At 37.1% G+C, this 114,299-nt stretch carries 126 protein-coding genes, 2 pseudogenes, 2 riboswitches and 1 other annotated feature (1 of these 131 running past the window's edge); of the genes and pseudogenes, 44 read left to right on the top strand and 84 right to left on the bottom strand.

The genetic code is table 11. The annotated features are described in order from the left end of the window. The 5 genes and pseudogenes from ACMW72_RS09375 to ACMW72_RS09395 all read left to right on the top strand — a co-directional run. Positions 1-260, top strand: a pseudogene (locus tag ACMW72_RS09375) (hypothetical protein); the annotation flags it as partial. A 342-nt stretch (positions 261-602) separates the two neighbouring features. Continuing rightward, complete coding sequence (gene proS / locus ACMW72_RS09380) at positions 603-2,045, top strand: proline--tRNA ligase (protein ID WP_418368573.1); 1,443 nt, start codon at positions 603-605, stop codon at positions 2,043-2,045. A 132-nt stretch (positions 2,046-2,177) separates the two neighbouring features. Further along, positions 2,178-3,401 carry an MFS transporter gene (locus ACMW72_RS09385; RefSeq protein ID WP_418368702.1) on the top strand — a complete coding sequence of 408 codons (1,224 nt, stop codon included), beginning with the start codon at positions 2,178-2,180 and terminating at the stop codon, positions 3,399-3,401. A 27-nt stretch (positions 3,402-3,428) separates the two neighbouring features. Continuing rightward, the gene (locus ACMW72_RS09390; protein ID WP_418368574.1) at positions 3,429-3,704 is read left to right on the top strand and encodes a hypothetical protein; all 276 of its coding nucleotides are present in this window, start codon (positions 3,429-3,431) and stop codon (positions 3,702-3,704) included. 62 nt (positions 3,705-3,766) lie between these two features. Further along, a complete protein-coding gene (locus ACMW72_RS09395) occupies positions 3,767-5,758 on the top strand; it encodes a tripartite tricarboxylate transporter permease (RefSeq protein WP_418368575.1) in 1,992 nt (663 codons plus the stop codon). A 66-nt stretch (positions 5,759-5,824) separates the two neighbouring features. Here the strand turns inward: ACMW72_RS09395 and ACMW72_RS09400 are convergent, their stop codons facing one another. The 15 genes from ACMW72_RS09400 to ACMW72_RS09470 all read right to left on the bottom strand — a co-directional run bounded on the left by ACMW72_RS09400 (position 5,825) and on the right by ACMW72_RS09470 (position 23,915). Next, positions 5,825-6,802, bottom strand: coding sequence for a tripartite tricarboxylate transporter substrate binding protein (locus ACMW72_RS09400; RefSeq protein ID WP_418368576.1), 978 nt, complete (start codon positions 6,800-6,802; stop codon positions 5,825-5,827). An 81-nt stretch (positions 6,803-6,883) separates the two neighbouring features. Further along, the gene (locus ACMW72_RS09405) at positions 6,884-7,522 is read right to left on the bottom strand and encodes a YitT family protein (RefSeq protein WP_418368577.1); all 639 of its coding nucleotides are present in this window, start codon (positions 7,520-7,522) and stop codon (positions 6,884-6,886) included. A gap of 221 nt (positions 7,523-7,743) precedes the next feature. After that, entirely contained in the window at positions 7,744-8,817 is a 1,074-nt protein-coding gene (leuB, locus tag ACMW72_RS09410) for a 3-isopropylmalate dehydrogenase (RefSeq protein WP_418368578.1), read from the bottom strand. Positions 8,818-8,834: 17 nt separating this feature from the next. Beyond that, positions 8,835-10,379 carry a 2-isopropylmalate synthase gene (locus tag ACMW72_RS09415; RefSeq protein WP_418368579.1) on the bottom strand — a complete coding sequence of 515 codons (1,545 nt, stop codon included), beginning with the start codon at positions 10,377-10,379 and terminating at the stop codon, positions 8,835-8,837. A gap of 20 nt (positions 10,380-10,399) precedes the next feature. After that, positions 10,400-11,392, bottom strand: a complete 993-nt coding sequence (gene ilvC, locus ACMW72_RS09420; RefSeq protein ID WP_418368580.1) for a ketol-acid reductoisomerase — start codon at positions 11,390-11,392, stop codon at positions 10,400-10,402. Between the two features lie 61 nt (positions 11,393-11,453). After that, positions 11,454-11,927, bottom strand: coding sequence for an acetolactate synthase small subunit (gene ilvN / locus ACMW72_RS09425; RefSeq protein ID WP_418368581.1), 474 nt, complete (start codon positions 11,925-11,927; stop codon positions 11,454-11,456). 5 nt (positions 11,928-11,932) lie between these two features. Next, positions 11,933-13,663 (bottom strand): biosynthetic-type acetolactate synthase large subunit, encoded by a 1,731-nt coding sequence (gene ilvB, locus ACMW72_RS09430; RefSeq protein ID WP_418368582.1) that lies wholly within the window; start codon positions 13,661-13,663, stop codon positions 11,933-11,935. 21 nt (positions 13,664-13,684) lie between these two features. Beyond that, positions 13,685-15,355, bottom strand: coding sequence for a dihydroxy-acid dehydratase (gene ilvD, locus ACMW72_RS09435; protein ID WP_418368583.1), 1,671 nt, complete (start codon positions 15,353-15,355; stop codon positions 13,685-13,687). 74 nt (positions 15,356-15,429) lie between these two features. Then, positions 15,430-15,683: a binding site (T-box leader), on the bottom strand. 268 nt (positions 15,684-15,951) lie between these two features. After that, positions 15,952-16,491 (bottom strand): cysteine hydrolase family protein, encoded by a 540-nt coding sequence (locus ACMW72_RS09440; protein ID WP_418368584.1) that lies wholly within the window; start codon positions 16,489-16,491, stop codon positions 15,952-15,954. A 100-nt stretch (positions 16,492-16,591) separates the two neighbouring features. Then, positions 16,592-17,809, bottom strand: a complete 1,218-nt coding sequence (locus ACMW72_RS09445; protein WP_418368585.1) for an anaerobic glycerol-3-phosphate dehydrogenase subunit C — start codon at positions 17,807-17,809, stop codon at positions 16,592-16,594. Then, complete coding sequence (locus ACMW72_RS09450) at positions 17,781-18,953, bottom strand: FAD-binding protein (protein WP_418368586.1); 1,173 nt, start codon at positions 18,951-18,953, stop codon at positions 17,781-17,783. Before ACMW72_RS09450 ends, ACMW72_RS09445 begins: the two co-directional genes overlap by 29 nt. A gap of 3 nt (positions 18,954-18,956) precedes the next feature. Next, entirely contained in the window at positions 18,957-20,567 is a 1,611-nt protein-coding gene (gene glpA / locus ACMW72_RS09455) for an anaerobic glycerol-3-phosphate dehydrogenase subunit GlpA (RefSeq protein ID WP_418368587.1), read from the bottom strand. Between the two features lie 177 nt (positions 20,568-20,744). Then, positions 20,745-22,247 (bottom strand): glycerol kinase GlpK, encoded by a 1,503-nt coding sequence (gene glpK / locus ACMW72_RS09460; protein ID WP_418368588.1) that lies wholly within the window; start codon positions 22,245-22,247, stop codon positions 20,745-20,747. 17 nt (positions 22,248-22,264) lie between these two features. Then, entirely contained in the window at positions 22,265-23,101 is an 837-nt protein-coding gene (locus ACMW72_RS09465) for an MIP/aquaporin family protein (protein WP_418368589.1), read from the bottom strand. A 253-nt stretch (positions 23,102-23,354) separates the two neighbouring features. Further along, entirely contained in the window at positions 23,355-23,915 is a 561-nt protein-coding gene (locus tag ACMW72_RS09470; protein ID WP_418368590.1) for a glycerol-3-phosphate responsive antiterminator, read from the bottom strand. Positions 23,916-24,156: 241 nt separating this feature from the next. On the opposite strand from ACMW72_RS09470, the gene ACMW72_RS09475 reads away from it, so the two are divergent. Then, complete coding sequence (locus ACMW72_RS09475) at positions 24,157-24,342, top strand: hypothetical protein (RefSeq protein WP_418368591.1); 186 nt, start codon at positions 24,157-24,159, stop codon at positions 24,340-24,342. 102 nt (positions 24,343-24,444) lie between these two features. Beyond that, positions 24,445-26,145 (top strand): ABC-ATPase domain-containing protein, encoded by a 1,701-nt coding sequence (locus ACMW72_RS09480; protein ID WP_418368592.1) that lies wholly within the window; start codon positions 24,445-24,447, stop codon positions 26,143-26,145. Positions 26,146-26,154: 9 nt separating this feature from the next. Here the strand turns inward: ACMW72_RS09480 and ACMW72_RS09485 are convergent, their stop codons facing one another. The 9 genes from ACMW72_RS09485 to pta form a co-directional block, all read right to left on the bottom strand. Continuing rightward, positions 26,155-26,829: a uracil-DNA glycosylase gene (locus ACMW72_RS09485; protein ID WP_418368593.1), complete on the bottom strand. Its 675-nt coding sequence runs from the start codon at positions 26,827-26,829 to the stop codon at positions 26,155-26,157. 82 nt (positions 26,830-26,911) lie between these two features. Beyond that, positions 26,912-27,700 (bottom strand): arginase family protein, encoded by a 789-nt coding sequence (locus ACMW72_RS09490; RefSeq protein ID WP_418368594.1) that lies wholly within the window; start codon positions 27,698-27,700, stop codon positions 26,912-26,914. Positions 27,701-27,807: 107 nt separating this feature from the next. Then, entirely contained in the window at positions 27,808-28,197 is a 390-nt protein-coding gene (locus ACMW72_RS09495) for a DUF1634 domain-containing protein (RefSeq protein WP_418368595.1), read from the bottom strand. After that, positions 28,198-29,043 (bottom strand): sulfite exporter TauE/SafE family protein, encoded by an 846-nt coding sequence (locus ACMW72_RS09500; protein ID WP_418368596.1) that lies wholly within the window; start codon positions 29,041-29,043, stop codon positions 28,198-28,200. It abuts the gene before it with no gap. Between the two features lie 107 nt (positions 29,044-29,150). Continuing rightward, positions 29,151-29,906, bottom strand: coding sequence for an OmpA/MotB family protein (locus ACMW72_RS09505; protein ID WP_418368597.1), 756 nt, complete (start codon positions 29,904-29,906; stop codon positions 29,151-29,153). Continuing rightward, the gene (locus tag ACMW72_RS09510) at positions 29,899-30,696 is read right to left on the bottom strand and encodes a flagellar motor protein (protein ID WP_418368598.1); all 798 of its coding nucleotides are present in this window, start codon (positions 30,694-30,696) and stop codon (positions 29,899-29,901) included. Before ACMW72_RS09510 ends, ACMW72_RS09505 begins: the two co-directional genes overlap by 8 nt. A gap of 185 nt (positions 30,697-30,881) precedes the next feature. Next, positions 30,882-31,073, bottom strand: coding sequence for a hypothetical protein (locus tag ACMW72_RS09515; RefSeq protein WP_418368599.1), 192 nt, complete (start codon positions 31,071-31,073; stop codon positions 30,882-30,884). Positions 31,074-31,249: 176 nt separating this feature from the next. Further along, positions 31,250-31,903, bottom strand: coding sequence for a spore cortex-lytic enzyme (sleB, locus tag ACMW72_RS09520; protein WP_418368600.1), 654 nt, complete (start codon positions 31,901-31,903; stop codon positions 31,250-31,252). A 217-nt stretch (positions 31,904-32,120) separates the two neighbouring features. Beyond that, positions 32,121-33,092 carry a phosphate acetyltransferase gene (pta, locus tag ACMW72_RS09525; RefSeq protein ID WP_418368601.1) on the bottom strand — a complete coding sequence of 324 codons (972 nt, stop codon included), beginning with the start codon at positions 33,090-33,092 and terminating at the stop codon, positions 32,121-32,123. Between the two features lie 266 nt (positions 33,093-33,358). Here pta and ACMW72_RS09530 point away from each other — a divergent pair, with 266 nt between their 5' ends. The 3 genes from ACMW72_RS09530 to ACMW72_RS09540 all read left to right on the top strand — a co-directional run bounded on the left by ACMW72_RS09530 (position 33,359) and on the right by ACMW72_RS09540 (position 36,788). Next, complete coding sequence (locus ACMW72_RS09530) at positions 33,359-34,735, top strand: RsmF rRNA methyltransferase first C-terminal domain-containing protein (protein WP_418368602.1); 1,377 nt, start codon at positions 33,359-33,361, stop codon at positions 34,733-34,735. 138 nt (positions 34,736-34,873) lie between these two features. Further along, the gene (locus tag ACMW72_RS09535; RefSeq protein ID WP_418368603.1) at positions 34,874-36,592 is read left to right on the top strand and encodes an aldehyde ferredoxin oxidoreductase C-terminal domain-containing protein; all 1,719 of its coding nucleotides are present in this window, start codon (positions 34,874-34,876) and stop codon (positions 36,590-36,592) included. Further along, positions 36,570-36,788, top strand: a complete 219-nt coding sequence (locus ACMW72_RS09540) for a hypothetical protein (protein ID WP_418368604.1) — start codon at positions 36,570-36,572, stop codon at positions 36,786-36,788. The genes ACMW72_RS09535 and ACMW72_RS09540 overlap by 23 nt, the downstream gene beginning before the upstream one ends. A gap of 175 nt (positions 36,789-36,963) precedes the next feature. Here the strand turns inward: ACMW72_RS09540 and queF are convergent, their stop codons facing one another. The 9 genes from queF to ACMW72_RS09585 form a co-directional block, all read right to left on the bottom strand. After that, entirely contained in the window at positions 36,964-37,395 is a 432-nt protein-coding gene (gene queF, locus ACMW72_RS09545) for a preQ(1) synthase (RefSeq protein WP_418368605.1), read from the bottom strand. A 23-nt stretch (positions 37,396-37,418) separates the two neighbouring features. Beyond that, positions 37,419-38,087: a queuosine precursor transporter gene (locus ACMW72_RS09550; protein ID WP_418368606.1), complete on the bottom strand. Its 669-nt coding sequence runs from the start codon at positions 38,085-38,087 to the stop codon at positions 37,419-37,421. A 187-nt stretch (positions 38,088-38,274) separates the two neighbouring features. Further along, entirely contained in the window at positions 38,275-38,421 is a 147-nt protein-coding gene (locus ACMW72_RS09555) for a hypothetical protein (RefSeq protein WP_418368607.1), read from the bottom strand. Between the two features lie 121 nt (positions 38,422-38,542). After that, on the bottom strand, positions 38,543-39,244 hold the full coding sequence (locus ACMW72_RS09560) for an ABC transporter ATP-binding protein (RefSeq protein ID WP_418368608.1): 702 nt from the start codon (positions 39,242-39,244) through the stop codon (positions 38,543-38,545). Positions 39,245-39,246: 2 nt separating this feature from the next. Further along, complete coding sequence (locus ACMW72_RS09565) at positions 39,247-40,020, bottom strand: ABC transporter ATP-binding protein (protein ID WP_418368609.1); 774 nt, start codon at positions 40,018-40,020, stop codon at positions 39,247-39,249. Then, positions 39,998-40,957: a branched-chain amino acid ABC transporter permease gene (locus ACMW72_RS09570; protein ID WP_418368610.1), complete on the bottom strand. Its 960-nt coding sequence runs from the start codon at positions 40,955-40,957 to the stop codon at positions 39,998-40,000. The genes ACMW72_RS09565 and ACMW72_RS09570 overlap by 23 nt, the downstream gene beginning before the upstream one ends. Continuing rightward, positions 40,958-41,860: a branched-chain amino acid ABC transporter permease gene (locus ACMW72_RS09575; protein ID WP_418368611.1), complete on the bottom strand. Its 903-nt coding sequence runs from the start codon at positions 41,858-41,860 to the stop codon at positions 40,958-40,960. A 125-nt stretch (positions 41,861-41,985) separates the two neighbouring features. Beyond that, positions 41,986-43,164: an ABC transporter substrate-binding protein gene (locus tag ACMW72_RS09580; RefSeq protein WP_418368612.1), complete on the bottom strand. Its 1,179-nt coding sequence runs from the start codon at positions 43,162-43,164 to the stop codon at positions 41,986-41,988. Positions 43,165-43,437: 273 nt separating this feature from the next. Then, complete coding sequence (locus tag ACMW72_RS09585) at positions 43,438-43,656, bottom strand: YneF family protein (protein ID WP_418368613.1); 219 nt, start codon at positions 43,654-43,656, stop codon at positions 43,438-43,440. A 288-nt stretch (positions 43,657-43,944) separates the two neighbouring features. Between ACMW72_RS09585 and ACMW72_RS09590 the strand changes: the two genes are divergently transcribed. Further along, positions 43,945-44,244 carry a thioredoxin family protein gene (locus tag ACMW72_RS09590; RefSeq protein ID WP_418368703.1) on the top strand — a complete coding sequence of 100 codons (300 nt, stop codon included), beginning with the start codon at positions 43,945-43,947 and terminating at the stop codon, positions 44,242-44,244. 31 nt (positions 44,245-44,275) lie between these two features. Here ACMW72_RS09590 and ACMW72_RS09595 read toward each other — a convergent pair whose 3' ends face one another. Further along, positions 44,276-44,644, bottom strand: a complete 369-nt coding sequence (locus ACMW72_RS09595; RefSeq protein ID WP_418368614.1) for a hypothetical protein — start codon at positions 44,642-44,644, stop codon at positions 44,276-44,278. 178 nt (positions 44,645-44,822) lie between these two features. Between ACMW72_RS09595 and ACMW72_RS09600 the strand changes: the two genes are divergently transcribed. The 4 genes from ACMW72_RS09600 (at position 44,823) to ACMW72_RS09615 (ending at position 48,257) form a co-directional block, all read left to right on the top strand. Further along, entirely contained in the window at positions 44,823-45,848 is a 1,026-nt protein-coding gene (locus ACMW72_RS09600) for an aldo/keto reductase (RefSeq protein WP_418368615.1), read from the top strand. Positions 45,849-45,945: 97 nt separating this feature from the next. Beyond that, positions 45,946-46,068: riboswitch (molybdenum cofactor riboswitch) on the top strand. 55 nt (positions 46,069-46,123) lie between these two features. Next, positions 46,124-46,906 (top strand): molybdate ABC transporter substrate-binding protein, encoded by a 783-nt coding sequence (gene modA / locus ACMW72_RS09605; RefSeq protein ID WP_418368616.1) that lies wholly within the window; start codon positions 46,124-46,126, stop codon positions 46,904-46,906. A gap of 11 nt (positions 46,907-46,917) precedes the next feature. Then, the gene (modB, locus tag ACMW72_RS09610; protein WP_418368617.1) at positions 46,918-47,595 is read left to right on the top strand and encodes a molybdate ABC transporter permease subunit; all 678 of its coding nucleotides are present in this window, start codon (positions 46,918-46,920) and stop codon (positions 47,593-47,595) included. An 11-nt stretch (positions 47,596-47,606) separates the two neighbouring features. Continuing rightward, positions 47,607-48,257 (top strand): ATP-binding cassette domain-containing protein, encoded by a 651-nt coding sequence (locus tag ACMW72_RS09615; protein WP_418368618.1) that lies wholly within the window; start codon positions 47,607-47,609, stop codon positions 48,255-48,257. On the opposite strand, the gene ACMW72_RS09620 is transcribed toward ACMW72_RS09615, so the two are convergent. After that, positions 48,254-48,805, bottom strand: a complete 552-nt coding sequence (locus ACMW72_RS09620) for a GNAT family N-acetyltransferase (RefSeq protein WP_418368619.1) — start codon at positions 48,803-48,805, stop codon at positions 48,254-48,256. The genes ACMW72_RS09615 and ACMW72_RS09620 overlap by 4 nt on opposite strands. 135 nt (positions 48,806-48,940) lie before the next feature. Next, on the bottom strand, positions 48,941-49,489 hold the full coding sequence (locus tag ACMW72_RS09625) for a peroxiredoxin (protein ID WP_418368620.1): 549 nt from the start codon (positions 49,487-49,489) through the stop codon (positions 48,941-48,943). Positions 49,490-49,645: 156 nt separating this feature from the next. Here ACMW72_RS09625 and ACMW72_RS09630 point away from each other — a divergent pair, with 156 nt between their 5' ends. Then, positions 49,646-50,701, top strand: a complete 1,056-nt coding sequence (locus ACMW72_RS09630; RefSeq protein ID WP_418368621.1) for a CapA family protein — start codon at positions 49,646-49,648, stop codon at positions 50,699-50,701. A 78-nt stretch (positions 50,702-50,779) separates the two neighbouring features. On the opposite strand, the gene ACMW72_RS09635 is transcribed toward ACMW72_RS09630, so the two are convergent. The 6 genes and pseudogenes from ACMW72_RS09635 to ACMW72_RS09660 form a co-directional block, all read right to left on the bottom strand. After that, positions 50,780-51,889, bottom strand: coding sequence for a UDP-N-acetylmuramoyl-tripeptide--D-alanyl-D-alanine ligase (locus tag ACMW72_RS09635; RefSeq protein WP_418368622.1), 1,110 nt, complete (start codon positions 51,887-51,889; stop codon positions 50,780-50,782). Positions 51,890-52,080: 191 nt separating this feature from the next. Next, positions 52,081-52,674: pseudogene (gene prxU / locus ACMW72_RS09640) on the bottom strand (thioredoxin-dependent peroxiredoxin); the annotation flags it as partial. 240 nt (positions 52,675-52,914) lie between these two features. Continuing rightward, the gene (locus ACMW72_RS09645; protein ID WP_418368623.1) at positions 52,915-54,333 is read right to left on the bottom strand and encodes a Na+/H+ antiporter NhaC family protein; all 1,419 of its coding nucleotides are present in this window, start codon (positions 54,331-54,333) and stop codon (positions 52,915-52,917) included. 139 nt (positions 54,334-54,472) lie between these two features. Continuing rightward, the gene (locus tag ACMW72_RS09650; RefSeq protein WP_418368624.1) at positions 54,473-55,177 is read right to left on the bottom strand and encodes a LutC/YkgG family protein; all 705 of its coding nucleotides are present in this window, start codon (positions 55,175-55,177) and stop codon (positions 54,473-54,475) included. Beyond that, on the bottom strand, positions 55,174-56,595 hold the full coding sequence (locus ACMW72_RS09655) for a LutB/LldF family L-lactate oxidation iron-sulfur protein (protein ID WP_418368625.1): 1,422 nt from the start codon (positions 56,593-56,595) through the stop codon (positions 55,174-55,176). Before ACMW72_RS09655 ends, ACMW72_RS09650 begins: the two co-directional genes overlap by 4 nt. Then, positions 56,592-57,323 (bottom strand): (Fe-S)-binding protein, encoded by a 732-nt coding sequence (locus ACMW72_RS09660; protein WP_418368626.1) that lies wholly within the window; start codon positions 57,321-57,323, stop codon positions 56,592-56,594. The genes ACMW72_RS09655 and ACMW72_RS09660 overlap by 4 nt, the downstream gene beginning before the upstream one ends. Positions 57,324-57,559: 236 nt before the next feature. Here ACMW72_RS09660 and ACMW72_RS09665 point away from each other — a divergent pair, with 236 nt between their 5' ends. Then, on the top strand, positions 57,560-57,703 hold the full coding sequence (locus ACMW72_RS09665; protein ID WP_418368627.1) for a hypothetical protein: 144 nt from the start codon (positions 57,560-57,562) through the stop codon (positions 57,701-57,703). Here ACMW72_RS09665 and ACMW72_RS09670 read toward each other — a convergent pair. Then, complete coding sequence (locus ACMW72_RS09670; RefSeq protein WP_418368628.1) at positions 57,700-58,146, bottom strand: CBS domain-containing protein; 447 nt, start codon at positions 58,144-58,146, stop codon at positions 57,700-57,702. The genes ACMW72_RS09665 and ACMW72_RS09670 overlap by 4 nt on opposite strands. 144 nt (positions 58,147-58,290) lie before the next feature. Here ACMW72_RS09670 and ACMW72_RS09675 point away from each other — a divergent pair, with 144 nt between their 5' ends. Further along, the gene (locus tag ACMW72_RS09675) at positions 58,291-58,419 is read left to right on the top strand and encodes a hypothetical protein (protein WP_418368629.1); all 129 of its coding nucleotides are present in this window, start codon (positions 58,291-58,293) and stop codon (positions 58,417-58,419) included. A gap of 62 nt (positions 58,420-58,481) precedes the next feature. Here the strand turns inward: ACMW72_RS09675 and ACMW72_RS09680 are convergent, their stop codons facing one another. From ACMW72_RS09680 to ACMW72_RS09715, 8 genes are all read right to left on the bottom strand, one after another. Next, entirely contained in the window at positions 58,482-58,871 is a 390-nt protein-coding gene (locus ACMW72_RS09680; RefSeq protein WP_418368630.1) for a hypothetical protein, read from the bottom strand. A 111-nt stretch (positions 58,872-58,982) separates the two neighbouring features. Beyond that, the gene (locus tag ACMW72_RS09685) at positions 58,983-60,815 is read right to left on the bottom strand and encodes an APC family permease (RefSeq protein ID WP_418368631.1); all 1,833 of its coding nucleotides are present in this window, start codon (positions 60,813-60,815) and stop codon (positions 58,983-58,985) included. 100 nt (positions 60,816-60,915) lie between these two features. Then, positions 60,916-61,055: riboswitch (cyclic di-AMP (ydaO/yuaA leader) on the bottom strand. Positions 61,056-61,185: 130 nt separating this feature from the next. Then, positions 61,186-61,338 (bottom strand): hypothetical protein, encoded by a 153-nt coding sequence (locus tag ACMW72_RS09690; RefSeq protein WP_418368632.1) that lies wholly within the window; start codon positions 61,336-61,338, stop codon positions 61,186-61,188. Positions 61,339-61,440: 102 nt separating this feature from the next. Then, entirely contained in the window at positions 61,441-62,199 is a 759-nt protein-coding gene (locus ACMW72_RS09695) for a TPM domain-containing protein (protein ID WP_418368633.1), read from the bottom strand. Beyond that, on the bottom strand, positions 62,196-62,774 hold the full coding sequence (locus ACMW72_RS09700; RefSeq protein WP_418368634.1) for a LemA family protein: 579 nt from the start codon (positions 62,772-62,774) through the stop codon (positions 62,196-62,198). Before ACMW72_RS09700 ends, ACMW72_RS09695 begins: the two co-directional genes overlap by 4 nt. 87 nt (positions 62,775-62,861) lie before the next feature. Further along, a complete protein-coding gene (locus ACMW72_RS09705; protein ID WP_418368635.1) occupies positions 62,862-64,373 on the bottom strand; it encodes a leucyl aminopeptidase in 1,512 nt (503 codons plus the stop codon). 34 nt (positions 64,374-64,407) lie between these two features. After that, positions 64,408-64,785, bottom strand: coding sequence for a DUF309 domain-containing protein (locus tag ACMW72_RS09710; protein WP_418368636.1), 378 nt, complete (start codon positions 64,783-64,785; stop codon positions 64,408-64,410). Positions 64,786-64,975: 190 nt separating this feature from the next. Further along, complete coding sequence (locus ACMW72_RS09715) at positions 64,976-65,581, bottom strand: 3D domain-containing protein (RefSeq protein WP_418368637.1); 606 nt, start codon at positions 65,579-65,581, stop codon at positions 64,976-64,978. A 171-nt stretch (positions 65,582-65,752) separates the two neighbouring features. Here ACMW72_RS09715 and ACMW72_RS09720 point away from each other — a divergent pair, with 171 nt between their 5' ends. After that, positions 65,753-66,442, top strand: coding sequence for a chlorite dismutase family protein (locus ACMW72_RS09720; protein ID WP_418368638.1), 690 nt, complete (start codon positions 65,753-65,755; stop codon positions 66,440-66,442). A gap of 47 nt (positions 66,443-66,489) precedes the next feature. Here ACMW72_RS09720 and ACMW72_RS09725 read toward each other — a convergent pair whose 3' ends face one another. From ACMW72_RS09725 to ACMW72_RS09735, 3 genes are all read right to left on the bottom strand, one after another. After that, positions 66,490-66,633: a YuiA family protein gene (locus tag ACMW72_RS09725; protein WP_418368639.1), complete on the bottom strand. Its 144-nt coding sequence runs from the start codon at positions 66,631-66,633 to the stop codon at positions 66,490-66,492. 198 nt (positions 66,634-66,831) lie between these two features. Further along, positions 66,832-68,025, bottom strand: coding sequence for an NAD(P)/FAD-dependent oxidoreductase (locus ACMW72_RS09730; RefSeq protein WP_418368640.1), 1,194 nt, complete (start codon positions 68,023-68,025; stop codon positions 66,832-66,834). A 207-nt stretch (positions 68,026-68,232) separates the two neighbouring features. Continuing rightward, the gene (locus ACMW72_RS09735) at positions 68,233-68,664 is read right to left on the bottom strand and encodes an RrF2 family transcriptional regulator (RefSeq protein WP_418368641.1); all 432 of its coding nucleotides are present in this window, start codon (positions 68,662-68,664) and stop codon (positions 68,233-68,235) included. Between the two features lie 211 nt (positions 68,665-68,875). Between ACMW72_RS09735 and ACMW72_RS09740 the strand changes: the two genes are divergently transcribed. After that, the gene (locus tag ACMW72_RS09740; RefSeq protein ID WP_418368642.1) at positions 68,876-69,856 is read left to right on the top strand and encodes an NAD(P)/FAD-dependent oxidoreductase; all 981 of its coding nucleotides are present in this window, start codon (positions 68,876-68,878) and stop codon (positions 69,854-69,856) included. A gap of 136 nt (positions 69,857-69,992) precedes the next feature. Continuing rightward, positions 69,993-70,178 carry a hypothetical protein gene (locus ACMW72_RS09745; protein WP_418368643.1) on the top strand — a complete coding sequence of 62 codons (186 nt, stop codon included), beginning with the start codon at positions 69,993-69,995 and terminating at the stop codon, positions 70,176-70,178. On the opposite strand, the gene ACMW72_RS09750 is transcribed toward ACMW72_RS09745, so the two are convergent. Next, positions 70,175-70,639, bottom strand: coding sequence for a Spo0E family sporulation regulatory protein-aspartic acid phosphatase (locus ACMW72_RS09750; protein WP_418368644.1), 465 nt, complete (start codon positions 70,637-70,639; stop codon positions 70,175-70,177). The two genes, ACMW72_RS09745 and ACMW72_RS09750, sit on opposite strands and share 4 nt — an antisense overlap. 227 nt (positions 70,640-70,866) lie before the next feature. Here ACMW72_RS09750 and mqnE (ACMW72_RS09755) point away from each other — a divergent pair, with 227 nt between their 5' ends. Genes mqnE (ACMW72_RS09755) through ACMW72_RS09765 form a run of 3 tightly spaced genes read left to right on the top strand, consistent with a single transcriptional unit; the run spans position 70,867 to position 73,511 of the window. Next, positions 70,867-71,973: an aminofutalosine synthase MqnE gene (gene mqnE / locus ACMW72_RS09755; RefSeq protein WP_418368645.1), complete on the top strand. Its 1,107-nt coding sequence runs from the start codon at positions 70,867-70,869 to the stop codon at positions 71,971-71,973. Positions 71,974-72,013: 40 nt separating this feature from the next. Beyond that, entirely contained in the window at positions 72,014-73,114 is a 1,101-nt protein-coding gene (gene mqnE, locus ACMW72_RS09760) for an aminofutalosine synthase MqnE (protein ID WP_418368646.1), read from the top strand. A gap of 19 nt (positions 73,115-73,133) precedes the next feature. Continuing rightward, complete coding sequence (locus tag ACMW72_RS09765) at positions 73,134-73,511, top strand: YkvA family protein (RefSeq protein WP_418368647.1); 378 nt, start codon at positions 73,134-73,136, stop codon at positions 73,509-73,511. 339 nt (positions 73,512-73,850) lie between these two features. On the opposite strand, the gene ACMW72_RS09770 is transcribed toward ACMW72_RS09765, so the two are convergent. The 4 genes from ACMW72_RS09770 to ACMW72_RS09785 form a co-directional block, all read right to left on the bottom strand. Next, positions 73,851-74,120, bottom strand: coding sequence for a DUF1450 domain-containing protein (locus ACMW72_RS09770; RefSeq protein ID WP_418368648.1), 270 nt, complete (start codon positions 74,118-74,120; stop codon positions 73,851-73,853). After that, positions 74,117-74,461: a DUF1462 family protein gene (locus ACMW72_RS09775; RefSeq protein ID WP_418368649.1), complete on the bottom strand. Its 345-nt coding sequence runs from the start codon at positions 74,459-74,461 to the stop codon at positions 74,117-74,119. The genes ACMW72_RS09770 and ACMW72_RS09775 overlap by 4 nt, the downstream gene beginning before the upstream one ends. A gap of 212 nt (positions 74,462-74,673) precedes the next feature. After that, entirely contained in the window at positions 74,674-75,657 is a 984-nt protein-coding gene (locus tag ACMW72_RS09780; RefSeq protein WP_418368650.1) for a 2-hydroxyacid dehydrogenase, read from the bottom strand. Between the two features lie 25 nt (positions 75,658-75,682). Further along, positions 75,683-76,486 (bottom strand): SDR family oxidoreductase, encoded by an 804-nt coding sequence (locus tag ACMW72_RS09785; RefSeq protein WP_418368651.1) that lies wholly within the window; start codon positions 76,484-76,486, stop codon positions 75,683-75,685. Between the two features lie 125 nt (positions 76,487-76,611). Between ACMW72_RS09785 and ACMW72_RS09790 the strand changes: the two genes are divergently transcribed. Then, a complete protein-coding gene (locus ACMW72_RS09790; RefSeq protein ID WP_418368652.1) occupies positions 76,612-77,115 on the top strand; it encodes a phosphatidylglycerophosphatase A in 504 nt (167 codons plus the stop codon). Between the two features lie 88 nt (positions 77,116-77,203). Here the strand turns inward: ACMW72_RS09790 and ACMW72_RS09795 are convergent, their stop codons facing one another. Next, entirely contained in the window at positions 77,204-77,836 is a 633-nt protein-coding gene (locus ACMW72_RS09795) for a helix-turn-helix transcriptional regulator (protein ID WP_418368653.1), read from the bottom strand. Positions 77,837-77,942: 106 nt separating this feature from the next. Then, complete coding sequence (hepT, locus tag ACMW72_RS09800) at positions 77,943-78,374, bottom strand: type VII toxin-antitoxin system HepT family RNase toxin (protein ID WP_418368654.1); 432 nt, start codon at positions 78,372-78,374, stop codon at positions 77,943-77,945. 164 nt (positions 78,375-78,538) lie between these two features. Between hepT and ACMW72_RS09805 the strand changes: the two genes are divergently transcribed. Then, a complete protein-coding gene (locus ACMW72_RS09805) occupies positions 78,539-78,979 on the top strand; it encodes a GNAT family N-acetyltransferase (RefSeq protein ID WP_418368655.1) in 441 nt (146 codons plus the stop codon). On the opposite strand, the gene ACMW72_RS09810 is transcribed toward ACMW72_RS09805, so the two are convergent. Next, entirely contained in the window at positions 78,974-79,309 is a 336-nt protein-coding gene (locus ACMW72_RS09810) for a hypothetical protein (RefSeq protein ID WP_418368656.1), read from the bottom strand. The two genes, ACMW72_RS09805 and ACMW72_RS09810, sit on opposite strands and share 6 nt — an antisense overlap. Positions 79,310-79,422: 113 nt before the next feature. Here ACMW72_RS09810 and ACMW72_RS09815 point away from each other — a divergent pair, with 113 nt between their 5' ends. Both ACMW72_RS09815 and ACMW72_RS09820 read left to right on the top strand, forming a co-directional pair. Then, on the top strand, positions 79,423-79,692 hold the full coding sequence (locus ACMW72_RS09815; protein ID WP_418368657.1) for a DUF3055 domain-containing protein: 270 nt from the start codon (positions 79,423-79,425) through the stop codon (positions 79,690-79,692). A 181-nt stretch (positions 79,693-79,873) separates the two neighbouring features. Then, on the top strand, positions 79,874-80,176 hold the full coding sequence (locus ACMW72_RS09820) for a hypothetical protein (protein ID WP_418368658.1): 303 nt from the start codon (positions 79,874-79,876) through the stop codon (positions 80,174-80,176). Between the two features lie 14 nt (positions 80,177-80,190). Here ACMW72_RS09820 and ACMW72_RS09825 read toward each other — a convergent pair whose 3' ends face one another. After that, positions 80,191-80,496, bottom strand: a complete 306-nt coding sequence (locus ACMW72_RS09825; protein WP_418368659.1) for a YutD family protein — start codon at positions 80,494-80,496, stop codon at positions 80,191-80,193. Positions 80,497-80,656: 160 nt separating this feature from the next. Here ACMW72_RS09825 and ACMW72_RS09830 point away from each other — a divergent pair, with 160 nt between their 5' ends. From ACMW72_RS09830 to ACMW72_RS09840, 3 genes are all read left to right on the top strand, one after another. Next, on the top strand, positions 80,657-81,082 hold the full coding sequence (locus ACMW72_RS09830) for a rubrerythrin family protein (protein WP_418368660.1): 426 nt from the start codon (positions 80,657-80,659) through the stop codon (positions 81,080-81,082). 111 nt (positions 81,083-81,193) lie between these two features. Beyond that, complete coding sequence (locus tag ACMW72_RS09835) at positions 81,194-81,775, top strand: DUF3501 family protein (RefSeq protein ID WP_418368661.1); 582 nt, start codon at positions 81,194-81,196, stop codon at positions 81,773-81,775. A 60-nt stretch (positions 81,776-81,835) separates the two neighbouring features. After that, positions 81,836-82,453 (top strand): NUDIX hydrolase, encoded by a 618-nt coding sequence (locus ACMW72_RS09840; RefSeq protein ID WP_418368662.1) that lies wholly within the window; start codon positions 81,836-81,838, stop codon positions 82,451-82,453. Here ACMW72_RS09840 and ACMW72_RS09845 read toward each other — a convergent pair. From ACMW72_RS09845 to ACMW72_RS09855, 3 genes are read right to left on the bottom strand one after another with little or no spacing between them, the layout of a single operon-like run. Continuing rightward, a complete protein-coding gene (locus ACMW72_RS09845) occupies positions 82,450-83,265 on the bottom strand; it encodes a metal ABC transporter permease (protein ID WP_418368663.1) in 816 nt (271 codons plus the stop codon). The two genes, ACMW72_RS09840 and ACMW72_RS09845, sit on opposite strands and share 4 nt — an antisense overlap. Before the next feature lie 2 nt (positions 83,266-83,267). After that, positions 83,268-84,035 carry a metal ABC transporter ATP-binding protein gene (locus tag ACMW72_RS09850; RefSeq protein ID WP_418368664.1) on the bottom strand — a complete coding sequence of 256 codons (768 nt, stop codon included), beginning with the start codon at positions 84,033-84,035 and terminating at the stop codon, positions 83,268-83,270. Continuing rightward, complete coding sequence (locus ACMW72_RS09855) at positions 84,036-84,983, bottom strand: metal ABC transporter substrate-binding protein (protein WP_418368665.1); 948 nt, start codon at positions 84,981-84,983, stop codon at positions 84,036-84,038. 207 nt (positions 84,984-85,190) lie between these two features. Between ACMW72_RS09855 and larE the strand changes: the two genes are divergently transcribed. From larE to ACMW72_RS09870, 3 genes are read left to right on the top strand one after another with little or no spacing between them, the layout of a single operon-like run. Then, complete coding sequence (gene larE / locus ACMW72_RS09860; RefSeq protein WP_418368666.1) at positions 85,191-86,003, top strand: ATP-dependent sacrificial sulfur transferase LarE; 813 nt, start codon at positions 85,191-85,193, stop codon at positions 86,001-86,003. Between the two features lie 11 nt (positions 86,004-86,014). Beyond that, positions 86,015-86,782, top strand: a complete 768-nt coding sequence (gene larB, locus ACMW72_RS09865) for a nickel pincer cofactor biosynthesis protein LarB (protein WP_418368667.1) — start codon at positions 86,015-86,017, stop codon at positions 86,780-86,782. A 5-nt stretch (positions 86,783-86,787) separates the two neighbouring features. After that, positions 86,788-87,615, top strand: coding sequence for a LarC family nickel insertion protein (locus ACMW72_RS09870; protein ID WP_418368668.1), 828 nt, complete (start codon positions 86,788-86,790; stop codon positions 87,613-87,615). An 83-nt stretch (positions 87,616-87,698) separates the two neighbouring features. On the opposite strand, the gene larC is transcribed toward ACMW72_RS09870, so the two are convergent. Continuing rightward, on the bottom strand, positions 87,699-88,190 hold the full coding sequence (gene larC, locus ACMW72_RS09875; RefSeq protein WP_418368669.1) for a nickel insertion protein: 492 nt from the start codon (positions 88,188-88,190) through the stop codon (positions 87,699-87,701). Positions 88,191-88,317: 127 nt separating this feature from the next. Here larC and ACMW72_RS09880 point away from each other — a divergent pair, with 127 nt between their 5' ends. Beyond that, complete coding sequence (locus ACMW72_RS09880; RefSeq protein WP_418368670.1) at positions 88,318-89,313, top strand: M23 family metallopeptidase; 996 nt, start codon at positions 88,318-88,320, stop codon at positions 89,311-89,313. A 133-nt stretch (positions 89,314-89,446) separates the two neighbouring features. On the opposite strand, the gene ACMW72_RS09885 is transcribed toward ACMW72_RS09880, so the two are convergent. The 10 genes from ACMW72_RS09885 to ACMW72_RS09930 form a co-directional block, all read right to left on the bottom strand. Further along, entirely contained in the window at positions 89,447-89,593 is a 147-nt protein-coding gene (locus ACMW72_RS09885) for a MetS family NSS transporter small subunit (RefSeq protein ID WP_418368671.1), read from the bottom strand. After that, positions 89,593-91,074 carry a sodium-dependent transporter gene (locus ACMW72_RS09890; protein ID WP_418368672.1) on the bottom strand — a complete coding sequence of 494 codons (1,482 nt, stop codon included), beginning with the start codon at positions 91,072-91,074 and terminating at the stop codon, positions 89,593-89,595. The genes ACMW72_RS09885 and ACMW72_RS09890 overlap by 1 nt, the downstream gene beginning before the upstream one ends. 152 nt (positions 91,075-91,226) lie before the next feature. Beyond that, positions 91,227-91,646, bottom strand: a complete 420-nt coding sequence (locus tag ACMW72_RS09895) for an Hsp20/alpha crystallin family protein (protein ID WP_418368673.1) — start codon at positions 91,644-91,646, stop codon at positions 91,227-91,229. A 51-nt stretch (positions 91,647-91,697) separates the two neighbouring features. Further along, positions 91,698-92,732 (bottom strand): LacI family DNA-binding transcriptional regulator, encoded by a 1,035-nt coding sequence (locus ACMW72_RS09900; protein WP_418368674.1) that lies wholly within the window; start codon positions 92,730-92,732, stop codon positions 91,698-91,700. Positions 92,733-92,767: 35 nt separating this feature from the next. Further along, positions 92,768-95,137 (bottom strand): glycoside hydrolase family 31 protein, encoded by a 2,370-nt coding sequence (locus ACMW72_RS09905; protein WP_418368675.1) that lies wholly within the window; start codon positions 95,135-95,137, stop codon positions 92,768-92,770. Positions 95,138-95,248: 111 nt separating this feature from the next. Continuing rightward, complete coding sequence (locus ACMW72_RS09910) at positions 95,249-96,064, bottom strand: carbohydrate ABC transporter permease (RefSeq protein ID WP_418368676.1); 816 nt, start codon at positions 96,062-96,064, stop codon at positions 95,249-95,251. Beyond that, complete coding sequence (locus ACMW72_RS09915) at positions 96,064-96,924, bottom strand: carbohydrate ABC transporter permease (RefSeq protein ID WP_418368677.1); 861 nt, start codon at positions 96,922-96,924, stop codon at positions 96,064-96,066. Before ACMW72_RS09915 ends, ACMW72_RS09910 begins: the two co-directional genes overlap by 1 nt. A 112-nt stretch (positions 96,925-97,036) precedes the next feature. Then, the gene (locus ACMW72_RS09920) at positions 97,037-98,338 is read right to left on the bottom strand and encodes an ABC transporter substrate-binding protein (RefSeq protein WP_418368678.1); all 1,302 of its coding nucleotides are present in this window, start codon (positions 98,336-98,338) and stop codon (positions 97,037-97,039) included. A gap of 446 nt (positions 98,339-98,784) precedes the next feature. After that, positions 98,785-98,988, bottom strand: a complete 204-nt coding sequence (locus tag ACMW72_RS09925; protein ID WP_418368679.1) for a YbdD/YjiX family protein — start codon at positions 98,986-98,988, stop codon at positions 98,785-98,787. A 1-nt stretch (position 98,989) separates the two neighbouring features. Then, positions 98,990-101,062 carry a carbon starvation CstA family protein gene (locus ACMW72_RS09930; RefSeq protein ID WP_418368680.1) on the bottom strand — a complete coding sequence of 691 codons (2,073 nt, stop codon included), beginning with the start codon at positions 101,060-101,062 and terminating at the stop codon, positions 98,990-98,992. Positions 101,063-101,184: 122 nt separating this feature from the next. Between ACMW72_RS09930 and ACMW72_RS09935 the strand changes: the two genes are divergently transcribed. Beyond that, complete coding sequence (locus tag ACMW72_RS09935) at positions 101,185-101,340, top strand: hypothetical protein (protein WP_418368681.1); 156 nt, start codon at positions 101,185-101,187, stop codon at positions 101,338-101,340. Between the two features lie 42 nt (positions 101,341-101,382). Here the strand turns inward: ACMW72_RS09935 and glsA are convergent, their stop codons facing one another. The 3 genes from glsA to yunB form a co-directional block, all read right to left on the bottom strand. Beyond that, the gene (gene glsA, locus ACMW72_RS09940) at positions 101,383-102,315 is read right to left on the bottom strand and encodes a glutaminase A (RefSeq protein ID WP_418368682.1); all 933 of its coding nucleotides are present in this window, start codon (positions 102,313-102,315) and stop codon (positions 101,383-101,385) included. A gap of 123 nt (positions 102,316-102,438) precedes the next feature. Continuing rightward, entirely contained in the window at positions 102,439-104,130 is a 1,692-nt protein-coding gene (argS, locus tag ACMW72_RS09945) for an arginine--tRNA ligase (protein WP_418368683.1), read from the bottom strand. Positions 104,131-104,290: 160 nt separating this feature from the next. Beyond that, on the bottom strand, positions 104,291-105,049 hold the full coding sequence (gene yunB, locus ACMW72_RS09950; RefSeq protein WP_418368684.1) for a sporulation protein YunB: 759 nt from the start codon (positions 105,047-105,049) through the stop codon (positions 104,291-104,293). Between the two features lie 153 nt (positions 105,050-105,202). Here yunB and thyX point away from each other — a divergent pair, with 153 nt between their 5' ends. Then, positions 105,203-105,994, top strand: a complete 792-nt coding sequence (gene thyX, locus ACMW72_RS09955; protein WP_418368704.1) for an FAD-dependent thymidylate synthase — start codon at positions 105,203-105,205, stop codon at positions 105,992-105,994. Positions 105,995-106,068: 74 nt separating this feature from the next. Here thyX and ACMW72_RS09960 read toward each other — a convergent pair whose 3' ends face one another. Beyond that, complete coding sequence (locus ACMW72_RS09960; RefSeq protein WP_418368685.1) at positions 106,069-107,238, bottom strand: DUF5667 domain-containing protein; 1,170 nt, start codon at positions 107,236-107,238, stop codon at positions 106,069-106,071. A gap of 98 nt (positions 107,239-107,336) precedes the next feature. Continuing rightward, positions 107,337-107,597, bottom strand: coding sequence for a DUF6154 family protein (locus ACMW72_RS09965; protein WP_418368686.1), 261 nt, complete (start codon positions 107,595-107,597; stop codon positions 107,337-107,339). A gap of 207 nt (positions 107,598-107,804) precedes the next feature. On the opposite strand from ACMW72_RS09965, the gene ACMW72_RS09970 reads away from it, so the two are divergent. Both ACMW72_RS09970 and ACMW72_RS09975 read left to right on the top strand, forming a co-directional pair. Further along, a complete protein-coding gene (locus ACMW72_RS09970; RefSeq protein ID WP_418368687.1) occupies positions 107,805-108,029 on the top strand; it encodes a hypothetical protein in 225 nt (74 codons plus the stop codon). Positions 108,030-108,141: 112 nt separating this feature from the next. Then, the gene (locus ACMW72_RS09975; protein ID WP_418368688.1) at positions 108,142-108,618 is read left to right on the top strand and encodes a QueT transporter family protein; all 477 of its coding nucleotides are present in this window, start codon (positions 108,142-108,144) and stop codon (positions 108,616-108,618) included. A 116-nt stretch (positions 108,619-108,734) separates the two neighbouring features. Here the strand turns inward: ACMW72_RS09975 and ACMW72_RS09980 are convergent, their stop codons facing one another. Continuing rightward, positions 108,735-110,201 (bottom strand): bifunctional metallophosphatase/5'-nucleotidase, encoded by a 1,467-nt coding sequence (locus ACMW72_RS09980; RefSeq protein WP_418368689.1) that lies wholly within the window; start codon positions 110,199-110,201, stop codon positions 108,735-108,737. Between the two features lie 154 nt (positions 110,202-110,355). On the opposite strand from ACMW72_RS09980, the gene ACMW72_RS09985 reads away from it, so the two are divergent. The 5 genes from ACMW72_RS09985 (at position 110,356) to ACMW72_RS10005 (ending at position 114,004) form a co-directional block, all read left to right on the top strand. Beyond that, positions 110,356-110,754, top strand: a complete 399-nt coding sequence (locus ACMW72_RS09985) for a Mov34/MPN/PAD-1 family protein (protein ID WP_418368690.1) — start codon at positions 110,356-110,358, stop codon at positions 110,752-110,754. Between the two features lie 223 nt (positions 110,755-110,977). After that, complete coding sequence (locus ACMW72_RS09990) at positions 110,978-111,343, top strand: winged helix-turn-helix transcriptional regulator (RefSeq protein ID WP_418368691.1); 366 nt, start codon at positions 110,978-110,980, stop codon at positions 111,341-111,343. Positions 111,344-111,759: 416 nt separating this feature from the next. Continuing rightward, entirely contained in the window at positions 111,760-112,617 is an 858-nt protein-coding gene (locus ACMW72_RS09995) for a carbon-nitrogen hydrolase family protein (protein ID WP_418368692.1), read from the top strand. Positions 112,618-112,641: 24 nt separating this feature from the next. Beyond that, positions 112,642-113,316 carry a GNAT family N-acetyltransferase gene (locus tag ACMW72_RS10000; protein WP_418368693.1) on the top strand — a complete coding sequence of 225 codons (675 nt, stop codon included), beginning with the start codon at positions 112,642-112,644 and terminating at the stop codon, positions 113,314-113,316. Between the two features lie 16 nt (positions 113,317-113,332). After that, positions 113,333-114,004 (top strand): GNAT family N-acetyltransferase, encoded by a 672-nt coding sequence (locus ACMW72_RS10005; protein ID WP_418368694.1) that lies wholly within the window; start codon positions 113,333-113,335, stop codon positions 114,002-114,004. A gap of 284 nt (positions 114,005-114,288) precedes the next feature. Here the strand turns inward: ACMW72_RS10005 and ACMW72_RS10010 are convergent, their stop codons facing one another. Further along, a protein-coding gene (locus ACMW72_RS10010; RefSeq protein WP_418368695.1) for a putative hydro-lyase crosses the window boundary here: on the bottom strand, positions 114,289-114,299 show its 3' portion. It continues 766 nt past the right edge of the window; only the last 11 of its 777 coding nucleotides appear in the window; the start codon falls outside the window, past its right edge — the gene reads right to left on this strand; it ends in the stop codon at positions 114,289-114,291.

A 114,299-nucleotide genomic window follows, 5' to 3' on the forward strand; every position in this document is an offset into this window, starting at 1 on the left:
TCAGACAATCCATGGCCACGAAAGATGAGCTTGAAGCGATCAGACAGTCCATGGCCACGAAAGATGAGCTTAAGGCGATGGCTACCAAAGATGATTTTAACGCAGTGAAACTCGCTGTTCTCGAACTTTCTGAAAAAGTCAATACCATTATGGAGAATATGGTTACAAAAACGGACCTTAAATATATTGAAACCAAAATCATTGAACATGATAAAGAATTATTTAAGTTTAAAGATTTTGTTTCTTTACTTACAAAATAATGATTACTAGCAAGTTCCTTGACTTTTGCTTTCAAATCGTTATAATAAATTATCAATCATAATATTCCGTCTTCAATGAAGGAACTAGTAAGTTTGGTCTTGGATTGTTCTAGAGAGAAGGATCATGGCTGGAAGTCCTTCCAATCCGCAAACTGAACCCATTCCTGAGAAATCTGCGAGGAGCAAGATCGTTCCCCTTACGTTACAAGGGTTAGAGTGAACATGTAACTGTGATGAAAATGTTACATGTTAATAAAGGTGGTACCACGGAGTTGATCCGTCCTTTAGGATGAGATTAACTCCTTATTTTTTGTTAAGCTTAATAAAAGGAGTGCAGAATTAATGGAAGACAAGAAGTTTGTCAAAGAAATTCAAAGCAAAGAAGAAGATTATTCTCGTTGGTATTTAGACATTGTAAAAAAAGCCGATCTGATGGATTATGGCCCTGTCAAAGGAACAATGGTTATTAAACCTTATGGCTATGCCATTTGGGAAAATATGCAAAAAGATTTAGACAGGCGGATCAAAGAAACGGGACATGAAAATGCTTATTTTCCTCTCTTAATCCCTGAATCCTATTTAAAAAAGGAAATGAATCATGTTGAAGGGTTTGCTCCTGAAGTTGCTTGGGTAACCCAAGGAGGAAACGAACCGTTAGAGGAGCGCCTTGTTGTTCGTCCCACTTCGGAAACCATTATTTGCTCCATGATGAGTCAATGGATTCAATCCTATCGTGACTTGCCAATGAAATTAAATCAATGGGCCAATGTCATGCGTTGGGAAAAAAGTACAAAACCTTTCTTACGTACATCTGAATTCCTCTGGCAAGAAGGACATACTGCCCATGCGACTTATGAAGAAGCGGAAGAAGAAGCACTACAAATGTTAGAAGTATATCGGGCTTTTGTCGAAGAAGTTCTGGCAATGCCTGTTATTCCTGGGAAAAAGACAGAAAATGAGAAGTTCGCAGGTGCTGAACATACGTATAGTATCGAAGCGCTCATGAGCGACGGAAAAGCATTACAAGCTGGTACTTCCCATCATTTAGGACAAAACTTCTCGAAAGTATTTGACATTCAATTTGCCGATCAGAACAATCAAATGCAGTATGTGTATCAAACTTCTTGGGGTTCGTCTACTCGCTTAATTGGCGGATTAATTATGACCCATAGTGATGACCGTGGCCTTGCTCTACCACCAAAAGTAGCTCCTATCCAAGTGGTTATTATCCCGATTCTTCGCGGGGATAAAGAATTGATTCGCAATAAAGCCCATGAATTAGCAGCTGAGTTGAAACAAGGAGGCATCCGTGTAAAAGTAGATGATCGGGAAGAGATGACTCCCGGTTGGAAGTTTAATGAATATGAAATGCGCGGTGTACCCATCCGTATTGAATTAGGACCAAAAGATCTGGAAAAAGAGCAATTCGTTTTGGCACGTCGAGATACAGGAACGAAAGAATTCTTACCATTAATGAACTTCGTAGAAACGATTAAAGAAAAATTGGAGCAAATCCAAAAAGATATGTTTGACAAAGCAAAAGCTTTCATGGATAGCCATACCTTTGAAATCAATTCCATCGAAGAGATGAAAGAACAACTTCTTAAGGAAAAAGGCTTTATGAAGAGTTGGTGGTGTGGCGATCTCAAATGTCTCGATGAAGTAAAAGAAGAAACAGGAGCAACAGCCCGCAATATTCCTTTTAAGCAACGAGAAGGCAGCGGTAAATGTGTCTGCTGTGGGAAAGAAAGCACAACGACGGTTTACTTTGCAAGAGCGTATTAAATTGTTCCCCTGAACATCATGTTCAGGGGTTTTTTTTGCATAAGCATAATTCGATTAAACCAAGTAGAAAATATATAAGTATCATTTTTTAGCAAGGAGGCGTAAAAGTTGCCCTCAACGAAAGCAAATGGAATGACAATTTTAGCCATCGGTTCTGTTCCATTAATTATGACCTTAGGGAATTCGTTGTTAATTCCTATCTTGCCAAAAATGAAATCGGAACTAAATCTCTCCCAATTCCAAGTCAGTTTAACCATTACTGTGTTTTCTGTTGCAGCAGCAATTATGATTCCTATCTTAGGTTATTTATCCGACCGTTTAACACGTAAAAAAATCATCATTCCCTCTTTATTCCTATATGGTATTGGTGCTTTTCTTGCTGGATTTGCAGCGGCTTGGTTTTCCAAACCTTACCTCTGGATTATCATCGGCAGAACCTTACAAGGGATCGGAGCAGCTGGAACAAGCCCAATTGCGATGGCTTTAACTGGAGACTTATTTAAAGGTGGAATGCAAAGTAAAGTCCTAGGGATCGTTGAGGCCTCTAATGGTTTTGGTAAAGTACTTTCACCCATTATCGGATCATTACTAGCGTTAATCATCTGGTATGCGGTCTTTTTTGCTTTTCCCGTATTTTGTCTCATTTCTATCCTCTTAAATTGGTTTTTTATCAAAGAGCCACCAAGAAAACAGCCCTCTCCACCAATCGGTCAGTATGTGAAAGGTCTATTTTCTGTCTTTAAACATGAAGGACGTTGGTTATTTGTTACTTATCTTGCTGGCGCTACAGGACTTTTTACTCTTTTTGGTATGTTATTCTATTTATCGGATACCTTAGAAAAACAATATCATATTGATGGCGTGATTAAGGGGTTAATTTTAGCTATTCCTTTATTGTTTATGATGTCAACTTCTTATATCACAGGGAGCAAAATAAAGAAAAAACAACATTTAATGAAAACATTAATCATTACAGGATCTATCCTTATGACGATTTCTTTTGCTACTTTAACTTTTTTTTCGACATTAATTCCATTTATTTCTATTTTAGTTATAAGCAGTATTGGAACAGGACTGCTTCTTCCTTGTTTGAATAGTCTTATCACTGGATCAGTGGGAAAAGAACGAAGAGGTTTTGTGATCTCTCTTTATGGATCAGTAAGGTTTTTGGGGGTTGCTTTTGGTCCACCTGTATATAGTTGGTTGATGGATTGGTCGCGAACAGGAATGTTTTTGGCGACTGCGGGTCTTACTTTGCTTGTTGGAATCCTTTCATTCTTTCTGATTCAAGTAAAAAATCCATCATCAAATGATACAGATTCACTATTTAAAAAGCTGCAATGGCAGACTGAATAATTATCTAACATAAAAGGAGGGTATTCGATGGAGATTTATCTTTCTCCAGAAATCATTAATCCTGAATCGCAAATCTTAAATATCGTCGATCAAAATCAAAAGGCGGTTGGTTATTTAGCTTTGGTCTTTACAGAAAAAAAGGCTTATGTTTATGGTCATTTGGAAGATGAAGGGGTTCGTGAGGACTTTAAGGATTTGATTACACCTTATCTTCAGGGAATTGCAAAAAGCAAAACAAATTTAGAACTTTATTCATACATCGCTACAGGTGGAAAAAAACTAGAAATCAATAACGAAAAATAGGCGTACTCCTAAGGGCATAGGTGAATATCCTACTTCTGAACGATTTGCGAAGGAGGAAAATTATGGATATTCTTTTGCAGCTATTTGAACCATTTAGTATTTTTATTATGGCCGTTGGTGTTCTCCTCGGGATTATTATTGGAGCTTTGCCAGGATTAACACCTACAATGGGAGTCGCCATCGCGATCCCCTTTACATTTTCCCTTCCTGCCGAATACGGGCTTCTTTTGCTTGGTGGAATTTATAGTGGGGCCGTTTATGGCGGGTCAATTCCTGCTATCTTATTCAATATTCCAGGTGCCCCAGCTTCAGTCGCGACTACTTTTGAAGGATATCCCATGGCCAAAAAAGGCGAAGCAAAGAAAGCATTAGAATTATCAACAATTGCATCAACCATTGGCGGATTAGTAGGGATGTTCCTACTTTTATATTTTGCTCCTTTCTTTGCAGAGATCTCTTTACAATTTGGCCCAGTAGAAAACTTTTGGATAGCTATCTTTGGAATCACAATTATTGCCGTGATTTCCGATGGATCTATAATCAAGAATATGATGAGTGGAGCCGTTGGAATTCTCCTTTCGATGATCGGAATTCACACGATCACGGGAACGGCACGTTTCACCTTTGGAAATCCTGTTTTTGTTGGCGGTTTAAATGTTGTCTCTGTATTAATCGGATTATTTGCTTTTCCCCAAGCTCTGAGATTAATTGAAGAAATCAGACAAAAAAAGGGAGCAGAAATTTTTGAATACATCGATTCAAAGAAACCCTCGCTTCTTTCCTCTTTTATAGATGTTATAAAAAATCTCAAAGCCTTATCGATTGGAACAATTGTCGGATTAATTGTTGGAATTGCACCTGGTGCAGGAGGAAACGTTGCTAGTATTATGGCTTATAATGAATTGAAACGTTTCTCAAAGGAAAAAGAAAAGTTCGGAAAAGGATTGAAAGAAGGAGTGATTGCTTCGGAGAGCGCCAACAATGCAGAAGTCGGTGGTGCTTTAGTTCCATTGTTAACTTTAGGGATTCCTGGATCTCCCACATCAGCCATTTTCTTAGGTGGGTTAATGATTCATGGAATTTGGCCTGGTCGGGATCTATTTATCGAACATGCTACGGTTGCCAATCATTTCCTTTATGGAATGGTAATCATTCAGATTTTAATCCTTATCATTGGATTATTTGCCATTCGCTATTTCAGTCGATTAGTCAATATCCCTAACTATTTTATGGCCCCAATCATCATCTCTTTTTCGATCATTGGTGCTTACACGACACAAAATAGTACATTTGATATTTATTCAATGGTGATCATCGGGATTCTGATGTATATCTTTCATAAATTCAATTTTTCACCAGCCCCTGTTGCCTTAGGTTTCATTCTTGGACCAATTGCCGAAGAAGGTTTGCTACAAGGGATTGAAATTGGTGAATCTAACGGTGCCATTCTTCCTTATTTCTTCACTGGGAAATGGAACATCATTTTAATCATGATCACCGTATTTACGATGGGTTACTCACTATGGCATTCTTACAAACAACATAAAAGACATGAACAAAAATCCAACCGCTCATTTGCGTTGCGATCCCTTTTATCGATTCGGGGATTATCTTGGTTCGTTTTTGGGGTTATCTCTTTTATTTTTTTCCTTGCCATTCAAGATATGGAATTTGAAATGAAAGTTTTCCCTTCATTTACTTTAATATTTATCCTTGTTCTCACATTCTTGCGATTGATACAAATCGGTTTTACTAAACAAAATTTAATTGTGAAAAAGAAAATAGGTTGGACCCCTTTTTCTACTCTATTATTCATTTGCTTTATCGTTTTCATCAGCCTACTTACCGATTTGATTGGATTTTACTTACAGGTTTTAATTCTAATGGTATCCGTACCCGTCTATTATTACATGCAAAGAAAAAATATTCTTCATCTATCAAGAATCCTCATCGTTTCAACTTCCTTTACCCTTCTGATGTATTTGGTATTTACAGGATTGATTAAAGTTCCCCTTCCAAGTGGGTCAGCTTTAAATATTTTGCAATTTTTCTAGTGCTTTTTAAAAATTTTTGGCTTGTATGATTAGACATACAAGCCCATTTTTTGGCGATTTTGCCAATTATTGATTCACATTCACACTTTTAATAAGCTGTTCATAAAGTACTTTTCGCTTTTCAAACTCCTTTTTCACTTGTTCTCGATTTAGAATTAACATATCTGCTCCAGCTTTTTTCATATCCTCAAGAAATCGAGAATCCTTCATAATTTGCATAAATCCCTTTTCTAACTTATCGATGATCTCCTTGGGAGTTCCCTTTTTTGCTGCAATGCCCCGATCCGTACTCATGACCACTTCCGGATAACCTAACTCTGCGAAAGTAGGGGTATTTGGAACTAATGGATGACGTTCCTTTGTGGCGATCGCTAGGATTCGAACTTGATCCTCTAAACGGTACATATCCGATAAGTTTCCAGAAATAAAATCCGTATGTTTACCAAGTAATGAAGCAATGGAATCAGCCGACCCTTTATAGGGAATATCTTTAACATCAATATTGGCTGCTTTTTCCAATTGTAGTATGGCCATATGCTGGCCAACAAATTTCCCTGCTGTGCCAACAGTTAACTTTCCTGGAACTTGTTTTGCTTTTTGAATCAAATCATGGAGATCTTTAATCGGACTATCCTTGGTTACGGCAAAAACGGTTGGGTCTTGGCCCCAGTTGATAATCGGGTCAAATGTATCTAGATTGTATGCTGTTTGCCCTACCAAAGGTTGTGTAATGATATGGGGTAGATTATAGGCTGTTAAAATGTAGCCATCAGGCGCAACAGAGGAAAAATAATTCCAACCGACGGATCCACCACCTCCAGGTTTGTTAACAATAACGAGTTCTTGCCCTAAATACTTTTTGGCATATTTAGCAATGATTCTAGCTTGAGTATCAGTCGCTGCCCCAGGAGAATAGGAAACGATTAATTGGATTGGTTTATTAGGGAAATCTTGCAAATTCGTTTTCGAATCGAAACAGCCAAAAGTAGATAGCAAAAGAATGACAAATATTAGTATAAAGATCAAGAATTTCTTTCCATTCATATTTTCCCTCACCCCTTTTCATCTCCTTAAAAAAGATATGTGAGGGACTCTTTTTTATGTAAGTCCAGAGAAATTTTTCTTTTATTTTTTTCGAATGGTGACCGATTGGATCACAACGACATTTGAAGCCAAATGAAAATCATAAATGAGATCCACAATTTTTGAAGATAACCATTGGCTAAAGAGCGCTTGAAAAATGATTTCCCAAGAAATAAGAGACGCGGTTAACAAAAAGATCGCCCCATTGATCAAAAATAGGGGTGTACCTGGAGCTATATTGCGATATTTCGCAATAATTAATGCTAAGACGCCAACTCCGCCATTAGAGACCCCTTGCTTTAACAAAATGCCAATCCCAATACCTAAAATAAAAGAACCAACAAACAAATCGATCCAAACATTTGTAAAAATGTGAACAGGGAAATCAAAAACCTGAATGGTAATCGCTGCCACAGAAATACTGTACATGGTTCCAATGGCGCTGGAATTTCCTAACCACCTAATCCCAGCTAACAACATAGAAAAATTAGCTATCCATAGAGCAACTCCAGTGGGGATATGGAACAAGTAATTCATCAAAACCGCAATTCCCCCTGCTCCTCCTGATGGTATATTATTGGGAAATAGAAAAATGTCCATGGCTAAACCCTGGATGATCGCACCAATTGTAATCATAAAGTAAGTTTTAAAATCATAGGGAACCTGCATTTCCTTTTTCATTCTATAAACCTTCAATCCAAAAAAAGTAAATCTGTTTCATTTTGTCTCTTTACCATTCTATTTGAAACAAATAAAAATATTAGTCTTGTCTTAAAAATTCATCACAAATTTGTGTGTAAGAATAAAAATACGTTTGTATATTATATGGCTTGTATGTAAATAAAAGCCTTGTTGTCCCTATCAGACAAACAAGGCTTACATTTATTTTTATTCATCTATTTTTATTCATCTTTCATAGCTTGAATAACTAAGTCTCCCATTTCTTTAGTTGAGACAACCTTTGATTTAGGTCTAGCTAAATCTTTGGTTCGATAACCTGCATCAAGAACATTTTGAACAGCTTGCTCAATTTTCTCTGCTTCTTGATTCATATTAAAAGAGTATCTAAGCATCATCGCAACCGATAAGATGGTAGCTAATGGATTGGCCAATCCTTGACCCGCAATATCCGGAGCTGAACCATGAATCGGTTCATACATGGCTACTTTCTCCGTACCAATACTGGCAGAGGGCAACATTCCGATTGAACCTGTCAACATAGCTGCTTCATCACTGAGAATATCGCCAAACATATTTTCTGTGACAATCACATCAAATTGTTTGGGATATCGTACAAGTTGCATGGCACAATTATCAACAAGCATGTGATTGAGTTCCACTTCAGGATAGTCTACTGCTACTCTTTCTACAACTTTTCGCCAAACCCGTGAAGATTCAAGAACATTTGCTTTATCGACAGAAGTTAGTTTTTTGCGACGTTTCATTGCCGTTTCAAATCCTAGACGAACAATCCTTTCAATTTCATCTTCAGTATAGGTAAGAGCATCAGTCACCTTAATCCCGTTCTCTGTCATCTCTTTCGTTTTTTCCCCAAAGTAAATTCCACCTGTCAATTCGCGAATAACGAGTAAATCAACCCCTTGAATCACTTCAGGTTTTAATGTAGAGGCATCGATTAAAGAGTCGTACACTTTTACAGGTCGAAGATTACTAAAAAGCCCCAATTCCTTGCGAAGTCCTAATAAAGCTTTTTCTGGCCTAACATCTCCAGGCAGATCATCCCATTTTGGCCCCCCTACTGCCCCAAGTAATACGGCATCACTTTGTAAACAAGCTTCTAATGTTTCAGGGGGTAAAGGATTGCCTGTTTGATCAATTGCAATTCCACCAACTAAATATTCCTTAAGTTCAAATTGAACTCCGCTTATTTCTTCCACTGTCTTTAAGACTTTGACCGCTTCCGTCACAATTTCTGGACCAATCCCATCCCCAGGTAAGACAACGATTTTTGGCATTTTCTTTCTCCCTTTCTTTATGAACTGATCTCTTGCTTTTTTAATTCTTGATGGGTCAATCCATGCTTCACATAAATTCGGTTCAATGCATCGATATAGGCTTTGGCACTTGCCTCGATTACATTTGTAGACATTCCCCGGCCATTATACAATTCCCCATTATATTCCACTTTAACATGGACACTACCGACCGCATCACGACCATATCCTTCTGATTTGATCTGATAGTCTTTTAATTTCAAATGAATCCCTGAGATACGATCAATGGTGTTATAAACGGAATCAACTAATCCTTCTCCATGCGCAGCTTCTTCTTTGCTTTCTCCATTTGGAAGTTTAATTCGAAGCATTGCCGTTGAAATGGAATTGTCCCCTGAAATATGAAAATATTCTAGTTCAAAGGCATTTTGCTTAAATTGTTGTTCATCGATAATCATCAGCAAATCATCGTCAAAGATCTCTTTCTTTTTCATCGTCAATTCCTTAAACTTTTGAAAGGCAATATTGATTTGTTCATCGGATAAGGCATAACCTAATGCCATTAATCGTTCTTTAAAAGCGTGCCTTCCAGAGTGTTTTCCAAGCACCAGTTTATTGCTAGAATATCCAACAAGTTCAGGACGAATAATCTCATAGGTAGTTCTTTCTTTTAAGACCCCGTCTTGATGAATTCCCGACTCATGAGCAAAAGCATTCGCTCCGACAATTGCTTTATTCCCAGGTACGATCATCCCTGTTAGTTTACTGATCAACTTGCTGCTTCGAGCAATTTGTTCTAAGTTCATGTTCGTTGTTGCTTGATAGTAATCTTTTCTGGTATATAAGGCAACGGCAACTTCTTCCAATGCTGCATTTCCTGCCCGCTCACCAATACCATTAATGGTTCCTTCTACTTGATCGACCCCATTTTCAATCGCTGCTAAGGTATTGGCAACAGCCAAGCCTAAATCATCATGACAATGTGCGCTAAACAAGGCTTTGTGGCTATTTGGAACCTTTTCTTTTAAATATTTAAACATATAGCCATATTCTCTTGGCATCATGTAGCCTACCGTATCAGGAATATTTATAATCTTGGCTCCTGCATCAATGACTTCTTTTGTAATTCGTGCTAAAAACTCTAAATCGCTTCGTCCAGCATCTTCTGCAGAGAATTGAATTTCTTGGAAATATTTTTTCGCATATTTCACCATTTCAACAGCAATTTCCACCACTTCTTCTGGCGATTTGCGCAATTTATATTTCATATGAATAGGAGAGGTAGCAATAAACAGATGAATCCGTGCTTGTTCTGCATGTTTAATCGCTTCATATACAGCGTCAATATCTCCTTTTGTCGCTCTTGCAAAACCAACAATCGTTGCCCCTTTTACTTCCTCGGCAATTGTTTTTACTGCTTGGAAATCCCCAGGTGACGCGATCGGAAAACCTGCCTCGATCGCATCAACACCTAGGCGAACTAATTGCTTTGCAATTTCTCTTTTCTCATTGGTATTCAAATTGACTCCAGCTGACTGTTCACCATCTCTAAGGGTCGTATCCAAGATTTTTATTACTCGCATTTGACGGCCCTCCATTTTCCTTATTTTTTACTTTTCACAAATGGCATCATTTCGCGAAGTTTTGCCCCAACAACTTCAATCGGGTGTTCTTTTTCCTTCCGATCAATGGCATTAAAGACAGGTCTTCCTACTTGATTTTCTAAGATCCAATTTCTAGCAAATTGACCCGTTTGAATTTCATGAAGGATTTCTTTCATTGCCTTTCGCGATGCATCGGAAATGACGCGTTTACCAGAGATGTAATCCCCATATTGAGCGGTGTCACTGATGGAATATCGCATATGGCTAAGGCCACCTTCATACATGAGATCAACAATTAATTTTAATTCATGTAAACATTCAAAATAGGCGATTTCTGGTTGATATCCAGCCTCGGTAAGAGTTTCAAAACCCGCTTTTACAAGTTCAGTAACACCCCCACACAGTACGGCTTGCTCACCAAAAAGATCCGTTTCTGTTTCTTCTTTAAAGGTCGTTTCAATGACTCCTGCCCGTGTGCAACCAATTCCTTTTGCATAAGCTAGAGCCGTATCTAAAGCCTTACCTGATGGATTTTGGTAGATAGCTAATAAACCAGGAACTCCTGCACCTTGTTCAAACGTTCTTCTGACCAAATGGCCAGGGCTTTTTGGCGCAACCATGACCACATCTAAATCTTCAGATGGAACAATTTGCCCATAATGAATGTTAAAACCATGAGAGAATACGAGTGTTGCTCCTTTTTTCAAATGAGGTTCGATTTCTTCTTGATATACTTTGGCTTGTTTTTCATCGGGTAAGAGAATTTGCACAACATCGGCTAAAGCAACAGCTTCGGAAACGGGATATACTTCAAAACCATCTGCTTCTGCTTGTTGCCAAGATTTCCCTTTTCTTAAACCAACGACTACCTTTACACCGCTATCCCGTAAATTTTGGGCTTGAGCATGACCTTGGCTACCATAACCGATAATGGCTACTGTTTTTCCTTGTAATACCTCTAAATTAGCATCTTGATCATAATACATTTTCATCTTCATCTCTCCCTTTGTTTAATTTTTTTTAAAATATTCTGATTATAAAAGTTTTATCTGATTATCCTCTTTGGATAGCTGCAAATCCGGTTCTTACTAACTCTTTGATTCCATAAGGACGTAGCAATTCAATAATTGCATTTAATTTATCATCATCCCCTGTTGCTTGAATGGTAATTGTCGAATGAGCCACATCCACCACTGTCGAGCGAAAAGGTTCAATAAGATTGGTAATCTCAGGTAGTGTCTGGGGTGTTGCTTTTACTTTGATCAAAATTAATTCTCTAGCCACCATTGGTTCATTGGAAATATCGATGACCTTATGAACATCGATTTGCTTATTAAGTTGCTTTTTGATCTGTTCAATCGTGCGTTTGTCGCCATGAACAACAATCGTCATCCGCGATAGCCCTGGCTCTTCTGTTCTTCCCACTGTAATCGAGTCAATATTAAACCCCCTACGATTGAAAAGACCTGCAATTCGCGTTAAAACACCAGCATGGTCGTTTACGATTAAAGATAACGTGTATTTCATTCGAGTCACTCTCCTTCAATCATCTCATCAAGTGATGCTCCTGGAGGTACAAAAGGAAAGACATTCTCTTCTTCTTCTACAATAAATTCCATAATGACAGGTCCATTATGTTTCATTCCTTCTTCAATAACTTCAGTTACTTCTTCTTTCTTTACTGCACGAATCCCTAACATTCCATAGGCTTCTGCTAATTTGACAAAATCAGGTCCAGTTATGAATGTGCAAGAATAGCGACAATCGTGGAATATTTGTTGCCATTGGCGGACCATTCCTAAGTAAGAATTATTCAAGATCACAATCTTTAATGGCAATTTTTGTTGAACAATGGTTGCTAATTCTTGAATATTCATCTGAATACTTCCGTCACCAGAAATACAGATGACTTTTTTATCAGGGTTTCCCACTTGTGCCCCTACTGCAGCAGGTAAGCCAAACCCCATTGTCCCTAAACCACCAGAAGTAAGAAGTGTCCTTCCTTTTTCAAATTTAAAATATTGTGCCGTCCACATTTGATGCTGGCCAACATCAGTGCTAACAATCACATCTCCTTTTGTATAATTGGAGAGTTGTTCAATGACATACTGTGCCTTGATTCCATTTTTCGAATCTTTATAACGTAGAGGTTTTTCTCGTTTCCATTGTTGCAATTGTTCAACCCATTCTACGGTGTTTCCTGGCGAAGTTTTCTTTATTAATTCGACCAATACAAGTTTAACATCTCCTACCAATGGGAATTGGGTTGGGATAATCTTGCCCACTTCTGCTGGATCTATATCGACATGAACAATCTTTGCCTTTGGCGCAAACCGTTCGATATTTCCTGTTACGCGATCATCAAACCTTGCTCCAAGGGAAATCAACAAATCAGCATTTTGAATCGCTCGGTTTGCAGTAACGGTTCCATGCATGCCAGGCATTCCTAACCATAATGGATGACTGCCAGGAAATCCGCCTAATCCCATAAGTGTAGTTGTTACTGGGATTTGCATTTTTTCCGCAAAATGTAATAATTCTTTTTCTGCACCTGAAGAAATGACCCCACCACCAGCTAAGATTAATGGCCTTTTTGCCTGTTCAATCGCCTTGGCTACTTTTATCACTTGATTGGGATTAGGTTCAATCGTCGGCTGGTAACTTGGAATGGATACAGAATCAGGATAATGAAAAGGTGCAACATTATAAGAAACATCTTTTGGAATATCGATGAGAACAGGTCCTGGTCGTCCAGATTTCGCAATATAAAAAGCTTCTTTTAAGATTCTCGGTAAATCTTCCGTTCGTTGAACCAAATAGTTGTGTTTCGTAATTGGCATGGTAATTCCTGTAATGTCTGCCTCTTGAAAGGCATCTGTTCCAATATAACTGGTAGAAACCTGCCCTGTCATTACCACCAAAGGAATCGAATCCATGTAGGCATTGGTAATTCCCGTTACGAGATTCGTCGCCCCTGGACCTGATGTTCCAATCACCACTCCAACTTTTCCAGTTGATCTAGCATATCCATCAGCAGCATGGATGGCTCCTTGTTCATGGCGAGAAAGGACATGTTTCAAACCTGAATCATATAAGGCATCATAAATGGGAATGACCGCGCCGCCAGGATATCCAAAAATAACGTCAACTCCTTCCCTCTTTAAACACTCGATAATCATTTCCGCACCTGTTTTCATCTCATAAGCAGGTGCTTCATTCGTTTGTTTGTCAACTTGCTGATAGGCTTCCGCTTCCGCTCTCATCTGTACTCACCCTTTCTTCTTCTAATAATCCCAAACTGCTCCAGTATTAGCCGATGTGACATTACGGGCATAGCGTTTTAAATACCCGGATAACTCTTGTTTTTTCACTGGACCATTTGCCTTTATCGATTCCAACCGCTTTTGAATCGTCTTTTCATCAACCAACAATTCAAGTTTTCTTGCGGGAATATCGATCTGAATGAGATCCCCTTCTTCTACTGCTGCGATTGGACCAAAAGCTGCTGCTTCTGGAGAAATATGACCAATGGATGCACCCCTTGTTGCACCAGAAAAACGTCCATCGGTTATAAGAGCAACACTTGAATCTAATCCCATCCCTGCTAAGGCAGATGTTGGTGTTAACATCTCTCTCATCCCTGGTCCCCCCTTTGGTCCTTCATAACGAATCACGACAACATCACCTGGTTGAATTTTTCCGCCTAAAATCGCTTCTACCGCTTCTTCTTCACTGTTAAAAACTCTTGCAGGACCTTGATGAATTAACATTTCCTTAGCGACAGCACCTTGTTTAACCACTGCTCCATCTGGTGCCAAGTTTCCAAAAAGAATCGCTAATCCTCCGGTTTCTGAATAAGGATCTTCAATTGAACGGATCACGGATCGATCTTTAACTTGAACATTGCGTATAGTTTCTTCTAAAGTAGTGGCATTGACTGTAAGTACATCCTTATGTAAGTACCCGTGGTTCATTAGTTCATTCATCACAGCAGCTACTCCACCAGCACGATCTAATACTTCAATATGATTGGACCCAGCTGGACTTAATTTACAAAGTTGCGGTGTTTCTGCTGCGATTTTATTGATTTCATCCAATGTGATACGAATTCCCATCTCATGGGCAATCGCTAAGACGTGAAGAACCGTATTCGATGAACCACCTAACGCCATATCCACTTTTAACGCATTTTCAAAAGCCTCTTTGGTCATGATTTGACTTGGACGGATATCTTTTTGAACAAGTTCCATAATCTTCATCCCAGCCCGTTTTGCGAGTCGATTTCTAGCTGCCATCACCGCTGGAATCGTTCCGTTTCCTGGCAGTGCCATCCCTAAAGCTTCCGTTAAACAGTTCATCGAGTTAGCAGTAAACATCCCTGCACAACTTCCTCCACCTGGGCACGCATTTTCCTCTAAAACGAATAATTCTTCCATGGTCATTTTTCCAGCTTTTACTGACCCAACTGCTTCAAATACGGTAGATAAATCCACCGATTGCCCATTCACTTGTCCCGCCAACATCGCTCCACCACTCACGACAATCGATGGAAGATTTAATCTTGCTGCTGCCATTAACATACCTGGGACGACTTTGTCACAATTTGGCATAAACACTAAGCCATCAAACTGATGAGCATGCACAACCGTATCAATACTATCTGTGATTAACTCACGGCTAGCCAAAGAATATTGCATCCCAGTATGATTCATTGCGATTCCATCACAAACAACAATCGTATTAAATTCAAAAGGGGTTCCGCCAGCCATACGAATACCTGCTTTTACTTCTTCTGCTAGTTGTCTTAAATGTTTGTGGCCAGGCACGATCTCACTAAATGAATTGACAACGCCAATCAAAGGTCTTTCCAATTCTTCATCAGTAATCCCCATTGCTTTAAATAAAGCTCGATGTGGTGCCCTTTCAATTCCTTTTGTCACCTTGTGAGAATTCATATTGTTTCCCCTCCGTTTTTTATGTGTATATTAAAAAAGACTTCAACCCTCATGACATCATCAATGATGACGCCATTAGGGACGAAGTCTTCGTGGTACCACCCTAGTTCACTTTCTTTTCGCAAAGAAAGCCTCGGCACGTGTTTAGCGAAACACGTTATGGATAACGGCCATTCCGGAACTCCATTACTCTGGCCATAGAAATACGGCCATTTCACAAAGTCGATTCCAAGGTGAGTTCACAAAAGGGTTATGGCTAAGATCCCAGCATCCTTAGCTCTCTGAACATAACGATCCTTTTGCTACTTGTCCTTTTCATCATCTTTTTCTTTTTTTTTGGAAAGATATAATGCTTTATATTGTTAAAGTATTACTTGGAATTATAATGCTGTATTTTTCCCCTGTCAATTGTTTTTTTCTGAATATTCTTTTTTGAAAAAATATGAAAACGCTTAATCCATTACCAATTCTAGGTTTAAAAAATTTAAAAATTTTTTATAAAAAATAAAATCCAAAACCGTTTGGCTTGGATTTTTCACTAGTATATTACTATACTATTTGACAGACATAAGTCCAAAATTTTGGAGGTTTATCGGTTAATCGATAACTTCTGTTTTAAAAATGGTATTCATGTGTTTTAATGCTAAATCTTGCTGATCCGTAAAGGTAGCTGTTCCTTTTTTGTAGACAAATGTCTTAAACCCACGATAATATGCTCCAGAAGCCGTTAAAAATACACAAATATCTGTTGCCACACCTGTTAAATGAACTTGTTCAATTCCCTTTTCTCTTAAAATTTGTTCTAAAGGAGTTTCATAAAAAGCATCGTATTGTTCTTTCGGTAGAAAAACCACGTTCTCCTTCTGTTGATGTTTTTGGTACCATTCTGCTAATTCACCATATAATTGCTGTCCCCACGTTCCAATGACATTATGAACAGGCCATTCTTGAAAATGGCGATCGTTTGGCTGATGGGCATCCATGGCAAAAATCACCAAATGATTTCCTTGAAGGAAGCGATTGGCTAAATCGACAATATAAGGAACGATCTGTTGCGCAGGCTTTCCTGCTGTTAATCCTCCATGATCATCAACAAAATCATTACTCATATCAATGATAAGTAGTGCTTTTTTCAAGTCCCTCTCCCCTTTTAAAACATGTCTTTACAGATGATTATACATATATTTTTTCATTCCGGCTACTGATTTAAGACGTGTTGCGCTATAAAACCTCTTCTTAACAAACACTACTAACTACTGCTTTTCGATATGCCTCCGCCATGATTTCCATTGGATGTTTAACAGGTTTATTTGTTAATTGATCGAGTTGGGTTTTACACATCCCACATTCGGTAACGGTATATTCGGCATCTAATTCCTCTACTGCTTGTTTCATGGATGCGCCCATTTTTAGTGATAAATCAAACTTTTCTTCTTTAAAGCCAAATGTTCCACACTGGCCACAACATCCAGCAGCTAAATCCTGCATTTCATAACCAGGAATTAATTCCAGCACATCCATTGCCGGATTGCCGATTCCTTGTGCTTTCATGTGACATGGTGCAAAATACCCAGCCTTTACGTTCATCGGTGCAAGATTGGTGTTCATTTTCCCTTCTTCATGAAGCATCCGTAAATATTCATCGGCATCAAAGACATGTTCGGCTAACTCATCTGCCCCTTCTATTTTCAGTACCTCAGGATATTCCTTTTTTAATGCGGTAGTGCAACTGGTACAAGTTAGAACGATATCGTAACCTTTTCTTGTATATTCTAGTAAACTTTTAACATTAAACTTGGCATTTTTCATCGCTTGTTCTATTTGCCCATTAGCGAGCATGGGGATTCCACAACAATTTTGCTCTGGTTTTGCCACTTCAATCCCATTATAGGCCATCACTTCTACAAAGGCTTCCGCTATCTGCGGGGCATTATATGTGGCATAACAACCAACAAAATAAGCCACTTTTCTCTTCGTATTGGCGGTTTTCTTTTTATACGTACGATTAAAATTCTTAAATTTATATTCTGGAAATTTGCGATCTGCGTGAATTCCTATTACTTTTTGCATCACTTTCCGTACAAGCTTCATTTTCATTACTGTATTGGTAATCGGTGCAAAAGTTGAAGCAACTTTCCCTATCAATTCAGCTTGACTTAATATTTTGTCTCTGAATTTCGTTCCCGATATTTCCGCATGAATCGCCTTTGCTTGTGCCGTTAAACTAGAAACATGAACATCTTCAGGGCAGGAAAGATCACAATTGCCACATAACGTACAAAGTTCAATCCTTGGATCTTCGATCAACTCTTGATTTTCCATTAGACGCTTTAATTCAGGCCCTAAATGTTTCGGTCCGCCAAAATCAAGGGTTGCGTTGGAAACAGGACAACTGACGACACAGGCATTACATTTGAGACATTGATCATAACTGGTGTCTGGTAAGTTGATCATCTTGTTCTCCTCCTAATGGTTGACAATAGTAGTTTTTGATGATCGCCTGAAAGCTAGAAAGAATGGAAAAAATACCCCCTGTGATCCCATACCGTGTAACGTGAAGCCCTTGACTCGCTCCCACTAAATAAAGATTATCGTATGGATTGATTAGATTTCCTTTTTGATCCACTTCCAAACCTAATGCCGTTTCGGTGATCCCGTTTACCATCTGTTCCATACCCCCACCTAGTATTCCGCCAGTGGCAAGGACAAATGCTTTTCCTTCGATGCTGATGGTCTGATTGGTATTACGAACCATGACCGATTCAATCATTTGCTTCCCTTGTTTCCTTCCTATCACTTTGGAATTCATGTATTGACGAACGCCTAAACGAGTCATTTCTTTACGTAATTGTTCGTGTAAGCGTATTGCTGTTGCATTAGGCGGCATTCCTACAGCTTCCGTAACTTTAGCACTCAGTTGATTCGTAAAATCTTCCCAAACTTTTTTCCATTCTATTACGCCTAATACAGATGGAATGATGACTAAGTCTGGAGTTGAAATGGATAAGGATTTCATTTTTCTTTTGATTCCAGCAATGACTTGGTTCCTGATCTCTTCCTGTTCTAATAGTCTAGCCGCATCGAGTTGTGTCATGGTTCGAAGTGAACGATGCCCTAATGAAATCGAGAAATGGTCAATGGTTAATTCAGGACGTTCACTTGCTAAGTTTTCAGCAACATAGGTTGGCTGGAAATCAGAAATCTCTTGGAAACCAATAACAACAATATGACCTGTTTCTGGGATCGGGGTAATAGTAGATGGATATAAAGCAGTTGATTTCAAATAGCCTGAACCTGTTACGATTTGAACAGGTTGCTGAATTGAACCTTGATAGGGATTGCCTAACCGTTTCATCATCGTCTTGAAACGTTTGATTCCACCTTCGATGAATAATGAGTTCCAGCCTTTGATCTGGTATTCACGAATCAGATCATTCATTGTCCCCTCTGTTCCCGGGAGAATATCCATCACACCTGTTGATTGAAGGATCTTCCCTGTCCCTTGACTTATAATGGCAACAGAAGCTCCTTCTTCTTTTGCCCAAATGGCGGATAACATCCCTGTAAAACCTTGACCGATGACCACCAGATCATACATGTTTCACATCCCCCTTTTTCCCATCCCTAAAGAAACATGGTAAATGGCATTCATCAATGCTAATTGTTTTGCTGTTTCTCCTGTAGCTACCACTTTCATCCCTTTTTGTCTTTCCGCAATAGCATCAAGTAAAGCAGTATTGGCTTCTTGTGTCGTTGTGATTCCTCTTTCTACCGCTAAAGCTGCCGCACGGAAATTACAAAATGTTCCTTGGCAGGTCCCCATTCCTAAGCGAGTTCTCCGACGAATATCCCCTAAATGGAATTTTCCATCTGGTAAGACCGATTCGATTTCGCCTAGGGTTACTTGTTCGCATTCGCAGACAACGATATTTAAAAGATCATTTTTTTGTAAGCCTTCTTCAATTTTTTTCGCACGATTACCTGCCCAATGAACCAACTTTTGTTTCGCCGCCGGAGCCATATTCACTTGTTTAAAAAATTCCTTTGCCATGCGATGGGGAACAATTTCCTCATGAGTTGTACATTTTGCGGAAATCCCTAATTTAGCACAAACGAGATCCACCGTTTTTTCTGCCATGTAACGGAAAGTAGTAAACTTTCCACCTGTGATCGTGATAATACCTTGTACGCCATCTCGCGTCTCATGATCGAGTAAGGCCATTCCCCGACTTACATTTCGACCGCTATTTCCTGTTACTGTTTTTTCTTGATAAAGAGGTCTTACACCAGCAAAGGCACGAATTATTCGCATCTGTTCCACTTCAGGGATCATCGCTTTCCCATCTCGTAACATCTTATCTACTTCTTCACGACTTAGAGAAAAATCATCAGGTTCTTGAACATTCACGCCGGTTGTTCCAAAGATGGTTACGTTATGTGCTGGGACAAAGATATCAGCATCCCCTGGTTTGCGTAAGCGATTAATCACTTTTTTATTAAAACGATGATGGAATACCACTAACATTCCACGATTATTGATCATATGAATATCGATTCCTGCTAGAAATGCGATCTTTGCTGCCCATGGGCCTGTCGCATTGACAACCATATTGGCATAGATTTCGATCCATTCACCGGTGTGAACATTACGTACAACAACACCGATCACTCGATTTTCTTTCATGATCATTTGGACGACTTCATGGTAAGTAAGAACTTTGCTTCCTCTAGACACTGCATCTGCTACCACATCCACGACTAATGTAAAACCGTCAACTGCTGCATCTGGGACACGATAAGCCGCTTGAATATCTTTAGATAAAAAGGGTTCTTCGATTAGCGCTTGAGCTACTGGTACTTCTTCTATGGGAATCCCTGCTTTTTTACATCCTTCAATCCATTTGTATACGTATTCATCATCATCTTGTGGAACTTTGACAAATAATCCACCTGTATCTTCAACCGATCCGGGTACGGTTCGTTTAATAATTAAATTCTCTTTATAACTTTCACTAGCTGTTTCCGCATCACCAACAGCATATCTCGCACCTGAATGAAGTAAACCATGATATCGGGATGAGGTTCCATAGGTTAAGTCCCTTTGTTCAACAAGGATAGCCTTGATTCCTCGTAAAGCTAAATCCCGCAAGACTCCAGCACCTGTCGCTCCTCCACCAATGACAATCACTTCTGTCTCGATCTTTCTTGTCATTCCTATTTCCTCCAAATATTAAAAATAAAAAAGACCAAAACAAACCCTCCTTTGATGCCGGATCAAAGGTCTGATTTGTTTGGTCTCTCCGAATCTCCAACCAAAATTTTTGATGATATTGTCAATTTAAGTATAACATGATTTCAGAATTGTTGAAAGGCCTTTTGTAAGAAGATTCTATTGATTTTTGCTCCAATACATGGTGCTGTTTACTGCCCGTTTCCAACCAGAATATAATTCTTCGCGCTTTTCTTCAGTTAAAACAGGTTCAAATGTCTTATCAATTGCCCAGTTCTTTGCAATCTCTCCTTTATCCTTCCAAAAGCCTGTTGCTAAACCTGCAAGATAAGCTGCGCCTAAAGCGGTGGTTTCATTTACAACTGGACGCTCTACAGGAACTGCAAGGATGTCAGATTGGAATTGCATTAAGAAATTATTTTTAACGGCTCCACCATCTACACGTAAAGTGTTTAAGGTAATTCCAGAATCCGCTTCCATTGCTGACAATACATCTCTTGTTTGATAAGCTAAGGATTCTAATGTTGCACGAACCAAGTGTTCACGTGTGGTACCACGGGTTAAACCAAAGATAGCTCCACGTGCATCCATATCCCAATATGGAGCTCCTAAACCAGTAAATGCAGGAACAACATACACACCGTCAGTTGAATCAACTTTTGTTGCGAGTTCTTCTGATTGTGGTGCATTGTCTACTACACGTAAACCATCACGTAACCATTGAACCGCTGCACCCGCAACAAAAATGCTTCCTTCTAGCGCATATTCAACTTTTCCATCCACACCCCAAGCGATGGTTGTAAGCAATCCGTGCTTAGATGGAACAGCCTTTTCACCTGTATTCATTAACATGAAACAACCTGTGCCGTATGTATTTTTTGCCATTCCGGCTTCAAAACAAGCTTGGCCGAATAATGCTGCCTGTTGGTCTCCTGCAGCTCCAGCCACTGGAATCTCTTCACCAAAGAAATGATATGGAACGGTCATTCCGTAGATCTCAGAAGATGGTCTTACTTCTGGCAACATAGATTTTGGAATATCTAACATCTGTAATAACTCGTCATCCCATTCGAGCGTATGAATATTAAATAACATCGTCCTTGAAGCATTGGTATAATCTGTAACATGAGCTTTTCCGCCTGTTAATTTCCAAATCAGCCAAGTATCAATGGTACCGAATAATAAGTCACCTTTTTCTGCTTTTTCTCTAGCCCCTTCTACGTTATCAAGGATCCATTTGATTTTAGTTCCTGAGAAATAAGCATCAATCACTAGACCAGTTTTCTCCCTTACCATTTGTTCGTAACCTTTTGCTTTCAAGTCATCACAGATCGCTGCTGTTTGTCGACTTTGCCATACAATCGCATTATAGATGGGCAAGCCCGTATTTTTGTCCCATACGACAGTCGTTTCACGTTGGTTGGTAATCCCGATTCCTTCAATTTGCTTTGGTTCCACATTATAGTTACCAAAAAGTTCCCCTAATACGGCTAATACAGACCCCCAAATCTCATTTGCATTATGTTCAACCCACCCTGGTTTTGGGTAATATTGAGGAAACTCTCTTTGTGTCATTGCCACAATTTTCCCATTTTTGTTAAATAAGATGGCTCTTGAACTAGTAGTTCCTTGGTCAATAGATAGAATGTATTTTTCTGTCATTCTAATTTCCTCCCTTTTTAAGCGGTTACATTTTTATTAATTACAGCAGAGTTTTGTAAACTTGCTTGCTTTCTATCTTGTAAAATAGCACCAATTATAACAATGAATGTTAAAACTGCAAAAACATATAACGATGGAAGAATTTTCCCTGTGAATATCGCTTTATAAGTTAACGATCCAAGTCCTCCTCCAACAATTGGACCAACGACAGGAATCCAAGAATAGGACCAATCTGAAGATCCTTTTCCAGCAATAGGTAATAAGAAGTGAGCAATTCTTGGCCCAAGGTCACGAGCTGGATTAATGGCATAACCAGTTGTTCCTCCTAATGAAAGTCCTATCGCGACAATAAAAAAACCAACTATAAATGGGTTTAGACCCTCAGAAAATTTATTCGCACCTATAACAGATAGTCCAAACAGTAATACAAACGTCCCTATAATTTCACTTACTAAATTCGCTGCATAACTACGAATGGCTGGACCTGTTGAAAAAACAGCCAGTTTAGCAGCTTGATCATCCGTTTCTTTCCAATGAGGTAAATAATGGACCCATACGATGACACCGCCGATAAAAGCACCTATCAATTGAGCAAGTATATAACTAGGTACTTTTTCCCACGGGAAATCTCCAGCCATAGCCAATCCAATTGTAACAGCTGGGTTAAGATGTGCACCACTAATAGAACCTGCAGCATATACACCTAAAGTAACACCAAATCCCCAACCAACTGTTATTCCAATCCAATCTGAACCAAATGTTTTTGTCTTTTTAAGTACATATCCAGCAACCACTCCGCCACCAAAAATTATAATTAACATTGTTCCAATTAATTCTGCTAAAAACGCTGTCATTTAATGTCCCCCTCAAAAATCTTATTGTAATTAAACATAAACATAGAATTAGTCTCATTAAAAATTCTTTAAGTATATGTTTTAGATCCCCCCCTAAACAAAATAAAAAGAGATCCATTATAAATAACCTTATTAAAAGGCTTATATAATGGATCTCCGTGTCTCCCCATTAACTATTAACTTTGTGTCTATATTGTGACATGAATTGAAAACGTTGTCAATATGAATTTTTATATTGGTTTAAAAAATTTCATTATTTTGAATCATAAATCCATAGCTCCTTCTTTGAAGTTGTAATTGCCACAACACCAGCATTCAATGCTATCTCTATATCCTCTTTTGTATTAATTAATCCTCCAGCAAGAATGGGAATACCTGTTTTTTCAGATACTTCTTTTATGATGCGAGCTGGGATAACCCCAGGTAAAATTTCAATATAATCTGGTTTAGTTTTCTCAATCAACTTATATCCTGCCTCTAAAGCCGTGGTATCGATTAAAAAAAGTCTTTGAACGGCCATAATTCCTTTTTTCTTAGCCATGGTAATCATTTGTGACTTTGTCGAGATAAGTCCAGCTGGTTTAAATTCTTGAGCGATAAATTGTGTTGCATATTCATCATTTTTCAATCCATGAATCAAATCTCCATGTAATAAAAGCTTCTTTCCTGCTTTTTTTGCATATTCACTAATACTTTTTAATTGATTGATATGACTGTCAAGTAATATAAAGTATTCAAAATCACTTTTCAAAATGGTTTCAAAGTCTTTCATATTGCGAATGGCAGGAATAATTTTTTGCCCATTAAAAGCCAATACTGGTCACTCCTCTAACGACATGGATCAAGAAAATTCATCCAGATAATTATGAGCTTTATCAGTAAATCAAATTCTAAGTAAAATATAATTATCACATTTTTTGGAGGAATATAATATGCAATTTCATGTCACTGATCAGGCACTTAAAGAAATCAAAACCCTACAAATTCCTTCTACTAAAGGAATACGTGTAAAAGCTGAATTGGCAGCCGGCTGAGGGTTTACCCTCGAAGTAGAATTGGTTCTGGATGAACCAAAGGCAAATGATGCGATCCTGACTATCGATGATCAAAAATTCTTATTTGATCCATTTACGGTTCAAATCTTTAATGAACCTTTAAAATTAGATTACTCCGAAATTCAAGGATTTAAATTATCAACACCTTCTGAAATCCTAGCTTATGGATTATACATTAACCTATAGATCGCTGTTATTAAACTAAGGTTTTATCATTTTGTTAAGTATCTTATACTAATACTATACTATAATTAAGGCAAGAAAAGGAAAGTAAAGGAGAAGGATATTTTGCAACACCTAAAAGAAAAATTAAAACAAATCAATGGCAAAGGATATAAAGCTTATAAAGAAATTCAAGGGACATATCAAGGAGAAGGGTTTCTCCTGCACATTGACCATGTTCAAGGAGATCCTTTTGCTTCTCCCTCACGGATTCGCGTGGAAATTCCAATACGACTCACCCATATTCAAAAAGATTGGTATCATTCCCTCTCACGCAAAATCGCCCTTACCGATTATTTTACTCGTGAAGTAGCCAAAAGAATCGACGATTTTAATCCCATTATCAATGGGACTGGAAAAAGCGGATTGATTGCTATTGATCGTCCTGGTCAGGAAATCCTTCCTCGTACTTCTGTCTACATCGACGAGAAAAAAGTCGAAGTCCGTCTATCTGTTGGCCTTCCTGCGCAAGGAAGAAGAATCTTAGGACTTGAAGCGATCCAACTTCTCTGTGAAGATATACCAAGGCTTGTTAAGAAAGGAATTCTGCAAATTGATCAAAACAAGCTTACAAAACATCTCCAATTAACTGATCAACAACAAGCGATCCGTCAGTTTATGGCAGAACATGGGTATATTAGCTTTATTGCCAATGGTTCCATTCTTCCGCGAAAAAGCGGAATTAGTGATCTTCCTTTAAAGGGAAAGGAAGTAATTCCTTTTCAATCACCGAAGTCATTAGAGATCGAAATCCCCATTCCCCATGGCAATCCTATTCGGGGTATGGCTATTCCTGAAGGAGTAACATTAATTGTTGGCGGTGGGTATCATGGAAAAAGTACCCTTTTAAAAGGGATTGAACGAGGAGTCTATAATCATATTGCAGGGGATGGTAGGGAATTTGTATTGACCAATCCGACCGCAATAAAAATCCGAGCAGAAGATGGCCGAAGGATTGAGAAAGTCAATATTTCTCCTTTTATCAACCATCTGCCATTTGGAAAAGATACAATCCGCTTTTCTACCGAGAATGCAAGTGGCAGTACATCACAAGCAGCCAATATCATCGAAGCATTAGAAATGGGTAGTCAAGTTCTACTCATTGATGAAGATACAAGTGCCACCAATTTTATGATTCGGGATGGGAGAATGCAAGAATTGATCGAAAAGGAAAAAGAACCAATTACTCCGTTTATTGATAAAGTGAAACAACTATATGAAGAATACCACGTTTCCACCATTTTGGTGATTGGAGGATCAGGAGATTATTTTGATGTTGCCGATCAAGTCATTATGATGAATGAATACCAGCCCTATGACGTAACAGAGAAGGCAAAAGAAATTGCAACGAGAAAAAGAACGAATAGAAAACAAGAAGGGGGTCAGTCTTTTGGTGAAATCACACCGCGAATCATCTTAAAAGAAAGTTTCAATGCGTCTAAGGGAAAAAAGGAAAAAGTCGAGGCAAAGGGATTAAGCAAAATTATATATGGGAGAAATGAAATCGATCTATCTCTTGTCGAACAACTCGTTGATCCAAGCCAAACACAGACCATTGCTTATATGATAAAGTATCTCGCAGACCATTTCATCGATAGTTCTACCCCTTTAGCAAGCTTGCTTGATCAACTATACCAAATCATTGAGCAAAAAGGACTGGAAGTCATATCTCCCTACTATGGCAAACATCCTGGAGATTTGGCCATGCCGCGAAAATTTGAAGTAGCCGCAGCGATTAACCGTCTGCGTACACTTAAAGTGAAATAGAAAAGAGCTTTAGATGTCGGGAATTTGCCAATCGATTTCCTGACTACCGATTTGACGCAAAAATTGATTGGCTTTGGAAAAAGGTCGACTACCAAAGAATCCCCGATTGGCAGAAAAAGGACTTGGATGAGGGGATTGAATAATGTAATGGTGAGAGGAGGTAATCAGGTTTTGTTTCTCTTGGGCATGTTTTCCCCAAAGAATAAAAACCACCGGTTTTTCCCGTCGATTTAACGTGGATATTACCTGATCCGTAAATGTTTCCCACCCTATCCCTTTATGGGAATTGGGTTCCCCTTCTCTAACGGTTAAAACGGTGTTAAGCAGCAATACCCCTTGTTTTGCCCATTTCACAAGATAACCATGATTTGGGATCGTACAACCCAGATCTTGTTGTAATTCTTTGAAAATATTTTGTAAGGAAGGTGGGATCGCTACCCCTGGTTTAACAGAAAAGCTTAATCCATGAGCCTGCCCTTTCCCATGATATGGATCTTGTCCTAATATCACCACCTTAGTCTCTGCATAAGAGGTATAGTGGAGGGCATTGAAAATATCGTACATATCTGGGTAGATGGTTTTGCTGCGATATTCTTCAATCAAAAATTTTCTTAAACGCAAATAGTACGGTTTTTTAAATTCATCTTGCAAATAATCAGCCCAATCATTTCTTAAAATCGCCATATCTCATGCACCTATTCACACAATTCTTAGATTTTATCATTCATATTTTGACAGTTTATAAACAAGGAAAAATCCCCCTCTTTTAAGGGGATGATGGAGTTAAAATGGTCTCTAAAATTTTTTGGTTTGTTTCCTCATTTTTTCTGATTGTCTCTAATGAGTTAGGTTGAAAAGCGCTAAATGGATCCGTTGGATATTCCCCACAGATATCTACACCATATACTTCTTTTTGGCGAATGATTTCTTTTAAGACAATTAAAAGTTCAGGAAGACTCATATTGCCTTGATCCCAATTGGTCTTCACATAATCAATATCTAAAACATCTTTATCAATACTGATATAAACGGTATCTGTCGTAATCTCTTTTTGTAACCAATGTAAAACGAAGTTTGGCGATAATTGGAGATCGTTTTCGGGTAAAATGGAGACTTTGGATCGTAAACTTGGGTGAATCAATGGGAATAAGTCTTTTCTTACTCCAATAATTAGTACTTTTTGTAAAAAGGGTAATCGGGAAATGGCACGAGCCACCCATGAACCACAGGAAATCAGGTTAGAAACAGCAGAAGAATCGATCATTGCATCTGTATGGTGATCAAAAAGAATCAATGTGAAAGGTTCCTTGATCTCCGATAATAAAAGATAAGTAACATAATGATAGTTTCCACTGCCAATAAACGTAATCCCGCGATGGGGATTTTCATTTAATCGTTCTTTAATCTTGGTGCAAGCCGTTTCTTCACAATAATAATTGGTGTGTTTGATATCGTCTAAATCAATCCAATGATGAGGAATATGAAGCAGCTTTTTTTGCGGAATATAGGCTTGATCAAAATTTAAAAACGTTACTTCATCATGTAATAATCCCATATTTATCCACTTCCTTTCACATAAATTTCAAACCAATTTACGCAAAAAGTTGGATAAATCGAGAGTGATTACACTTTGAAGCAAAACTTAGATGATGAAACTATTTTTCAATGGGTCACTTTCCCCAGGAAAAAACTAGTGATAAGGATAATAAAAACAATCGTTGTGATCACTACATACAAATAATCTTTTTCAAGGAAAAAAGCGATAATCGATACTCCCACACGAAACACGGGAGTAAGGATTAGCATAAGAAGCCCTGTCATGATAATGGCATATGGTTTTAAACTGATGAGTCCAGCTAAAATACTACTTAGTGTCGTTGGAAAAGTATGACCTGGATAACCGCTTTTTCCTGTAACGATAAAAAGAATCAATCCTAAAAGAATCGTGATTACACTAAGCGTAACACCATAACGCAGCGATTTACTAATAACGATTTCCATCATCACAGCATGGTGATTTTCATTTTTTTCGAATCTATTCGCTTGATCCATTTATTTTACCCCCAAACCTTGTAAAAGCATCTCAACGGCAACATAGAGTAACACGGGTATAAAAATTTTTCGTAAAGTAACACTTCTCATCCGTTGCATAAGTTTTGTACCAATCGTTGCACCAATCACAACGCCAATAGCTACAGGTCCAGCGATTTTAGGGTCGATTTGTCCCCGGAATAAATAAATTCCTGCACTTGCAGCAGCCGTAACCCCCATCATAAAATTACTAGTTGCTGTCGAAACCTTCATTGGTAAATTCATCAAATGATCCATTGCAATCACTTTAAAACTACCGCTCCCAATTCCTAATAATGCGGAAATCATACCTGCCAAATACATCAATCCAAATCCGCCATACACGCTACTGGCTTGGTATGTAATGGTTTGGTTTAATGCCTTGTCATAATATTCTCCTCTTAATTTTAATTTTTCTGCCATCGGATGTATGGATCGAATCTCAGGTAATTCTTGATTCCTCTTCTTGATCATCGAGTATGCAGAATAAAATAATTGCAACGCAAAGAGAATATATAAAATTTTTGGCTGCAAAAACCCTGCAACGAGCGCTCCAGTTAACGCTCCGATTGTTGTCGCAAGTTCCAAGAACATCCCCACACGTATATTCGTGATTTTATCGCGAACATAAACAACAGCTGAACCACTCGATGTCGATATAACCGATATTAATCCAGCAGTAATTGCATACTTAATATCTACCCCCATTAATAATGTTAAAGCAGGAATAACAATCATCCCACCTCCTAATCCTAAGAGAGAACCAAATATCCCTGCAAAAATGGAAATGATCAAAATCGATATTGCTGTATAAACCAAGTTTCCCATCTCCTTAATATTGTCGATATTCTTATTATATAAATAGTCTATAAAAATGTACAATCAAATAAAAAACCGAAAACAGGTAAATACTGTTTCCGGTTTCCTATTATTCTTTATTTAAAATCGTATTCAGGGCGTAAAACGACGAGAACGACACGGCGATTCGCTTGACGATGTTCTTCTGTATCATTTTTGTAGACGGGTTTATTTTCCCCATAACCAACGATCCGAAGGCGCTTTGAATCGATATGGTGTTGATTGACCATATACTCTAACACAGAGTACGCCCTTGCCGTTGATAAGTCAAAATTCGACTTGAACGGGGAACTAGGCAAAACAGGCCGATCATCCGTATGTCCTTCAATACTTAAAGGATGGGGTAGATCTTTTAACAACTTCGATATCTTATCCAAAATCATCTTTGACTCAGGTTTTAGATCTGCTTTCCCAAAATCAAAGAGGATTTTATCTTTCATGGAAATCTGAATCCCACGAGGGACTTCCTCCAATTCTACATCTCCTTCAAGGTGATTGGCCTTGATATACTTCTCAATTTCCTTACGGAAATTTTGTAATTTCCTTTCTTCCTCCATTTGCTTTGCATATAGTTTGTTCTTTTCATCTCCCCCTTCTTGGGTTCTGTCGGTCTTTCCTAATTTGCTGACTCCTATTCCTTCAATCATTGAATCATTCGTTGACAAAGCATCCATTAATGAAACTTTGATTTGTTCAAATTTCTCCATTTCTAATTTACTCATCGAATACATGACAACGAAAAAAATCATTAGGAGTGTAATTAGGTCTGCATAGGTAATTAGCCACCGCTCATGGTTTTCTTGCACTTCTTTCTTTTTTTTCCGTCTATTCATTCGCTTCACCTGCAAAGGTTTTCTCTTGTTCTAGTTCACGCATGGCTGGTGGTAAGAAAGCCAATAATTTTTTGCGAAGCATTTGCGGATTTTCTCCTGCTTGAATAGATAAGATTCCTTCAACCTCTAACTCTTTAATCAACACTTCCATTTGACTTCTTGCCCTTAACTTTGAAGCAATGGGTAGATATATAACATTAGCACTAGACACACCATAAAGGGTAGCAATAAAAGCTACAGCGATGGAAGGGCCTAAACTATCAGGATCTGATAAATTTCCTAATACGTGGACAAGTCCCATAACGGTTCCTATAATCCCCATTGTTGGTGCATAACCACCCGCAGCCTCGAAGATGCGAATCCCTTTTTCATGTCTTGCTTCAATATTGGCAATCTCAATTTCTAATATTTCACGAATCAGTTGAGGATCGACACCATCAACAACTAACATCATTCCTTCTTTTAAAAAAGGATTCCCTTCCATCTTATCATAATGCTGTTCCACTGCTAATATCCCTTCTCGTCTAGCTAACGTGGAAAATTCCACTAATTGCTGAATCGATTCATGGACATTTAATTTTTTTTCCGTAAATGCAATTTTTAATAATTTTGGAACAGTTTTTAACTGTTCCATGGGGAAACTAATGATTACCGCGCCAAATGTTCCCCCAAAAACGATCATAAAAGCAGTTAATTGTAATAAGGAACTAGCATGTCCACCTTCAAGGATAAAACCTCCGATAAGTCCAGATAAACCAAGAATGAGGCCAATGACTGTGCTAAGATCCATCATTTCACTTCCTTTAATCTTACTATTCTATCACGGCTGTCCTATATTTATATCGGTTACTTGTTTCGACAATTTTAGATCATAATCCTTCTAAACAAATAAAAAAAGCACTTTTTCCTAAATGATGAAAAGTGCTTTACAATGTCAATAGGCATTTTATATGAATTTAATTGAAGATATTTTACCTAGATATTAACAACAGCTGGAAATTCTGAAATAACACCTTTTTTCATTTCATTGAAGAATTTTTCTTTTTCCATTAAAAACATTTGATTCGTGTGTAGATAGCAACAAGCATAAAATAAAGGATCAATATCTTTTAAAATAAATGGCTTTCCCGCTTTCCTTTGATATACCGTTCCCGTAACTCTCACCATTTTTGTTACACCTCAACTTTTATTTTTGTTATCTGTATTATAACAATAATTTATATAACAGTCAATGATATTATTTATTTGTTTTATAACAGAAAACAATAAAAAAAGGGTTGTATATTCCAACGCTTATGGAATATACAAACCTAAACAAGCCATTTCACAACTTTTCATCAATTTTATCTCGTAAAAATATGATTTCCGATTTTCACAATTTGTGGTCTTGTCCAAATCCATTTTGATGTTGCAGTTTTGGGATTAAAGTAATAGAGCGCATCATAGGATGGATCCCAACCACGAATTGCATCTAATGCTGCATTTTTTGCCGTTTGATTTGGAGTTAACCACAATTGTCCATCAGCCACAGCAGTAAATGCTCCATCTTGGAAAATGACTGAACGAAGTTGATTTGGGAATTGATTTGAATCGATTCGGTTTAAAACAACAGCTGCTACCGCAACTTGCCCTTTATATGGTTCTCCACGTGCCTCACTATATACCAATCTTGCCAGCAATTCGAATTCCTTTTTCGATAAACTTTTCTTTTTCAAGATTCTCCATGTTTGATAACCAACAATACCATCAACAGCTAAACCATAATCAGCTTGGAATTTTCTTACTGTTTTATAGGTTTGAAAACCAAACTTTCCATCGATACCAATGGGATAACCTAGTTGACGTAACCGATATTGTAGATCCCAAACATCACCGTTTTGACTTCCAATGGTTAAAACCGATGGTGATGCCGCTTCAACTTTTTGTTGAATCGGTAACACAGTAAAAGCAATGACAAATAATAAAGTAAAAAAGATAAATTTTTTTGCCGTTTTCATCCTATCTCTCCTTTCTTACTCAAACGTTCAGTCACAAATGTGGCTTTAGGTTTAAAGTAATCGGGAGAACTGTCTCTTAGTTTAAAAGACATAGACAGTGAAAACAAGACAAAATACCTGTTAATCTAGAGAGATTCTAGAATAATTGGATAATAGTAGTAATATTTCTAAATAGATAAACCAGCACCGAAATAAGGGTGCTGGTTTCTTTTTGCCATTATAATGCTTGTGCTGCTGTGATTAGAGATAATTTATAAACATCTTCGGCATTACAACCGCGGGATAAGTCATTTACAGGTTTATTTAATCCTTGAAGGATTGGCCCGATAGCTTCAAATCCGCCAAGACGTTGTACCATCTTATAACCAATATTTCCCGCTTCCAAGCTAGGGAAGATAAAAACGGTTGCATTACCTTTTAATGGGGAATCAGGTGCTTTCTTTTTCGCGACTTCAGGAACAAATGCCGCATCAAATTGGAATTCTCCATCAATTAGAACATCAGGTGCCATCTCTTTGGCTAAACGAGTGGCTTCTATTACCTTTTCCGTCTCAGGAGACTTTGCCGAACCTTTCGTAGAGAAACTTAACATTGCAACCCTTGGTTCAATGCCAAAAATGCGAGCAGTTTCTGCACTAACAACTGCATTTTCTGCTAGATCTTGGCTATCTGGCGCAATATTAATCGCACAGTCAGAGAAAAGATAACGTTCTTCTCCTCTTACCATAATAAATGCACCAGAGGTTTTCTTGATCCCAGGCTTTGTTTTAATGATTTGCAGTGCAGGACGTACCGTTTCTGCAGTAGTATGAGCAGCACCACTTACAAGGCCATGGGCTTTACCGAGATATACAAGCATGGTTCCAAAATAATTTTCGTCAAGTAAAATTTTTCGAGCTTCTTCCTCTGTAGCCTTTCCTTTTCTTTGTTCAACAAAAACGGCAACCAAGCGCTCAAAATCTGGATAAGTAGCAGGATCATAAATTTCCACATCAGCAAACTCTAAACCTAGTTCTTTTATTTTAGCTTGTACATCTTCTACGTTTCCAATCAAGATAGGCTTTAAAATTTTCTCTTTGGATAAACGGCTTGTCGCTTGTAAAATCCTTTCATCAAGTCCCTCAGGATACACAATGGTTGGATAAGCTGTTTGCACTTTTTCTTTTAATTCCAAAAACAAATCACTCACAATAAGTCCTCCTTTTTTGCTAAAGTATTCAGTGCCGTAACATTATATAGAATACCATTCTTTTCTTTATTTCACTATTGTTAATCACGTTAGTAACTTTTTTTTGATTATTTTGATTCTTTTGTCTACCTAGTTTTTTATATGAAGTATTATTCCCTTAATTTCTACCAACATTGCATTACATATTCTTAGTTGCGATCACCTTAAGTAATTCTATATAATGAACGGGAAATTGTTCATCGATCGTTTAGATTGGAGCGTACGATATGGTTCAACTACCTGAAACTTTTCGATTACGAATGCAACAGTTACTTGGCGAATCATTTGCATCATTTATTCGAAGTTATGAACAGGTGCAAACACATGGGCTAAGAGTGAACACTTTAAAACTTAACATTGATTCATTTTTACAACTTGTCCCCTATGCTTTGAAACCTATTCCTTGGACAAAAGAAGGATTTTATTACCAAGAGGAAGATCGCCCAGGAAAACACCCTTATCACGCAGCTGGCCTTTATTATATCCAAGAACCAAGTGCGATGGCAGTTACTGAAGTCTTAGATCCGCAACCTGGAGAAAAGATTCTTGATCTTAGTGCTGCTCCAGGTGGTAAAGCAACACATATTGCAACAAAACTTAACCATCAAGGATTATTAATCGCGAATGAAATTCATCCCACACGGGTAAAAGCCTTAGTAGAAAATTTAGAACGTTTTGGCATAAAAAACGCTGTGGTTACCAATGAATCTCCAGTACGTTTAGCTAAGGTCTTTCCTGAATTCTTTGATCGGGTCTTAGTGGATGCTCCTTGTTCAGGTGAAGGAATGTTTCGCAAAAATCCTGAAGCCATTAATGAATGGTCATTAGAGAATATCCAATATTGTGCAAGCAGACAGAAAGAAATTTTAAATGAAGCGCAAAAAATGTTAAAACCTGGCGGTATCCTCGTATATTCTACTTGTACTTTTGCACCAGAAGAAAATGAAGGAACAATCGCTGCTTTTTTAGAACGTTATCATGAGTTCGAGATTGAAGCGATTCCTAAGGAATTGGCCTATCTCTTTGACCAAGGCCACCCTGAATGGGTAAACGGGAAACAATACCCATCGATCTCACAAACGATTCGCCTTTGGCCTCACCAAATCAAAGGAGAAGGACATTATATTGCCAAATTGCGAAAAAAGGAATCAACCACCATTGCAAAAATGAAACCAATGAAGCTTAAGGTAAATGAAGAGGCGGTAAAATTTTATCAATCCTTTGCCAAAGATACTCTTATTAAGAAACCTATGGGATCTTTCCATTCTTTTGGTAATCATCTATATCTAGTACCAAAAGGTCTTCCTGATGTAAAAGGAATAAAAATTGAACGACTCGGTTTTCATCTTGGAGAATTAAAGAAAAACCGCTTTGAACCATCTCATGCCCTAGCCATGGGGTTATCAACTAAAGAAGCGAAACAAACTATCGATTTAGATTTTGACCAAGCGCAAAAATATTTAAAAGGAGAATCCTTCTTTATCGACTCTCCTTTTAAAGGATGGATACTCATAACCTTAAGCGGGTTCCCCTTAGGATGGGGGAAAATCGTCAATGGCCAATTAAAAAATCACTTTCCAAAAGGGCTAAGATGGAAAAAGTAAAGCTAAATAATCTGCTTCACTTTCTCTTAACAGGAACTCCAATTCTAACAAAAGGTTATATTGACAAATCAGACCTAATAATTTTAAACTTTACAAAAAAACGGAAATATCTGAATAAAACTTTGGGGAGAGGCGAAAATGAAAATTTTAAGGATCAATATGAGCAATTTACAAGTTATGGAAGATAATAAAGATCAATACCAGCGATTAGGTGGTAGAGCGCTCACTTCGAGAATTGTTCATGATGAGGTACCGCCAACTGCCCATCCACTTGGACCATATAACAAATTAATCTTTGCCAATGGTTTATTAACTGGATCAAATGCCTCCAGTGCTGATCGGTATTCAATTGGGGCTAAAAGCCCTTTAACAGGTGGGATCAAAGAGAGTAATGCTGGCGGAATCTCAGGTCTTAAATTAGGGAGATTGGGGATTCGCGCACTTATTTTTGAAGGGGTACGAGATGATTTTAAAATCATTTATCTATCGAAAGACAAAATCGCTTTTGACGATGCCTCGCCCATTCTTGGCAAAGATTTAAGTGAAGCAGCGGATTGGTTAAGAGAAAAATATGGGAAACATATTGCCATTTGGTTAATTGGAATAGCTGGTGAACAGAAAATGAACCTTGCTGCCATCACCGGTCAAGATAAGGATGGTTATCCTACCCGCTTTAATGGTCGCGGGGGATTAGGTGCTGTAGCTGGTTCAAAAGGAATTAAAGCGATTGTCCTAGATGATCAGGGGGTTGATCGAAGCAAACCAAAGGATAACGAACGATTTAAACAAGCAATGAAGCAATATCATTCTTGGTTAATGGAAACACCAGGTACGGCAAAAATTTTCCCTGAGTTAGGGACTTCCTCATTAGTTAGAACAACAAACAGTTTAGGAGCACTTCCCACTCGCAATTTCTCAACTGGCTCATTTGAACAATATGAACAGATTTCTGGTGAAACATTGCGAGAAACAATTTTAGAACGTGGGGGTGAAGGCTCCACAACACACGCCTGTATGCCAGGTTGTATCATCCGTTGTTCCAATGTTTTTGTGGATAAAGCAGGGAAACGAATCACTTCCCCTTTAGAATATGAGAATATTGGACTATTAGGATCAAATCTTGGAATTGGTAATCTTGATGACATTGCCAAAATCAATCGCCTATGTAATGAACTTGGCATCGATACGATTGAAACAGGTGGTGCATTAGGTGTTCTCATGTCACAGAATGTAATTCCATTTGGCGACGTTGACAGAGTCATCCAGGCCTTACAAGAAATTAAAACGGGAGGTTTTTTAGGTAGAATCATAGGTGGTGGTGCTGAAATCGTAGGTAAATTGTATGGGGCTTACCGAGTACCCACAGTGAAAGGTCAAGCGATGCCTGCTTATGATCCAAGGGCAATAAAAGGGCTAGGAGTAACCTACTCCACTTCGCCAATGGGAGCAGATCATACGGCAGGACAAACGGTAAGAGCACAAATCGACCATCATTCGCCGATTGGACAAGTGAAAATTTCTTTAGAAGCACAACAAACGGCTCCTATTTTTGATGCAACTGGGCTTTGCTTTTTTAGCGGTGGAGCGATTGCTGGAAGGTGGGATCTAATCGCAGAACTTATAACCGCCTATACTGGTGAACCGTATACTGGTGAACAATTATTAGAATTAGGAAAAGAAACGTTACGGATTGAACATGAATTTAACCGTAAAGCTGGCTTTACCAAAGCTCATGATCGATTGCCTGAGTATTTCTACCATGAGATAAATGAAGCCTCACAAACGGTCTTTGATGTTCCGCAAGAAGAAGTAGAATCGATTGGAGTCGAAGGGTATGGTCGTTACCATCAATTCTAATGTTCCTTATTTACAACATTTAAAAGGAGATCATTATCTGGAACAACCTTTAACGGTGAAGAATTGGCTAGAAGGATTAGGGGTAAAATGGGATGTGGATACATTGGTGATACTCAATGGGAAAGTTTGCAAAGGGAACGAATTACTACAAGATCAAGACCGTATTCATCTTCTTATTCCCCTTTCAGGAGGCTAGATCCATCAATAATCATTCACTCTATGAAGTAAAGGAGCTGTCTAAAAAGTCCATTTAAGTTGAAAATCCACCAAAATTAAACCCCAAAGAATGCTGTAAAATCAACATTCTTTGGGGTTGCTTTTTTTAGATTTCGGGGTTAATTACTACTTTTCGGACAGCCCTCTATAAAAATTTATTCTTGCCGTAGTTCCCTTCTTGGATATTCCGCAATCACAACGGTTCCTAAACCACCTCGGGCATTCCATACCGCTTCAACCTTCATCCATTTTGGATCGCAAACCCGAACTAAGTCCTCTAAAATACGATTTGTCGCATGTTCTTGATAGATTCCCACATTCCGATAGGATGTTAAATAATACTTTAAGGATTTCATTTCAATCAATTTCTCATTGGGTATATAGGTAATCTTGATTTCTGCAAAATCAGGTAAACCTGACCAAGGACAAACCGATGTGAATTCTGTAGTAGGAATGGTGACTTCAATGTCTTTACCTATATATTCATAAGGAATGGTTTCCAATATATCAACCAAAATAACACTTTCATCTTGGATATCAAAGCGTATGTTTTTGTACTTATCGTGATTGACTTCAACTCTTGCCATTATTAAAAACCCCTTTCATCTACTTACTTTTGCATGGTCAGTTCGCTTTTTGCCCAAAGCGTTTTTTTTATATTTTTATTAATGATATAAACCATAAGGTAAACAATCGGTGTATCCATTAATGCGATAAGAAGTTTAACAGCATATTGACTAAGGATCATCGTTCCAATGTTTGGTATCACGCCATAAAAAGCAATGGTTATAAATATGGTAGTGTCTAGAAATTGAGAGATGGCAGTCGAGACATTATTCCGTAACCAAAGTTTTTTCCCTTGCGTTTTATTTCTTAAATAATGAAAAGACCAAACATCATGGTATTGACTTATGATATAAGCGATCATACCAGCTAAAGTAATTCGCAAATTTGCACCTAAAATGGTTTCAAAAGCCTTTTGTGCTTGCCAAAAAGGAGCGTTTGGTAAAACAATCGCTAATTTTATTAATGCTGCCGAAACGACAGAGGTAATAAATCCTACCAATACTAACCAGTTGGTCTTTTCTTTCCCCCATATTTCCGAAATAATGTCTGTAATGGTAAATGTTAAGGCATAAGCGAGTACGGCTGCTGGTACAAAAAAAGAATACCCAGCGATTGATATTGTGATAATCTTTGTGGCAATAATGTTCGCAATTACGAGTAAACCAATAAAAAGGCCAGACAGCATCATAAAATATTTTTCTTGCTTCTCCACTTAAATTTCTCCTTTCTTTTTAAAGATTGAAAAATCCATCGTCATCCAGTGGAGATATATAAAATAAAAAAAGCCCTCACCAGGGCGTAATCGATAAAAGACTGGTGGTTTTTTTACGTTGGTTCATCCACTAACAACGACGGATTCAATTTTTACAAAATGATTATCTTATATTTATTCACTAAAATCAAGTTCCCTTTTTCATAAACTTACTTGATAAATCCTCTCCTATGCCATGAAGTTTTTCCGCCATTGCTGCCACTTCTTGACTGGAATCGGAGATTTGTTCGGCCATCTCAGAAAAATGTTTTACTTGTACAGATACTGTTCTCACTTTCTTTGATTTCGTTGTTGTATGGCTGGATCGTCAATAGCAATCTTTACAGAATGATAGGTCCAATCTTCCTGTAATTGGTAGGATGTTCCTACTATAAGGTTAAGACAGTTCTTATATCTTATGCCCCTAAGTATGCCCGTTTTACATCATCAGAAGCAATTAAATCACTTGCATTTCCTGAAAGAACAATCTTTCCTGTTTCTAAGACATATGCTCGATGGGCAATTTTTAAAGCTTGGTTCGCATTTTGTTCAACTAAAAGAACCGTTGTTCCTGATTGATTAATCTCTTGAATGATTTTAAAAATCTCTTGAACAAGGATTGGTGCTAAACCCATTGATGGTTCATCAAGGAGGAGAAGTTTAGGTTTACCCATTAACGCTCTTCCTATGGCTAACATTTGCTGTTCTCCACCAGATAAGGTCCCTGCTTGTTGTTTTTTACGTTCTTTTAATCGAGGAAAGCGGGAATAGATTAGGTCCATATCCTTTTTAATCTCTCGATCTTTTCGTAAATATGCTCCCAGTTCAAGATTTTCCTCAACAGACATATTTGCAAATATTCTTCTCCCTTCTGGGCAATGGATCAAACCCGATTTGACAATAGTAGACGCTCCAATCCCCCTTATATTCTTGCCCATGAACATGATCGTACCTGTTTTAGGGACTAATAAACCAGATAATGTCTTTAATAATGTACTTTTCCCTGCTCCATTTGCACCAATTAGCGTGACAATCTCTCCTTCATTTACCTGAAGGCTTACATCCTTTAATGCATGAATCGCACCATAATACACATTGATCTTCTCTACTTTTAACATAACTACGCCTCCTGTCCCAAATAAGCTTCAATCACTTTGGGATTGGATTGAATCTCTGCAGGTGTCCCTTGTGCAATCAGTTCCCCTTGATCGAGCACATAGATCCGATCACATACATTCATGACTAATGACATATCATGTTCAATTAATAAAATGGTTAAATTAAATTCCTTCCGAAGCCAACGAATTAATTGCATCAATTCTTGTGTTTCTTGAGGATTCATCCCTGCTGCTGGTTCATCAAGGAGAAGTAATTTAGGTTTTGTCGCCAATGCTCTTGCAATCTCTAAACGGCGTTGTTCCCCATATGGAAGATTCTTTGCCAATTCGTCTTTTTTGTGATCAAGTCGAAAAATTTTTAAAAGCTCGATTCCTTGTTCGATCATTTCTTGTTCCCCTTTAAAATGGGAAGGTAAACGGAAAATGGATGAGAAGATGGAATGTTTAGAACGTTGATGAAAGGCGATTTTTACATTATCTAAAACAGACAGGTTCCCAAACAAACGAATATTTTGAAATGTTCTTGCAGCACCTTTTTGCGTGATCTTATATGGTTTAAGACTACCAATTGATTCTTGGTTAAAAATGATTTGCCCTTCTTCAGGTTCGTAAACTCCTGTTAGTAAATTAAAAAGTGTTGTTTTTCCTGCTCCATTTGGCCCAATTAACCCGATGAGTTCCCCTTGGTAGATTTGCATCGATACATTCGATACCGCTTTTAATCCTCCAAACGAACGGCTCGCTTGTTTCACCTCAAGCAGAAGTGTGGGTGCCATGTTCTTCCCCTCCCTTCTTCATCTGAAAGGAAAATTCGCGCGTACCCATCAAACCTTTCGGGCGGAAGATCATCATCAGAATTAATAAAAGGGAGTAAATGATCATGCGAATTTCTGGATAATCTTGCAAAAGGGTAAAAATCATGGTAAGTACAATAGCACCAACGATTGAACCCGTTGTACTGCCTAGCCCTCCTAAAACCACAATGACAAGAATCTCAAAAGACTTCATAAAGTTAAAACTATTTGGGTTAATGATATAAAACATATGCGCTGATAAACCTCCTGCAATACCAGCAAAAAAAGAACCCATCACAAAAGCAATCACCTTATACTTGGTCGTATAAATTCCCATCGCCTCTGCTGCAATCTCATTTTCACGTATCGAAATACATGCACGTCCATGAGTAGAATTGACAAAGTTATTGACGACAACAATCGTAATCATCATCCAGATAAATACCCAAGTCCAATTCGTTAGCGAAGGAATTCCACTTAAACCAGAAGCTCCGCCAACATATTCAGTATTTAGCCAGATAATCCTGATGATCTCCCCAAATCCCAAGGTTGCAATCGCTAAATAGTCTCCTTTTAACCGTAACGAAGGGACACCAATCACGAAACCAGCTAATGCAGCGGTGACACCACCAACAAGAAGAGCAAAAGGAAAAGGTAGATGAAAATCTAGCGTCATAATTGCAGATAAATAAGCGCCAATCGACATAAATCCAGCATGACCAATTGAAAACTGTCCCGTAAATCCATTAATCAGATTAAGGGAAACCCCTAAGATAATATTGATCGAAATTAAAATAATCGTTGAAATCCAAAAATCGCTTAAGATTTCCATAGTAATAAGCACTTGAAAAACCAGATAGATAAAAAGGCTTAAGAGTATACCGATGAAAAAGTTTTTGTTTTTTCTCATCATTGCCACCTACACTTTCTCCCGAACATTCTTGCCAAATAAGCCAGAAGGTTTAAAGATGAGAATAAGAATGAGAATGGCAAATGCAACACCATCACGCCAAAGAGAATAGCCCATAGAGGATACTGCTGTTTCAATAACCCCAAGTAATATGCCGCCGATAAAGGCTCCTGGTATAATCCCTATTCCACCAAGAACCGCTGCAACAAACGCCTTTAACCCAGGGATAATTCCCATCAATGGGTCAAAAGAATTATAAGTCATTCCATAGATCACCCCTGCTGCCGCTGCGAGGGCAGAACCAATGGCAAATGTTGCAGAAATCGTTGTATTTACTTGTATCCCCATTAAATAAGCCGCTTCCATATCAAAAGAAACAGCTCGCATTGCTTTTCCAATTTTGGTATGGTGAACGATGAGTTGTAAGAGAATCATAAGAACAAGAGTTACAGCCAAAATCATGATTTGGTTAGAGTCTAATTGAACCGATCCAAATAAATGATACTGCTTTTTAGGGATGATCTCTGGAAACCCCTGTGCTTGAGGTCCAATGAAAAAAATCCCCCCATTTTCAAGAAGAAAAGAGACACCGATCGCTGTAATCAAAACGGATATCCTTGAAGCATTACGCAATGGTTTATAAGCAATTTTTTCAATAAGTACCCCCAAAATTGCACTTACCATCATAGATATCAATAATGAAAGAAGAAAGACCCAAAGAGGACTAAACCCTTGAACTTGAAACATTTTTGCCGAAACTAAGCCAACAAAAGCCCCAACCATAAAAATGTCACCATGGGCAAAATTAATTAATTTGATAATTCCATAAACCATCGTATAACCCAAAGCAATAAGGGCATAAATACTCCCTACGGAAATACCGTTAATCAGTTGCTGGATAACATATTCCATCGATAGCACCTCACATTGCAGTAGATAGATAAAATGCATAAAGAGGGAAATTGGATTCTTCACCAATTTCCCCTATTCTAACTTCTAACCTCTGACTTCTGACCTTCAACTTCTGACTACTGATTTTATGGATTGACTTTTGTTTTAAATGATTGTTTACCGTCTTTATATTCGATAATAACCGCTGATTTAACAGGATCATGGGTTTCATTAAAGGTTATTGTCCCAGAAACGGCTTTAAAATCTTTAATTTGAGCTAGAGCATCCTTAATCTTTGTGGGTTCAGCGCTTCCAGCATTTTTAATCGCCTCAGCAATTAACTGAACGCTATCATAACCTAGAACAGCAAAACCATCTGGTACTTTGTTGTATTCTTTCTTGAAATTTTCGACGAACTTTTGTACTTCAGGAGAAGTATCTTCTGCAGAATAATGATTGGAGAAGAAAGTATTGTTTAATGCTGCGTTTCCTGCAATCTCAAGCATTTGGGGTGCATCCCAACCGTCACCACCTAAAAACGGTACAGTAATTCCCATTTCTCTACCCTGCTTAATAATTTTACCTACTTCTTCATAATATCCAGGAACATAGATGACATCAGGATTTTTATCTTTAATCCGCGTTAATACCGCTTTAAAATCTGTATCTTTTTGTTGATAAGATTCTTTGGTTACAATTTGTCCTCCATTTTTTGTGAATTGTTCCTCAAAAGATTTAGCAAGTCCTTTGGAATAATCGCTTGAAGAATCGATATAGATCGCTGCAGTCTTGGCTTTTAAATCTTTCGCAGCAAAGTTCCCCATTACCGTACCTTGGAATGGATCGATAAAACATGTACGGAAAATATAGTCTTTTACTTTTCCTGTTCTTTCATCGACCGTTACCTTTGTCGCTGTTCCTGAAGGTGTAATGAGAGGAATTTTCTTTTCCATCGCTACTGTAGAAGCAGCTAAGGTGTTTCCAGATGTTGCTGCACCAATCACGGCAACGACTTTGTCATCTGAGATTAATTTTTGGATAGCACGTGTTGATTCTTCCGCTTTGGAAGCGTTGTCTGCAATCGCTAATTCAAGTTGTTTTCCTAATACCCCACCCTTTGCATTGATTTCTTTTACAGCCAATTTAGCACCGTCTAAAGCAGAAGAACCAAATGCGGCCACTCCACCAGACAATTCTAAATCAATTCCAATTTTAATCGTTTTTGCCTCATTTGAATTGCTGCCTGCTGTTTGTTTACTTCCGCCACACCCTGTGATACTCACCACCATTGCTATGATTGCAAGGAAAACTATCCACCTTTTCATTTAACCAATTCCCCTTTCATTTTTTCTTTAAAGGATTAATGTCTGAATATTTTAAGTTTCATACTACATGTTTCATGGAAAACTATCACGTTCGATTTTCCGCCAACTATATCAAATATTCGAAAGTATCGCAAAATTCCTTTTATTTTCTTGTTATATTTTATCTATTCAAAAAATTTAAACAAATATTCTATGACAAATAGATCTGCGAAAATTGCTAAATTTAAGTAAAAAAGCGAGGTTTATTCACCTCGCTTTCTAATCTAGTCTCTATTATTTTTTCTTTTTATACCTATTCATGTTATTGATCATTCGGCTCATCTGGTTCAATTGTTTTTGGTTCAAATTCATCCCCATTTTTCTTGCCATCTGTTGAATTTGTTTTTGGTCCATCGCCATGTTAGCAAATTGTTTTCTCAGATAAAATACACCGATAGCAAAACCTGCTACTGCTCCAACAACAAATGTAATAATTGGTATAACGATATTCATATAAATTCCCCTTTTTTCAATGATTCTAATTTTTATATTAACGAAATTCAGTTTAGAGTAGAAGGGCTTTTCAAAAATTTGTCCAATTCGTTTTCATGACCCAAGACTGTTTCATGAGTAAAATATTGTTTTTTTTATATACCTTAGGTATGATATCATAGTGAAATTTTTTGAAGGTGAGGGAAATGGATGAAAGAAACAGATGAAAAAATAATCATGGAAGAAATTGATAAAAAGAATGGTTTTGTATTGGTCCTTTTTTCCACCCCTTTCTGAGGAAAATGTGAAATCGCGGAGCGATTTCTTGAACAAGTTTTACCCCAATTACCTGAATTTCCGGCGTTTAAATGCAATGTCAACTTCTCCCCCAAAATCGTGGAAAAATATCAAGTTACTTCTGCACCCTCTTTTAAACTTTTTGTCGATGGAGAAGTGGTTCAGACCTTATTTGGAATGCGTACACCTGATGACCTCTATTACACCATCAAAAATTATGTAAAAAAAGAAGAAAACTACGAGGATGTTTGGGCGGCATTATTAAAAGAAGAGGAAACCAAAATAGAGAAAGATAAAAAAGAGGAAAATTAAGTGAAAGGAAAATAGCAGGATAAGTGACCTGCTATTTTCTGTTTTTTAAAAGGAATATAATAAAAACAAGATTTAAAAGAAATGTAATTGGATGACCAAATATTGCATTTGCATATAGATTGATTTCCTTTAAATATTGAGGATAAAGAATGAATCCCAAAACAAAAAAAATAGAATCAAATAGTAGAAGAATGATGGCCTTTTTTCGATAGGCTTGAAATTGTTCCCTTAATTGCGACATATACGAAATCATAAATAAGCTCATTGCGATTCCAATGATCGCAAAAGCAAAATGGATATCGACCCAAGTCGTATGGAAAAAATTAAGAAATAAATACATAAAATTAGTCGCTAACCGTAAAAAACTCAAAATAAAATAAAGGGTGATTAAGATATTCAATTGGATTACCCCTTTTTATTGTAATGAAACTTAAAAATCTCATTTTCAATTAATATACCATTTTCTTCTTTTTTTAAAAACATATATTTATCTCTAATGTATGAGATTATACTACCCAATTATTTTTACTCATGTTACACTATACTCACAGTGATTATAATATTTAAGAGGTGATTCCATGAAATATCGTCAACTTCCCAATACGAATTTACAAGTCTCGGAAATTGGATTTGGTGTATGGACCGTTGCTACCAAATGGTGGGGTGTAACAGACGAAGAATACGGTAAGAGGCTTTTACGTTCTGCTTATGAAGATTATGGGATCAATTTTTTTGATACGGCAGACGTATATGGCAATGGACGAGGAGAAACGATTATTGCTGAAGTATTAAAAGACAAACGCCATGAAATCTTTATTTCGACAAAAGGTGGTTACGATATCTATACGTATCGTGGTGAAAGAACCGGACACTCTGAACTTCCTCAAGATTGGCGTCCTGAATCATTGCGCCGCTCTCTAGAAGAAAGCTTAAAACGTTTAAAAACAGACTACATCGATCTCTATCAATTACATAATCCGAGAATGAGTACGATTCAAAGTGATATTGTTTTAGAAACTTTAGAACGATTGAAAGAAGAAGGCAAAATTCGTTATTATGGTGTGGCTTTGGGCCCAGATCTTGGTTGGGAAAAAGAAGGTTTGGCGGCAATTGAAAGATATGATGTGGTGCATATCATCAATAACATTCTTGAACAAGATCCTGCACGATCTTTTTTCCCCCATGCAGAAAAACACCAAACTTCCCTGATTGTCCGTGTTCCCCATGCTTCTGGATTATTAGATGGTAGTTATGATCCTGATAAACACTTTGATAAAAGTGACCATCGCAATCACCGCCCCATCGAATGGATGAAAGCGGGACTTGAAGTGGTACGAGAATTAAAACCTTTGTACGAAGGAACGGGTCGTACCGTTGGCCAATTGGCGATCCTCTTTTCTTTGGCTCGACCAATGGTAAAATCAGTCTTCCCTAATATTACGAATGAACAAAATTTAAAAGAGTTTGCAAAAACTTCTGATCTCCCTCCTCTTACCCAAGAGGAAATGGAGCAAATTGAATCTCTTTGGGTCAATGGTTATAAAGAAAGACTAGCTCAACCCTTTGCTAACAGTGAAAACAAACCCGCTAAAATTGTCGGCTAATCGAAACTCGATTATGAATTTTTTATGAACATCCCATAAAATTTTTACCAATGAATTTACAAATAAAATAGAACTTTGTTAGTATAATGAGTATAGAAGAATATCAGTTTTCCGAGCCTATTCATCTAAGGTTTGATCTAACTATGATGCATAGGCCGATTAGGGTATAGAAGGAAACGACTATGCCTCCCTGTTGGAAAGGAAAACAGTCTATTTAGCCGCTTACTCTTTCCTTTCAACAGAGTTGGCGGCTTTTTATTTAAGGAGATGAGTCAATGAAAAAGGCGTTTTTGCTGCTATTTCTTTTAGGGATGTTACTCATAACGGCTGCTTGTAACCAACAAAAAAAGACCTTAGATAAAACGGAATTAACCGTTTCCATCGCCGCAAGTTTAACAGATGTTATGAATGAAATCAAAATAACATTTGAAAAGAAGTACCCCAATATTTCGATTCATTATAACGTTGGCGGCTCGGGAACATTAACACAGCAAATTGAACAAGGAGCACCCGTTGATCTTTTTATTTCCGCATCAGAAGAGAAAATGAATCAATTAGAGAAAAAAGGCTTATTACTAGAAGGATCACGAAAAAACATACTTACCAATCAGTTAGTTCTTGTTATGGATCCAGAGTTAAAATTAGTTAGCCCAAGCCTAGAAAGCTTAGACTCTCCCTTGGTTCAGCATATTGCCATTGGTGACCCAGAAAATGTTCCTGCAGGAAAATATGCAAAACAAGTCTTAGAACATCTTAACCTTTGGAACAAAGTTCAACCAAAATTAGTCTATACCAAAGATGTTCGCCAAGTCCTTTCTTATGTAGAAACGGGAAACGCCGAAGCAGGAATTGTTTATACTAGCGATATCATAAAAGAGGAGAAAATGCTAACCGTTACTAGAATTGATCCAGCATGGCATGATCCGATCGTCTATCCTATTGCGATCATCAAAGAGAGTAAATTTAAGAAAGAAGCCCAGTCATTTATCGATTTTCTTTATAGTCAACAAGGGCAAAAGATGATGAGAAAATATGGATTTATCCCACTTCAGTCTTAAAAGGAGTTCCTATGTTTGATCAAACGTTTTTACAACCCTTTTTCTTATCTTTTAAAATTGCATCCATCGCTACATTCTTTGATTTTATTGTGGCTACATTAATAGCAAGAATGTTGTCCACTCGGCAATTTCCAGGGAAATCGATCATTGAAGCCATTATTTTACTCCCATTAATCCTTCCACCTACGGTAGTAGGATTCGGCTTGCTTTTTGTCTTCGGGAAAAAAGGAATCATTGGTAAGTTCCTCGACCAATTCTTACATATCCAACTGGTTTTCACTTGGTGGGGAGCTGTTCTTGCCGCGATTATTGTTGCCTTTCCTTTGATGTATCAAAGCGCCCAAGCAGCGTTTTATCGGGTTGATCCTAAATTGGAACAAGCAGCCAAAACTCTTGGTGCGTCCAACTGGAAAGTCTTTTTAACAATCACGTTACCCTTAGCTTGGCCAGGGTTGTTAGCAGGATTTATTCTCTCATTTGCAAGAGCATTAGGGGAATTTGGTGCAACATTGATGTTTGCTGGCTTCATTCCAAGAAAAACGGAAACAATCCCCCTTGCCATTTACTTTGCTGTCGAAAGAGGAGATATGAAGTTGGCAGGATTATGGGTAGCAATGATGGTTTTTATTGGTTTTGGTTCAGTTCTTTGGTTAAATTGGTGGAGTCGAAAAAAAATTCAACAGGGTTAGGAGAGAGCAAATTGCTTCAGTTTCAAATCGAAAAAAAATTACCCTACTTTACATTACATGTTGATTATACGTTTGAAAATGGGATCCTCGTTCTTTTTGGCCCATCTGGTTCAGGAAAAACAACCACCTTAAATGCGATTGCCGGGCTGACAAAACCAAATCAAGGAAAAATTGTGTTGAATCAAACCGTCTTTTTTGATTCGGAGAAGAAAATTGACCTTCCTGTGCAACAACGGAAGATTGGTTATGTATTTCAGGATTATGCCCTTTTCCCCCATATGACCGTAGAGCAAAATATCCTCTACGGGGTTAAGCATCAACATTTGCTATTAGATCAAAACGAATACGAACGGTTAACTTCCCAACTAAAGGTGAAGCATTTGTTTCAACGTTATCCCGCAAATCTATCTGGAGGGGAAAAGCAAAGAGTAGCACTAGCACGCGCTTTGATCACCTCTCCCAAACTTCTCTTACTCGATGAACCCTTTTCTGCTCTTGATTATGATACTAGGGTAGAATTCCGCCAAGAACTAAAACGACTTCATCAATTATGGCAAATTCCATTTATATTAGTCACTCATGATCGGGAAGAAGCTAGAATCTTAGGGGATATTATTCTCTATCTCTATCAAGGACAAATGATGAAAGAAGAGCGGATTTAAGCAAAGGAAGAAGACGAGAAAAAGTCTTCTTTTTTTACAATCAATAATTCAATCGGCTTGCCCAACTTATACTCCTTATACTTGATCAAATCTTGGTATTGTTCATCTAACGGTTTCGTAATGTAAGGTAACCTTTGTAACGAACGAATTGAACGCTGATTTTCTTTTTGCATGAAGAGTAAAATCGTTTCTAAATATAAACGTGTAAAAGCTTCACTCAAAACCCTCTCTTTGATCAGACGATTATACCCTTTTCCCCAATAATTCCTTCCAATCCAAGTTCCCATCTCCGCTCTTCTATTTTCTTGATCCATATTGATTAAGTAGACTTCACCGATTAACTTTTCCTCTTCATTCCAAACACAGCGATGGTAAGCTTCGCCAAGTATTTCTAACCATTCGATTTTTTGCAACCATTCCTCATAGTTTTGATAGGTGTTCAATACCATATCTAGATATTGATGGACTTCTTGATCCCGAAGCATTTCATACAATTCTTTTGCATCTTTCCATTCAAAGGGGCGTAATTCAATCATATGATTCCTCATTTCCGTCTCCCTCTATGGAACAAAAATTACTTTCTTTTTATCATACTTCCAAACCTTGTATTATGTCATGACTTTTCTTTTTGCGCAAAAAAAAGCACCAAGCAGACTTCACTTGATGCTTCTATTAATCCTAGATTACTTGGCAGTAAGCTGTGCTTGCCCTGGTTTCCAGTTTGCTGGACAAAGTCCTCCTGATTGAAGGGCTTGTAATACACGCAATGTTTCATCGACACTACGACCAATATCATTATGGTGAACCACTGCATATTTGAGCTCGCCATCGGGGTCAATGATAAATAATCCTCGAAGAGCAACACCTTCTTCTTCAATATATACACCATAATCTTTACTTACTTGATGTGTTTGGTCAGAAGCGAGTGGAAAATTTAACTTACCTATTCCATTTTCCTCAATTGGGGTATTCATCCACGCTCGATGAGAATAAATGCTATCTGTACTACATCCTAGTACTTCACAATTTAATTCTTTAAATTGTGAATAGGCGTTGCTCAAAGCGGTAATTTCCGTTGGACATACAAATGTAAAATCTAATGGATAAAAGAAGAAAACTAACCATTTTCCTTTATAATCGGATAAGGAGACTTTTCCAAAATTTTTTCCATCTCCAAGTGCTATTTCCATTGTAAAATCGGGAGCTTTTTTCCCTACTAAACGTTCTGGCATTTCAGTCACCTCTTAAAAAATTATTCATAGCACCTATAAGTTTTCCTGTTTTTTTGTTTTCTATACAACAACTCCTTCTCGAAAAATTTTCGGGATATTAAATCCATAACTCCTTGTTTATTCATTGCATATGTTGGATAAATAAGGAGGGATCTTATGGCTACGAAAATTACAATTGCCGCAGTAGGGGATATCTTAATGTGGCGGAAACAGATTGCATCAGCCAAAATCCCCGGAAAAGATCTGTATTCCTTTGATTCGATGTTTCAAGAGGTAGCCCCTTTTTTACGCGACGCTGATTTAACCATTGGGAACTTAGAAACTACCTTTTCTGGAAGAGAAAAGGTTTATCAAAAACGTAATCCGAAGACAAAGTACCCCATGTTTAACTGTCCTGATGAATTGGCCACGACATTAAAAAAAATAGGTTTTAATCTATTGACGACAGCAAACAACCATTGTATGGACCGAGGAGTAAAAGGGCTAAAACGCACATTAAATGTACTTGACCGCAATCAACTGCTTCACACGGGAACATTTCGTAACCAAAAAGAAGCCAGCACCCCGCTTATTCTCAATCTAAAAGGAATTAAAATCGCAATTTTCGCTTATACCTATGGGACGAACTATATCGAAGTTCCTAAAAATACACCATGGCTTGTGAACCTAATTCACCTTAAGAAGATGCAAAAAGATATTGCGTTGGTTCGTTCCAAAGTTGATATAGTCATCGTGGCTTTGCATTTTGGCAGAGAATTTCATCGCTATCCCAATGAGAAACAAAAAAACATCGTCGACTTTCTCTGGAGAAATGGTGCCGATATCATACTTGGCTCACATCCCCATGTTATTCAACCGATGGTAACCAAAAAAATAAAAAGGATCGATGAGACCGAAAAACAGGTTTTCGCTATCTATTCTTTAGGAAATTTTATTTCTGATCGAATGTTTCAGAATATTCATGCCGATAGCGGAATGATTTTAAAATTAGTCATTCATAAGGACTCTTCGGGCAGTACTTCCATTGAAGATATTTACTATATTCCTACATGGGTACAGAAAATACCGACAAAAGGAATCCCCAAATTTCGCGTATTGCCGATCAATAAATTCTTACAAAACCCAGATCAATGGTTAACGAAAAATGATTTGTATACCATGAAAATGGTTTGGAGTAATACGACGAGTCATTTAAAAGGAAAAGCCAGATAAAAGGAAAAAGTATTTGATGATTGACGAAAAATGGAGAGAATATGAATTCCCTCCATTTTTTATATAGATTAAATTTTCCTACGTTTGTTTCTTGTAGTAATTGATTAAAAAATGAACCGTTTCATTCATTTTCATTCCATGAGATCCTTTGATCAATATGGTTGTGTTCGGTTTTATTTTGGTAATGAGATTTGCGTGCATTTTTCCTTTTTCTAAAAAAGTCATGATATGGCTTCGTGGAAAACCAGCTTCAATTGCACCATCGGCAATATATTTTGCTTGTTTACCAAAAGTATAAAGATAATGAAAATGATGTTTCGCCAAATATCTTCCAACATCTTTATGAGCCTTGACTGAATAATTCCCCATCTCTAACATCGTTCCTAGTACAGCTATTTTGTTCTTATTTCCAATATCAGAGGCAACCTTTATCGCGGCTTTCATCGCATGGGGATTAGCACTATACGTATCATCAATGATTTGAATTCCTTGAGGAAGAGTAAACACATTTAATCTTCTACGAGGTTTAGTATATCCTCTTAGTCCCCGTTTGATCAACTCAGCATCGAACCCTAGATGATCTGCAACTGCGATTGCGAATAACGCATTATAAATGTTATGAATACCAAAGGTTGGAATATAAAAACGATGCATTTCCCCCTTTAGAGATACTTCAAATTCCATTCCATTGCGAACATACTTTACATTTTTCGCTTGGTAAGTTGCTTGATGATTGATCCCGATCGTGACGATTTTCCCCCGAAACCCTTTTGTACGAAGTAATTGGGAATTCTTGTCATCTGCATTTAAAATCAATGTTCCCGTTTGTTTCATATTTTGAATTAATTCTGATTTTGCCCTTGCGATCCCTTCGATTTTGCCGTTAAAATTACCAATATGCGCAGTCCCTACATTCGTTATAATCCCGATATTCGGCTGTATGATCCGACAATGCTTTCTTATTCCACCTAAATGTAACATTCCAAATTCTAGAACAACGGCTTGGTGATAAGGGCGAATCAGCTTTACATATTTCAATGTATTTTTATAAGTATTGGCATTCCCTTTTGTTTTAAATACTTTCCATTTTTGTTGTAATATCGATGCCGTCATTTCTTTTGTCGTTGTCTTTCCCGCACTTCCTGTAATTCCAATGACAGGAATCTTTAGTATCAGAGGTTTGGCCAATTTCATCCCCCCTTCCAGTACTATATAAAAACAGTCCACTGCCTTCTTATGAGATTTGGTAGTTTATAGTATGTGAAATAATGAAAAAAGGGTCGCCTAAAATTGAACGAAAAACTGATACTTTCTTTTACAGAAAAAGAACGCTTCAAAATGAAGCGTCCTTTTCATCGATTTAATGTATATAAATGGGTTTATGAAAGTTTCCATTCTTTCCAAATTTTACCTACCAATTCGGGGTTTGGCTTCAATGTAGGTTTGCCAGGAGTCCAACCTGCAGGTGTCACTTCTGTGTAGTTCGAATTACGAACATGTTGGAAAGCCTGTATTTGACGAAGTGCCTCATCTACACGACGTCCAACAGGAGGTGTAAGAACTTCCATTGCTTGGATGACACCATCTGGGTCGATGATGAAACGTCCGCGCATATCAACCCCTTCACTTTCTTTATATACACCATATTTACGGCCAATATCTCCATTATCAGAAAGCATTGGGAATTGAACTCCGCCATCAACCATTTTGGAGAGTTCTTCTTCGTTCCACATTTTATGGACGAATATGCTATCCGTACTTACAGATAGGACTTGAACACCAAGTGCATCAAACTCTGCTTTTTTAGCAGCAACTGCTGCTACTTCAGTCGCTCAGACATAAGTAAAGTCGCCTGGATAGAAGCAAAGCATGATCCATTTTCCAGCATAATCCGAAAGCTTTACTTCAGTAAATTTACCCTGATAATATGCTTTCGCAGTAAAATCTGGTGCTTTTTGACCAACCTGAACCATTTTATTTCCTCCTCGTTGTCAAATAAATTGTAGACTCCATAGGGTAGTTTATAGAATCTAAAGAAATTTTATTCATTTCTTTAAACTAAATTTTACCAAAACAGTTTTTACCAATCAATCATTTTCTGCACTTTCGATATTTTGAACTGAATCAATTTCATAATTGCTTGTTGTAAACTAACTTTTCACTGTTATAAACGAGTGTCACTAAAAATCAAAATGTACTTTATGCTTTTGGACCTATTTAAACAAGAATGACGCTACTCCAAAAAGTACGGTCGAAATTCCTGCTGCCACTAATGAAGGAACTAACTTATAGCGTGAATACTCGATGATCGGCAAGTCTAGAATCGTACACAATGTATTCGTATTGTCACTAAGTGGAGAAGCAAACGCTCCAAATGTTCCACTTGAAAAAACAGCTCCTATTGCCAAAAGAACGCTTGTACCTGAAGAGTGGGCTAATGATACTCCTAAAGGCATCAACAATCCCCATGTTCCCCAAGACGAACCAATGAAATAGGAAATCCCCGCCCCAATCAAAAACAAAGCAGGAGCAATAAAATAATGGGGAATCCAATTGCCAATATGAGCGATAATAAATTTAGAAAATCCCAAGTCCTCCGATACATCAGAAACTCCCCAAATTAATGCTAGAAGAATAATCACTGACATTAATTCATTTCCACCTTTAACAAAATGGGTTAACAGTTCACTTAACTTAAACCTCTGAACTAAAAAAAAGCCGATAGAAAGAATGAGAGTAATAAATAATCCTTCCAACATTACACCAAGAGCATCACTTTGAATAAACGCATCAAAAAAGCTTTTTGCTTTTTTATGCCCATCCCACCAACTCAAGAACAAAGTTAACGTTAAAACAGTCGCTAAGGGTAAAATTAAATTCCAAGGTTTAATGGGTGTATCTTTTTCATAAGCGCGATAACAAGCATTTAATGCTTCTTCCCCTTGATCAGCTTGGGGATTTTCCTCTGCTTTACCCATTTTTGTTTCCTTAGAATGTTTAAAGAAACTATAATAGATTCCTACTAAGATCATGACAAATGAGAAGAAATTAAACGGTATACTTTTTACATAAACGGTATAGGGTTTGTCATGAATACCAACTTTTTCTAAAGATAGTTGAATTACTGACACCATATAACCAACAAATGCGGTGGCAATAGGAATCACTGCTACAACTGGATTTGAAGTAGCTTCGATCGCAAAACCTAATTCTTGTGCTGATAATTTTAAGCGATTTCTTAAAGCCTTCATGATCGGAGAAATAGTCACAATGCGAAAATCAGGATCACTAAATGTCCCAATCGTTGATAACCATGTAAGCATAAAGGCGGAACGTTTCGTTTTTACCTTTTTACTGACTAAATGAACAAAACCTTTTATTCCTCCTGTTAATTTAATCATGCTCACTAGACCTGCAAATACATATAAAAAAATAATGATTCGTATATTATTCGTTTGGACTAAATTATGTACAAGATAATATAGAAATTTTTTTAAACCTCCCAAAATGCTAGGTTCCATCAGATAACTTCCTACAAGCAAGCCTAGGAATAAACCAGGAACTACTTGCTGCGTAATGATTGAAATGGGAATTACCAAGAGAAATGGAATCATTGCTGACCATGAAGCCATCTTACTCACATCCTTTCATTCCTTTATTTTCCTATTTAGTATGGTTATGGACAAGAAAGTCTATACATCCAACAAAACAAAAATTTTAAAAAAAAAAAGTACCAAAAATCAACTGGTACTCTATTTTTATGGTATTTTTCTATTCATCTACGATCAAAACATACAAATTCTTAGGACCATGAACCCCTGTGGTTAATACCATTTCAATATCCGACGTACGACTAGGACCTGAGATGAAATTAATTAAAGAAGGTAAACGGCCGTATTCATCAAGTGTTCCTTTGATCATTTTCATGGCTTGCGTTAACCGAGGTACAATTTTATTAGAAGGCAAGATCGCAAGATGAACTTCTGGAAGTAAACTTACACTTCTTCCTTTTCCGCCTTCATTGTAAAGGACAATAGTACCTGTTTCTGATAAACCTAATTCTGCAAACGTAATTCCCAAATGGCTTTTTTCAGCATATTGGGTTAGCGTTTCAAAATCTTTATTGATATCCCATTTCATATATTCGACTTTTTCTTTGATGAATTCTTCTATCCCATATTCATCTAATCTTGGATCATCCCAACTAATGACCCTTTTTGCTTGAATTTCCTTAACAATTTGTAAAATTTGTTCTGCGACTTGAGATGAGGGAATACGAATAACTTTACCTGAGATCGCCTTGAGGTTCTCAATAAACTGTTGAATTAAACCTTCTTGGTTTAAATCTTGATAGAGATGATCCCAAGGAAATTGACTATATTTTGGCGACGTTACATTGGAACGACGCTCACGTCCCAATCGTTTTGAAATATAATTTAAGAAGCTTTCTTGGTTATGATTCAAAGCTTGACTCATTGTTTACCAGCATCCTTTCCCTCTTTATTCCACCAATCTCTAAAGGTTTCTTTTGCTGGTCTTGGTAAATCTTTTACATCCGTCCAATTTCGTAAAACAGGTAGCGCCTTATTGAAGTAACCATCCTTCGTAACCGGCTTTGTTAATGAATGAGCTGCTTTGGCAGCTGTTTCATAAAGAGTTTGACTTCCAGCGACCATTCCAAAAACTTTCATCGCCATCCGTTCGCCAAAAGAAGATCTCTTGCTCTCGACAAAGTCTTTACGATGTTCAATCAACAGCTCTGCTAATGGAATTTTCACTGGACAAACTTCTGAGCAGGCATAACATAAGGTGGATGCAAATGGCAATTCTTTATGATCTTCCTTATCACTTAATAATGGAGATAATACCGCACCGATTGGTCCCGGATATACACTTCCGTAAGCATGACCGCCAATATGGCGATAAACAGGACAAACATTTAAGCATGCGCCGCAACGAATACATTTTAGTACTTCTTGATATTTTGTCCCTAGTATCCCAGAACGTCCATTATCTACAATCACTATATGCAATTCCTCTGGTCCATCAATATCATGGGGCTGTTTTGGTCCTGTTATCGCTGTTACATAACTAGTGATTTTTTGTCCTGTTGCATGACGTGGTAATAAAGAAAGGACGACATCTAAATCTTCCCATGTAGGTACAATCCGTTCCATTCCCATAATCACAATATGAGTTCTTGGAAGTGTGGTCGTCATCCGCGCATTCCCTTCATTGGTAACCAGAACAAATGAACCCGATTCAGCGACCGCAAAATTACACCCGGTAATTCCTACTTCTGCTTTAAAATATTCTTGTCTTAAGGTTTGCCGTGCAAACTCGGTAAGTTCATGGGGATCAGAAGGTAAATTCTTTCCTGCCACCTTGGAAAATAATTCAGCCACTTGTTCCTTATTCTTATGGATCGCAGGAACAATGATATGGGAAGGGGTTTCATTTGCAAGTTGAATAATATATTCCCCTAGATCCGTTTCTACCATGCGAATTCCTTCTGCTTCTAATGCCTTATTTAAATGCATTTCTTCCGATACCATCGATTTGGATTTTACAATCGAATGGGTATCTTTTTCTTTCACCACTTTTTTAATGTAATCGATTGCCTCTTTATCCGTGCTGGCAAAATAAACGTTTCCTCCTAACTTGCGAACATTATTCGCAAATTGTTCTAAATAACTATCCAGATTTTCGATCGTGTGTCTACGAATCTGACTTGCTCTTTCTTTCCAGTCCTCAAGATTTCCTAATTCATTCGCTCTTGCTTTTCTTCCTTCACGAAATCGAGTTTGGGCTTTTTGTAACGATTGTTTCAGGAATTGATCTTGCTTAGCCTTATTAACACGTTCAACCAACCGTTGGTGGGTTTCTTTACTCATTTTTGCTCCAACCCCCGTTCTAAAATTTCTGCGATATGCATGATTGGAAGCGGTTTCCCGTTATGCCGTAAACGGCCGCCAATATTCATCAAACAAGCCATGTCCGTACCCACCAATATTTCTGCGCCAGTTTCTTCTACATGTTCTGTTTTCTCTTGGACAATTTCTTCAGAGATTTCAGGGTTTTTCACAGAGAATGTGCCCCCAAATCCACAACAATCTTCAGCATTTGGCAAAGGAACAAACTTTAGGCCTTTTACAGCTGTTAACATTTTTTCTGGTTGATCGATAACCCCCAAAACCCGACGTGTATGGCACGATATGTGTAAGGTTACGGTTGCATCAAGCTCTGCCCCAACATCCGTAATTCCCAAAACATCAACAAAGAACTGGGAGAATTCGTATACTTTTTTTGATAATTCAACTGCCTTTAGATACCATTCGGGGTCTTCTTTAAACAACTCCACATAATGTTTCTTTAACATCCCGCTACATGAACCAGAAAGACCAATGATGTACTCACTATGTTCAAAAGCACGAATCATTTGCTTTGCAGCTTGCTTTGCTTCCTCTATGTAACCGCTATTATAAGCAGGCTGCCCACAGCAGGTTTGCCCTTGGGGAAAATCCACCTCGACGCCAAAACGACGTAATAGGTTGACTGCAGCTTTTCCCGCATTGGGATAAAACATATCGGTAATACAAGTTGCAAAAAGAGAAACCTTCACACACCTCACACCCATTCATAAGATTATATGGTCATCAGATGACCGGTAAAAAAACAGAACCTAATTATGGCCTACAATTTCATTGTAGTCCACAATTGCATACGATTCAATAGAAAGTTAAAAAAATTGGCATTATTTTATACCTTATTCTCAAATAGTATAAATTAAAAATGTCTATATCAGTTCCCCATTTTTTGAATATCTTAGTAATAACAAAAGTATTAAGGGGGGATATCATGCCAAATAAATCTGATGCGCAATTTAAAGTCATCGCTAGATTGTTAACCCTTATTGCATCGATCTTTTTTCTTTTAGGATCATTTTCTGCCTTTATTATAGAAGTAAAGGATTACCATAAAACGAAAAGCTATAACGATTAGTGTTCTTCATAAAATACTTTTAACAAATAATCTAATACAGACCTCCGAGTAAGAATACCACTAAATTTTTTTTGCTGATTTACAACTGGTAAATAAGGCCAATCGACTAATAGTTCAATGCCATAACGCAAAATGGTATCTTCGCTTAACGTAGGTATTTTCTTTTCCATAGATTCATGAACAAATTTTCTTTGGAAATCTAGATAATATGGCACTCTTTCTAACCTTGCATGCTCTAATATAGACGATTTGCTAATAATCCCTTCTACTTCATTTTGATCATTTAAAACTGGAACAGATGACCAACCAGATTCCATTAACTTTTTTAAAGCTTGTTCTAAGTTCCATTTTGAATTTACTGTGGTTACTTCTTGTTTAGGCACAATGAGAGAACCGATTTCCTTCGACATAATCTGATCCCGGAATTGATCTTTTTGTTGCATCATCATCTCTCCTTGAAAACGTTTCCCACGTTTTTAACTGTACCATATTTCTAATTATTGTCAATCATAGACAAGTTGTTTCATACATGAAATCATGTTTTCCATCTAACAATATGAAAAACAGCGTTTAAAGGAGGCTTCATAATGGGGGAAGAAAAACATAAAAAACCACAAAAACTTAGGGTGAATGCTGACAATAAAGGATACTATGAAGAAATGCAAATGGCAAAAGAAAATGCTGAACAGTTTCAACCTAATAAAAAAACGCGATAACAAAAAGACTATACTTCAAAAAAAGCTAAAAAAAGCAGACGACATTTTCATATCGTCTGCTTTTAAATTTTATACCACGGTTCTGCATTTGCTTCTTTTTCACCATTCAGAACATAAATACCGCCAACCTCAATATGACAAAACAAATCCTCGTTCAAACCTGTTAACGAATGAAGTTTCATCTCTAAAAGATCAAGGGTAAGTGCTGCATTATGGATCCGTTCAATCCGTTGGTGTGAAATATTAAAATCTTGATGAATCGGCAATTGGTCAGACATTCTTAGGATTTTCAAAGTAAGATAATAACGAACATACTTTTTTGGATGAAACCGATCATCTAACTGTAGATCTTTCATTAAAATCATTTTTATCTTTGGAATGGCCTTTTTAAATTCAGATAAATTCCTGGTTGAAAATTGAACAAATATATCAATCGCTAATTTTTCTTCCATCCTTATCACTTTCCATTCATGAATTAAAGTTTATCATTTCAAAATAGACCTCGTCTTAATTATATAGAATAGACTCATTCGATTCTAAAAGCCATGGTAGAGAGGAAAAGTTTAGTGTCTTAAATGAAATGGGATTGTCGCAACGACCACATTCTTTTTATGCAACAAAACGGTCCTCAAAACAACAGCTGTTTGGTTATGTAATAATGTATGCCACCATTTTCTTACAATAAATTGCGGTATTAATATCGTAATAAACATGTTCTCACTTGACTTTTCCAAATTATCAATATATTTCATCAGAGGTGGAATCAATGTTCGATATGGTGAACGTAAAATGACTAGAGGAACATTTGGAATCCGAGAATTCCATTTTTCCCTCATTCGCGATGCTTGTTCATCATCAAACGCTACCGTAACCGCAACCACATCATCTGAAATACTTTTTGCATATGATACCGATTGAGCAACAACCTTACTTACCCCCGAAATAGGGATAATCACTTTCGATGTCATTTCACTGATTTGAATCGGTTGCTCCAGTCGTAGCTCATTGGAAACATCATTATAATGATCTTTGATGCGATAAAAAATCAAGACAACAATAGGTATGGCTAAAGTAACCATCCAAGCACCTTCAGTAAACTTGGCAACAATTGTCACGATGGTCACAATTCCTGTAAATAAGGTCCCAATACCATTGACCATCGTCCTGGATAACCATTTATTTCCTTTTTCTTGTATAAACGACTTTACCATTCCAGCCTGGGCAATCGTGAAAGATAAAAATACTCCTACTGCATAGAGAGGAATCAAAGCATGACTATCACCATGGAAGGCAATAATCAATATGATTGCCAACACACTTAATAAAATAATCCCATTTGAGAACACAAGACGGTCTCCGCGTGCTGTTAAGTTTCTTGGTAAGAACCCATCCTTCGCAATAATGGAAGTGAGTTGGGGGAAACCGGCAAAACTTGTATTCGCAGCAAGAAAAAGGATTAACATCGTTACAATTTGTATGAAATAATAGAGTATTCCTCTTCCAAAAATATGTTCTACAATTTGAGAAACAACAGTTTCATGTTCTTTCGGTGTAATTCCATATCCATAAGCAAGAATCGTAATCCCAAAAAACATTGTGGCTAAAATGACTGACATCCAAATCATCGTTTTTGCAGCGTTTTTAGCAGATGGTGACCGAAAAGCGGGAACTCCATTACTAATTGCTTCTACTCCTGTCATTGCCGAACATCCTGAGGCAAATGCTCGTAAAAAAAGTAATAAAATCGCTCCACTACCTATTAGAGAATTCCCATGATGAATCGCAGTTTGCGGATAACCGTGCCATCCATCATGCCAGAGTTGATACCCCCCAAATAAAATCATCAGCAATACTGAACCAATAAATAAATAAGTTGGATAAGCAAATACGGTAGCTGATTCACGAATTCCTCTCAAGTTGAGAACCATAAGGATCACTACAAGTAAAACAGATAATAGAACTTTCCAAGGAATAAAGAATGGAAAAGCAGAAGTGATTGCCGCTACCCCTGAGGTCACGCTTACTGCAACAGTCAAAATATAGTCAATCATCAATGCTGCCCCAGCAATTAAGCTATAGTTAATATTTAAATGTTCCTTTGCTACAAGATATGCTCCGCCGCCTGAAGGAAAGGTAAAAATAATCTGGCGATAGGAAATCGTAATAATTAATAGTAAAAATAAAATGATCAGCGAGATCGGTAAGGAATAAGCAAATGCTCCTGTTCCAATCAAAGCTAATACGAGTAAAATCTCCTCTGTGGCATAGGCTACTGAAGATAAGGCATCCGATGAAAAAACCGCTAATGCCTTCCATTTGGGTAATTTTTCATGGGATAGTTGTTTTGTCCGTAATGGTGAACCTATAAGCAACCTTTTTAATTGATTTGTCGACATAGAATCCTCATTCCTGCCTTTTTTTTGAAAAATTAAAGTCCATAAAAGAAAAAACACGAGAATGGTTTTCTCGTGGTATCAGTTTAACGTCTACACGATAAACACCTCTCTATATCGCTTACGAGGTTAGCTGACGGATTCGGACGTAGAGAAGGAACGCCCTACCTATGAATCATTCATAGGATTCACCCCAGATACGATGGTTCCCCCGTTCCATAAAGGATTAAGCAGTTAATAACATTCTTATAGTTGTATGAGATGTATCATATCCCTCATCTTTCTATTTGTAAAATAGAAACGTTTTTCAAAAGTTGCCTATATACAGGGTATTTGGTATGAAATTGTTACTATATTCACTTTTCGATTAATTTCACTCATTATCAATCATTTCTGTATCTTTGCTCTTTCCATAGGGCACCATACATCGGTCCAAACCGTCATATTTCACTTCTGGTTTTATTTTGACTTGTTTCATCACTTCTAATACTGGAATTCCTGTCCACTCATTATTTAATTTGACCAACCACGATTTATCCTGTTTTATAAAGAGACAAAAAAATAGGTTTGTACATTCCAGTCCGTAGAATATACAAACCCACTATCTCCGAATCATTCGGCCTCAATACTACCATCCACGGCTTGCTCCACCACCACCGGATGATCCACCGCCTCCTCCACGTGGGCCGCCGCCACCAAATCGACCGCCGCCTCCTCTTGAAACTAGCGATAGAATCGCAAAGGTGAAAAAGCCGCCAAAGAAGATAAAATCTACTAGAATAAAGGCAAAAATAATAAGTGCCCAAACAAGATCAGAAAGACTAAATGATTTTTTCCATTGAACATCGGATGGTCTATTTTCAACTAATTGATCGGGATTTAATTGATACTCTTTCGCCACCTCATTATACAGAGCCTTATAGACCCCCATCACAGCTAAGTTTGGTTGATTATTTTGCAAATAAGGGAGCGCATAATCATCCAAGATTCGTCCTGCTTTCCCGTCAGGAATTGCTCCTTCAAGACCATAGCCAACTTCAATTCTCATCTTACGATCGTTCATGGCAATGACAAATAAGACACCATTATTTAATTTTTTATCCCCTAACTGGTAAGTGCGAAAAGCGGCTGTTGCATATTCTTCAATTGGGACTCCATTTGTCGTATCAATTGTTAAAACAGCAATTTGCGCTTTGGTCGCATCATCTAATCTTCGTCCTAGTTCAATCAATTCATTCTTTTCATCGGGAGTTAAGATATGTGCAAAATCCTGAACATAAATATCGCCAACAGGTTTTGGAATCTTAATTTGGGCAAAACTAATGAATTGAAAAAAAACTGTGATGATAAAGAGAAGAAAAAAGATTCCAATTAAACTCTTTTTCATTTCGTTTGACTCCCAAAATCAACAGATGGTACTTTTTGGGCATTTTCATCAGCTTGGAAATACTCTTTTGGCTCAAAACCAAATAAACGAGCAACGATGACCCCTGGAAAACGTTTGATCTGTTGATTATAGGTCTGTACCGCTGTATTATAATCCCTTCTTGCAGTTGCAATTCGATTCTCTGTTCCTGCCAATTCATCCATTAATTGGGTAAATTGTCTGTCTGCTTTTAAATTGGGATATCTTTCAACAATTACGAGTAATCGACTTAAAGCGGTATCCAACTGGGCATTGGCATTTGCCATTTCCTCAGGTGTCTTTGCTCCTGCTAAACGAGCTCTAGCATCGGCAATTCCTTGCAAAACCTCTTTTTCATGGGCAGTATAACCTTTTACCGTATTCACAAGATTGGGAATTAAGTCCATCCTTCTTTGTAATTGGGTCTGAATTTGGGCAAATGATTGATTTACCGCTTCTTCTTGCGTGACAAATCCGTTATAACTACCTACGAGGGAAAATCCAAGGATCGCAAGAATCGCGATAACCACAATTAAAGTGATAGAAACTTTTCTCATAATGATCTCCTTTCAACCCTTTTCGTGTATTTTATTTTATATTTAATTTCATGATATATAACGAGTTTCGTAACAATTTTGCTTCTATCACTTTGATTTCATTCCATGTTTTCCATAATGTTTCGCAATTTGAACGAGAGACCGGACCATTACACCAGTAGCTCCTTTTGGTGTCGTTGGTGATTCTTTGGATGTATAAGCTGTGCCAGCAATATCTAAATGAATCCAAGGTGTATCTTCTGCAAAAGCAGCAAGAAATAATGCAGCGGTAATACTGCCAGCATCTCGTCCCCCAGTATTTTTCAAATCAGCAATTTGGCTTTTAATTTGTTCTTTATATTCATCAAAAGTAGGTAATTGCCAAATTTTTTCCCCTGCTTTTTTGGCTGCTTTCTGGAAATCGTCAAGGAAGCTCGAATCGTTCGTAAATGCTCCTGTAGTAATTGTACCAAGGGATACAAGAATTGCCCCTGTTAGTGTTGCAATATCAATAATCCTTGTTGCACCTAGTTTTTTCGCGTAAGTGATCCCGTCAGCTAAGATCAGGCGCCCTTCTGCATCCGTATTTAAAACCTCCACCGTTTTCCCGCTCATCGTACGGATGACATCCCCAGGTTTATATGCTTTGCCAGAAGGCATATTCTCGCAAGAAGGAATAACGGCAACAATGTTGACTTTTGGTCGTAATCTACCGATTGCTTCCATTGCCCCAAGAACAGCTGCTCCTCCTGCCATATCTGTTTTCATTTCATCCATATTGGCTGAAGGTTTGAGTGAAATCCCACCTGAATCAAAGGTAATCCCTTTGCCAACAAACCCTAAAACATCATCCCACTGTTCTTTACCACGATATTTGATCATGATCATTTTCGGCGGTTGATCACTTCCTTGGGACACTGCCAAAAGTCCGCCCATTTCTAAACGCTCTAACTCTTCTTTCCCGAGTACTTCATATTCCATACCATAGCGACGGGCGATCTCAACCGCTTTTTCTGCCATCTTTGCTGGTGTCATCAGATTTCCAGGAGTATTCACAAGATCCCTTGCAAGATTGGTTCCCAGTCCATAAGCAGTACCACACTCAATTCCATATACTAATTCGTCTGATACATGATCTGCCATTAATTGAATCAATTCAACTTGAAATTGTTCTTCTTTTTTTGAACCATACCCTTCAAAATGATATGAAGCTAAGAGAGCTCCTTCAGCAAATGAATGGGTAACATGGTGTTCATGAATATGGGTATGATGAATGCCAAAGGGTACGGAAGCGATTTGTTTGGCTTTTACCTTGATTCCTTGTTTTACTGCAATAGCAGCTACTTCCCTTACCTTATCTTGATCAAATCGATCGTAATTGCCAAGACCAATAACGAGAACTTTGGGAGCAGGAATTTTGCCAAATGTATGGATAAGAACTGTTTCTTTTTCCTTTCCTGTGATATCCCCTTGTTGAATCAATTCGGAAATGGCACCGTCAAGAAGTTGATCTAATTCTGCTAATTTACCCTGTGGTTTTTTTTCATCGAAATAATGACCGAATACAAGTAAATCTGCTTTTATCTTCGCAACATCTAAATTCGTAAATTCGATTTTCATTGTGGCACCTCCAAATTCCTCTCATTACTTAAAGTTATTCCTTATTTAAATGTAATTGAATTTTGGGAAAATCGATCTTTTTTACTTCTTCAATGGAAATCCTTCTTTCATTAGGCAAAACGGATAATGCCTTTTCAATAAATTCGATGACAGGTTCTAAATCAAGATCCCAATATTCTGGACGATAAGGTTGTAAATATTGGTAAGCAGATTGAAAAAGGGCTCGAGAACCGTAAATATTTCCGTTTTCAAAATGGTAAATTGCAACAGCCACTTGTAATAATCCTTGCAAATACTTGTTTTGCCGATCTGTTAGCCATATTTCCTCAAGCAGGTCATGGCATTCGTAATATTCCCCTTCATTAAATTTCTCAAAAAACAAATAATATTCTTCAGGATATTTTCTTCCCATATGGTCACCCTCTCCATCCAAGGAATACTTTTATCATAGCAAAAAGCCCCATTTATTTCACGATTTCAACTCCGTTGTCCGTGTTTATTCAATGAAAGCCGTAAGGTTAGGAGTAGCGTTAGAACATACAAGCCATGCTTACTTATACGTTAAAAAAGGCAAGAACGCCTTCGTTCTTGCCTGAGTTTGTTTATTTTATCGCATTAACTGGTTCTGCACGATTATATTCCTTCATTACCTCTTCTGTTAACATGCCATCTCCCTTTTTTATCAGATAAACATCCACTTCCCTTTTTCCCCATTTTTGGTATACATCTTTCACCGTCTCAAAATAAAGATCGATTTTATTTCCTTTGATTGCTGCCCCTTTATCTGCAACAACCCCATAACCATAATCTGGAATATAAAGGACGGTTCCAATAGGGAAAACACTTAAATCAGCGGCGATTGTAGAGTAATGATCCCTTGTAACGCGAACTCCTGAATAAGTGATTCCGTATTGAGGGTGGGATTTATCCTTTCCTGTTGATTCTTTTCCAGCCGTATAGCCAGTTGCTATAACCCGAATTTTTTGGTACTTTGTAAGGTCTAAGGCTTGTTGGTCTTCTACTTTTTCTTGTAGACTTTTTGCCTTGATGAGTTCTTTTTGTTCCTTATCGTTTAACAATTTGCCTAGTAAGGTATATTGCTGATCTTCAAGATTTGGTTCAATGATAAATCCCATCAAATTGATGGATAATACAACCAGCAAAAAAAGCAAGGAAAATTTAGCTGGTTGTTTATTTTTGGTAAACATGAAATAACCTCCTCTCTAAGGTTCATCTTTTCCGACAACAAAATTTTTATACCTACTTAGAGAGGATTTTTAGTGAAATTCTTTTACACTACTGGCTTAGTGGCAATGTTGTAAAATCCTTAACCTTTGTTTAAAATGAGAGTAAGTTCTAATAAAAAGGAGGAAAATCTAATGCAACCCAATCAATACATCAATTTTATTTTTTTTAAAGTGGACCCTGCTTTTCGTAGATTAAGTATAGAAGAGCAGAAAAGAAGAAAAGATGAATTTCAACAAGTTGTAAAAAAATATATGAACCATTCTGATCTCATGCTTTTATATTATTCCCTTGTTGGGCTTCGAGCTGACGTTGATTTTATGTTTTGGCGAATTGGAAAGTACTTAGAAATTTTTCAGGAAATGACAACGAAATTATTACATACCGGCCTTGGACAATACTTAACCATTCCTTATTCTTATCTATCCATGGCAAAAAGAAGTATGTATGTTGATAAAATAGCTCCTGAACATCAAAATTCCCGCGCATTTATAGTACCTGGGCAATATAAATATCTCTTTATTTATCCATTTGTGAAAACAAGGGATTGGTACCATTTAACCTTCGCAACAAGACAAGGAATGATGGATGAACATATTCAAATCGGGAACAAGTATCCCTCAGTCAAACTAAATACGACTTATTCGTTTGGAATTGATGATCAAGAATTTGTTGTGGCATTTGAGACTGATGAACCAAAAGATTTTCTCGATCTCGTTCAGGAATTAAGAGAAACGGAAGCAAGTCGATATACCTTACGAGATACTCCGATGTATACCTGTATTCGTAAAAACAATATTGATGAACTACTCGACACACTCTAACAACAAAAAGTCCCAAAAAACTTGGGACTTCCTTCATTTATATCCATTTATATCTTCTCTTGCAAACTTTGTTTCTTTTCTTCTACACCCAATCCATCGCATGCGGGACAAGTTTCCGTTCCACCAACCATTACATCATGATAACCCTGACCATCACATAGTCCACATACATGTTCTGTTTCTTGCACCATCTTCTATACCCCTTTCTCTTCCTTATTTCTATAATATATCAATCGTTCAGAAAATTATTAATATTTTCTTCGTACGTGACCTTTCATACAATTATTCTTTTTTTAATATCACTGTTTACCCTTCGATTTATGCCCATTTCTTAATAAACAAAAAAGCCGAAGAATCTCGGCTTTGAATGTATCAAACCAAAGATCAAATTATCTTAAAAATTTTCCTTTTTTAAAGATTAGCGGCAAGCCACCAATGGAATATAAATATCGATTATCAATCAGTTGCTTCATCAATGAAGCCGTCATTCCTTTTATTTTCCATTTTCCCACTTTTCCAATCGCTTCTCTACGACCTAAAGAAGCAACGGTTCCAAGATATTGAAATTTAAATGGTGTTTTCTTTATTTCACCATTGCGAATAAGAGAGACAATCTGTTTAGCTACATATTCACCTTCTTGAACAGCGATTTGCGCAGTTGGGGGATAGGGTTTTCCGTTTTCATCAAATACAATGGAACTGTCGCCGATAATAAATACATCTTTATACCCAGGTGCTCTTAAATAAAAATCCACCTTTGCTCGTGAACGGATCGTCTCAATTCCAAGAGTATCAATCAGTTGATTACCACGTACTCCACCAGTCCATACTACGGTGGCTGATTTGATTTCTTCCCCATTTTCTAAAATGACTCCTTCAGCCGTCACTTCCTTAATCGGTGTATTGATGTGAAATTCAACACCTTTACTTTTTAAAACTTCTACAGCATGTTCAACAAGTTGTTCGTCAAATCCAGGTAATACACTAGGAGCAGCTTCAATATTGAAGATACGAACCACTTTTGGATCAACATCAAATTCTTTACAAAGTTCTGGTACTCGGTCTGCCAATTCGCCAACAAACTCAATTCCTGTAAAGCCTGCTCCACCCACAATAAAGGTTAAATATTCAGGGCGATTCGGTTCTGTTTTGTATTTAGCAAACATATATTCAATATGTTCGCGAATTAAACGGACGGAATTAACACTACGAATGACAAAAGCATGCTCTTTTAAACCTTTGATACCAAAGGTTTCTATGTCACTTCCTAAGGCAATGACCAATACGTCATAAACTAATATCTGTCCATCTTTTAATTTGACACTTTTATTTTCAAGAGATATTTTGACTACTTCTTGTTGAATTCGATTAATTTTTTCGCGGTCAATTAAATCATCTAATTCTATTTTCACTCTATCTGTAGGTAATGTTCCTGCAGCTGGAGCATGCAAATGAGTGGTAATATAGTGATAACTGTGCTTATTTACGATTGTGATTTCTGCTTCATTGTAATCTAATTCTTTTTGTAGTTGCAGTGCAGTCATCAACCCACCATATCCTGCTCCCAAAATTAAAACCTTCACATTCTCACTCCCTATTTTTTAACAATATCTTTCCCTTTCAAAACAACTTTCACTAAAAAAACAAAAATTTTTTGTTATAATATAAAGAAAAAAGACATACTATGATAAGTTCATTAACAACATAACAACGTTGTTAATAATTTATACTTATCATACCATGTCTTAACAAGAAATAGAATACTTCAAAATCATAAGATATTCGCAAAATTATAATGTATCAATCATGGTCTTTCCGCCTAATACCAAATCTGCAAGCTTCATTCCGTCTAATACGGCAGCCATTGTATCACGTAGTTTTTCCCAGACAATTTTCGTTGAACAATCTTCACTTTTTTCACAACAACTTTTCTTATTATCTTCCATACAATCAACGATATTTACAGTTCCTTCTAATACGCGAACAATATCGCCGACAACAATTTTATCAGGAGAATCAGCTAAACGAAATCCTCCTTTAGGACCACGGACACTTCTTACTAATCCTGCTTTTCGTAAATCAACAAAGATCTGTTCTAAAAAAGCCTCAGGGATTTTCTCGTCTTTGGCAATTTGCTTTAATGGAATCGGTTGATTATTTTTTGGTTTCGCTAAATAGACCATAGCTCGAAGCCCATAATGGCCACGGGATGAAAGCTTCATCTGGTCTCCCCCTTAGCAATTACACTTTTTTTCTTTACAATAAAAAGAATTTTGGTATTTTTATTGTATTAATGCTCCATTATTATGTCAAATATAGCGAATTGCGTTTTTTTTACTATTTTTCTGAATTTGTCTCTTTAAAATCATTCTTCTTCAGTTTATAATGAACATGGGACATGTGAAAAAATATGCAAAGGTGGGAGGCAGTAACATGGTACATGATGAAAAGGTTTATGACATTACCATCATCGGTGGCGGTCCAACAGGATTATTTGCTACTTTCTATGCTGGTATGCGAGGAGCGAGTGTAAAGTTAATTGAGGCAATGCCGCAACTTGGCGGACAACTTGCTGCATTGTATCCAGAGAAATACATTTACGATGTAGCTGGTTTTCCAAAAGTTCTTGCGAGCGAATTAGTAAAACGCGTTGAAGAACAAGCAATGCAATTTAATCCAACTGTTTGTCTCAATGAAAAAGTAGAAAACGTCGAGAAAAATAGCGATGGAATTTTCGTTTTAACAACGACAAAAGGGACTCATTTATCTAGAGCGATTATTATTACAGCTGGTATTGGTGCTTTTGAACCTCGTAAACTGGATGTTGAAGGTGCAGAAAAATACGAAAATACCAACTTGCATTATTTTGTAAGTGATTTGGAAGTATTTAGAGATCGTCGTGTTCTTGTCTTCGGTGGTGGAGATTCTGCTGTTGATTGGGCATTAATGTTAGAAAATATTGCGAAAGAAGTAACAATTATTCATCGCCGTGATAAATTCCGCGCTCATGAACACAGTGTTGAAAAATTATACGCATCAAAAGTGAATGTGATAGTACCCCGTGTCATTAAGAAACTAGAAGGCGATGAAAAGATTGAACGAGTCACCATTGTCAATCCGAAAGGAAACGAAGAGGAAGTTCTAGAAATCGATGATTTGATCGTTAATTTTGGTTTTGTTTCTTCCCTTGGTCCTATTGAAAATTGGGGACTTGAAATTAAAAACGGAGGTATTGTCGTTGATTCGACAATGAAGACCAATATTGATGGCATTTATGCTGCTGGAGATATCGCCACATATGAAGGAAAAATCAAGTTAATTGCTGCTGGTTTTGGTGAGGCTCCTACTGCTGTCAATAATGCAAAACACTATATTAACCCTGAAGAACGGATTCAACCAGTTCATAAACATTAATAACGAATTATTTGTTTATTCTAATGCAAACCACTCCAGATGGGGTGGTTTTTTTATTTCATTTTTCTGTATAAATTTTCCCTTTACTCCTCAAAATAAAATTATCAATACTCTTCAAGAATAAGAGGTGTACATGTTGAAAGGAATCTTGTATTGGACCTATATCCTCCTTATCATTATTGCAACCTTTTTCTTGCCAATCGCCATTCTTATAGGAAACCCTCCACTGGGTCGAGTCGATGCCATCATTGGTGCAATATTATCTTTTATTCTTATGGCTAGCTATACTTCTTATACCTTTCAATTAGAGCGTACAAATTAGGTGAAGAAAAATGGGATATCTTTGTCCGGTTTGTAATTCCTTAACGATACTTGAGGCCTCTTGTCCAGAATGCAATCATTTATTGGATGATCATGGACGACTCGATGATATTTGGGAACCTTATGCACCCTATCGTGCATATGAGGATATGAAGTTAACGAATGGGTATCCCGATGATTTTCAACATCATCTTTGTATCCATATTGCCTCTTGTCCTCATTGTAAACGTGATTTCTATATACCCGTTCAAGAACAGTTTTTCTCATAAGGGGCGAGTGACTTATCATTCGCTTTTTTTTTTGTAAGATTAAGGCATTTTCCTTTTTTAACAACTCATTATGAATTCGATCTAATCGATGACTTAATTCTAAAACTAGAGGATGTTGAAATCCCAATACTTTACCCTTTTCTTCCATTTCTTTTCTTACCTTTTCAAATTCCTTTATCAAATCTCGTTTCATTTACATATACCCATCTAATTTCCTTCCATTCATTATTTACTGATTACCATAAGCTTACAATATTTCAGTTTAAAAATCAAACATTTGTTCTCGAAACATTTGTTCTTATCATTTCTCAAGAATGCCCTGCTTGTTCAATTTCGAAGAAAGATGTTTTATAATAAAAAGAGCATTGTGAATCTTTTTTTCTTTTTAGGGAAATATAAATAATTTTGGGAGTGAACAGAATGCCCATTATCACAAAAAGTGACCTCTACGATATCCAATTAAAGGTAGAAAACGGGGAACGGTTAACGTTTGAAGACGGAGTACGTTTATTAAAATCGAATGATCTATTTGCAATTGGGCAAATGGCTGATTTTGTCAGAAAACGTAAAAATGGAGATTATGTCTCTTTTATAGTGAATACCCATCTGAACTATACCAATGTTTGTTACTTGGGATGTAAGCTATGTGCTTTTGGACTTAAGCCTGATCATCCAAATGCCTATACCTTATCATTAGAAAAAATCGAAGAAAAAGTGAAAGGTTTATCAGCGAAAGGCTTTTCGGAAATACATATTGTCGGCGGAGTCAATCCAAAACTCCCCTTTGAATATTACGAGCAAATGATTCAACTGATCAAAAAACATAATCCAAATATACATGTCCAAGCCTTTACTGCCGTAGAAATTGATTATATTGCCAAAGTAGCCAACCTTTCAGTAGAAGAAACGATTACACGTTTACGCGCTGCTGGATTAGGATCGATTCTCGGTGGTGGAGCAGAGATTTTTGATCCAGAAATCCGCGCCATTATCTCTGGACATAAGACCAATGCTGACCGTTGGTTTCAGATCCACGAAATTACACATCGACTTGGAATGAAATCAAATGCTTCCATCATCTATGGACATATTGAAAAACCTGAACATATCATCGATCATCTAATCCGTTTACGCGAGTTACAGGACAAAACCAATGGTTTTAACGCCTTTTTTGGCTTTGCTTTCCATCCTGATAATACGCCATTAGCAAAGGAGTACCAACTTGAAGGAGAAACGACGGGAATTTATGATCTAAAAATGCTAGCCGTTGCCAGATTAATGCTTGATAACTTCCCCCATATTCGCGCTTTATGGATGGCGATCGGGCAGAAACTAGCACAAGTTGCCCTCCATTTTGGTGTAGATGATCTAGATGGAACGGTGATGGAAGAAGAAATCATTCATGCAGCAGGTTCTGATTCTGTTTATTTTGTACCGAAAAAGTCCTTTATTAGGATGATTAAAAATGCAGGTCGAATTCCCGTCGAGAGGGATACCTTATATAACGTGATTAGAATTTATGAGTAGGTTCGACCGAAAATGATGATAAATACGGGGAGGAAGAAGGATGAGTTTATTAACCGTAAGTGATCCAACATTAGCACCCATCGTTGAAAAAGTGAGAAATGGGGAACGTTTAACCCTTGAGGATGGATTGAAGCTATACGAATCACCTGATTTGCTTACCATCGGCCAATTAGCCAATGAAGTCAACCAAAAGAAAAATGGGGATTACGTCTACTTTACGCAAAATATGTATATCAATCCCACCAATGTCTGTGAAGCTCATTGTAAGTTTTGCGGGTTCCGTCGCGATCCTGGCCAAGATGGAGCCTATACCATGAGTATGGATGACCTTTTGCAATATGTTGAGAAGCGTTTTAACCCCAATATCCGTGAGTTTCATATTACCGGTGGCCACAATCATACGGTTGGTTTTGATTACTATGTGGATATCGTAAAGACTCTAAAAAAACACTATCCTCAGGTAACGATTAAAGCCTATACGGCAGCTGAAATTGTCTTTTTTGCGGAAAAAACAGGGAAATCCATTGAAGAAATCCTTCAAATCTTAATTGACGCTGGACTTCAAACCATGCCCGGTGGTGGTGCAGAGATTCTCTCGGAACGTTATCGCCTCTTGATGAGTCCAGAAAAAGCAACCACTCAACAATGGTTAGACGTACATGAAACCGCCCATCGCTTAGGTCTAAAAACCCATGCAACTATGCTTTATGGTTCTATCGAAACCTATGAAGAACGTCTAATGCATATGATTCATATTCGCGAATTGCAAGATAAGACCAATGGATTCTATGTCTTTATTCCCCTTGCCGTCCAACCGAAAAAAGCGACAGCATCGATTAAAATGAGAACCTCTGCCTTCGATGATCTAAAGACCATCGCAATTAGTCGCTTAATGCTGGATAATGTTGATCATATCAAGGCATACTTTATCAATATTGGAACTCAATTAACTCAGTTAGCCTTAACCTTTGGCGCTTCCGATGTTCACGGTACCCTTGTGGAAGAACGAATTAGTCATGCTGCTGGTGCTCTAACCCAAGCAGGACTAACCAAGGATGAACTCATTTGGTTAATCCAAGGTGCCAATAAAATTCCAGTAGAAAGAGACACCTTCTACAACAAGATTAAGGTATATGAATAAGATCGGAGAGAACGAGAATATGGAAGACTATTCGTATCAGTATTCGGAGCAAAATTTTTGGGACAAAATAAAGAAGTTTTCTAAAAAAGCTGGATGCGAAGTCATTTATGCTGTCTTATTACTGTTCTATGCATTACAAAATCCTTCTCTTCCTATTTGGGCGAGAACAGTGATTATTGGGGCCATTGGCTACTTTATTAGCCCAATCGATGCCATACCTGATATTACACCCGTAGGATTTACTGATGATTTAGGTACGATTGTGGCCGCGTTAGGAACTGTTGCTCTATACATTAATGCAGATACAAAAGAAAAAGCACGCACTCGCTTACAAGATTGGTTTAACGACGGCTGTACCGAGGGAATCTCCAAGGTGGAGCAAAAATTAACGAAGTAAACAAAAGAAACACTCCTCTTCCACCTAGGATAAGGAGTGTTTTCCCCCAAAAGGAAACATCATAGCTAAAATAGAATAAGAAAAACCAACGATTGGTGAAATAATGAAAGAAAACGAAAGATAACCTTCTTTTCCTTGAAAACGACACAATTGACTATTTGAACAATACTTCATCCGACAAGGTCTCCGTTCGGGATTTTGGGGAGGTACTCCTTTTTTTTGTATCTTTATACCCTTACGTGTTAAAGTTTTTTAAATATGAAATTGATTCAAGTTTAAATGTTTACATAGAAAAAAAAACAATGCACATATTCAGCATTGGGTTCTAGTTCAGTCGTACTATTCCTCTTTCAATATCTCATCCCACAAATCTGCAAATGAGTCTTTTTCCTTTAGTTTTTCTTCTATATTTAACAATAATTCCTCAGGACTATCAGCATCTACGAATTCTCCTTCGACTAAGGCAAAAGGACGTAATAGACATTGACTACAATGTCCTAAGCAACCATATTCCATGACTTCAATATCAGGATCTTCTTCTAGTTTTTCTTTTACTTGCTCAGTTCCCCAAGAATAATTGCTTCGACAAAATTCAATTAAAGGTTTCATTTCATTTTCTCATCCTTTGGTTTGATTCCTAGTTGGTCTAGTTTTTTAAAAATCTTTTTCAGATTTGGGTTTCCTTCTGTAACGATTTCATCCTCAATCACAACAACAGGATACCATAAATCTTCAGAGATGATTCTTCTAGCAAATGCCTTTTCTTCTTCATTCCTTGGCTTTTGAAAATCGATATACCTTACTTTTAGTTGATTCCCATATTTGCGATCAAATAAGGATTGTAACCAAGAGGCCGTCTCTTCACTTGAAGGAGCATTGATACAACTTGCACAAATGATTCCTGTTCCATAAACAAGAACTTCAAGTTTTCCTTCTTCTGTTTTTCGCATAAAAATCCCTCATTTTAGCAAATCTTTAATTTAAACGTATAATAATTTTCTAAGAATGAAAAGAAGTGAAGTTTTTCTAAGTTTAGTATTAACTCCCTAGTGTTCTTTCCATGCACATGATACAATATATAGATCTTACTTGGGAAACTGCAGATAAAGAAAAAAGCACCTAACTGATTTAGATGCCTAAAGTTTCTTTTATCTTTATCCTATTATAACTGAAATAATACCTCTGGATTAACCATATGCTTTGGGCGGTTTCCTAATAATGCGTCCCTTAACCCTTCTGCAGCCATCATCGCCATTTTCTTCCTTGTTGCAATACTTGCACTGCCAATATGAGGTAACGCCACTACATTATCTAATTGTAATAAGGGATGGTCTTTGGGGATAGGCTCTTGTTGAAACACATCAAGTCCTGCCGCCCAGATTTTCTTATTTAGGAGTGCCTGATACAGAGCTTCTTCATCGACGGTTGCTCCCCTTGATGCATTTATCAAGATACTTGTTGGCTTCATTAAGTCTAATTCCCGTTCTCCGATTAAATTCCTTGTCTCAGGAGTTAAGGGGGTAAGCAATACCACAAAATCTGATTCTTTTAATAAGTCATCAAAAGAACGATATTCTGCACCGAGACGCTCTTCAACTTCAGGTCTGCGATTCCGATTATGATAAAGGATCTTCATATCAAAACCTGTCGCTCTTTTGGCTAAAGCCTCACCAATTCGACCCATTCCAATAATTCCTATAGTTGCACCATAAACATCTTGTCCTGCCATCAGCATTGGACTCCAGCTCGTCCATTTCCCTGCAAGTAAATATCGGTTTGCTTCGGTGATTCTTCTTGCTGTTGCCATTAATAAGGCAAAGGTTAAATCAGCAGTCGTGTCACTTAATACACCTGGGGTATGAGTTAAGATAATTCCCCTTTTTGTCAAGCAGGAAACATCAATATTATCATACCCGACCGCCATAATGGATACAGCCTTGAGATTAGAAGCATGATCTAAAACTTCTTGATCGATTTTTTCGGAGACCATCACATATAAGCCATCGATATCTTTAACTTCATCAAGGAGAACTTCTCTTGGAACTGGACGGTCTTCTTCCCAAATTTTGACGACAAAATCGTTCTCTAACAATTGAATCGCTTCTTCTGGTATTTTTCTTGTGATAAAAATTTTTGCTTTATCCATTTTCTCTCCCCCTCATTTGTTTCAATCATTTCTCTTTATTGTATTGAATGTTTTGAAATTGTTTAGAAATGGGATGAATAATATCAAGTCCACCACTGACACTGATGCAACTTCCAGTGATAAAATCTGATTTTTCTTTGGTTAAAAATAAAACGACTCGTGCTACATCTTCCCCTGTTCCCGGTCTTTCTCGTAAAGATTCTTTATCTTTCATCCCTAAAACTTCATCAATCTGCTTTTCTTTATTCTCACCAATAATGTCGCTTGGGCATATCATATTTACAGTAATTCCAAATGGTGCTTCTTCAACAGCTAATGTTTTACAAAAAGAGACTAATCCAACCTTTGCAGCAGCATAGGCAGATCGATCTGGCCAAGCGGGAGCTTCAACTGCTCGATGGAACCCAAAATAGATGATTCTACCAAAGCGCTGTTTTCTCATCAGTGGTAAAACAAATTTGGTGGTGATCATCGCACTTAAAAGATTCCCATTTATCATTGTTAAGACCTCAGACATCTCCATTTCATAAAATGTCTTACGCTTGCGGATAAATGGCCCGACACTATGAACAAAAACATCAATTCGTCCGTAGGTTTGCTCAATTTGTTCAAACATTTTCTTCATATCGCCATACTGTGTTACATCCCCTTGAATAGCGAATGCTTGCTGTCCAATTTGCTCAATTTGTTTGACCACTTGTATTGCCGCTTCTTGATCTTGGTGATAATTAATGATAATATCAAAGCCATCTTCTGCAAGATGTAAAGCGCTGCTTTTCCCTAAACCTTTTGAACCGCCTGTGATCAATGCAACTTTTCTTTGTTCCATTTCATCACCTATTTAAGCTTTTTTGATCCAGTATACAAACTAGAGAATCATAATACAATGTCAGAAAAACTTGAAAGTGTGGAATAATATAAAAAACTGACTTCTTTGAAGGAGGAATAGAAACGATGAAAGAACACTTTGTTCGGATCTCTGATGAATTACTTCATCAACATACATTGAAATTATTAGCTGAAAGAAATGTAACCATTCGTGATATTGCTGAGCTTGTCTATTTTCTTCAATCGAAATACTTTCCAAATATTACAATGGAAGAATGTGAAACCAATGTAAATAAAGTACTGGAAAAACGTGAAGTTCAGAATGCGGTGATTACAGGTATTGAATTAGATCGACTGGCAGAAAAAAAATTACTAGATTCCCCACTGCAAGAAATCATTTTTCAAGATGAAGGTCTGTATGGGATTGATGAAATCATTGCTTTATCGATCATCAATGTTTACGGAAGCATTGGTTTTACGAACTATGGATATATTGATAGAATGAAACCAGGTATCTTAGAAAGATTGAACTCCCATGAGGGAGGTACGGTGAATACCTTCTTAGATGATATTGTTGGGGCGATTGCAGCCGCAGCTTCAAGTCGAATTGCCCATAGCAAAACAAGGTAAGAAAAACAAATAACATAATAAGGTTAGGAATAGCGTAAGAACATACAAGCCATTTCAAATGAAAAGGTAGGGAATACCCTACCTTGATTTAATCTTTTTGCTTTTTGTGAATCAGATATGAGCAGACCCGATCTCCACGCCCCATACACTGTAGATTTTCTACATGAACACCTAACAGATTTTCAAATAACTTTCTTTCCCCTTCACAAGCCTCAAGATTTTTTTTGGCGATCTCTGCGATCGGACAATTCAGTTCTTTGATGAGAAATCCTTCTTCATTGCTTTCTAATTCTGCCATATATCCCTTATCATTTTGAATATCTAATAAAGAATGTACTTTTTCTTCTAAAGTCTCCCCTGTAAGCAACGGAAGATATCTTGCTCTTAACATTTCTTCTCGCCGATCAAAAATTTCTTTTACTTTCTCTTTACCATCTAAGTAAACAACCACATCCAAAAGATCTAAAGCCAATTGTCGATAAGCCTTGGGAAATTGGTCTTCCGCTCTATCTGTTAATGAATAGATGTGTGTCGGCCTCCCCATCGATTGGCGCACTAATGCAGATTTAATCATTCCATCTCGTTCTAACGTATTTAGATGGCGTCTAACCCCCATCTCCGTAATTCCCAATTCCTTTGCAATTTCACTTACGGTTAAAGAACCGTTCGTTTTTAACATAACTAGGATTTCTTCTTTTGTTGATAAGTGCTCTTTCGACAAATTCTCACCCGCCCTTCTATCTAAGTTCAGCGCTATAATTGTAACCGATTTTGCTTTATAAGTAAATTAACTAAATATAAAAGTTTAAAAACACATCTTTCCAAATTCATAACTCTTGTTTCAGATACGAACGTACATGTTGTTCAAAATGATAAACTGTTGAAAAAGAGTTCGTTAACTGCTTATACAACAATTCAGGATCATTCTCTGTATAATCATGAACAAGAAGCTTCCGATAAGCGACAAACTCTTTAAGTATTTCTGCATCTTGATCAGGTAGTACTCTCTCATCTCGTAATATTTCGATAATATCGGTATAACTTCCTGGATCGCGCATGATAAATCCATCGATTAAATAATTTCCTACATCGACAATAGATTCAATTGCAATATGTACTGCCCGTTCAGCAGCTAAAACGACAATACTATCTTGGATAAATTCCTCAAAACTCAAAATCGTTAAAGGTTTAACGATCTCTAAAACATTCTTCATATAATCTAAGATTTTGTCTATCCTTTTCGTATTTACATTATACATGTCATACACCTCTTTAAATTCTTTACTCTCAATTTAGTATCCGTTTTCACGTAAGTAATTATAGCACAAAAATCTCTTTTACATTTTCCCCCCTTTATTTTTCTCTTTTTTGCTAGAATAAAAGAGTGGGTTGATGATATAAAAAAAGTTTTAGGGGGATAGAAATGGAAGATTTAAAACTCATTCATGAAAAAGGGTTTCAACCAGAAATGAAAGACTTTTATCTAAACGAATGGCCTTCAGCAAATGAGGAAGTATTTGGGTTTCGGGATCAATCCAATTGGAAAATGGAAGAACACATTTTAACTGCAAGAATTGGCGGCGAGATCGTCGGCATCGCACAATTTCGTATCATTGGCGGGGTTGGTTATTTAAGTACATTGTTAGTCAAAGAAGAGTATCGTGGAAAAGGCTTCGTTGGCCAGCCTTTACTTAAACAATTTGAAACGATCGCCAAAGAAAAACAATGTCACAAACTTGGATTAAAAGCATATAAGAATAGTCGTGCAGCCAATTTCTTTGCCAAGCATGGATACCAAGAAGAAGGAATTTTGAAAAACGACATTCATGGAATTGATTGGGTCTTTATGGCAAAGTTTCTATAATTCTTTTTCAACTTTAAAAATTTCCCATTGCATGTTGTAACCATATGGATGGAGAACATATCTACGCTTTTCTCCATTATTTTTCTCAATTATCACATGACACTCTTGCAAATCTTTTTTCATAAAAACGATTGGGCGCCCGTCTCCTTCTTCCACACAAGCTCGTTCAATTTCCATCATCTTGCTTATAAATTGTTCAAGATCAGCTTGATCCTTTATTGGGATATTTTTTGAAACTCGCCATTGTTTCAACATCGTCTGCCAAATATCGAGAATAAATCCGTTTTCTTTTGTTTCTTTGATGAAAGGTTGAATTTGCTCAAGAATCATAAAAAACCCTCCACTGTTTATATTGCCGAAAAGTTGATGTATAATAATAACAATATATAGCAAAGGAATCTTTATTTGAAGAATGTATAACAGAAGGAGAATGATGATTCCTTATGAACAATATAATTACCCTTTTTGAAGATGAAGAAACATCCAGGATTAAATATATTAGTTTTATCGGCGAATCAAACACTCGTTTTGATCTAGCGATCATTCAAACCGAACGTTTTTTCGGCAAACAACTCGTCATCAATATACAATCAGGAATAACGGCAATCATTGGACAAGATGATTTAGAAGAACCCGGCTTTTTAAAAGAGACATTTCATTTAAATGAAAAAGAAGCAAAAGAGTTATATCAATATCTTATCCAAGTCATATGAAAACGCCCTTTTTTAAGAGCGTTTTTTTGTTAAGGCAATGATCCCAACAAGGCTGAGAATCACTCCACCAATTTTCGATACCAAAGTATGAAAAAAGCTCCTGAAACAGATTCTAAGAAAGGAAACTTTTTTTGGGTGAAAACTTCCGAAAAGTTTAAAAAAAGAGGTGAAAAATGAAAATATGGATCAATCCAAAAACGATGGTGTGAAATTAGAAAATAATATTCTAAAACGCACTCGAAAATTTTCTGATGTGGGAACAGTCGAATCGCAAAGGGATAATTTAGTTCCTGAAGAGTTCCCAGAGGGACCATATGGCTCTCCCATTAACCATTCCTTGACAAAAGATACTCCCTATTTAGAAAGTCAACGGGCAACCTCCGCCTTTACTTATGAAAATAAACAATTTCATGAAGGAATTAAAAGACAAGATCCAAACGCTCATCCCACTCATGATAACCCAGATGAGAATATAGAAAAATGAGCCGTTTTTTCGGCTCATTTCCTGCGATTCCCTTGATTTCCTTCATGTGAATTTACTTTTTTGATGACAAAGTAAGCGCAACCAAAATTACAATATTCATATAGATATTCATCTAACGAATCGATTTTCATCTCACGAGAAACTTTTGGCCGCTTTTCAGAATAAAATCCTTTTAATCTTAATTGATTAAATCCCCAATCTCCTACAATATAATCATATTTATCAAGAATTTCGCTATATCTCTCACGAAAGGATTCTGGATTCCAGCCATTTTTATGATTTACGACTAATTCATACGTATTTCCAAACATGTGTATCATAGAACATATCGACTCCTATGAAAGCTTTTTTGATTATTTTAGCACAACTATCCCTTTGCTTTCATCTATTTTTTAATGTAGTTTGAACATTGACAAGAGATACCAATTATGATTAAAATAACTTTGTAAATATAAAACTATAAAAAAAGGGGTAATGGGTATGGAATTTAAAAACAGTAAAACATTTCAAAATTTAAAAACCGCATTTGCAGGTGAATCACAAGCAAACCGTCGTTATTTATACTTTGCAAAAAAAGCAGATATTGAAGGTCTAGCTGATGTTTCTTCTTCATTCCAACGCATTGCAGACGGGGAAACTTCTCACGCTTTTGGTCACTTTGATATGATTTTAAAACATGGGGGCGCAGACCCAGTTACTGATTTACCAGTTGGTAATACAGAAGATAATTTAAAATCTGCTATTGCTGGTGAAGAATACGAATTTAGTGAAATGTATCCTGGTTTTGCAAAAGTTGCACGTGAAGAAGGTTATGATGATATCGCTGAGTGGTTTGAAGTAATGGCAAAATCCGAAAAAGCTCATGCGAATACATTTAAGAAAATTTTAGAGCGTTTAAATGATTAATCTTTTTTCATGAACTACAAATTTCGATGAAAAAAGGACTAGGTTTACAGCCTAGTCCATTCTTTCAATTTCGTGTATGATAAACATAAAAAGGAAAGGTGTGAATGGTTTATGAAATTAACAAAAGCCGATTTAATTCCTTATCAAGAATACCAAAAACTTCACGAAAAATTTTTAAAAGAAGTGATCCAAGAGAAAAAAGTATTGCGTGTAAACATCAGTGACAAAATGTCAGGATTATTTGAAACAAAATTAACCGTTTTCTATCAAATCCAAGAAATGATTCGAGCTGAACAAATTACCAATGATACTTACATTAATGAAATGTTAGAAGTATATAATGACCTTCTCCCTGAAAAAAATGAATTAAGTATGACCCTTTTCATTGAAATTCCCGTCCAAGAAGAATTGCGCGCCTTTAATAAAACGATCGTAGGAATTGAAAACCATGTTCAACTGCTTTTTGATGACACGGTAGTTACCTCCTATGAACCAGATTCAGAAGAAGAGAAAGATGAGAAGTACACCCAATCGGTTCATTACCTCCATTTTCCTTTCACTAATGAGCAAAAAGAACAATTTTTAAACAGCGAACAAGTCCGATTAAAAGTGAACCATCCAAATTATCAAGCGGAAACAGAACTTTCAAAAGAACTCATTCAAAAACTGCAAGAACAATTAGCCAAAAACTAAACTTCTACCAAATTTCCTCCTCAAAACGGTATATGATATAGAAAGAAGGGAGGAAAAAAGATGATCGATCAGATCAAGACGAGATTAAAAAATCGAAAGATCAAGATTATGGGGATTGAATCGATGTCAAAATATGCAGTGCTGATTCCCCTCATTGAAAAAAACGCAGGAGCAACCTCTATTCTCTTTGAAATTCGTTCAAAAAAATTAAGACGTCAACCTGGTGAAATCAGCTTTCCAGGTGGTAAAATTGAATCAACTGATTTACAATATCAGGATGCTGCGATTCGGGAAACCGTTGAAGAACTTGGGATTGATAAAGAAAAAATTCAGATTTTAGCCGAACTCGATACTTATGTTCCGTCTGGACGAACGATTATCTATCCCTTTGTTGCAACGATTCAATCTCCTTTTACTCTATCCCTAAATCAAGACGAAGTAGAATCTGTTTTTACAATACCTCTTGATTTCTTTCTTAAAAATAAACCAGAGATTTATTATCTCAATGTACAAATACAACCAGAAGAAAACTTCCCTTTTCACCATATCCCCAAAGGAAAAAACTACCCATGGCGAAAAGGGAAAATCCCCGAACTCTTTTACTACTATGAAGATAAGGTCATTTGGGGAATGACTGCTTTTATCCTCTATCATTTCATTCAGACGATTCAATATTAAGCATGTTTGCCTATAATAAGTCTCTTGCCTAAAATCACAAGGAGTAAAATCACCACACTTGTTAATACAATCGTTCCCCCTGTTGCTAAATCAAACAAATAAGATAACGTCATCCCGAAGATGACAGATAATAATGAAAAGAGAATGGCATAAGCATACGCTTCTTTAAAACTATTTGCAATCTGTAAACTTGCTGCAACAGGGATTGTCATAAGCGAAGAAACTAAGAGTATCCCTACAATTCTCATCGATAATGAAATGGTAAGGGCAACTAAAACGATAAATAAAGTATTAATAAACCGATGAGGTATTCCGCTTAAACGAGCAGCCTCCTCATCAAACGATAAATAAAATAATTCTTTAAAGAAAAGATAAATAAGGATGAGGATAATCATTCCAACGGCAAAGATTGTTAAAAGGTCCTGTCTTGAGACAGCCATCACACTACCAAATAAATAACTAAATAAGTCTACATTAAACCCATTTGCTAAGCTAATGAATACCACAGCAAGACCAATCCCTGCTGATAACATAATGGGAATCGCTAATTCTTCATAGGATCGGTAAAGTTTTCGTAATTTCTCAATCCCAAGAGCCGCTAAAACGGCAAAAATCATTCCTGAAAATACTGGATAAATCCCACCTAAAATCCCAGCAGCTACCCCTGCTAATGTAACATGGGATAATGTATCCCCGATTAACGAAAGTCTTCGTAAAACAATAAATACCCCAATCGTTGGACTAATAATCGAAATCATTATCCCTGCTAAAAGCGCTCTTTGCATAAAATCATATTGTAACATCTCAAACATCCTTATGATTCCTCCAGATGGTGATGATGGGTAATCAAACTCATTTCCGAACCATATGTTTTTTCTAATACCCTTTGTTGTTGTGCGAATTCTTTTGGCGTCCCATGGAAAAAAAGTTGTTTATTCAAACAAACCAGTTTCGTTACTTTTTCCGTAACCATACCAATATCATGGGAAACCAAAATCAAGGTCATGCCAAGATCATGATTTAATTTCCCCATTAATTGATAAAATTGATGAACAGATTCTGTATCTACCCCAACAGTAGGCTCATCCAGGATTAAAAGTTGCGGTTGACTTACAATTGCCCGAGCAATAAAAACTCTTTGCTGTTGCCCACCAGATAGTTTGGAAATATTTCGCTTTGAAAACTCCTCTAATCCTACTAATCTTAGAGTTTCCTTTACTTTTTCTCGATGAGACTTATGAATTCTACGGAAAAGTCCAATGGATCCATACAAACCTGTCTCTACCACCTCTTCAACTGTAGCTGGAAATCCTCGATTAAAGCTATTTGCTTTTTGCGAAACATACCCGATTTTTTTCCAATCCCGAAACCGTTCAATGGGTTGGCCAAATAGTTTTATTTCTCCTACTGTAGGTTCAAGTAAACCAAGAATGATTTTAAGCAAAGTTGATTTTCCCGATCCATTAGGACCTACTAACCCAAGAAATTCCCCTTCTTCAACGACGAGATTGACATGCTTTAGAACTTGATTGGTACCATACTGAAAGGAAAGGTTTTGAATTTCAATGAGTGGTTTGCCCATTTATTTCACTCCTAAAGCTGTCTTTAATACTTCTAAGTTGTTCTTCATGATCGAAAAATAGTCTTCCCCTTTTTCAATCTCCTCTTTTGTCAAACTTTCGATTGGATTTAAAGTTAAAGCTTTGGCGCCAATTTCATTCATAATCGTTGTTGCATATTTGGATTCTAATAATGGTTCAAAAAGAATATATTTAATTTTCATTTTTTTCGCTTCATTGACAATCTCAGCCAGTTCCTTGGGACTTGGTTCATCTGATGGGGTTAATCCTGCAATTGCAACTTGTTTTAATTGATAGCGATCAGCTAAATACCCAAAAGCAGCATGAGAGACAAAGATCTCCCTTGTCTTCGCTTTCTTTAGCTCATTTTGATAGGTTTGATCCAATTCGATAAAAGATTGTTTCAATTTTTCGTAGTTCTTGGTGTAAACTTCTTGATGACTTGGATCCACTTTTATAAGTCCATCTTTTATTTTTTCTGCTTGAATCATTGCATTCATCGGGTTTAACCATACATGGGGATCAATCCCACCTTTGTGGAAATCTCCTTCTGTATGGTTGTGACTTTCTTCTTCGTTAAGTGTCAATAGGGAAATCCCCTCGGTGGTATTGACAACTTCCATTTTCCCATTATTATTCTCAATCACTTTTTTTACCCACTCATCAAACCCTGTTCCATTATAAACAAATAGATCTGCTTCTTGCAGTTTGGCGATTTGTTTTGGTGTTGGTTCAAAATCATGAGGTTCTGTTCCAGGGGGAATCATATTCGTCACTTCAACATAATCCCCACCAATTTTCTTAGCGAAATCGGCTAAAACGTAAAAGCTGGTAAACACTTGTACTTTATTCACGTTCTTTTGCTTTTGAGAATCACTATATACCCCACAACCTGCAGATACAATCAGGGTTAAAATAAGTATCCATGAAAGAAGACCTTGTTTTTTCATTTACCCACACCCTTTCTAAATCGTAACCATTCTTATTTATATAGATTATTATATTGATTTTTTTGTTTTTGTAAATCGGAATGATTACGATTTATATTTATCAAACTCTTTCAAAGTTTAAAAAGATTGGAAGAAACCAAATGTATCGTTATACTAGAAGTTAGAAATTAAATGTTAGAAGTTCGTAACATTGAAAGGAGGGTCGTCGTGAATCTTATTGAAAAAGAACAACAGCTTATTCATCAATTAAAACAAATGAAACGTGTTCTGATCGCCCTTTCTGGAGGTGTGGACAGTACCTATCTTGCCAAAATGGCTTACATCGCTTTAGGAGAAAATGCGATTGCTGTTACCATTGAAAACGAATTTATACCAAAAAGAGAAGTTGAGGAAGCTTATGTATTAGCAAAAAAAATCGGCATTCCTCATAAGCAGGTTTATCTGGATGCCTTATCAAATGAAAATATTTCAGCCAATCCTGCAGATCGCTGCTTTTTTTGCAAAACTCATCTCTTTACCCATCTTATGCAAATTGCGAAAAATTTAAACATCGAGACGATTATTGATGGTTCCAATCTTGATGATATGCAAGACTACCGTCCAGGCCTAAAGGCTCTATACACTCTTGGCATTCGCAGTCCTTTAAAAGAAATAGGATTTAGTAAAAAAGAGATACGTGAACGATCAAAAGCACATGATCTGCCAACTTGGGATAAACCCTCTTTTTCCTGTTTAGCTTCACGGATACCGTATAACGAAAGGATTACACGTGAAAAATTACAGCAAATTGATCATGCTGAACAATTCCTCTTTGAACTTGGACTAAAACAATTTCGAGTTCGTCATCATGGAGTGGTTGCTCGGATTGAAGTGCTACCTGAAGATTTTCCACGTATTCTTGCCAACTACCAAACCATTGTAGAAAAACTAAAAGCACTTGGATTTCAATATGTTACCCTTGATTTAGAAGGATACCGTACCGGAAGCCTGAATCGACAACTCATAGGGATTAAGGAGTAAAGCGAAAGTATATGAATACAAAAAATCTTTTAACAAGAATACTACAAGAAGTTCAACAAGGAACCTTATCGGTTGAAGAAGCTTCTCAAAAACTGAAATCCTATGAAGAATTAGGTTTTGCTAGACCTGATCTTCATCGAGCAAAACGTGTGGGGTTTCCTGAAGTGATTTATGGCGAAGGCAAAACCGCAGAACAAGTAGTGATGATTTTTGAACGTTTAGTCACCCATCATAATGTTGTTCTTGCAACTAGAGTGACAGAAGAGATAGGCAAAGCCGTTCTTTCTAAATTCCCTTCTGCAGAATATAACAAAAGGGCAAGAACGATTCTTTGGAAAAAAGGTTTGCAACCCGAACATCCTGGATATATTGCTATTGTATGTGCTGGTACATCCGACCTTCCTGTTGCAGAAGAGGCTGCTGTTACAGTAAGAGCGATGGGAAACAAAGTGGAATTGATTTGTGATGTGGGTGTTGCAGGCATACACCGACTTTTTGATCAGATCGATTTAATTCGGAACGCAAACGTGATTGTCGTTGTTGCCGGGATGGAGGGAGCTTTACCAAGTGTCGTTGCAGGTTTGGTTGCAAAACCAGTGATTGCCGTACCAACAAGTGTTGGATACGGGGCAAACTTTGGGGGTCTATCTGCTTTACTTGGAATGTTAAATTCTTGTTCAAATGGAATTTCCGTTGTCAATATTGATAATGGTTTTGGTGCTGGTTATCAAGCAGGATTAATCAATAAAGTGATGGATCCTAATCACAAAGGAGAATAAGACCAATGAAAATAGTATATTTTGATTGTTTTTCTGGAATTAGCGGGGATATGACATTAGCTGCATTGATTGATGCAGGAGCTAACCGTAACTATATTGAAAACGAATTAAGAAAACTACCCATTGAACCATTTAAAATTGAATACAGGAAGGTTGTAAAAAAAGGAGTGACAGGACTTAAATTGGATGTGCTTGTTGAACCAAGTACAAAAATCGTACATCATCGTCATTTTGTTGATATTATCCAAATGATAGATCAGTCTGAACTTTCTGAAAGAGTGAAATTAAGGGCAAAAAAAATTTTTGAAACCATTGGTCTTGCTGAAGCAAAAGTTCATAATGTTCCTCTAGACCAAGTTCACTTTCATGAAGTAGGTTCAATCGATTCCATTGTCGATATTATTGGCGTAAGTCTTGCAATAGAGGATTTAGAGATTGAGCAAATTTATACCTCTCCTATTCCCCTTGGCATTGGACAAATTAAAATTGACCATGGCATCTATCCAATACCCACACCAGCGACATTGGAGATTCTAAAAGGAATTCCTATTCGCTCATCACAAGTTCCTTTTGAAATGACAACACCAACAGGTGCTGGGATTGTTGCGGCATTGGGAACTGACTTTCACGGTTATCCATCTATGATTGTACAAACCATTGGCTATGGTGCAGGAGCAAAAGATTTTGATGATCGGCCCAATGTCCTTCGAGCAGTCATTGGTACAATCAATGAACTATATTTAACAGAACCTCAATTTTCGATCCAACACGAACATGAGCACCATCACCATAACCATCAACATGATCATCATAATCCATTGACATCACCATAAAAGTAACAGATGGATTTATAAAGGTCTGTAGTTTTCCAAAAGTCGTCGCTTTTGCTAACTACAGACCTTTGGCATTTTAGAGATTAATCGAGTAGCTGTTGTTGTTCTTTTACCCACTGATATCCTTTTTCCTTTGCCTGATCATAAACCCATTTTAAAGGAACTTGGTTTTCTTTTGCTAAGGCCACACATTTCTCATATTCAGGAGCGACTTGAACTACTTTTCCTTGACGTTTTCCGATTTTTACCGTGCATTCTCCCCACTTCGTTTCCACCTTGATAAATTCTCTTTCCAAGCGATAAACCGTATATGGCGTGTATCGGATACCTAGTGTCGTTGTTTCTTGAAATAGAAAATCGATTACCTTTTCCCGCATTTTATTCGAACAAAGGACATTTAGAACTTGTCCAGGGCGGTTCTTCTTCATGATAACTGGTTGAATATATACATCATTTACCCCTAAAGCGAATAATCCCTCCATAATATAACCATAAAACTCAGGATTCATATCATCGATTGTAACCTCGATTTTGATCATCTGGTCATCAATATGTTCAGAAGAATGATTTTTCACGTTCTCACCTTTCCCCTATTCTTCATCTCAAAACCATATTACCATTTTCCACCATACATAGAAAAGAGAACATCTTCTTAAACTACATAAGGAATCGGTAACAATGTTTTATTTTGGAGAGATGAAGATGGCTAAACGGTTTTACACAAAACTATTTCTAATATTGATAACCATGAGTCTAATTCTACCAATTCCACGAATCGATGCAAAAGAAACAGAAGCAAATCAGAATCAAGAACGAATGCGTCTATTTAAAAATATGGAAAATCTTTATCAGATTCCCTGGTATTATATTGCAGCGATTAACCAATACGAAAAAAATATCCAGCCTGTTCGCCAGGATTTACCTATTAAAAAGGGTCTTATCTCTATCTATTTTGGTAAAAGCCAATGGGCTGGATTTTTAAACCCCAATCCTGATGATCAAAACCCTGGAACCATTCGTTTCTTTCACGGCATTGGCGTAGACGGAAATGGAGATGGCAAGGCCGATCGGGATAATGATGTTGATGCACTCGTAACCTTTCTAACTCTGTTATCTCGTTTCGGGACTACGGAAGAACAATTAAAATTATGGTTAACCCAATATTACCATAGTGAACAGACCGCCAAGATTATTATAGAAATTGCCAAGATTTATCGACATTTCAATACCTTAGACGTAACGGATCGAGTTTTCCCTATACCAAAATGGAATAATTACTCCTATCGAAGTACCTGGGGGGATCGACGAGGTTGGGGAGGTCTAAGGATACATGAAGGCACAGATATCTTTGCTTCCTATGGAACTCCCGTAAGAAGTGTATCTTATGGTTATGTGGAAATACTTGGATGGAATAAATACGGGGGCTGGCGTGTAGGGATACGTGACGTCAACAATATCTATTATTACTACGCCCATTTAACAGGTTTTAAAAAAGGTCTCAAAGAAGGAGATATTGTCAAACCAGGGGATATCATCGGTTATGTGGGGAGTTCTGGTTATGGACCAAAAGGAACTCAAGGAAAGTTTCCTCCTCATCTTCACTTTGGCATGTACAAATATAATGGACGCACAGAATGGGCTTTTGACCCTACTCCTTATCTAAGGGCTTGGGAACGAAAAATGAAAACAAAAAAATAAAAATGGCTTGTATATTCTAACGCAGATCTTATAGAATCATACAAGCCAGTGATATGAAGATGTGGGTTTGTATATTCCATAAGCAGCGAGCGACTTTTAGGAATATACAAACCTATTTTTTATGCACTGATTTTCATGCTGTTTGCTTGGAAGATGCATTTGAATTTACCGATGTTGTTGCTGTTTTCGATTTTTTAAAGGCAATAGCTAAAGAAACGGCTAATCCACCCCATAAAAGGGTAGCCCCGAAGATAAACATAATGATGGCACTCGTATTCATTAGTACTCCTCCTTCTGATAACCAGGAAAAGCTTTAAAAATCAAACCAAGAACGATGGCGGATATTGCAATTCCCCAACCAAAGAGAAGCAAGCTATTTAGAGGATAATCCCCATATAACTTCGTAAATTCTTTATAAAAATTAAGTATTGTCATAATTCCTAATAATAAGGGCGTTATGAAGCGGATAGTTACTTCCCACCATTTTCCAATTGGGAAATCGGAAAGTAAATTATTATGCTCTCGAATGGTACGAAGTTTAAAAAACCATCCAAGTAATAAGACTTCAACAATTCCAGCTAACACAATGCCAAAAGCGTTAATAAAATGATCAACGATGTCTAAATAGTATAAACCGCCCCCTGAAGTATAGATGATGCTTCCAGCAAAACCAAGCAAGGAAGAATAGATCACAGCTTGTTTACGCCCTAATGCAAACTTATCCATAATCGCAGCAATGACAACCTCTAAAATAGAAACCGCGGAAGTTAATCCTGCAATAAAAAGGGCGGTAAAGAAAAGAACGCCAATCAAACTATTCATGGCAGGTAACTGGTTAATAATCTGGGGAAACACAACAAATGCAAGCCCTACACCTTGCCCTACTACTTTATCTATCGGTGTCCCTGTGGTTTGGGACATAAAACCAATGACACTAAAAACCCCTATTGCAGCCAAAAACTCAAAACCGCTATTGGCAAAACCTGTAATAAATGCACTATTATTAATTTCTGCTTTCTCAGGTAGGTAACTGGAATACGTAATCATAATCGCAAACGCAACACTCAAACTAAAAAAAATCTGGCCATATGCAGCAATCCAAGTATCTGCATCAAAGATTTTACTAAAATCTGGGGTTAACAAAACATTTAATCCTTTTACTGCTCCTGGTAATAATAACCCGCGAATCGTGAAAAAAAGCATAATGATGAACAATAATGGCATTAAGATTTTTGATGCTTTTTCAATACCTGATTTTACACCTCGATATAAGATAAAAAAGATGATTGTCCATACTGCAACTAAAGTAAAGAAAATATGCCACTGAATTCCTCCAAAACTCCATACGCCATCAGATATATTTAAATATTCAGAAAATAAAAATCGATTAGTATCTTTACCCCATTTTAAGCCTACTGAAAACCAAATATAGTTTGCGCTCCAAGTAATAATCACTACATAATACATCATGATAATAAAGGATATGAAGACTTGCCACCAACCGAGCCATTCTGCTTGTTTCATTATTCTTCTAAACGCTAATGGTGCAGAACCCTTAAATTTATGCCCTACTCCAAACTCTAAGATTAAAATGGGAATACCCGCAGTTAATAAGGCAAAAAAATATGGAATTAAAAAGGCACCCCCACCATTTTCATATGCTACGTAGGGAAATCTCCAGATATTGCCTAAACCAACTGCAGAGCCAATTGCTGCGAGAAGAAAACCAGCACGACTTCCCCATTCCTCACGTTTACCCATACTTTTTCCCCCTTTGTTGTTTTTTAATATTATGATTTGTATGAGTTTTGTATGACATTTATATTAACGCATTTCAGCAATAAAGGGAAGAAGGAAATTTATATTTTTTTATTTCTAAAAGAAAATGACCTTGAAATTCAAGGTCATTTTCTTTATTGTATATTGATCCTTCTATGAAACTGATTTGGATCTTTTTTGGGTAAATCAAGAATTAATACACCATTTTTATACTCCGCTTTAATCTCATCCGTTTTAATATTAGATACATCAAAGCTTCTCGTAAATGAACCAAAGCGTCTTTCTTTTCGAATATAGTTCTCTTTATTTTCCTCAGCTCTAGCCTCATGTTTCGCATGGATAGTTAAACGATTATTATCCACTTCAATATTGATATCTTCTTTATTAAAGCCAGGTAGTTCGGCTTCTAATACATAACGGTCCCCTTTGTCAACAATATCTGTTCTAAAATTAGGGAAAGCAAAATTAAAGTTCTCTAAAAAATTTTTTTCTAACTCATTAAAGTAGGTAAAAATATCATTTGTTCCTCGACGAAAAGGAATTAAATCAAACATACCTATTCCTCCATTGTTTTTTATTTTTATTATGAGGAATAGAATCCATTTTTATGCATCATTCGATTTAAAAGGTGCACAAGAGTCTCGAATTACCAACTCATGAGGAATAATAATTCGTTTAACTGGTTCTTTGGGATTTTCAATTTTTAAAATAAGATTTTTTGCCGCTTCAAATCCTAAATCAAAAATATTGATATCAATCGATGTCAGAGGTGGGTTTGAGACTTGGGCTAAAAGCACATTATTGAAACTCACAATGGAAATATCATTGGGTACTTCAATTCCCATGGTATCTAGTTTGTTGATTACTCCTAAAGACATAAGATCATCTGCCACCAGCAAAGCGGTAGGAGGTTCTTTTAATGACATCAACTTTTCAACGGCCACTTGTCCCCCTTCGATTAAAAATTGCTCATGAAAGATATATTCTTGTTTGACTGTTAATCCTGCCTCTTCAAGGGCTCTTTTGTAACCTTGCATTCGTTCAATGGTTACCATTAAATTAGGATTGCCACCGATAAAACCTATTCGCTCATGGCCTAAAGATAATAAATACTTTGTCCCCTCTTTCGCCGCTTTGACATTATCATTGTCTACGTGAGTGATTTCCTCTTGGTCTATATGGGGTTTCCCAATAATGACGAAGGGAAATTGGTTTTCCTTTAAATAATCTAAGATTTTATCTTCTATTTTTGAATATAAGAGGATCGCCCCATCTACTCTGCTACCTTGCACCATTTGCACAATACCATGAAATATTTCTTCCTCTGTTCTTCCCGTTGTCATATACAAAGCATAATGTTTTTGATGAGCCCCTTCACTAATTCCGCGAAGCACACTTGGAAAAAATGGGTTTTGGAAAAAGATATCCGTCGAACTGGGCATAACTAAACCAATTGCTCGCGTTGATTGGCTAGCAAGGCTTCTAGCGATTAAATTGGGGTGATAACCAAGTTGTTTCATCGCCTCTCTTACTCGTTCTTTTGTTTTTTGACTAATGCGGGGACTATCCGCAATGACTCTTGAAACGGTTGACGGTGCAACATTGGCAAGTTTTGCTACATCTTTAATGGTTACTGACAATTCAATCACCCCTTTCAGAAACAAAATGGAAATCGTTATTTTTGCTCAATGATATACGTTGATAAATCAGTATTGGCCTTGATGGCTGGTAGATGTTTACCGTTTACATAAACACGGATATCCATTTCCCCATGATGAACGATGAGTTCAAGAGTTTTCCAATCAGGTTGAAAGTTACCCTTATCTTTTATTTCTAAATGAATTTCTTTTCCTTGACAAGTGACTTGAATGATTTTGCGCAAGTAATTTCCTTTTTCATAGTCAAAGCTTAATCCATCATCATCATACAGGGTAAATTGATAAGTCGATGATTCACTCTTATATAAATGAAGGGTTAGTTTCTCCTCTTTTTCATTGGTATTTTGTTTAACACCCCCTAGTACAATCATCGTTCCTTCTTTCACATAAATGGGTAATACATCAAGTTCTGCTTGAATGAGGTGGTGTTGATTCCCTTCTAGAACTTCCCCGGTCCAATAATCGACCCAACGGCCATCTGGTAGATAGAGAACTCGATGAGTGACAGATGGCTGCATAATCGGCGCAATTATGACATTATCCCCGATCATAAATTGATCGGACAAATTGTACGTATTTGCATCGTTTGGATATTCCATCACAAGGGGACGCATAATCGGTATTCCCGTTTGATGTGCTTCCGCAAATAAGGTATAAAGCTGAGGAAGCCATTGGTAACGTAGTTGAATATATTTTTTAATCACTTTTTCATATTTTTCACCAAATGACCATGGTTCTTGTCTTACAGATCCTAATGCACTATGGTTACGGAAATAAGGTGTAAATGCCCCTACTTGCGTCCAGCGAGTTAATAATTCCCCATTGCTATCATGAGCAAATCCACCTACATCTGGACCAGCAAAAGAGATCCCCGATAAACCAAGATTCATCACCATAGGCAAAGACATTTGCAAATGTTCCCAGAAGCTGCGATTATCCCCTGTCCAAACTGCTGCATACCGTTGTACTCCTGAATAGCCAGAACGAGTAAGCAAAAACGGTCTTTTCCCTTGTAAATGTTGCTTCATTCCGTTATACGTTGCATTTCCCATCAGCAGACCATAAAGGTTGTGAAGTTCACGATGTGTTTTAGGATCTCCATCGTTTTCATGCATCACTTTCACATCCATGGTTTTCGTTTCATTGAAAACCGCTGGTTCGTTCATATCATTCCAGATCCCTTCAATGCCTAAATCACTATAAAATTTATGCTTCTCTCCCCACCACTTCCGCACTTTCTCACTTGTGAAATCGGGAAATGCACTGTTCCCTGGCCATACATCACCAAAGTAAATATTGCCTTCAAGATATTTACAGAAGTGATCTCCCCTAATCCCTTCTTGATAGACATCATATTCAGGATCTTCTTTGACACCAGGATCTACGATCGGTACGATGCGAATCCCTTTTTCTTTTAAATCTTCGACCAGTTTTTTCGGATTGGGAAAACGATTTTGATCAAAGGTAAAGACCCGATAACCATCCATGTAATGAATATCCAAGTAAATCACATCAAGAGGAATTCCCTTTTCTAGGAAGGTGTTGGCGATTTCCCTTACTTCTTGCTCTGTTTCATAGCTATAACGGGATTGATGATAGCCAATGGCCCATTTTGGTGGTATTGGAATTCGCCCTGTTAATGCGGTATATTGTTCTAACACCTCTTTCATAGAAGGACCTGCAAAAAGATAATAATCAATTTGTCCCCCTTCTGCCACAAAGGAATAGTACTCTTCTTCCGTTTTAAAATCAAAAGTGGATTTAAAGGTATTATCGAAAAATATGCCATGGGCTTTCCCATCTCTTAAAGTAATAAAGAAGGGAATAGATTGATACAAGGCATCTGTTTCTGGGTTATGAGGAGCATAGACATCGGAATTCCACATGGTCATTTTTTCACCGCGTTTGTCTAAGAAACCGGTCTTTTCACCAAACCCATAGAAATGATCCTTTTCCCCCATCTCTTTATAACAGATCACTTCTTTTGAAGGTTTATAACCCATTCCTTTTTTCCCTTCACGGACAATGAGCCTTCCATCTTGATCAAAAATGGTCACTCTTAATGGTTCTTTGGTGATTTCTACTTTTAGACGTTTTGACTCTAGCACAATCAAATAGTCGGTTTCCGTAAATGTAACATTGACTGATTCAGGTTCTTTAATTAAAGCAGGACTGCTTTTTAAACTTGCTTGACCAAATGGATTCATCACAAACCTTACAATATCATCACGATAAAAAAGAACTTTTAACTCTCCTGCTTCGCTTTGAGCTATTAACACCCCATTTTCAAAACGTTTTTCTACTAAATTGCCAATATCTCGGTAATCGGTGTTTTCAATGATCTTTTCTTTTCCTGGATGAATGGCAAAACTTGTATCTTCTAACATGAAATATCCTCCCTTTAAATTTATTAAGTACCTTTTCGTTATCCCCGTTTCCACTCAAGAAGCACAATCACCTAGGAACAACAAAGATAACATAGCTACTAAATACTGAATCTATTTAACTGCACCTTCGGAAATGCCTTTAATAATTTGTTTTTGGGCAAAGAAATAGCTAATAATAACTGGAATGATTGCAATCGTTAAACCAGCTAGGGCTAAGTGCCATTGTTTCGTATATTCTCCGAAGAAGAAGAACATCTTCAATGGGATCGTTTGTATCCCCTCTTTATTAATAACGAGAGAAGGTAATAAGTAATCATTCCATATCCAAATTGTATTTAATATAGCAACTGTGACCGTTATCGGTTTAAGCATTGGGAATATAACATACCAAAATACTTGGAACCGATTCGCTCCATCAATCGTTGCTGCTTCATCTAACGCTTTCGGAATGCCATTAAGCGTCCCGTGATAAAGGAATATAGATAGACTCGATCCAAATCCTAAATACATAAAGATTAATCCGATTCTATTTAACATATTCATTTTCCCGAAGATATACACTAGTGGAATCATTACAGATTGGAAGGGAATAAGCATTGCTCCAACGAAAACAAAGAAGATCAGAGAACTAATTTTTCTTTTACGTCGAGAAAGTGCATAAGCTGCCATTGATGAAAATACGATAATAATGCCTACACTAATAACTGTAATCAATAAAGAATTGAAAAAGGTTTGAATAAAATCTAAGCGTTCAAATGCTTCAGTATAATTCTTAAATGTAAATTTTTCTGGTAATCGTAATGTATCGACAAAAATCTCTCGTTTTGTTTTAAAAGAGTTTACTACCATTAAATAAAACGGTGCTAACCAAATAAGAGCTAAAATAATTCCAATGATTTCAATAACATACTTTCGCACTTTTCCCATTACATCTCCACCTCTCTTTTTTTGTTAAAATATACTTGAGTTAAGGAGATCACTGTAACAATTAAGAAAAATATAACTGCTTTTGATTGTGCATATGCCATTTGATTTTCCGCAAATGCTGTTTTAAAAATATTCATCGCAACCATTTGAGTGGAGTCGTACGGGCCGCCACCTGTTAAAGATAAGTTTTGATCATACAATTTAAATGAATTTGATAGTGTCAAAAACATACTTACGGTAAATGCAGGTGCTACAAGTGGGAACGTAATATGTCGAAAACGTTGGAAACTATTTGCTCCATCTATTTCAGCTGCTTCTAATAATTCTTGTGGAATGTTTTCTAAATAAGCAATGTAAATCACCATAATATACCCAGCCATTTGCCAGCTCATTAAAATAACAAGTCCCCAGAAGCCTGTTTCTGTCGTTGATAACCAACCTCTAAAGCCTTCAACATGAAGTAAATCTCCAATACCAGCAAATACTTTAATAAAAATAAATTGCCAAATAAATCCTAAGATTAACCCTCCGATTAAGTTAGGCATAAAAAAAATCGTACGCATAATTTTACTTGTCTTTAATTTTTGCGTCACAATTAATGCTAATATAAGACCAAAAAAGTTAATAAAGAAAACAGATGCGATCGCAAATTTCGTTGTAAACCATATGGAATGCAAGAATTTCCCATCTTGAAAAAGTTTTATATAATGATTAAAACCTACAAATTCAGTACTTTGAATTCCATTCCAATTGGTAAAAGAATAATATAGTCCAAAAATAAACGGGATTATCACAACAACTGTTAACGCGATAAGGACTGGAAATAAAAATAACCAGTACCATAAAGATTGTTTTCGCATTTAATAACCCTCCAAAATTAGTGTCCTATGAATCAAGTTGCACTACATAGAAATAGAAGGAAACAAAGCAACTAAAAAATGTTGCCTTGTTTCCATTTTGCTAAAACCGGTATTACTTATTTCTTGCTTCTTCCCAAGCTTTTTTGGAATCTGCAATTAATTGATCCCAAGTCATTTTGTTACTTACATATTTTTGAATGTTCACACCTAATTTATCCATACCCCAACCTGTTGGATAACCCATAAATACCCAACCAATTGTTTTTCCATTTTGTGCATAGTTATAAATTTCTTTTGAAAGTGGATCTGAAATTTTTGATGAATCATAGCCTTTGTATGCTGGAATAAATTTAAACTTGTTCAAAACAATATCTTTACCTTCATCAGAAGTATATAACCAATCTAAGAATTTCTTTGCTTCTGCTACTACTTTTTGATCTTTATTTTTATTTACTGCCCAATACATTGGTACGCCAACTGGAATCGAATCTTCTTTAAATCCTTCAACCGGTATTGGTAAAAGACCAATATTTTTTTCAGCTAATTCAGGATCAATATCTGCTATTGAATTATATACCCAGTTACCTTGTTGAATCATTGCTACTTTACCAGTTGAGAATAACTCTTCAACTTGTTTTGAGTAGTCTAAACTTACTGTTGGTTGAACAGAATACTTATTTTGAAGATCAACTAATTTTTTCATTGCATTTCCATATTTGAATTCAACTGTCTTTGCATTAAATGCATTAACAACATTGGAATTGAATTCAGGAGCCAAAAATACGTTAGATAAATGTAGTCCAGTTACCCATGTTTCTTTTGCCGGGAAAGCAAATACAGCGTCAATACCTAAAGACGATTTGTTAGCATCTAGCTTTTTCACTGCATTTTCTAAGTCGGAATATGTTTTAATGTTTTCAGGATTAATACCTGCTTTTGCAAATATTTTCTTGTTATAGATTAGTCCATAACCTTCTTGGTTATATGGTAAACCTAAAATTTGACCGTTTTTCTTAACACCATCGAGTGTACCTTCAAGTGCTTGTGCTGCAGCTTTTGTATCAGACAAGTCAGCTAGCTTGGCTTCCCAATCAGCAACATCTTGTGGTCCGCCTACGTTAAAAATCGCTGGTTCTTCACCTGACGCAAACTTAGATTTAAGTGCTACACCGTAGTCTTCACCACCACCAACTGTCGTAATATTAATTTTTACTCCTGGATTTTGGTTTTCGTACTGTTTCGCCACTTGTTCAAATTGATCTTTAAATTCTACCTTGAACTGGAAAATATCAAGAGTAACTTGTTTTTCTGAGCCTTTACTTTCTGAAGTACTGGATGAAGAACACCCAAACAATACAGTGCTTAGCAACAGAAAAAGAGAAAGCATTGTTAAAAGGAATTTTTTCGTTTTCATTTTATGATTCCCCCCTATATTTTTTTAGTTTCAAATCATTTTATAATGAAAACGTTTGCGCTTTCATTTTCATTATATCGCCCATTTTTTTATATAGCAATCTTTTTTTGCAACAATTTATACTTTTCTCTCAACTATCTTACATTGTCAATAAACTTATTTATAAAGACAAACGTTTGCATACATTGTTACAAAAATCGACAAGGTGATAGTCCAAAAATTAAAAGAAGAATAATCTTATATTTACCTAAATCATAAATATGTTTTAAATATTTAAAAAATTCATTCACTAAATAAAATATAACCGAAAAAAATTATCGTCTTTTTATTTTTACTCGATGAAATTCATTAAATATGTCATTTTTTATTCGATAAAATTCATTAAATATAAAGTATGGCAAAAAAATCCCACTCCTTGTTAATAAGAAGTGGGTTTTTTTACTTTTTTAGCAACATCGATTAATTTTACCACCTTCATAACGATCCTTTAGTCGCTGCTCATAAAATTCTTTTTCTGTCAATGGAACCTCGTCTGGATGATGGGTCTTGAAATGTTCTAAATAGGCAGCATAATTCGGACCACCTACAATGGTATGAAATGCACTAACCATCTTCTTCCATTTTATATGAACTGGAAAACGCAAGTTCATCTTATACCCCTTCTTCACCTAATTTTGAAGGAATATATTCACTTTCCCGTAATGGATACTCTTTAGTTTTTGATAGCACTCCATACCATACGCGAATCGCATCTGCTAAGATGGCAATAACCATGATCATAAATAGCCCAGTTATTGCAGCATCAAGACGATCATTAAAAATAATCTGATTCATCGCATTAACACTCTTTACTCCAGGTGCCAATTGTCCCTTCTCCAAAAAACCACGAATAAAATTCGCATGAGCTAAAAATCCAACTTTTGGATTATCAGAGAAGATCTTTTGCCATCCAGCGCTCATTGTAACGACGATGAGCCAGCTCAATGGTACAATTGTCGTCCATGTATACCGTGATTTCCCCATTTTAAATAATACTGTTGTACCTACAGTGAGAGCAATGGCTGCAAGCATTTGGTTGGATATACCAAATAATGGCCATAGGGTATTAATTCCACCTAATGGATCAGTTACACCTGTATATAAGAAGTATCCCCATACTCCCACAATAATTGCACTACTAAACACTGAAGCAAAGGTATTATCTGTTCTTCCTAATGGTTTATATATATGGGACAAAAGATCTTGAAGCATAAAACGCGCAACCCTTGTCCCTGCATCCACTGTCGTCAGTATGAAAACAGCTTCAAATAGAATGGCAAAATGGTACCAAAAAGCCATTAATTCTTTTCCACCAATTAACCGTGTAAAGATGTGTGCCATTCCTACCGCTAATGAGGGAGCGCCTCCTGTCCGCGAAAGAATCGTTTCCTCATCCACATCCTTGGAAAGCGTACTTAATTCTTCTCCTGTCACAGGGAATCCCCATGAAGTAATAGTTTGTGCAGCTTGATTAAATTCAGTGCCAATCACTGCCGGTGGGCTATTGATCGCAAAATAAACGCCTGGTGTTAAAATGGTTGCCGCAATTAATGCCATGATAGCAACAAATGATTCTGTCAACATTCCACCATAGGCAATAAATGTCGCTTGTTTTTCTTTTGCAATGAGTTTTGGCGTTGTTCCCGAGGAGATCAAAGCATGAAAACCAGAAACAGCACCACAGGCTATTGTAATAAATAAGAACGGGAATAAGTTTCCGGAGAAAACAGGTCCTGTTCCATTAATGAACTTCGTAAATGCTGGCATTTGAATATCTGGTAAAACAAGAAAGATCCCAATTGCTAATGCGGAAATCGTACCAATCTTTAAAAACGTACTCAAATAATCTCTTGGAGCAAGCAACATCCATACAGGAAGGACTGATGCAATAAAACCATAGATGATGGTCCAAATGGCTAGAGAGGTACCATCTAACGTAAAGATTGGACCCCAAAAAGGAGAAACCGCAACATATTTACCGCCCCAAAGACTGATTATCAGCAAAGCAAATCCGATTATCGATGCCTCCATTACTTTTCCAGGCCGAATATATCTCATATAAAAACCTAACAAAAGTCCAATAGGAATCGTCATAGCAATCGTAAAGGTGCCCCAAGGACTTCCTTTCAGGGCATTGACGACAACAAGCGCCAGTACGGCAATTAGAATGATCATAATAGATAGAACACCAATAAGCGCAATAAAACCGCCAAATGGACCAATCTCTTCCTTGGCTATTTCCCCTAATGATTTGCCATCACGTCTCATAGAAATGAATAAAACAATAAAATCCTGAACTGCACCAGCAATAATGACCCCTGCGATAATCCAGAGTGCACCTGGCAAATAACCCATCTGTGCTGCTAAGGTTGGTCCAACAAGCGGGCCTGCTCCTGCAATCGCAGCAAAGTGATGACCATAAAGCACATATTTATTTGTCGGTACAAAATCCTTTCCATCATTATGTACTTCAGCGGGTGTTGCCCTTCCATTATCTAAGCCGACAACTTTATACGCAAGAAATCTTGCATAGAAACGATACGCGATAAAGTAAGAACCAAGGGCAGCCGTCAATATCCATAATGCATTAATATGTTCTTTGCGATTGATTGCAATTACCACAAGAGAATAGGTGGCTAAAGCAATTACAATAGCCCAAATCAGATAACGAACTGTCTTTTTCATTCCTATCACCTCTTTATGTGATTAAGCTCTTTATAATATTCCCCTTATAAAAGTTAACCTATACAATAATTACCTCGTTAAGTCTTTTAAAAGTAGGGAATGGTAAAAATGAGGTGAAGAAAATGGAACAACAATCCCAAAATCAAGAAAAAAATAAAACAACAAGATGGGATATCTTGATGGCTCCGATCGTCTCCCTTGGATCTATGTTCACATTAAAAAAAGACGACCAAATTGATAAACCAAACTCGGATACCGAAAAGGAGCTGCGGGGATGAAAAAAAGCGGGACCCTTGAATAAAGGTTCCCGTCTTTTCATTTCAATTAAAAATGGTCAAATGATAGATGCTCGACAAATCCTCTAACAGCTTGATTCCTGCAATACTATTCCCCTTATCATCAAGAGCTGGGCCAATCACTCCAATACCATACTTTCCAGGAACAACTGATAAGATTCCGCCGCCAACCCCGCTTTTAGATGGAATGCCCACTCGAATCGCGAATTCCCCTGAAGCATTGTACATCCCGCACGTCACCATAAACGCCTTCGCAATTTTAACAACAGAAGAAGGAATAATCTCTTTCCCCATGATATCTTTGCCTTCATTGGCGATCACTAGCCCCATTCTTGCGACGTCTTCCGTTGTCATTTCAATGGAGCTTTGTTTAAAATAAACCTCTAAATGCTCCTCAACACTTCCATGAATAACCCCATGATTTCGCAAAAAAAAAGCTAGAGCCCGATTTAAATCCCCTGTTTGATGTTCCGAATGGTAAACACGACCATTATAAGTGATATTCGGGTTCCCAGTCATTTGCCGGATTAAACGTAGGATCCTCTCCACTCTTTCATCGGGTGTTCCCTCTAGCAAAGAAACGACGGCAATGGCTCCTGCATTAATCATTGGATTTAACGGCTTAGATGGAGAAGTCGTTTCTAATTTTACGATGGAATTAAAAGGATCTCCAGTTGGTTCCATTCCAACATGTTCAAAAACCACTTCCATACCTCTCTCCATTATAGCAAGCATAAGGGTGATTACTTTTGTTATACTTTGCAGGGTGAACTTTTGCTTATAATCTCCTGCCGAATAAAGGTTCCCATGCATATCCATTACAGAAATACCGAGAATAGATGGATCGGCCTTTCCTAGTTCAGGGATGTATGTAGCGACTTTCCCTTTACTCGTCCATCTCCTATTCTTTTCTACCAGTTGTTGTAGTTGGTTTTGCAATTTACTCCGCCCTTCCATTTTTGCAACAAATGAGTATCTTCCTTTACAATATCTAACTTTCCTAATTGACCATTTGCATATGCATAATAAAATTTATAAATGTTTTATAAATACAAAAGGTTGAGAGGAAACCTCTCAACCTTAGATTTTTTCAGGTGCTTTTAATCCTAATAATTGCAGCCCGTTTTGGAGGGTATAAGATGTGGCGAGCGCTAAGCCAACTTTGGCTTTTTGCTCTTCTTTATCTTCTGTGATAATTCTTTCTTGATGGTAGAAACGATTAAATTGGGCACTTACATCTAACAAGTATCGAGCCACAATGGATGGTTCGGCACGATCGGCCGCTTTAATTAAAATATCAGGAAATTGGCTTAAAAGAAGAACTAAATCCCAAGCCGCTTCACCTTGCAAAAATTCACCTGCTAGATCAGTTAGCTCTTCCTCGTTAAAATCAGATTTTTGTAAAAGGCTTTGCGTTCTCGCATTGGTATATTGGACATATGGCCCTGTCTCTCCATCAAAATTGAGCGCCTCTTTCCAAGAGAAATTAACTTCATTCATTCGGTTATGTTTGAGATCATTAAAGATCACAGCACCAACACCAACGGCTTTTGCAATCTCTTCTCGGTTTGGCAGAGCAGGGTTTTTCTCTCCAATAATTTGATCAGCCATTTCAATGCTTTTTTGTAACACTTCTTCTAGTAGAACGATAGTCCCTTTACGAGTGGACATCTTTTTATTTTCAAATAACATCAATCCAAACGGTACATGAACTAAATCGTCTGCCCAAGTATATCCCATCTTTTTCAATGTTGTAAAGACTTGTTGGAAATGAAGGGATTGTTCATTACCTACTACATACAACATCTTGTCAAAGTCAAACGCATCCTTGCGATAGATTGCAGCTGCTAAGTCACGAGTTGCATAAATGGAGGATCCATCTTTCTTTTTTATAATGACAGGTGGCATATTCTCTTCAGATAAATCAACAATTAGTGCTCCTTCACTTTCGACAAGCAAACCTTTTTCTTGTAACTCATTGATCACACGATCCATCTTATCTGAATAGAAGCTTTCACCTAAGAAATGATCAAAATGCACTCCAAGAAGTTGATAAATTTTTTCAAATTCTTTCAAACTCTCGTCGACAAACCATTTCCATAAACGAGTCGCTTCCTCATCTCCATTTTCTAACTTTTTAAACCAAAGTCTTGCTTCATCTTCTAATTCAGGGTGGGTTTCTGCCTCTTCATGGAATTTCACATAGATTTTGACCAGTTCTTCAATTGGATTTTGGCGAATCACTTCATCATTTCCCCACTTATTGTAAGCCACGATCAATTTCCCAAATTGTGTTCCCCAATCACCTAAATGATTAATGCGAACAACCTTATATCCTAAAAATTCATGAATATGAGCAAGTGAATTCCCAATCATTGTTGAACGTAAGTGAGGAAGACTAAAAGGTTTTGCAATATTTGGTGATGAGTATTCTACAACAACTGTTTTCCCTTTTCCCAAATCACTTTTTCCATATGTATCTTTTTTGTTTAAGATTTCTTCGATTAAATTCACAGCGTACTTTTTCCGATCATAATGGAAATTCAAATAAGGTCCAATGGCCTTTGCTTGTATCATTGGATCTTCTATTTTATTCGCTAATTCTTCAGCGATCATTTGTGGTGCTTTTCGAAATGTTTTTGCTAAAGTGAAACAAGGAAAAGCCACATCCCCCATATCACGACTAGGTGGAGTTTCTAGAACGTTAAGTATTTCTTCTTCACTTAAGTTAACATGTTGACTCAAAACTTTAGCCACATATTGTTTCATCATTGACCAACCTTTCAATATATAAAACCTCTCAGCTCAAAGAGAAGAGAGGCTATCTTTATTAATTCACCCATATTCCCGATTATTATATACAACCTTGCAGCAATAAATCAAGTAAGGTATTCCATTTTCTCACTTTTTCATCTTTTCACTTTTTCCTCTTTTAATTAGGTTTCGTATCTGGAATCGTTGGCGTTTCCGGTATGACTTGAATTGGCGGAACGTTTTGCGCTTTGTTTGGATCTGTACCAATATAATTGCCGCTATTATCATAATAAAATTGTGGAACATCGCCAAAAATTTGCGTTTGCGCAATCGGGACTTGAGTCGTAATCGTATAAGGCGCTTGCGAAAAGGGGATTACAACTTCCACTTCAGCTTTTATCTCAATAATCACTGTCATGACCACTACGTTAATTCCTGCATTTTGATAGGTCGTTTTTGGTGTTACCTCTGCATGACCGATCGGAATGATCGTAATCGGTATCGAAGGCCCTATGTCAGCTAAAATTTCGTTATTAAAAGCTGCGCCTAATTTAATTGGTTCAATAATTTTATCAAGATTTTTTAACGTGTCTTCCACACGCGCCGTCGTTTCCCCAACAATGCGAGCAAATTCGCCATAATTAAATAGGGCAGCTCGTATTTTCCCATGGTTATCGGTTTCAAATTGGATTAAATCTTTAAAATTGGTGTTTTGGGCAATTTTTTTTGAAATGGCATCATTCACTGCATCATTGGCGATTTGTTTCACTCTTGCTTGAGCAATTTGCATCAGAATCGGTCGAAGTTGGTGTTCTATATAAAAAAAAGTTTGAATGAACAACCCCAAAAAGACAATGATGGAGAAAAAAAGAATCTGTTTCTTCTCGAAGCGAAAATTGAATCTTCTTTTTCCCCAACGTTTTCTAAAGCGAGGCATTTTCCCATCCTCCTCTCTTTTAACATACATATTCGATCTGGAACGACATCTGAACACTTGGATAAAAAAACCTGATTCTTTTTTACCGCACCAGAAAGTTTTTTTATACCCAACCTTTAAAGTCTTTGCTAAAATGAGAAGGATAGGAAGGTGATGGAATTGGCAATCGATTTTACATATCAAGGTAAAGAATACCCCACATTAGTTGAATTAGCAAAAGCGCTGCCTCTTAATTCTGCGAAATTAGTCCAATGGACAGAAGATGCTGATCGGTTTGCAGCCGAAGCAGGTTCTCTTTGTTATGAAAGTGAACCACGGTTAGGGATTGTCAATCATTGTCGTGATAGTGGACACAATACCGTATTAGAACATAATTTGTTTACCTTTGTAAAAAAGGTTCCTATTTTCGTTGCGAGACAAGATATGCGTGCAAGACACGCATCTTTTGACGAACGTAGCCTTCGTTATGTTCGCTTAAAAGATGGCGGATTCGAATATTATATCCCACCAGAACTAAAGAAACCTGGCAGAGAAAAAGAATTGGATCAATGGATTTATCATCACGAAAAAGCTTTTGAATTGTATGGCCATTATACCGATGAAGAAATCATGGAAAATGAGAGAGCAAGAGCTTTATTGCCATTAGGAATTGCAACAATGTATGTGGATTCACGAAATGCGGTGAGTTGGCGACATCATGCAATGAAACGCTTATGTTTACGCGCTCAAGAAGAAATCCGTTTATTATACCGTTCCATTGTAGATCAATTGGTCGAAAAAGCCCCTCGATTATTTGGGGATTTAAATATGCCTTGTTTCATGAAACAAGGGTGTCATGAAGTGAAAACTTGTGGCTTGATCGAATTAGATCCAGTAACAAGGCGTGCCGTGGCTTATGAGAAGAAGTTGAAACGGAGTCAAGTACCAGTGGAAGTAAAGTTGTAACTAAGATGATATTAAAAAATCCTCTCCATATTTAGGAGAGGATTTTTAGCGAGGTGTATTCTGTTTTAGAGAGATTAATCATTTTCTCTATTTTCATCATCAAGTTCTTTTTTTTCATTTTTCTCTTTCACTTTTTCCTCTATCTTTTGTTTTACTTCTTCTTTTTTATCATTTTTCTTTTCTTCTACTTTAACTTCTGCTTTTTCTTGTGCCTTCCCTTTTACTTCAGTTTTGACTTCGCGTTTGATAAGATTTACAACTTTTTCTTTTACAGGAGTTTTTGCACTTATTGCTTGTGTAACAGATTGTTCTTGATTATCTTGATGATCATCTGGGGTTTGAACCGTTTCATTTGTTTGATTTTCTGCGTTTGCTTCTTCTATATTTGAGTCGGTTGTATTTTTATCTTCATTATTATTATTTTCAATGTTAATCGTCAACTTTGCATCTTTTAGTTTACCGGGATGGATGCCTAATTCCTTGGCTACTTTACCAATTCCGTTTTTCTTTAATAGCTCAGCAACTTCTTCTACCGATTTCCCCGAAAGATTAGAAATAGAGACTGTTAAAGCAATCTTTCCATATCCAATACCTTGATCACGAAGAGATTTAACAACCTCTGGATCAATATTGCGAACAACGGCAGCTGTGATTTTTACATTGTTGATCGTTTCTTCTAAGGCTTCCTTCTGCTCATCCTCTAGTTGATCTTTAACTTCGTCTACAGTTGCTTCCCCTTCAGCTGCCACTTGATCCATCACATTTATCGTTTCTTCTGCAATTTCAGTACCTTCTGCTTTTGCCTCCTCTATTTGTTCTCCGGCCTTTGCTAAAGCTTCTTCATAGGAAGCTAATAATTCATTTACAAATTTACTTTGAGTTTCGGGATTTAATGCTTTTAACTCCGCTAAGCGTTCTGCTGAGATCTCAGCATAAATTTGTGCTTTTGCTTCAGGGTCAAATGTGAATGTTAATTGAATGTTCTCGAACAACTTATCTAAGAAGTATGTAAAATCTTCAGGTGTCAGCCCTGCATCTACTTGAAGAGCCGTATCTGTGGTGTTTACAGTTGTTGAGTCTGTTGTTGTTGATTGTGTTGGTGTTGTCGTTGAATCCGTTGTTACTTGTGTGTCCGTGTTGGATTCCACTGTTGTTTGTGTCCCAGGTGTCTCAGCAAATACCTGAGATACCCCTGAAAAAATTAAAGCAGATGCTAAAACCATACTTACAATTTGCTTCTTCATATTTATTCTTCCTCCTTGAATTGTTTTTTTCTGCTATATCTTTCGAAAGATTGAAAGAAAGTTGTGGGGGTACCTGATAAAAAAAAACTACCATTTTTTCAATGGTAGCGGTTTGGTGGTTGTTGAGGTTTGAAACCTTGATTCCCTACTCCTTCTTGAGCCATTTTAAATTTGAGGGATTCAATCAAATACATTGCAAACATTTGTATCACTTCGTCTTCTTCCATTTCATGAATCACCTTCAGAATATCCTCTTTCGAATGTTCTTGTAATATATGCAAAACAAGGACAACAGCGTCCTCTTCGTCTCCTGTTAAGTGATTTCGATACATTTGATAAAGCTCATTCACAAATTTCATCATGTACACTCCCTTTTCTGACAAACCTGATGAAGGCCACTAACACTTTCTTTTTTAGGATCAAACACCGAATCAAAGATATACATCCATTTCAGAATTAGTTATATTATAGCGTTTTTCAAAACAAAAAACATCCGAAATCTGTCTGTACGGTGTTAGTATAAAAATGCAAAAAGTCTTTACTCTAAATGATGGAGGTGCTAATCAATGATTACTGTACGTATCGAAAACGAATATATGAATAGCTTATATTTTGATGCATTAGACTTTGGCAAAAGCCAATTTAGTCAAGAAAACAACAATTATGTTGCAACGATGTCAAATGAAGAATTTGATCAATTTTTAAAAAGCAACAATCTTATCGTTTACAAAAATCATTTAAAATTTTATGAAAGCAGGGAAGTGGTAGGTACATTCACAACAAATGAGTAAATAGTTGGGGGGCAATTCCTTGAAAATCATTGTATTTTTATCAAATATGGACTATGATATTGAGTTACAGGGTGCCAACACCCCTGTATAAAAAAAATTGGGAGGAGAAAAAATGAGACTAACTATACGCTCCATGGCAGTCATTGCTGTCATTGCTGCTCTTTATGCCGCTTTAACTTTAGCAGTTGCCCCCTTATCTTACGGCATGATTCAGTTTCGAGTCTCCGAAGCCTTAACGATCCTACCTTATTTCACTCCCCTTGCAATTCCTGGTTTAACAATCGGGGTCGTCATCGCTAATTTTTTCAGTTCGTTAGGAATGGTGGATGTCATTGTTGGCTCGATCGCAACATTGATCGCAGCGGTATGGACGTATCGGATTAAAAATAAATGGCTTGTTCCTATCCCGGCCATTCTTGTTAATGCTGTGATTATCGGAACTGAGATTGGTCTTCTTGAAGGCAAAGTCTCATTAATTCCAATTGCGATGCTTTGGGTAGGATTAGGGGAATTAGGGGTAACTTATTTACTTGGTATGCCATTATTATTTGCATTGGAAAAACGTAAACATCTATTTAAGATAGATTAAAACAGAAACAGGATTGGAAACAAGTAGGATGGGGATGACGAATCCCCGTCCTCTTACTTCATTTGTACATACCGCTCGGTATTTAGCGGCTATCCATTTCCTCCAGACTCAGCCGGTTAGCCATTCCTCAAATTGGACACGTTTATCCATCTTTGTTCAAAGGTTTGGTCAATCCAAGCTTGATTTTGCAACTGCAATGCAAGAATGTCGCGAATAAATTCAGGCAGAAAATATTGAACTTCTTTCTCATTCTCAATCGATTCTTTAATTGTAGTATACCCTCCGCCAAAGGTAAACATATCAAGAGTGCCAATTGTGTATTCCTTATCCTCTATGATTTTCTCTCCGTGAAAGGTGATATTTAAGACTTTCTGATAATCTTGTTTCATTAGATCATACTCAACCAAAAGACCTGAAATTGCGAGCGTTCCTAATTCCTTCCCCCTAAAACCATAGCCCTTTAACGGGTAATGGATTTTCTCAGGTAATAATGCTTCCTCCAAGAGAATCTTGATTTGCTTGCCGGTTAACGTTATTTTACAGGCATTAATGGGTGAAGGACAGATTTCATGAATTTTTTTCTTTGTCACCTTACCTGGCTCTAGACCAGCTAAAAGTTGACCTGTATTTACAATTCCAATTTCGGCGTTAACCCATCTTTTGACACCATCAGCTAAAAGGTTTGCTAAAGGCGATTCCCTTTCTAGAGAAATGGGAAGGGGGCGATCTAAGATGGCAATGGTATGTTCTAATTCTTTTAGAGCCGTTTTTCGGTTTTTCTCAAGTAAAGCTAAAATGTTAGGATCATCAGGGAATTCATGAATAGGGATTGTTTGTTCTTTCATTTTGATCCTCTTATTTGCATCATCGTTTTGATATTCTATGATGACATGACCAATTGTTTGACCAAAAATACCAACCTGACAAATTAATGTCGAATCTCCCTTCCATAATCCTTTTTCAAAAAAACGATGGGTATGCCCTCCTAAGATGAGATGAATATCAGGAATCATTTCGGCAATCTGTTCATCAGCTTTAATCCCTAAGTGGGAAAGTAAGATGATTATATCCACCTTTGATTTTATCCCATTTACAATCTCTTGAATGATGGGTAAAGGATCTTCTACTTTCCATTCTTGTAAGCGATAAAACGTTTCATAAGGAGCTGTGGCGCCAATCCATCCTATTGTTAAATCACCAATTTTCTCTATGGTATATGGAAGTGCCCACTCAGGAAGTTGACCCGTATGCAGATCTCTTAGATTACAAGTTAAGATCTTAAATTTACGATTACGGTATGCATTGGCTAACATTTCTTTTGTAAAGGTCAACCCTTCGTTATTCCCGATTGTTGCAAACTGAACCCCTGTTTCGTTCAGGATCTCAACGTTAACTTTGCCATAGGTACCTTCTGTTTCATAATGCATTCGATCCATATGATCACCAAGATCAACCACGATAACCGGTTCATGTTTTTTGCTTGCCATTTCTTTGACTTGTTTCACATAGGTTGCAATTTTGGGCATATGTTCAAATCGACTATGAAGGTCATTCATATGAATGATATGGATTCGCCCAGCCATCATCCCAACTCCTTATATACTTGAGAAATTGCCCATCCACCCTATTGATGATATAAACAGTAATAAGGTAAAACAAAGGTGATGGTTCAATAAACAAACTTATCTTTGTTGATTTTAACACAAAATGGATGACTTTTCTTTAAGGAGCATCGTAATGATTATCATTTTTCAATCTGTGATCGATCATTTTATTCAATACGCACAAGAGCAGTATCCAAATGAGTCTTGTGGGATTCTTGTATCTAGTTTAGATGATCAACATATCAATGAATTTATTCCCATTCCTAACCAGAGCTTAAACCCTGGCCATGAATTTGAATTTGAACCAAGTGCGTTTATCCAAGCGTTATATCAAATTGAAGGCGTAAAAAAAGAATGGATCGGTGTAATCCATTCTCATCCAACGTCAAAAGCCTATCCTTCTTTCATCGATATTCAAAATTGGTTTTACCCTAAATTAAGCTATTGGATTTATTCTTGTTTAGAAAACCAGCTAAAAGCCTATACCATTGTAAAAGAAAAGGTAAGGGAAATCCCCTATAGAATCTTATAGAAAGACAATACATCTTTACCATATGTGATAAAGTAATCGGAAACGAAATACGGTTCTTTAATTATTACTACTATAACCAATTTTATTTTCTCCTTTAGGAATGCCGGTGATGATCGAGGTACCGCTGATATATGTATAATATTTATTTGACAGTATGTGCTTTTTTATCATAAAGTTACAAAGAGTATACTATTAGGTTATAATCAACATAGGGGGTGAAACGATGGGACATGTTTGTGGTAAGACGTATAACTGCGAAAAAGAATTAACACTCGCTGTTATTGGCGGTAAATGGAAAATGCTTATTTTATGGCATCTAGGAAAAGGAGAAAAGAAGCGGTTTAGTGAACTAAAAGCTCTCATGCCGGGGATCACCCAAAGAATGCTTGTTAACCAGTTGCGAGAGTTGGAGGAAGATCAAATTGTTCATCGCGAAGTCTATCCTGTTGTTCCACCAAAAGTGGAATATTCACTGACCGAGCATGGAAAAAGTCTGATGCCAATTCTTGATGCTATGTATGAATGGGGCAAAAACTATATGGAGACTGTCGTAAGGGGTCAAGTAAAAATCAATGAGACCGCCAAATAGAAAAACACTTCCTCCGTTAAAGCTTCGAAAACTTCCTGCTTGCACTCCTTAATTATTATGTACTTTTACTGGCAGGCAAAATTTCATAGAAAAAAACAATAAGTTTTATTGGATGCTAAAAACCAACGGACAACAATCTTTATGAAAGATCCGCTGTCCGTTGGTTTTTGTGTATGTACGTTGATGACTGTTTGGATGCGAGGACAGTATGGCCATCATGCGTCCACACTGCCCCAAAAGCGGAACTTACGAAGTATGTCAGTGCGTCTTATCCTTTTAGTATACTTTTCCACACTATGTAACACGAAAGTGTGTACTTGGTAAAGTTGATGATGTGTCTTATAATATCCATATCACCTATCAATAACATGAATAGGGAGAATTTTTCTAGATTGATGATAAGAGAGGAGAAGACCATGAAACTAAGAGTTTCAGCCGTTCAATATCATCTCCATACTATAAATTCTTTTGAAGAATTTTCTAATCAAGTCGAGCATTATGTGAAAACAGCTCAAGAATTTGATGCAGATTTTATTTTATTCCCAGAATTTTTCACAACCCAACTCATGTCCATTGGCAATGAACAAGGACAGCCTTTGACGATTCAAGATCTGCCTAACTTCACTGAACAATATCGGTCTTTATTTATTAATTTGGCTAAGCAAACAAAGATGCATATTATTGGAGGAACCCATGTCATCCGTAAAGGCGGACGATTATACAACGTTGCTCATTTATTCTATCCAGACGGAAGAGTTGCCGAACAGCCAAAGCTTCATATCACTCCGACGGAAGTAAAGGAATGGAACATGTCTCCTGGCGATGGCCTGCAGGTGTTCGAGACCGACAAGGGAACCATTGCGATGTTGACTTGCTATGACATCGAATTTCCAGAAATCGTTCGAATAGCAAAGGCGAAAGGTGCGGATGTCATTTTCTCTCCTTCTTGCACCGATGATCGTCACGGATTTCATCGTGTCCGTTACACCAGCCATGCGAGGGCAATCGAAAATCAAGTCTATGTCGTTACCACTGGTACGGTAGGTTCCCTTCCTACGGTTGATTTTATGCGAGCGAATTTTGGGCAAGCGGCGGTGATTACACCGAACGATATTCCATTTCCTCCACGCGGCATCTTAGTCGAAGGGGAAATCAATCATGATATGGTTGTAACCGCTGATCTTGATTTAGAACTATTATACCAAGTTCGTGAAAGCGGATCGGTTACCACATGGCGTGATCGACGCACAGATCTCTATCCGGATTGGAAATAAGCTGCTCTACAAGGAGGGAGAATGATGTATCGAAAGGAATTTTACGTCTTTGACCAAGACCGACCTGTTCCAGCGGTGATTCGAAATTATGAAGAAAAGGACTTTCCCGGCTTAATCCGCATCCAGCAGGAAAGTTTTCCTCCACCATTCCCGTCTGAATTATGGTGGAACACGGAACAATTGAAAAACCATGTTACGCTCTTTCCAGAGGGTGCCTTATGTGTGGAGGTTGATGGTGAAATTGCGGGATCAATGACAGGATTAATTGTTGACTTTGACCCAAACCATCCGGAACATACATGGGAAGAGATCACAGATAATGGATATATTCGTAACCATAATCCAAACGGAAATACGCTTTATGTCGTTGATATTGGTGTGCGCCCTGCTTATCGCAAATTAGGGCTGGGAAAATGGCTGATGCTATCCATGTACGAAGTCGTCGTTCAATTGGGATTGGAACGTCTGCTAGGCGGAGGTAGAATGCCTGGCTATCATAAAAAAGCTGAGGAGATGACGGCGGAACAATACCTCGAAGCTGTCGTAAAAGGAGAATTGAAGGATCCTGTTATTACCTTCCTGCTTCGCTGCGGCCGCACTCCTGTTAAAGTGGTGGCTAACTATTTAGAGGATGAAGAATCTTGTAATTATGCAGCACTGATGGAATGGAAAAATCCTTTTTATCGATCAAAATCTTAACAAGGAGAATGATGAAATGGAATATCGCAGAATTACGAGTATTGAAGACCCTTTATTTAAAAAAATGCACCAATTGATGCAGGATGTATTTCCTCCTGAAGAGGTATTAGAATTCGATCTTTGGAAAGAGCCTCTTGAAGATCCGGGAATTCGTGTGTGTGTTGCTGTTCATGAAGGGAATGTCGTAGGTGCGACAGAGTATCGCTATTATGAAGATTTAAATGTCGCAATGACAGATTTCACGATCATCGGCCAAGCAGGACTTGGGATCGGGCGATTTTTAGCGCAAAAGAGATTAGAGGATTTGAACGCTTGGGCATCAGCAAACGGAAAGCAGTTATTTGGTATGTTTGCTGAAATTTATGATCCTTATCGAGTAGAACATTATGAATTTGGCGGAATTAAGCCTATGGATCCATATGTTCGCCGTGAAGTATTATCTCATCTTGGGTATAAGCGACTTGACTTCCCTTATGTCCATCCATCTTGGAACAATGATGGAGAGGCTGTAACAGGACTCGACCTTTGTTTCCTTCCGATGGATGATAACGTAAATGAACTTCCAGCAGATCTTGTTGTGAAGTTTTTGAAACGTTATTATTCTGTCTTATCGAATAAACCAAAATCTTGGTATGAAATGATTGAAAATCTGGAGGCCAAGGATACGATATTGCTTTTAGATATTTAAGTGACTCACTATTTTTTATAAATCCTGTTTTTCAGGCTCTTAGAAAGAAACAAGATAAGACTAAAAAGTCGATTTTTCCTATGCCATGGAAAAAACTCAAACTGTTGACAAAATGGGTTTCAGACGAATGTCTGAAACCCATTTTTTTCTATCCCCATTAGCCGAACAAATGACAAATACTTGTTCAATTAACGCACACTTTTCATATTTACATACCGCTTTTTACTTTCATTGTAACTGGGGAAATTCAACAAACATTTGTTGTCAGGTAATCTATGTTTAATTTATCTAGCAA

This window comes from Tepidibacillus sp. LV47 (assembly GCF_048381575.1).
Lineage (GTDB): Bacteria > Bacillota > Bacilli > Tepidibacillales > Tepidibacillaceae > Tepidibacillus.

Excerpts from the sequence above, each read along its gene's own strand:
- proS (WP_418368573.1), top strand. The coding sequence starts at position 603 with ATGGAAGACAAGAAGTTTGTCAAAGAAATTCAAAGCAAAGAAGAAGAT.
- ACMW72_RS09385 (WP_418368702.1), top strand. The coding sequence starts at position 2,178 with ATGACAATTTTAGCCATCGGTTCTGTTCCATTAATTATGACCTTAGGG.
- ACMW72_RS09390 (WP_418368574.1), top strand. The coding sequence starts at position 3,429 with ATGGAGATTTATCTTTCTCCAGAAATCATTAATCCTGAATCGCAAATC.
- ACMW72_RS09395 (WP_418368575.1), top strand. The coding sequence starts at position 3,767 with ATGGATATTCTTTTGCAGCTATTTGAACCATTTAGTATTTTTATTATG.
- ACMW72_RS09400 (WP_418368576.1), bottom strand. The coding sequence starts at position 6,802 with ATGAATGGAAAGAAATTCTTGATCTTTATACTAATATTTGTCATTCTT.
- ACMW72_RS09405 (WP_418368577.1), bottom strand. The coding sequence starts at position 7,522 with ATGAAAAAGGAAATGCAGGTTCCCTATGATTTTAAAACTTACTTTATG.
- leuB (WP_418368578.1), bottom strand. The coding sequence starts at position 8,817 with ATGCCAAAAATCGTTGTCTTACCTGGGGATGGGATTGGTCCAGAAATT.
- ACMW72_RS09415 (WP_418368579.1), bottom strand. The coding sequence starts at position 10,379 with ATGCGAGTAATAAAAATCTTGGATACGACCCTTAGAGATGGTGAACAG.
- ilvC (WP_418368580.1), bottom strand. The coding sequence starts at position 11,392 with ATGAAAATGTATTATGATCAAGATGCTAATTTAGAGGTATTACAAGGA.
- ilvN (WP_418368581.1), bottom strand. The coding sequence starts at position 11,927 with ATGAAATACACGTTATCTTTAATCGTAAACGACCATGCTGGTGTTTTA.
- ilvB (WP_418368582.1), bottom strand. The coding sequence starts at position 13,663 with ATGAGAGCGGAAGCGGAAGCCTATCAGCAAGTTGACAAACAAACGAAT.
- ilvD (WP_418368583.1), bottom strand. The coding sequence starts at position 15,355 with ATGAATTCTCACAAGGTGACAAAAGGAATTGAAAGGGCACCACATCGA.
- ACMW72_RS09445 (WP_418368585.1), bottom strand. The coding sequence starts at position 17,809 with ATGATCAACTTACCAGACACCAGTTATGATCAATGTCTCAAATGTAAT.
- ACMW72_RS09450 (WP_418368586.1), bottom strand. The coding sequence starts at position 18,953 with ATGTATGATCTGGTGGTCATCGGTCAAGGTTTTACAGGGATGTTATCC.
- glpA (WP_418368587.1), bottom strand. The coding sequence starts at position 20,567 with ATGACAAGAAAGATCGAGACAGAAGTGATTGTCATTGGTGGAGGAGCG.
- glpK (WP_418368588.1), bottom strand. The coding sequence starts at position 22,247 with ATGACAGAAAAATACATTCTATCTATTGACCAAGGAACTACTAGTTCA.
- ACMW72_RS09465 (WP_418368589.1), bottom strand. The coding sequence starts at position 23,101 with ATGACAGCGTTTTTAGCAGAATTAATTGGAACAATGTTAATTATAATT.
- ACMW72_RS09485 (WP_418368593.1), bottom strand. The coding sequence starts at position 26,829 with ATGGCGATTTTAAGAAATGATTGGGCTGATTATTTGCAAGATGAATTT.
- ACMW72_RS09490 (WP_418368594.1), bottom strand. The coding sequence starts at position 27,700 with ATGGGATTATTACATGATGAAGTAACGTTTTTAAATTTTGATCAAGCC.
- ACMW72_RS09495 (WP_418368595.1), bottom strand. The coding sequence starts at position 28,197 with ATGGATCAAGCGAATAGATTCGAAAAAAATGAAAATCACCATGCTGTG.
- ACMW72_RS09500 (WP_418368596.1), bottom strand. The coding sequence starts at position 29,043 with ATGGGAAACTTGGTTTATACAGCAATATCGATTTTGATCATTTCCATT.
- ACMW72_RS09505 (WP_418368597.1), bottom strand. The coding sequence starts at position 29,906 with ATGAATAGACGGAAAAAAAAGAAAGAAGTGCAAGAAAACCATGAGCGG.
- ACMW72_RS09510 (WP_418368598.1), bottom strand. The coding sequence starts at position 30,696 with ATGGATCTTAGCACAGTCATTGGCCTCATTCTTGGTTTATCTGGACTT.
- ACMW72_RS09515 (WP_418368599.1), bottom strand. The coding sequence starts at position 31,073 with ATGGTGAGAGTTACGGGAACGGTATATCAAAGGAAAGCGGGAAAGCCA.
- sleB (WP_418368600.1), bottom strand. The coding sequence starts at position 31,903 with ATGAAAACGGCAAAAAAATTTATCTTTTTTACTTTATTATTTGTCATT.
- ACMW72_RS09530 (WP_418368602.1), top strand. The coding sequence starts at position 33,359 with ATGGTTCAACTACCTGAAACTTTTCGATTACGAATGCAACAGTTACTT.
- ACMW72_RS09535 (WP_418368603.1), top strand. The coding sequence starts at position 34,874 with ATGAAAATTTTAAGGATCAATATGAGCAATTTACAAGTTATGGAAGAT.
- ACMW72_RS09540 (WP_418368604.1), top strand. The coding sequence starts at position 36,570 with ATGGTCGTTACCATCAATTCTAATGTTCCTTATTTACAACATTTAAAA.
- queF (WP_418368605.1), bottom strand. The coding sequence starts at position 37,395 with ATGGCAAGAGTTGAAGTCAATCACGATAAGTACAAAAACATACGCTTT.
- ACMW72_RS09560 (WP_418368608.1), bottom strand. The coding sequence starts at position 39,244 with ATGTTAAAAGTAGAGAAGATCAATGTGTATTATGGTGCGATTCATGCA.
- ACMW72_RS09565 (WP_418368609.1), bottom strand. The coding sequence starts at position 40,020 with ATGGCACCCACACTTCTGCTTGAGGTGAAACAAGCGAGCCGTTCGTTT.
- ACMW72_RS09575 (WP_418368611.1), bottom strand. The coding sequence starts at position 41,860 with ATGGAATATGTTATCCAGCAACTGATTAACGGTATTTCCGTAGGGAGT.
- ACMW72_RS09580 (WP_418368612.1), bottom strand. The coding sequence starts at position 43,164 with ATGAAAAGGTGGATAGTTTTCCTTGCAATCATAGCAATGGTGGTGAGT.
- ACMW72_RS09585 (WP_418368613.1), bottom strand. The coding sequence starts at position 43,656 with ATGAATATCGTTATACCAATTATTACATTTGTTGTTGGAGCAGTAGCA.
- ACMW72_RS09600 (WP_418368615.1), top strand. The coding sequence starts at position 44,823 with ATGAAATATCGTCAACTTCCCAATACGAATTTACAAGTCTCGGAAATT.
- modA (WP_418368616.1), top strand. The coding sequence starts at position 46,124 with ATGAAAAAGGCGTTTTTGCTGCTATTTCTTTTAGGGATGTTACTCATA.
- modB (WP_418368617.1), top strand. The coding sequence starts at position 46,918 with ATGTTTGATCAAACGTTTTTACAACCCTTTTTCTTATCTTTTAAAATT.
- ACMW72_RS09620 (WP_418368619.1), bottom strand. The coding sequence starts at position 48,805 with ATGAGGAATCATATGATTGAATTACGCCCCTTTGAATGGAAAGATGCA.
- ACMW72_RS09625 (WP_418368620.1), bottom strand. The coding sequence starts at position 49,489 with ATGCCAGAACGTTTAGTAGGGAAAAAAGCTCCCGATTTTACAATGGAA.
- ACMW72_RS09630 (WP_418368621.1), top strand. The coding sequence starts at position 49,646 with ATGGCTACGAAAATTACAATTGCCGCAGTAGGGGATATCTTAATGTGG.
- ACMW72_RS09645 (WP_418368623.1), bottom strand. The coding sequence starts at position 54,333 with ATGGCTTCATGGTCAGCAATGATTCCATTTCTCTTGGTAATTCCCATT.
- ACMW72_RS09650 (WP_418368624.1), bottom strand. The coding sequence starts at position 55,177 with ATGAGTCAAGCTTTGAATCATAACCAAGAAAGCTTCTTAAATTATATT.
- ACMW72_RS09655 (WP_418368625.1), bottom strand. The coding sequence starts at position 56,595 with ATGAGTAAAGAAACCCACCAACGGTTGGTTGAACGTGTTAATAAGGCT.
- ACMW72_RS09665 (WP_418368627.1), top strand. The coding sequence starts at position 57,560 with ATGCCAAATAAATCTGATGCGCAATTTAAAGTCATCGCTAGATTGTTA.
- ACMW72_RS09670 (WP_418368628.1), bottom strand. The coding sequence starts at position 58,146 with ATGCAACAAAAAGATCAATTCCGGGATCAGATTATGTCGAAGGAAATC.
- ACMW72_RS09675 (WP_418368629.1), top strand. The coding sequence starts at position 58,291 with ATGGGGGAAGAAAAACATAAAAAACCACAAAAACTTAGGGTGAATGCT.
- ACMW72_RS09680 (WP_418368630.1), bottom strand. The coding sequence starts at position 58,871 with ATGGAAGAAAAATTAGCGATTGATATATTTGTTCAATTTTCAACCAGG.
- ACMW72_RS09685 (WP_418368631.1), bottom strand. The coding sequence starts at position 60,815 with ATGTCGACAAATCAATTAAAAAGGTTGCTTATAGGTTCACCATTACGG.
- ACMW72_RS09695 (WP_418368633.1), bottom strand. The coding sequence starts at position 62,199 with ATGAAAAAGAGTTTAATTGGAATCTTTTTTCTTCTCTTTATCATCACA.
- ACMW72_RS09700 (WP_418368634.1), bottom strand. The coding sequence starts at position 62,774 with ATGAGAAAAGTTTCTATCACTTTAATTGTGGTTATCGCGATTCTTGCG.
- ACMW72_RS09705 (WP_418368635.1), bottom strand. The coding sequence starts at position 64,373 with ATGAAAATCGAATTTACGAATTTAGATGTTGCGAAGATAAAAGCAGAT.
- ACMW72_RS09710 (WP_418368636.1), bottom strand. The coding sequence starts at position 64,785 with ATGGGAAGAAAATATCCTGAAGAATATTATTTGTTTTTTGAGAAATTT.
- ACMW72_RS09715 (WP_418368637.1), bottom strand. The coding sequence starts at position 65,581 with ATGTTTACCAAAAATAAACAACCAGCTAAATTTTCCTTGCTTTTTTTG.
- ACMW72_RS09720 (WP_418368638.1), top strand. The coding sequence starts at position 65,753 with ATGCAACCCAATCAATACATCAATTTTATTTTTTTTAAAGTGGACCCT.
- ACMW72_RS09725 (WP_418368639.1), bottom strand. The coding sequence starts at position 66,633 with ATGGTGCAAGAAACAGAACATGTATGTGGACTATGTGATGGTCAGGGT.
- ACMW72_RS09735 (WP_418368641.1), bottom strand. The coding sequence starts at position 68,664 with ATGAAGCTTTCATCCCGTGGCCATTATGGGCTTCGAGCTATGGTCTAT.
- ACMW72_RS09740 (WP_418368642.1), top strand. The coding sequence starts at position 68,876 with ATGGTACATGATGAAAAGGTTTATGACATTACCATCATCGGTGGCGGT.
- ACMW72_RS09750 (WP_418368644.1), bottom strand. The coding sequence starts at position 70,639 with ATGAAACGAGATTTGATAAAGGAATTTGAAAAGGTAAGAAAAGAAATG.
- mqnE (WP_418368645.1), top strand. The coding sequence starts at position 70,867 with ATGCCCATTATCACAAAAAGTGACCTCTACGATATCCAATTAAAGGTA.
- mqnE (WP_418368646.1), top strand. The coding sequence starts at position 72,014 with ATGAGTTTATTAACCGTAAGTGATCCAACATTAGCACCCATCGTTGAA.
- ACMW72_RS09765 (WP_418368647.1), top strand. The coding sequence starts at position 73,134 with ATGGAAGACTATTCGTATCAGTATTCGGAGCAAAATTTTTGGGACAAA.
- ACMW72_RS09770 (WP_418368648.1), bottom strand. The coding sequence starts at position 74,120 with ATGAAACCTTTAATTGAATTTTGTCGAAGCAATTATTCTTGGGGAACT.
- ACMW72_RS09775 (WP_418368649.1), bottom strand. The coding sequence starts at position 74,461 with ATGCGAAAAACAGAAGAAGGAAAACTTGAAGTTCTTGTTTATGGAACA.
- ACMW72_RS09780 (WP_418368650.1), bottom strand. The coding sequence starts at position 75,657 with ATGGATAAAGCAAAAATTTTTATCACAAGAAAAATACCAGAAGAAGCG.
- ACMW72_RS09785 (WP_418368651.1), bottom strand. The coding sequence starts at position 76,486 with ATGGAACAAAGAAAAGTTGCATTGATCACAGGCGGTTCAAAAGGTTTA.
- ACMW72_RS09790 (WP_418368652.1), top strand. The coding sequence starts at position 76,612 with ATGAAAGAACACTTTGTTCGGATCTCTGATGAATTACTTCATCAACAT.
- hepT (WP_418368654.1), bottom strand. The coding sequence starts at position 78,374 with ATGTATAATGTAAATACGAAAAGGATAGACAAAATCTTAGATTATATG.
- ACMW72_RS09805 (WP_418368655.1), top strand. The coding sequence starts at position 78,539 with ATGGAAGATTTAAAACTCATTCATGAAAAAGGGTTTCAACCAGAAATG.
- ACMW72_RS09810 (WP_418368656.1), bottom strand. The coding sequence starts at position 79,309 with ATGATTCTTGAGCAAATTCAACCTTTCATCAAAGAAACAAAAGAAAAC.
- ACMW72_RS09815 (WP_418368657.1), top strand. The coding sequence starts at position 79,423 with ATGAACAATATAATTACCCTTTTTGAAGATGAAGAAACATCCAGGATT.
- ACMW72_RS09820 (WP_418368658.1), top strand. The coding sequence starts at position 79,874 with ATGGATCAATCCAAAAACGATGGTGTGAAATTAGAAAATAATATTCTA.
- ACMW72_RS09825 (WP_418368659.1), bottom strand. The coding sequence starts at position 80,496 with ATGATACACATGTTTGGAAATACGTATGAATTAGTCGTAAATCATAAA.
- ACMW72_RS09830 (WP_418368660.1), top strand. The coding sequence starts at position 80,657 with ATGGAATTTAAAAACAGTAAAACATTTCAAAATTTAAAAACCGCATTT.
- ACMW72_RS09835 (WP_418368661.1), top strand. The coding sequence starts at position 81,194 with ATGAAATTAACAAAAGCCGATTTAATTCCTTATCAAGAATACCAAAAA.
- ACMW72_RS09840 (WP_418368662.1), top strand. The coding sequence starts at position 81,836 with ATGATCGATCAGATCAAGACGAGATTAAAAAATCGAAAGATCAAGATT.
- ACMW72_RS09845 (WP_418368663.1), bottom strand. The coding sequence starts at position 83,265 with ATGTTTGAGATGTTACAATATGATTTTATGCAAAGAGCGCTTTTAGCA.
- ACMW72_RS09850 (WP_418368664.1), bottom strand. The coding sequence starts at position 84,035 with ATGGGCAAACCACTCATTGAAATTCAAAACCTTTCCTTTCAGTATGGT.
- ACMW72_RS09855 (WP_418368665.1), bottom strand. The coding sequence starts at position 84,983 with ATGAAAAAACAAGGTCTTCTTTCATGGATACTTATTTTAACCCTGATT.
- larB (WP_418368667.1), top strand. The coding sequence starts at position 86,015 with ATGAATACAAAAAATCTTTTAACAAGAATACTACAAGAAGTTCAACAA.
- ACMW72_RS09870 (WP_418368668.1), top strand. The coding sequence starts at position 86,788 with ATGAAAATAGTATATTTTGATTGTTTTTCTGGAATTAGCGGGGATATG.
- ACMW72_RS09880 (WP_418368670.1), top strand. The coding sequence starts at position 88,318 with ATGGCTAAACGGTTTTACACAAAACTATTTCTAATATTGATAACCATG.
- ACMW72_RS09885 (WP_418368671.1), bottom strand. The coding sequence starts at position 89,593 with ATGAATACGAGTGCCATCATTATGTTTATCTTCGGGGCTACCCTTTTA.
- ACMW72_RS09890 (WP_418368672.1), bottom strand. The coding sequence starts at position 91,074 with ATGGGTAAACGTGAGGAATGGGGAAGTCGTGCTGGTTTTCTTCTCGCA.
- ACMW72_RS09895 (WP_418368673.1), bottom strand. The coding sequence starts at position 91,646 with ATGTTTGATTTAATTCCTTTTCGTCGAGGAACAAATGATATTTTTACC.
- ACMW72_RS09905 (WP_418368675.1), bottom strand. The coding sequence starts at position 95,137 with ATGTTAGAAGATACAAGTTTTGCCATTCATCCAGGAAAAGAAAAGATC.
- ACMW72_RS09910 (WP_418368676.1), bottom strand. The coding sequence starts at position 96,064 with ATGGGAAAAGTGCGAAAGTATGTTATTGAAATCATTGGAATTATTTTA.
- ACMW72_RS09915 (WP_418368677.1), bottom strand. The coding sequence starts at position 96,924 with ATGCGAAAACAATCTTTATGGTACTGGTTATTTTTATTTCCAGTCCTT.
- ACMW72_RS09920 (WP_418368678.1), bottom strand. The coding sequence starts at position 98,338 with ATGAAAACGAAAAAATTCCTTTTAACAATGCTTTCTCTTTTTCTGTTG.
- ACMW72_RS09925 (WP_418368679.1), bottom strand. The coding sequence starts at position 98,988 with ATGAACTTGCGTTTTCCAGTTCATATAAAATGGAAGAAGATGGTTAGT.
- ACMW72_RS09930 (WP_418368680.1), bottom strand. The coding sequence starts at position 101,062 with ATGAAAAAGACAGTTCGTTATCTGATTTGGGCTATTGTAATTGCTTTA.
- ACMW72_RS09935 (WP_418368681.1), top strand. The coding sequence starts at position 101,185 with ATGGAACAACAATCCCAAAATCAAGAAAAAAATAAAACAACAAGATGG.
- glsA (WP_418368682.1), bottom strand. The coding sequence starts at position 102,315 with ATGGAAGGGCGGAGTAAATTGCAAAACCAACTACAACAACTGGTAGAA.
- argS (WP_418368683.1), bottom strand. The coding sequence starts at position 104,130 with ATGATGAAACAATATGTGGCTAAAGTTTTGAGTCAACATGTTAACTTA.
- yunB (WP_418368684.1), bottom strand. The coding sequence starts at position 105,049 with ATGCCTCGCTTTAGAAAACGTTGGGGAAAAAGAAGATTCAATTTTCGC.
- thyX (WP_418368704.1), top strand. The coding sequence starts at position 105,203 with ATGGAATTGGCAATCGATTTTACATATCAAGGTAAAGAATACCCCACA.
- ACMW72_RS09960 (WP_418368685.1), bottom strand. The coding sequence starts at position 107,238 with ATGAAGAAGCAAATTGTAAGTATGGTTTTAGCATCTGCTTTAATTTTT.
- ACMW72_RS09965 (WP_418368686.1), bottom strand. The coding sequence starts at position 107,597 with ATGAAATTTGTGAATGAGCTTTATCAAATGTATCGAAATCACTTAACA.
- ACMW72_RS09970 (WP_418368687.1), top strand. The coding sequence starts at position 107,805 with ATGATTACTGTACGTATCGAAAACGAATATATGAATAGCTTATATTTT.
- ACMW72_RS09975 (WP_418368688.1), top strand. The coding sequence starts at position 108,142 with ATGAGACTAACTATACGCTCCATGGCAGTCATTGCTGTCATTGCTGCT.
- ACMW72_RS09980 (WP_418368689.1), bottom strand. The coding sequence starts at position 110,201 with ATGGCTGGGCGAATCCATATCATTCATATGAATGACCTTCATAGTCGA.
- ACMW72_RS09985 (WP_418368690.1), top strand. The coding sequence starts at position 110,356 with ATGATTATCATTTTTCAATCTGTGATCGATCATTTTATTCAATACGCA.
- ACMW72_RS09990 (WP_418368691.1), top strand. The coding sequence starts at position 110,978 with ATGGGACATGTTTGTGGTAAGACGTATAACTGCGAAAAAGAATTAACA.
- ACMW72_RS09995 (WP_418368692.1), top strand. The coding sequence starts at position 111,760 with ATGAAACTAAGAGTTTCAGCCGTTCAATATCATCTCCATACTATAAAT.
- ACMW72_RS10000 (WP_418368693.1), top strand. The coding sequence starts at position 112,642 with ATGTATCGAAAGGAATTTTACGTCTTTGACCAAGACCGACCTGTTCCA.
- ACMW72_RS10005 (WP_418368694.1), top strand. The coding sequence starts at position 113,333 with ATGGAATATCGCAGAATTACGAGTATTGAAGACCCTTTATTTAAAAAA.